The organism is Rhizohabitans arisaemae (assembly GCF_025996515.1).
Lineage (GTDB): Bacteria > Actinomycetota > Actinomycetes > Streptosporangiales > Streptosporangiaceae > Rhizohabitans > Rhizohabitans arisaemae.
In genome coordinates this window covers 57,672-173,014 of sequence record NZ_BLRH01000009.1, presented here as the reverse complement: position 1 = coordinate 173,014, position 115,343 = coordinate 57,672, and the positions used below count along the sequence as shown (strand labels likewise).

Genomic DNA, 115,343 nt, shown 5'->3' with positions numbered 1-115,343 from the left:
CCGCCGCCAGGCCCTCCTCCCTGGGGGGCTGCCTCAGGTGCGTCAGCAGATCCGGGTGGGTGACCCGCAGCCACAGCCGGGTGGCGACCAGTTCGGGACCCGCGGACTTGCCGAGGTGGTCGAGCACGCTCCGCGCGCTCTCGGTCCGGCCGTGCCAGAGCAGCGCGCGGACCAGGGCGACCGCGTCGTCGTCACGCAGGTCACCCCGGTGGGCGGCGTCGATCAGCGCGGTGAGGTGGGCGGCCGCGGCCCCCGGGTTGAGACGCCATTCGGCGCGGACCAGCATGCTGGTGATCCGGGCGCGCTGTTCGTCGTCGGCGCACTCGCGGGCGGCTCTGCGCAGGAAGGACACGGCGGCCTCCGTCGAGCCGCCGCGCAGCGCGTGGACGGCCGCCTGCTCCAGGATCGTGACGCCCCAGGGGACGTCGAGCGGCTCGGTCCACCGCAGATGCCCGGCGATCACGTCGGGCGGGGCGCCGGCGCCGTAGGCCACCTCGGCGGCGCGGCGGTGCAGTTTCGCCGACCGTTCGGCCCCCATCTCCTCGACGATCGCGCGCCCCGCCACCTCGTGCCGGTATCGTCCCCCGGCGAGCAGGCCGGTCGCGGTGAGGGTCTGCAGCTCCCGCCCGACGACATCGGCGCCGAGGCCGAGCAGCTGGTCCAGGAGCTCGGCGTCGTCCAGGATCGCCAGCCCCTGCGCCACCTGGAGGGTCTGGTCGTCGCCTCCGGACAGGCAGGCCAGCACGGCCCTGCCGTACTCGGTGCCCACCACGACCGTGTCGGGTTCGCGGTTCTCGGCGAAGCGGACGAAGTCCCGGTGGTCGTCGGCGAGCGCCGCGACCAGGCGCGGGTTGCCGCCGCTGAGGGCGTACCAGTCGCCGGCGAACCGCTTGCCCGCCTCCGCGCCGACGCGGCCGGCCGCCATGGCCGCCACACCGGACCTGGTGAGATGGTTGAGTTCGATCTTCTCCCACAGCGGCTGACGCAGCTCCGCCTGGAAGGTGCCGTCGGTGTAGCGCCCGTGGTCGCACTCGGTCAGGACCACCGCGATCCGGGCGAAGCGCGCCCGGCGGCTCAGGTACGCCAGGCAGATCAGCGAGGCCCGGTCGGAGTGGTGGACGTCGTCCACCACGACGGCGAGCGGCTGCTTCTCCGCGAGCTCCAGCAGGATGCTGCAGAGCAGGTGGACGACCTGCGGCTCGATCTGCTGCTCGGTCTCGTGCTCCCACGGCAGGGACATCACCGAGCGCACCCCGTCGTCCAGCAGGGCCAGGGCCCGGGTGCGCTCCTCGCCGATCAGGGGGGCGTCCCGGATGAGCTGGCCGATCACGCCCAGGGGCAGGCAGCGCTCCATCCGCGATGTGATCGCTGTGACGGTGACCGCGCCGACCTGGAGGGCGTGGTCGGTGAACGCCTGTAACAGCGCGCTCTTGCCGGTCGCCGCGACACCGCTGACCAGCGCGCATCGTCCTCTACCCGCCATCGCCGCGCCGAGGGTGGCCCGCAGGGTGGCAAGCTCGTCGTCCCGTTCGATCAAGCTCATCGGCTGTTCCGCCTCCGTGCGGCCGATCTGGTGTGCGCTGCCGTATCCCATCTTCTCCATGATCTTCGCCAATCCCCCCCAGCGGTTCCGGTCGGAGGGTAGAGGGTGTCCTTATCGTAGGGCTATCGACTGACTATGACCGGCTGTGCGCGCGCCCGGCCCCGCTTACTCCATCGTTGACGGCGGCCGATCGTGACATGGTCGGCCAAGGGTTTGCGGGCCCGCCCGCCGGGGTCGTCCGATCGGCGGGTCGCGGGCGGTGGGGTGTCCGTGGTGCCGGGGGCTTGAACAGCGATGGCATCGATGGTCACCTGCGTGGTCGGGGGTGCCGGGTCCAGGTGCCGTCTTTCGCTGACCCCTGGTGTTTACTAGCTTTACGGGAACCTGTTATCGGGATGGCTTCACCGAGTTATTGGGGGTCTTTCCCCTCGGTTCCCGGAACAACCCGCGCGCTTGCCGGGAACGCCTGCGGGAAGGCGCCGGCGAGCGGGCACGACGACGGCGCGGTACCCGTGACGGGCACCGCGCGATCGGGGGCGGGCATGCGGACGCTCAAGAGCCGTGCCGCCCGAAGGACCCGGGGGCCGATCGGGCCGCGCCGAGCCGTCAGCCCTCGCCGTACTCGTCGTGCAGTCGCAGCTTCAGCGCGTGGTCCCTGCGGCCCTTGGGCGCCCGGTCGAGCACCTGGAACATGCTCCACAGCACGTCGTTGCCGCGGCTGTAGCTGGAGTAGGTGTGGTAGACGACGTCGTCCTCAAGCACGAACGAGGTGAGGCCGGGCATGTCCCGCGGGAAGATGCTCGGGTCCGGCAGGATGGGCGGCAGCCGGTAGTAGTTGTACTCCGGCCCCTCCGCGGCCAGTTCGTCGGTGAAGGAGGTGCCGAAGTCGACTTTGAACTCGCCGTCGGGCGAGGAGTAGAACGGGACCTGCCAGCCCATCCGCTTCCGGAACGCGGTCACCTCGTCGATCGGGTTGCGGAGCACGCAGGCCAGGACCACGTCGTGGTTGCGCAGGTGCGTGGCGGTGCCGTCCAGCGAGTCGATGAAGGAGGAGCAGCTCGGGCAGCCGGTCGACATGAAGTGGTACACGATGAGCTGGGAACGTCCTTCGAAGAGGTCGCGCAGCGAGACCGGCCCGTCGGGGCCTTCGAGGCGGTACTCCTTCTCCACCGGCACCCAGGGCAGCTCCTGCCGCTGCCGGGTCAGCTCGTCGCTCCGGCGAGTGAGCTCTTTCTCGGCTTCCAGCAGCTTGATGCGGGCCGCGCGCCACTCGTCACGAGTGCCGATTTTATGCCGGTTCATTCCCTCTCCCCTCGCTATCCGTATGCGAAGGACAGCATCGCGTATCCATGCATCTTTGCCTAGTGTCGCCTCCGGCGCTTCTTCCGTATTGCTCTATCGGGTGTGGTGGCGGCCCCCGACGGGGAGGGGGCCGCCACCGGATCAGGCGCCGGCCTCGGCGAACCGGCCCGGCCGGCGGCCCTCGCCGGCCGGGCCGCGGTAGCACTGCGCGATGTCGAGATAGTGATCGGCCTCGGCCCCGGAGGCGACCACGTCCACGTCGTCCCGGTGCCGCCGCCTGGTCGCGAGCAGGCAGAGGTCCACGGCGGAGCCGGTGATCCGCTCCGTCGAGGCCTCGGGGCCGAACGTCCACAGCTCGCCCGACGGGCTGGTGATCTCGAACCGGAACTCCGTGGCCGGCGGCGTCTCGTTCCGGGACAGGTAGCCGAAGTCCCTGGTCAGCACGACGAAGCCGACCAGGTGCCGGAGCCGGTCGGTCCGCTCGATCCGGATGCCCGTCACGTCGGCGATGTCCTGGCCGTGCGCGAACTGCTCCATGATCCCGGCGCAGGCGAGGATGGCCGGGGGGAGCGGGTTCACGAGCCACGGCACGGTCTGCCCGGCCGGTACGGCGGCGAGCGCCTCGACGACGGTCTTGCGCGCCTCCCGCCAGCGGTCGAGCAGCACCTCGGGGGTGTCGTCCTCGTAGTCCTTGAGCGCGCCGTTCACCACGGCGGTGAAGCCGACGGTGGCGGCCTTGGCCGCCATCGCGTTGAAGGCGTCCGGAGCGGCCGCCGCCGTCCTGGCCATCCCGAAGACGAAGGTGAGGTGGGCGATCTGGTCGTGGACCGTCCAGCCCGGCGCGGCCGAGGGCAACCGCCACTGCTCCGGGCCGAGCCCGCTCACCAGGCGGTCGAGCTCCTCGCCTTCCGCGGTCAGATCCCTGAGTACGCTGTCCAGCTCGATCACGGGTCACTCCTCCTGTGGGGAATCAATCGGTTGACGGACGGGGACGGCAGCCAGGCGCCGACCCGTCTCGCGGCGGCGAAGGCGGCCCAGGCGGTGAGCTCGACCAGCGTCGAGTCGTCCGGGTCACGGACGCGGAACCCCTCGACGACCGGGCCGTCCACCTGGTACGGCGCCAGCGCGGTGAGCAGCGCCAGCCGCCCGGCGGGGCGCTCCGCGGGCGGCAGCACCGCTGTCGCCCTTTCGACCCAGGAACGGCTCGGGCCGCGCGGCTCGCCGTTCCAGGCGGCCAGCTCCGCGGCGACCAGCTCCCGGACCCCCGCGGGCACGGACCGGTCGCCGGCCCTGTCCAGGGCGGCGGCGGCCCGGGCGAGGGCCCCGGCCACCGTCGGCGACCCGCCCGCCCAGGACAGGTCGGCCGCCGGGGCCGCGGCGGGGAGCAGGCCGAGCGAGAGCCCGGGGGAGACGCCCCGCCGGGCCTGGACCGCCATGACCCGGCCGAGCATCCGCAGGGCCGTCCCGCGGGCGGCGTCCGGCATCGGCCGCGGGAACGGGGAGCCGGTGAGGAAGAGGGCGGCCATCCGGTTGAAGTAGTGGAAGGCCACCACCACACCGGCCAGTTCGGCCAGGTGGTCGGCGGGAGGAGGGTCGGACCGGGCCGCCGTGTCCGCCCTCCCGCTCGCCCGGGCCCACGTCACAGAGGGGCCCAGGGCGGGGTCGCCGGCGGCGTCCAGCCGGTCGCCGTCGTACCTCCCCTTGGTGAGCGCCCGGAGCGTCGACCCGTGGATGTCCACGCAGTAGGGGCAGTCGTTGCCGCGCGACACCGTGGCGGCGACCGCCTCCTTGGCGGCCCGGGGCACCCGCCCGTCGGCCATGAGCGACTCCCGCAGGACCATCCAGCAGGCCGCCGTCGCCTCGGGGGCGGGGGAGTGCAGGATGACCGGTGGGGCGAGCATGCCGAAGTCGCGCTCAAGCTGGCCGTAGACCTCGGCGACGAGCCCGGTGGCGCCGCCCGGCCGTACCGGGACGACGTGCCGGATCTGCCGCAGCATCTCCGACAGCGTGGCGCGCGCCAGCATCTTGCCCATCGGCGTCCCCTAGACCCGCGGCAGGATCGGGATCAGCCCGGCCACGCCGCGACGGCCGCCCACCGAGCCGTCCGGCGCCGGGGCGCCGTACGAGACCTCGATCCCGCGCTCCCGCGCCGCCCGCACGATCGCGGGGACGGCGCGCTCGGCGAGCGCGGAGATGGTCATCGCGGGGTTCACGGTCAGCGCCCCGGGGACGGCGGAGCCGTCGGTGACGAAGATGCCGGGGTGCCCGCGCAGCTCGTGCTCGTCGCTCAGCGCCGAGGTGGCCGGGTCGTCGCCGATCCGGCAGGAGGCCAGCGGGTGCACGGTGTAGGCGCCGACCACGTCGTTGGTCCACGGGGTCACCGTGGCCAGCCCGTCGCGTTCGAGGATGTCCTTCACCTCCGCGTCGGCGAGCCCCCAGGCGCGGAGCGTGTTGGCCGTCGGGTGGTACTGCAGGCGCCCGACGCCGAGCATCTGCTGGGAGATCCGGTCGGCGTTGCCGGTGGCCGGGGGCGGGCCGAAGACGCCCTCGTTGTCGTCTTCGATCATCTGGAAGATGATCAGCCAGGAGCGCCAGCGCTCCAGCATCTCCTTCTTCTTCACCCCGAACCAGGCCAGGCCGTCGCCGTCGGCGGCCTGGGCCAGGATGGTCCCGAGCCCGGGCGGGAAGTACAGCTGCTCCAGCGAGTACCGGGTGTACTCGGGGAGCGAGCCGTCCAGCCGGTCCCAGTTGGCCACGGTCGGGCCCTTGCCGATCTGGTTGGCCGCGTACGCCAGGCCGTCGCCGTGGGACAGCCCGAGCACCTCGCGCACCCGGTCCTCGTCGAACACGGCGGTGTTGAGCCGCTCCCCGTTCCCGGAGAAGTAGCGGCCCACCGCGTGCGGCATCGGGCCCAGGGTCGGCGCGCTGCGCTGCAGGATGACGGGGGTGGCCCCGGCTCCGGCGGCGAGGATGACGATTTTGGCGTCGATGACGCCGTTCCCGGTGGTCACCCGGTAGTCCTCGTCGTCGACCAGGTTGTAGTGCACCCGGTAGAGGCCGTCCTCGGTCTTGGAGATGTGCTGCACCTCGTGGAGCGGCCGGATCTGCGCGCCGTGGGAGAGCGCGGCGGGCAGGTAGTTGGTCTGCAGGGACTGCTTGGCGTCGAACCGGCAGCCGGCCATCATCCAGTTGCAGTTGGTGCACGAGCCGGTGTCGACGGCGGCGGGCACCGGGTTGGCGGTCCGTCCGGCGTGGCGGCACGCGGCGGCCCACAGGCCGCCCGAATAGGAGACGTCCTCCCAGCCCTGCTTGGTGATCTCGATTGACTCGGCCACCCGGTCGTACCACGGCTCCAGGGTGTCGCGGCTGATCGCGGCCGGCCACATCCGCCGTCCGATGCTGCCGCGCCGCTCGAAGACGAAGCCGGGCGCGCGGGGTAGCGCGGCGAAGAAGACCACGCTGCCGCCGCCCACGCAGTTGCCGCCGAGCACGCTCATCCCGTCGCCCACGACGAAGTCGAAGATGCGGGTGTAGGAGGAGCCGAGCTTGAAGTTGTGCTCGAAGTCTTTCGAGGTCAGCCACGGTCCGCGCTCCAGGACGACGACGCGCGCGCCGCCGGCGGCCAGGTGGTAGGCCGTGATCGCACCGCCGAAGCCACTGCCGACGATGAGGACGTCGGTACGTTCCGTCGCGGTCATGCCGGGCTCCCTGAGGGGGTCGTGTCGGGGTGGAGTGCCGCCAGCGGTCGGCCGTAGGAGTAGTCGCGGAACCGCCACAGGCCGTCGGATTCGGGGAGGGCGAAGCCCATCGCGGTGAGACCCGGGTGCCCGGAGGCGATCGCCTCGGCGGTGTCCATGTGGGCCGCCGAGTCGTAGGCCATGTTGGCGAAGAGGGCGATGCTGATCCAGATCTGCTTTTCCGGGTGGCCGGGCGCGACGAGGCGCCGCACGAGCTCGGTCCGGTCCTCGAACGACAGCGCCACGAATTCCGGTACCGAGTCGTCGAGCGTGAGCCCGCTCTGTCCGGCGTAGGCGCGCGCGTGCTCGTTCAGCAGCGCCGCGAAGTCGTCCAGGCCCGCGGTGACCCCGGTCGCGTCCCATTCCAGCAGCTGGACGGCCCCGGCGGCGACCGCGCCCCCGCCGCTCGCCGCCCCGGCCACGGCCCGGTCGCCGGGGAATCGCCTCTCGCCCGGGATGATGGTGTCCGAGAACGCCTCAAGCGTCATCGTTCTTTTTGTGTATCCGTCCGAGGTTTGCGGCCGCATAGAGATTCCTCATCTAATGGGTCGTCTTCGGTCCGGCTTATCGTCTAATTTATGTAACGGGAGCCGCATCTTTTCTGTTGCTTTCCCCAGGAAATGTATTACTCTCTGTATCGGGCCTGGTGCTTGTGGTTGCAGGCGGCTCGGACCTCGTATATCGCGGCCGAGAGGGACCCCCTACAACCCCTATTCCTCCTCACTATCCTTGTCCGGGGCCACCCGAGAAAACGGTTTGAGCCCTATCGGGCCTACCGGGCCGCGGTTACGCTGGCGAAATAAGTGACAAAGTCATGGTCGCGGCTTCGGAATAAGAAGTCTTCGCTGTCACGCGCCCCGCCTTTGCCTTCCCCGAAACTCGGGAGCAGCGATGGTTATCGAAAGATCCGTTCTATGCGCGATCCTGAGCATGCACGAGCATCTCGACAAGCCGCTCACGATTGACGACATGGCCAGCACGGCGATGTTCAGCAAGTTCCACTTCTCCCGGGTCTTCCAGCGCGTCACCGGGCTCTCGCCCGGCCGCTTCCTGTCCGCGCTGCGAATCCAGGAGGCCAAACGGCTGCTGGTCACCACCTCATCCACCGTCACCGAGATCAGCCACATGGTCGGCTACTCCAGCGTCGGCACCTTCAGCTCGCGCTTCACCAGCAGCGTGGGCACGGCCCCGAGCATGTACCGGGAGCTGCGCAGCGTCGTGCCGCGCGAGCTGATCGGGTACCGCCGGGACCTCAAGGGACTCGAATCCGCCCGGATCGAGGGGGAGGTCGCCTCTCCCCTCGGGGGGCGTCCGGTCTTCGTGGGACTGTTCCCGAACCGGATCCTGGAGGGATGGCCGGTCAGATACACGGTCCTGAACAAGCCCGGATCCTTCGTCCTGGAGGACGTGCCCGAGGGAAGCTGGCACGTGCTGACCCAATCCGTCGTGGACGGGCGCGAGGACGCGTTCGACCACCCCCCGGGCGGGGACACGGCGTTGTTCGTCGGGCACAGCGGCCCGATCGTCATCAACGGCGAGGCGGCGAAGGCGCGGCTCGACGTCCGGCTGCGGCCGATGAAGCCGCTGGACGCGCCGTCCCTGCTCGCCCTCCGCGACCTGGTGCGATAACACGAAGAAGCCTCACGTGGCCGGACCACGTGAGGCTTTTTCACGCCTTCAACGACGTCGCGCCGGCATCGGACCCCGCGGCAGGGCGTCCACCGAGCTCACGGTCACGGGGAACCCGCCCCGGATCCGCAGCGCCAGCATGGCCTCGGGGAAGGGGTTGAAGCCGGGCCGGGCGGACAGGCGGAGCTCCCGCACGACCGTGGCGATGACGAAGACGGCCTCCATCATCCCCAGGTGGTTGCCGACGCAGAACCGGGGCCCGGCGCCGAACGGGATGTAGGCGTACCGGGGCCGGTCCGCGGGACGGGCGGGGTCGAACCGTTCGGGGTCGAACCGCTCGGGCGCCTCCCAGAACTCCGGATGCCGGTGGAGCGTGTAGGGGCTGATCATGATTTCGGTGCCGGCCGCGACCGGGTACCCGCCCACCTCGTCGGCGGCCACGGCCTTGCGGGTGAGCGCCCAGACCGGCGGGTAGAGCCGCATGACCTCCTCCACCACCATCGCGGTGTAGCGGAGCCGGTGCAGGTCCTCGTAGGTCGGCGGCCGGTCGCCGAGCACCTCGGCGGCCTCCGCCCGGAGCCGCTCGCGTACCTCCGGATGCCGGTCGATGAGGAGGAAGGCCCACGACAGCGTGCTGGCGGTCGTCTCATGCCCGGCGAGCAGCAGGGTGATGAGCTCCTCGCGCATCCGGCGGCGGACGGCCCGCCGGTCGGGGTCGTCCGCGGTCGAGGCGATCAGCCGGGAGATCACGTCGTCCCCGTCCGGGCGCGGGTCGGCCCGCCGCGCGGCGACCAGCCCGTCCGCGACCCGGTGGAGTTCGCGCAGGGCCCGGCGGAAGCGCCGCTCCTTGGGGAGCGAGAGCCACCGCGGCACCTTGCTGAGCGTGACCATGTCGAACATGGCCTGATCCTGCACCGCCTCGAAGGCGTGCCCGATGAGCCCGACCGAGCCCAGGTCGGCGTCGAGGATGGTGCGCCCCAGCACACCGAGGGTGAGGCCGGTCATCTCCGCGGAGAGGTCGATCGGCCGGCCGCCCTCGTGCGCGCGGAGCCGGGTGACCAGGTGCGCCGCCTCCTCGGCGATCGCCTGGGCGTGCACGGCGAGCCGGCGGTTCTGGAAGACCGGCTGGATCATCTTGCGCTGCTTGCGCCACAGCTCGCCCTCGCTGGTCAGCAGACCGTCGCCGATGGCGCGGCGGGCTTCGGTCAGGCCGATCCCCTTGTGGTAGTTGCCGCTGTGGTCGGCCAGGACGTGCTTGGCGTGGTCGGGGTGGTTGAAGTAGTAGAGGGTCTGCGGTCCGACGGTGATGCGCACGGCGTCGCCGTACCGGTCGGCGGCCGAGGTCAGCATGCCCAGCCGGTCGGTCACCAGCTGCCGGTACAGGCCGAACGTGGCCGAGATCGGGGGGCCGGGCGGGGCGGCCTTGGCGGTCGGTTTCATCCGGCCACCTCGCTGGGCTGGGGGGCGATCCGCCGGAACCGTCCCTGGCAGAACAGCAGGGGGTCGGCGTCGGGCCGCCGGTGCACCGAGAGCACCTTGCCGATGAAGACGGTGTGGTCTCCGCCGTCGTAGGAGCGCCACAGCTCGCATTCGAACCACGCGGCGGCGTTCTCCAGCAGCGGCACACCGGTCGCCTCGCCCGGCCGCCAGGCGCCCTCCTCGAACTGCGCGGCGCCGAGGGTCCGCCAGCGGTTGGCGAAGTGCTTGGCCTCGCCCTCCTGGTCGGCGGAGAGCACCGAGACGCCGAAGTGGCCGGTCATGGAGAGGCAGCCGTGCATGATCGCGTCCCGCCGGACGCAGATCAGCACCAGCGGCGGGTCGAGCGAGACGGAGGTGAAGGAGTTGGCCGTCATGGCGTGCGGGGGCGTCGCCGTGGTCACGACCGTGACCCCGGTGGAGAACGTGCCCAGCGCCTGGCGCAACGCTTTCACGTCGACGTCGCGGGAGGAGATGGATTGGTCGATACTCACGCCGGCCTCCTGGGGTGCCATCAGGCCGCGTAGGGCTCGAGTGCCTGGACCAGCGAATCGGGCACCCGGGAGGGGATGGTGCGGGTGTTCGGCCCGCGCATGCAGGCCACCCGCTGCCGGCCGCGGGCGACGAGCGTCTCGCCGCCGCCCGGGTCGAGCCGGACGTAGTCGAAGGTGAACTCGACCTGGGTCTGGGCCAGCTCGACCAGGTGCATCCGGATCGACAGCTCGTCGAAGGCGGTGATCTCGGCGAAGAACTCGCAGTCGACCTTGAGGGTGAACAGCTTCAGGTCGTCCTGCAGGTCGCGCAGGACCTCCGGCGCGGCCTGCTTGAGGAAGAGCTCCCGGCAGCGTCCCTGCCAGCGCAGGTAGTTGACGTAGTAGACGTTGCCCACGATGTTGGTCTCCTCGAAGCCAACGGTGTGGGTGTACTCGAAGTATTTCTTCATGACCGGTCACCGCCTGTGGTGAGAACTGCGAACACGATGGGATCCGGGACGCCGTGCAGGGTCGTGACGAGGGTCGCGACCCGCAGGCCGCCGGAGGCGAACACCGCCCACGCGTCCCGCACGCCGTCGATCCGGACGTCGCCGCCGGCGGCCCCGGCCCGGCGCAGGCAGGTGAGCGCGGCCCGTACCCGGGTGTCCGCGGTCTCCGGCGCCTCGCGGGTGAGCGCGGCGGTCTCCTCGGTGAGCGGGGCGTGCGCCGCCTCGGCCGGGCGGGCGGTCACCGGTTCGACGGCGCAGGCCAGCGGCCCTTCGCCGACGGCGCAGAGGGTCGTCCCGGCTCCGTGGGCGACGGCGACGGTACGGCCGTCCTCGACGGCGTGCTCACCGTCTCCGACGTGGGCGAGGCGGACGGGGCGGCCGAGTGCCCGCCCGGCGGCGAGGGCGGCCGGCGCCGCCTCGTCCGGCTCCACCGCGACGGCGACGCGGGTGCCGACCAGGTCTTCCAGCGTCCGTTCGAGGTAGGAGCCGAGCAGCGGCGCGGCCCACGGGCCGCGGCCGTCCTTCTTGCGCACCGCCTGGAGGCGCAGCCCTTCCCAGCGCTCCACGACCTCGCCGCCGGCCGTACGGACGGCGATGTCGTAGACGTAGGTGTCGCCGTGGTGTTCCCGTTCGACCGCGCAGTAGCGCAGCTCCCCGGCTCGCGCCAGGTCGGGGCCGCCGGGGTGGATCCGCTCGATCCCGGTGGGCAGCAGGGTCGCGTCGGGGACGCACACCTGGTTGCCGTGCATGAGCGCGTCCCGCAGGCCGGGGTCGCCGAGCCGCAGCTCACCGGGGAGGAACCCGGCGAACCAGTCGCCGTCCGCCACCGCCGCCACGTCGGCGTCGACGTGCCGGGCGGCGGCGCGATGGTACCGGCGGAGCCGATGGAAGCGCGGCCCCTGGAAGAGGACGTCGCCGTACATCGCGGTGGCCGGGTCGAGCGGCACGCCGGGCAGCCCCGGCGCGGTCTGGTCCGGCGGCCCGGCCGGAGCCGGCCCGAGCCCGTACACCAGCCGGGCGCGGAAGTGCTCCACGTCGAAGCCGGTCTCCGCACTCCTGATCGACACGGCCACGGTGTCGTCGTCCACGACCGTCGCGGCGATTCTGATCGTGCTGCTTCCGTCCGGCGACACGATGATCGGCCGGACGAACTCCGCCTGCTCGATCACCGGCGTCGCGTCCCGCCCGGTGAGCGCCGCGGCCGTCTGCGCCATCGCCTCCATGCCGAAGACGGCGGGGAACAGCAGGTTGCCGTCGAGCAGGTGGTCGGCGAGGTAGAGGTCGGTGCCCGAGCCCAGTTCCACCTCGGTGACGAGTTCCACCCCGTGGTAGCGGACGAGCGGCTTGCCGACGAAGCGCAGCAGCGGCAGGTCCGGCAGGTCCCGGCGGACCGTGCCGATTCCCTCGGTCCGGCCGCTGATCACCACGACGGCCGGGACGCCGGGGTCGGCGACCAGCCGCCGCAGCAGTTCCACGCCCTGCTCGGGGGCGATCGGGACGATGCCCCGGCGGGTCAGGCCGTCGACGACCGACAGCCGCTCGCCCATGCCGACCTCGGACCAGACCGACCACTCCATGCAGACGGTCCGGCAGTCCGGGTGCCGGGCCGCCGTCTGCTCGGTGAGGTCGGCCAGCCACTCGTTGGCGGTGGCGTAGTGGGCCTCGCCGTGCAGGCCGGCCCGGCCGATGATGCTGCCGAACGACACCAGCAGCCGCAGCCGGCCGGGTTCGATCGCCGCGAGCACGTTGCGCATCCCGTCGACCTTCGGGGCGAAGGTACGGCGGAACGCGGCCATGTCCAGCGTGGCGAGCCCCGCCGGCTCGTTGCGCCCGGCGCCGTGCAGCACCGCGGTGACCGGGCCGAGCGTCTCCTCGACCTCGGCGACCGCCGCGCGCACCCGGTCGGCGTCGGCGGTGTCGGCCCGGACGTAGTGCACCCGCACCCCGGCCTCGGCCATCCGCCGCAGGTTGCCGGCGAGCTCGGGGTCCCGGGCCGGGTCGGACCGGCCGAGCACGGCCAGTTTGGCGCCGCTGTCCCCCGCGACGGCCAGGGCGCACTCGGCGGTGATGCCCTTGCCGCCCCCGGTCACCAGGAACACGTCGGAGGAGTCGAGCACCGGCTGGACCCGGCCGGGGCGGACCGGCAGCGCGCGCAGGGTGGGCACGCGCCGTAGCCCCGCCTCGTCGTACCGGACCTCGGAGAAGCCCGTGGTGGCGGCCACCTCGGCCACCACCCAGCCGACCGCCTCGGGGATCGGCGGGACCTGCGCGACGGTGACCCGCAGCTGCGGTGCCTCCAGGGAGAGCGTCTTGGCCAGGCCCGCCGCGCCCCTGCCGTGCTGCACCAGCACGAACCGGGTGCCGCGGGCCGCGGACAGGACCGCCTGGGCGCCGAGCAGCGCGTGCTCCAGGTCCTCCTCCGCGCAGTCCGGCGGCAGGTACACCAGCACCCCGGACCCGACCTGCCCGTTCTCCAGGGCGCCGCGCAGCGCCGCCGCGAGCGGCGCCCCGCCCGGGGCGAACACCCGCCAGGTCCCGCCCGCCTCGGCGGCGACCTGCTTGGGGAGCCGGATCTCGTCCAGGTCGACGGCGAACGCCCGCGCCCACGGGGCCGCCCCGGCCACCGCCGGGACGGGGGAGGAGTCGGCGACGCCGGTCGCCTCCGACAGCGTGTCCAGGGCGGTGGCCAGCTCGCACAGGCTGGCCGTGGCGAGGTTCACCGGCACCTGGGCGGCGGGGATGCGCAGCCGTTTGGCCGCCTGGTCGATGAGGTGCATCACGGTGACCGAGCTGAGGTGCAGCTCGTCCAGGGGTCTTGCGTCGCCGCTCACCATGTCGAGCGGGAGCTCGGCGCGGGCGGCGGCCAGGCGGCGCAGCATGTCCAGCGTGGACTCGGCCGTCTCCGCCGGGCCGTCCTCGCGCCCCTCCGCCTCGGGGGCGGCACGTCGTACGACGGCCTGGGGACCCACCGCGGGTGCCTGCTCGGCGGGGTTGGCGAAGAAGCTGAAGGACTGCCCCACCCGCAGCGGCCGGATCAGCCGGCCGTGGAAGAGCTCCTCGTGCCGGACCGGGACGCCGAGCACGTAGCCGGCGGCCACCGTGCGCAGCAGCCCGGTGAGCGACTCGTCGTCGGTGTCGAGGGCGACCGCGGGCACGTCGACGGCGGCCGTCACCAGCCCGGTGAGGACATGGCCCGGGCCGACCTCGATGAAGAGGTCGACGTCCTTGGCCGCCCGCTCCACGGCCTGGGTGAAGAGCACCGGGTCGGTGATCTGCCGGTGCAGCAGCTCCCTGAGGTCGGTGGTGGCCGACAGCTCGTCCCCGGTGACGGTGGAGACGACCCGCCCGCTCAGCGGGGCGAACTCCTCCCGGGTGAGCCGCGCGCCGAACGACTCGGCCGCCGGGGCGACCAGCGGGGAGTGGAAGGCGTGCGAGACCGGCAGCCGCATGCAGGGCACGCCCTCGCCCGCGGCCCGGCCCGCCATGGTCTCGATCTCCTCGACCGTGCCCGCCACGACGGTCTGCTCCGGCCCGTTGTATCCCGCGATCACCACCGACAGGCCGGCGATGAGCCGGTTCACCTGGTCGGGGGTGGCCCGCAGACCGGCCATGGTGCCGGAGGCGCTGTGCTCGGCCATGGCCCGGCCGCGGCCGGCGGCCAGCCGGAGCAGCCGCGCGGAGTCCATCGCCCCGGCCCAGTGCAGGGCCGACAGCTCGCCCAGGCTGTGGCCGACCGCGACGTCGGCCTCCACCCCGAGCAGGGACAGCGCGCGCAGGCCGGCGATCGAGCCGGTGGCGATGCGCGGCTGGGCGACGTGGGTGGCGACCATGTCCCCCGAGGTGGGCAGCGCCGCCTTGAGGTAGATCTCCTCCACCTCGGCCAGCCGGCGGCGGAGCGCGCCGCCGCTGGTGCCCCGGCCCGACCCCTGGCCGGGGAAGAGGAATCCGACGCTGGGCCTGCGCGCGGCGCGGCCGAGGAAGGCCCCGCCGTCGAAGACCCGCTGCTCGCCCGCGTCCAGTGCCTGGATCAGCCGGCGCAGCTGCTGCTCGGCCTCGTCGGGCGAGGACACCACGGCGGCGGCGCGGTACGGCAGGTCGCGCAGCTCGCCCTGGAGGGTGGCGGCGAGGTCGGCCAGCTGGGCGTAGGAGAGCTGCGGCACGAAGTCGGCCAGCTCGGTCAGCCGCTCGCGCAGGCCCTCCGGCGAGGCGGCGTCCGCGAGCAGCAGCTCCACGTCCTGGAGCGAGGCGGCCAGCGACCGGGTGCGGCTGGAGACGCCGGTACGGCGCCGCGGCTCGGTCTTCTCCAGTACCAGGTGGGTGTTGATCCCGCCGAAGCCCATGGCGGTGACCCCGGCCCGTATCGGGGCGCCCGCGGGCCACGGCTCGGCTTTGCGCAGCACGCGCAGCGCCACCGGCTCCTGGCCGAACACCGGGTGGGGGTCCACGCAGCCGAGCGTGGGCGGCAGCACCTCCTCGTGGACCGCCATCGTCGCCTTGATCAGACCGGCCACCCCGGCCGCGGCCTTGGCATGGCCGATCATGCCTTTGATGGAGCCGACCGCGGCGGGTGCCGCGGCGGGGTCGGCCGCGGTCCGCTCGGCCGTCAGCGCGGCCAGCTCGGTCGCGTCGCCGAGCGCCGTACCGGTGCCGTGGCCCTCGAAGAACGACACGGTGTCGATGCCGACCCCGGCCCGTTCGTAGGCCCGCCGCAGCGCCCGCCGGTATCCGGCCACCTCGGGCCGGGTCATGCCGCCCCTGCCGTCGGAGGACACGCCCCACCCGGTCACGCTCGCGTAGCCGCGGCGCCCCGACTCGGCCGCGTCCTGCTCGCGCATCAGCACGAGCATCCCGCAGCCCTCGCCCGGCCAGAAGCCGTTGGAGTGCCGGTCGTAGAGGCGGAAGTCCCCCTTGGCCAGCGCGCCGGTCTTGGCGAAGCCCACCAGCTCGAACGGGTCGATGGACAGGTCCACGCCCCCGGCGACGGCCACGTCGACGTCGCCGTCGGAGAGCGCCTTGGCCGCGGTGGCCACCGCCAGCAGCGAGGAGGAGCAGGCGCCGTCGACGGTGTAGCCGCCGCCGCCCAGGTCGAAGTGGTTGCAGATCCGCCCGGCGATCGTGTTGGAGAGACCGCCGGCGAGGGTGTCCTCGTCCACCTCGGGGAACGGGCTCTTGTAGGCGGTCTCCAGCTCCGCCAGGAAGCCGGCCAGCCGGTCGTCGTCCCAGCCCTCCGCGGCGAGCGCCGCCGTGAGCGTGCGCCGTACGTACGGCCAGCGCAGCCGGAGCACGTTGGCCCGGGTGAACTCCCCGGTCAGGCTGTTGCCGACGATGACGCCGGTGCGCTCGTGCGGTAGGCCCTCCCCGCCCGGGAAGCCGGCGTCCGCCAGCGCCCGGCCGGCCATGTCGAGCGCCAGCCAGTGGGTCAGGTCGGTGGAGCGGTAGGTGCTGCCTGCGATCTTGTAGCCGAGCCGGTCGAACTCGTAGCCCTCGATGACCGCGGCGGTCCGGCTGTAGAGGCGGTCGGGCGCGGCCGGGTCGGCGTCCCAGTAGTCTTCGAGCCGCATGCGAACGTCGGGGAGCCGGCGGAAGGCCCGGCGTCCGGCGACGGCGTTCTCCCACAGCTCACGGGGTGAGGAGGCGTCCGGATATCGGCACGCCATACCGACAATCGCGATTCTGGTCATATCTTCGCGGCCTCCGTCTCCACGGACTGGAGCGCCTTGGCGGCTTCGGCCTGCACCTTGGCGGCGTCCAGCTCACGTGCCTTGTTGACGATGTGCAGCGCCCACAGGAATCCGCCGCGGACCAGACAGACCACCGCGGTGGCGAAGAAGATGCCGTAGGGGATGTTCATACCGGTGAGCAGGCCGTACACCAGCGCGACCCCGCCGCCGAAGGCCACCTGCGAGAGCGGCTTGGACGGGCTCGTCCCCGGGTCGGTGATCATGTAGTTGGTGAACAGCACGAACGCGATGCCGGTCATCATCGACAGCCCGCCGAGGATGGAGATGTCGTCGACGATCAGTCCGCGGACGATCGCCTGGACGGCGAAGCCGATCACCCACGAGGCGATCAGCCACATGCGGCCGGTCAGCTTGGCGTTGAGCATGGTGCCGAAGGTGATGATCACCAGCGGGATGATCCAGTCGACCGGGTTCCCGACGTGCTCGCTGAACTGGTACGGCGGCGCGATGCTGGCCCACGGGAAGAGGACGAGGATGATCGCGATGCCGAAGTTGGACGGGTTCATGAAGTGCCGCAGCCGCCCGCGCACCGGCGCCCGGAACACCCACTTGGTGCCGACCGCGAAGACCACCCCGAACATCATGATCAGGATCTGGTCGTTGACGTAGGTCAGCATGTTCACGGCGATGCTGGTGATGTGGGCGGGGTAGAGGAACTCCATCAGCCCGCGGAAGCCGTTGCCGAGGTAGCGCGGCGCCCGCCCCTCGGACCTGGCGCCGATCGCCTCCAGCACGATCTCGGTGGTGTAGCCGGTGGCCAGGGCGACGAACGGCCAGATGTACCCCTGCTCGAAACCCCACCACGAGTAGCCGAGGATGTTGAAGATCGTGATCGAGATCGCGAACCTGCGCAGCGCGGTGACGACCTTCTGGTCGTGACGCGGTGGACTGACGGCGGCGTCGTTTGCGCCCATGTCACTGCTCCTTCGCCATCGAGCCGAGCGTGAGGTTGTGCCATCCCGGCGTGAGCTGAAGATCCTGGCTGTGCGCCTGGCCGGCCCGGTCACGCCAGGTCAGGCGGACTTTGAGCGGTCCGGTCACGTTCTGGCCGAGGCCGATGTGCACGGTCTGGGCGCGCTTGCCGGAGTGGCCGCTCCCGCCGTCCACCCGGCCCAGGAACCGGCGGCCGTCGGCGGTGGTCACGCTCACCTGGGCGCCGATCACGGGGGAGCCGGCGGCGGGCAGGGCCCCGGCGGCCGGGGTGCCGGCGCCGCCCTCGTGCCGGAGCCGCAGCCCCAGGAAGGCGCCCGGGGACGGGCTCTCGTTGAGGTAGAACTCCGGCGCGCCGTACTGCCGGGCCACCGCGAAGTCGATCAGGCCGTCCCCGTTGGCGTCCCCGGTGGCGATGCCCCGGCTGGGGATCGGCACGGCCAGGCCGAGCTCCCTGGAGATGTCGGCGTACCCGCCGTTGCCGTCCTTGACGAAGAAGACCATGGGCTGCTGGCCGGCGATGTCGGCGGCCTCGTTGGCGACCGGCCAGGAGAGCGGGCTGTGCGTGACGATGTCGTTGGCGGTGGCGAGCTCCTGCAGCTGCGCCCACCGGTTGACCCAGCCCTTGACGAACCCGGCGGCCTGGGTGATGACCTGCTCACCGCTGTTGTTGAAGTCCTCGATCTTGACGTCCCAGTTCCAGCCGCCCCAGGCGGTGCGGAGCGGGCCGCTGCGGTCCTCGTACGGCGCGTGCCCGGCCAGGAACTGCCGCCGCAGGTCGGCCTGGTCCTTGGCGGTGGACAGGAAGTGCAGGTTGCTCTCCTGGATGCCGTACGGGGTGGTGATGTTGCTGACGAACAGGTCCAGGAGGCCGTCGTGGTTCAGGTCGGCCGCGTCGGAGCCCATGCCCTTGAACGAGTCGATGCCGAGCGTCTTGGACTTGGGGGTGAAGGCGTCCCGCGAGCCCTCCACCAGGGCGAACCGGATGTTCCCCGGGGTCGAGCGGTTGTGGAGCAGCCGGTCGGGGCCAAAGTCCATGTTGAGGAAGAGCTCGGGCAGGTTGTCCCCGTCCAGGTCCACCGAGGTGGCGCCGAGGTCCCAGCCGCGCGAGACGTCCTCGTCCAGGACGCCCTCCACCTTGGCGAAGGTCACCGAGTTCGCCGACGCCCCGGTCCAGCGGAAGACGTGGTTGTGGCCGCCGTTGAAGGCCCGGGACAGGGAGTCGTTCATCTCCACGTCGCCGGCCATCGTGTGGTCCAGGACGGGGGAGCCGTCGCGGAAGTAGTTGCCGATGTGCAGGTCCACGTGGCCGTCCCCGTCGAAGTCGGCGACGGTGGCGGTGTTGGTGTTCCAGACCGGGCCGTCGTACGGCGTGCGCCCCGAGTTCGGCACCAGCTCGGCCGCCGGGAAGGCCGCGGCGTCGAGCCTGGTCGCGGCGGGCGCCCGCAGGTGGACGATCGGGGTGCGGCCCCAGTAGTAGACGAGCAGGTCCATCCGCCCGTCCTCGTTGAAGTCGCCGGGCGCGCAGCCCATGGGGGCCATGGCGTGGCCCATCGGCAGGCCGCCGGTGGTCAGCGTGAACGCCGGGTACCGCTTGTCGCGCTCACCCGGGGTGGGCGTCACCACCACCTGGTCGGTCCGGGTGTCGACGATGCACAGGTCGTTGTCGAGGCCGTCGCCGTCCAGATCGTTCATCGCGATCGAGGCGCCCACCGACGAGATCCAGGCGTTGATCTTCTTGTAGTCCTGGTTGACCTTGCGGATCGTCTGTTCCCGGAAGCCGCCCGGCATCGCGACGCTCATCGGCGTGAACTTGTAGGCGCTCGCCAGCTCGGTCCGTTCGTCGGCCGAGGCGAAGCGCGGGTTTCCCACCACAAACACGGCCGCCATCAGGCCGAGGGCGACGATGCCCGGCAGTTGCCGGCGCAGCCAGCCAGCTGTCGTGGTCATGAGGTGACACCTCCAATGGATACGAATTGATCGGCGATGAGCTGTCGCCATATCTGGAAGGCCCGCAGGTCACCGGTGAACGGCCCGTCGGGCAGGTTCTCCTGGCTGACCCGGGCCGCGTCCTGCGGATTCATGCCGCACAGAATCCGGGTGGCCCGCTCGTTGTGCGGCACCAGCAGACCGGCGCGGATCCGGGCCTCGGCGGCGAAGGAGCTGCCCTGGGCCAGCTGGGGGCGGTGCACGCCGGCCCGGTCGAGGAGCTCGTGGAGCTCGGCGTCGCCGGCCCCGCCCGCGTAGGTGGCGGCCAGGCCCACCCCGGCCCACAGGTCGCCGTGGCGGGCGGCGGGGAACCGCTCCACCAGGGTGGACACCCGGTCGACGTCGCTGCCGCCGACGAACCACAGGGCCCGCCCGATCCCGTGGTCGACCGCCCGGTTGTTGTAGCCGCTCGGATCGTGGGCCGGCCAGGGGAACCGGGGGGCCTGGTAGTGCTCGTGCACGTATTTGCGGGTGTGGAAGTACGCCTGGTGGAACCCGTACCCGTCGTGCACGAGCCCGATCAGCAGCGGATCCAGCCCCTCGCTCTTCGGCCAGCGGAAGCGCGGCAGCCGCGCCATCGCCCAGCCGATGCCCACGTAGACCATGTAGACGTGGGCGGCCCCGCGTCCGGCGATGAATTCGGCGTTCTTCCGGCCGCTCGTGAAGGGCATCGCGTCGAGGACCCCGAAGCCCATTCCCGCGCCCTCGTAGGCGAAGCCGCGCATGGCCGCGGGCAGCTGTTCCAGCCGCTCCTCCGCGTCGGCGACCGTGCGCGCCTCCACCGCCGCGGCGAAGCCGGTCAGGAACGTCTCGCCGATGTTCTCCAGCGAGGCCCGGGCCTCGCGGCTTTTTACGTGAAAGCCGCGATTCGCGAGTTTGGTTTCCGATACGTTCGGCGTCAGAACGCGCCGTCTCAGTGACCTTAGAGCGCTGGACAATTCTGTCTCCACCCTTTGATCCGGCCCTGTCCAAGGGAGTTTTCCGACAAATTACCGAGCGGTTCGGAAACGTCCCAACTCCGCGCTTGCTCAGTTGGGTCAACGGTTTCCACGCAGGTCGGGGAAGGCATTTCTTGGAAAAAGCCGGATTGATTATCCAGAGCATGGAACGTTGTTCAACTCCGCGCTTGCTCAGTCCGGTGAATTGATTCCGGACATACGAAATCGGGCTCCTCGTGGCGAGAAGCCCGATAAATCGCCGGAGTTTTCCGGCCGTCATGCGGGGAATGCCGTCCGGGCATGCGGATCCGGCTTGCCGGGAAAGGCCCGGTCGACCCTTCGGAGTGTCTTTCCGGGACCGCTCGACCCGAAGACGTGCTCCGGCGACGGGCTCAGGCCGGGGACCCGCTGCGGGCGAAACGGCCGCGGATCCGCCGCCGCCAGGTCTCGTACGGGGGGACGGAGCCCACGGCACCGGGGTCCACGGCCGTGTCGTCGGCGAGCGCCACCGCGTCCGCGACGGACAACCCGGTGAGCGCTGCCGTCGAGGCCGCGGAGTGCTCCGGGACGAATCCGGCGTAGTGCCGCGCCTTCACCGCGAAGACCGCGCCCTGCGCCATCTCCGCCCCGTGCTCGCCGGCCTCCTCGCGCAGCGCGGCGAGCGACTCGGCGTCGGAGCCGCCGGCGAAGACGGACGCCAGCCCGACCCCGCTCCACAGGTCGGCGTGCCGGTGCGGCGCGAAACGGCGCACGGCCGCGGCGACCTGGGCCGTCCGGGCGCCGTGGATGAACCACAGGGCCCGGCCGACGCCCTGGTCGAACGCACGGGGGAAGTAGTCGGCGGAGCCCTGCCAGGGGTAGGGTGCGGGCGTCTTCTGCCCGTCGACCCACTCCCGGGTGTCGAAGTAGGCGCGGTCGAACCCGAATCCGTCGACGGCGAGCCAGCTCATCGTCGGGTGGTACGGCGAGCCGGACAGGTCGGGCAGCACCTTCTTCCACAGCGGCCGGGGGAGCCTGGCCATGGCGAAGCCGATGCCGATGTAGGTGAGGAAGATGTGCGGGTGGCCGGGGCCGAGCAGCAGGTCGCGGGTGCGGCGGCCGCGACCGCCGCCCATCGCGTCCAGCACGGTGAAAGCCATCGTCGCGCCTTCGTAGGCGAATCCGCGCAGCTCCTCCTCCACCATCTCCAGGCGCCGCTCGACCTCCCATTGGCCACGTGCGTCGATCCCCCATTCAAACCCGCACACCACGGCCTGGGGAATTGCCTCCAGCTTTCTTGTGGCCGCCGACGGCGTCACGGGAAAGCCGCGTCTTTCGAAAGTCACCTCGGCTAGGCTGGGGGCCAGCAGCAGCCGGCGCAGCGAACCGATAAATGTCGACACCGAGCCTCCTCGCGTCAATCGCCGGTACCATTCCATGCTCAGACGGCGATTAGACGGCGACAACTCGCGTATTGCCCACCCTGGAAACGCGGCGAAACCCATCCGCGAGGTTCTCGGATGGGTTTCGCGAAAATGCCGACTTCTTTTTCGAGAATGCTCAGGTGTGTTTCAGCGGCGGGCGAGGACGGGAATACGGCGCACCCGCCAGTGGGCGAGGGCGAGGTTGCCGATCCAGTTCAGCCAGAACGCGCCGACGATTCCGACGAGGCCGATCATGTTCTCGGCTCCGGGGACCACGGCGAGCAGGAGGAAGAACCACAGGCGGCTGCTGATCGGCGCGAGCGCCAGGGCGAAGCTGTAGATCATCCAGCGCCGGTGCTCGTCGTAGCGGCGGCGTCTGGCCGCCCTGACGGCGAGGAACGTGGTGCTCAGCGCCAGGACGGCCCAGATCGCGGTGCCGATCATTCCGAGGGTGTTGAGCGCCCCCATCGGCATCATCACCAGGGCGCCCACCGCCGCGGGCAGCATCCCGCCGAAGACGTAGATCCGCCCCACGGCGCGGTGCGTCCGCGGGTGTCCGCGGCGCAGCCACGGCCACAGCTGGAGGATGCCGGCGATCAGCGCGACCGAGCCGAAGAAGATGTGCGCGACGACGAGCGCGTAGTGGATGTGGCCGGGGTCGGGGTTGAGCGGGATCCTGGACAGGGTGCGGTCCAGGGTGAGGTACGGCGGCCAGACCACGAAGAGGAACGCCACGACGAGCAGGGCGAGCAGCCCCACCCACGGCCTGCGCCGTGAAGCGGGGGTGGGGCGCCGCCGGTCCCGATGCTCGACGGTGCTTGACAATACGACCTCCTTGAGTGGGCGGTCCTCACGCCACGGCGGGGGAGCGTCCGGGCTCGTCGGGGTCGGCGGAGGCCTCGGCCGGCTCCGGGACCCGGGAGGCCGTACGGCGGACGGCCGGCCGGCTGGTCCGCTCGATCCACCAGTGCGCGACACAGAGGTTGATCAGCCAGCCGGTCCAGGCGACCGTCTCCAGGAACAGCGCCAGGTCCAGGCGCGGGCCGGCGGCCGAGGCGATGACGAAGATCATCAACCGGGTGGTGAAGGCGTCCATCGTCAACGCGAAGCTGTAGATCATCCAACGCCGGTGCTCGGCCTTGCGGCGTTTCCGCATCATCCGCCACCCCACCACGGTGGTGACGACCCAGAGCACCTCCAGGGCGATCCGGCCCATCCAGCCGGGCCCGCCGATGTAGGTCAGCAGGACGGCGGCCATCACGGCGCCCGGCAGGACGCCGCCGAAGACGTAGATCCGCCCGGACAGGCGGTGCAGGTGCGGCTTGGTCCGCCGGAGCTTGGGCCACAGCTGCGGCACCGCCGCGATCAGCGCGACGGATCCGAAGAAGATGTGCGCGACGAGGAGGGGGTACTTGTACGGATACTGCGGCGGCACCGGCACGGTCGCCGTCGCGGGGTCCAGGGTGATGTAGTGCGGCCAGATGTAGGCGAGCACCAGCGCGACCACGAGCGCGAGGGGGATGATCCACGGCCGTCGCCACCAGGGGAGCGCGGCGCGGGCGGGGGCGGTGTGATCCAGCCGAGTCTGTGTCATGTCGTGTTCCTTCTTGCTCACACCCGAGGAGGTCGCGTTACGCGATGAGGGTCCGGGCGAAGGCCCGGATGTCCTCGACCAACAGCCGTGGCTGTTCCATGGCGGGGAAGTGGCCGCCCTTCTCGATCTCCGACCAGTACGAGATCGACGGGTAGTCCCGCTCGGCGAAGGCCCGTACCGGCGTCACCGGGTCGCCGTGGAAGGCGGCGACGCCGATGGGCACGGGGACGGGCTCGGGGCGGGCGCCGGGGGTGAACAGCGCACCCAGGGCGGGGGCGGACTCGTAGTACAGCTGGGCGGCCGAGGCCGCGGTGCCGGTGAACCAGTAGACGCTCACGTTGGTCAGCAGCCGGTCGCGGCCGACCGCGTCCTCCGGCGTCTTGGCGGAGTCGGTCCACTCGCGGAACTTCTCGGTGATCCAGGCGAGCTGCCCCACGGGGGAGTCGGTGAGCCCGTAGGAGACCGTCAGCGGCCTGGTCGACTGGAGCCTCAGGTACGCGGAGAGCTCGGCGTCGTAGCGGGAGAGCTTGCCGAGCCGGGCGAAGTCCTCCTCGGTCAGCGTGGCCATCTCCGCCGGGTCGCCGGAGGGCAGGGTCAGCAGCATGGTCAGGTGCGCCCCGGTCACGTGGCCGGGGTCCAGCCGGCCCAGTTCGAGGGAGATGAGCGACCCCCAGTCCCCACCGGCCGTGAGGTAGGAGTCGTAGCCGAGGCGGCGCATGAGCTCGGCCCAGGCCCCCGCGATCCGCCGCGCGTCCCACCCCGGCGCCCGCAGCGGGCCGGAGAACCCGTGACCGGGGAGCGACGGGACCACCACGTGGAAGGCGTCGGCCGGGTCGCCGCCGTGCGCCGCCGGGTCGGTGAGCGGGCCGATCACGTCGAGGAACTCGACGATCGAACTGGGCCAGCCGTGGGTGAGCAGCAGCGGGCGGGCGCCGGGGACGGCCGAGGCGACGTGCAGGACGTGGACCGGCGCGCCGTCGATCTCGGTGGTGAACTGCGGGTACCGGTTGATCTCCCGTTCGGCGGCGCGCCAGTCGTACTCCTCCTGCCAGTAGGAGGCGAGCTCCTTGAGGTAGGTCAGCGGGACGCCGCGCTCCCAGCCGGGGCCTGAGTCGACGGCGGACGGCCACCGGGTAGCCCCGATCCGCTGCCGCAGATCGGCGAGGTGCGAGTCGGGGATCTCTATCTGGAAGGGCTGCATGGGGGTGAACTCCTCGATTGGGGGGCGAATCAGGGAGAGTCGTACCGCGGGGTCGGGTGGGTGGCGCCGCGTCTTCGGTCAGGCGGTGGCCGGGGTGTTCTGGTAGGCGGCGAGCTTCCACCGGCCGTCGTGCCGCTGGAGCAGCCAGGTCGCCAGCACCTCGCGCTCGCCCGCGACCTCGGTCTCGCCGGGGGCGAGCACCCCGCCCCGGCTGACCAGGACGGCGACGTCGGGGCCGAGGACGCGGACCTGCTCCGGCGCCCCGGTGACCTGGGTTCCCTTGAACGGCCCGGCGAACGCGGCGGCCATGAAGGCGCGGATCTCGGCCCGGCCCTTGGAGAATACGTTCTTGGGCAGGATCATCGTGCCGTCCTCGGTGAACACCTCGGCGAACGCGTCCGCGTCGTGCTTGGCCCAGGCCTGGACGATCTGCTGCTGCACCTCGCGCACCGCGGCGATGGTCTCCCCGTCGACGCTTGCCCTCTGGGTGATCGACATGTGGTCCTCCTCCTGGTGTGGGTGGTTCTGTGAGGAGAGTGCAGAAAAACAGGTGACTTCGGCATCCTCGGAATTGCTCTTACCGGTGCGCCGCCGCAACGGAGAAGATGCGCCCGCGCGCGGGGCGCAGCATCCTCCGATAGAGGACGAATCAGTTACCCGCACCGCGAAGAACACGAGGAGGACCCCGTGTCCCACAGCACCGTGTCCGAAAGCACCGGCGTCGGCTCCCGAGACGAGCTGCTCAAGCGGGCGAACGACCTGCTGCCCCTGATCGCGTCGAAGGCGGAGTGGTCGGAGCAGAACCGCCGCCTGCACGACGACGTCGTCCAGGCGATGGCAGACGCGGGGATCTTCAACATGCGACGGCCCCTGCGCTACGGCGGCTACGAGACCGACTCACGCACCCTCTCCGACGTCCTGGCCACGCTGGCCGGCGCCGACGGCTCGACGGCGTGGAACGCCGCCGTCTGGTCGATCAGCAACTGGATCGCCTGTCTCTTCCCCGACCACGTGCAGGACGAGGTCTTCGCCGAGCCGGGCGCGCGGGTGTGCGCGGTGCTCAGCCCGACCGCCATGGCCGAGCCCGCCGACGGCGGCCTGGTCGTCAACGGCCGGTGGCAGTTCATCAGCGGGGCGCACCACAGCCACTGGCAGGTCATCCTCGCCATGGCCCCGGCCCCCGACGGCAGTATGTGGCCGGTGCTGGCGGTGGTGCCGATGTCCCAGCTCCAGATCGTGGACGACTGGTACACCTCCGGGCTGGCGGCCACGGGCAGCGTGACCACGGCAGCGAGCGACCTGTTCGTCCCCGGCGACCGGGTTCTCCCGCTCCCGGTGGTCCTCCAGGGCCACTACGCCTCCGAGCTCAACGCCGGCTCCCCGGTGTTCAGCGCCCCGCTCGTGCCGACCGGCTGCGCCGGGTTCGCCGGGGTCGCGGTCGGCCTGGCCAGGGCGGCGCGGACCCAGTTCCTCGACCGGCTCCCCGGCAGGAAGATCACCTACAGCAGCTACACCGCCCAGGCCGACGCGGCGGTGACCCATCTGAACGTGGCCGAGGCGACCTTGAAGATCGACGAAGCCCAGTTCAACGCCTACCGCGTCGCCGACCTGCTCGACGGCAAGGGCGCCACCCGCGAACCCTGGACGATCGAGGAGCGGGTGAGCGCCCGGGTCTGGCTGGGCCGCTCCTTCGACCTGGCCAAGCAGGCCGTGGAGGTGCTGGCCACCGCGAGCGGCGGCTCCTCGCTCTACCGCTCGGTGCCGATCCAGCGGATCCAGCGCGACGTCCACGCGCTCAACCTGCACGCGCTGATGCACGCCAACACCAACTACGAGTTGTACGGACGGGTCCTGTGCGGGCTCGAACCCAACTCGATGTACCTCTGAGAACGGCGATGAAGGGAATCATCCTCGCCGGGGGGAGCGGGACACGGCTCTATCCGGTCACGCTGGGCACCCACAAGCAGCTGCTGCCGGTCTACGACAAGCCGATGATCTACTATCCGATGTCGACGCTGATGATGGCGGGAATCCGGGACATCCTCATCATCTCCACCCCCGACGCGCTCCCCGCACTCCGGCGGCTCCTGGGCGACGGGGACGACCTCGGGCTCGCGCTGTCCTACGCCGAGCAGCCGGTCCCGCGCGGCGACGGCGACTCCCTGATCATCGGGGCCAAGCATGCGGGTGACGAGCCGGTCGCGCTGGTCCTGGGGGACAACATCTTCGACGGGCCCGGCCTGCCGGAGCTGATGAGCCAGGCCGCCAAGGACCACACCGGCTGCCTGCTCTTCGGCTACCAGGTGCCGGACCCCGAGCGCTTCGGCGTCGCGGAGGTCGACGCCGACGGCAGGCTGCTCTCCCTGGAGGAGAAGCCGGCCCGGCCGAAGTCCGACCTGGCCGCCACCGGGCTGTACCTCTTCGACGCCGACGGGGTGGAGTTCGCCAAGGACCTGAAGCCCTCCTGGCGGGGGGAACTGGAGATCGTCGACGTCTGCGCCGCCTACCTGAAGCAGGACCGGGCGCGGGTGGTCACGCTGCGCGAGCCGTACCGCTGGTTCGACGCGGGGACCTACGACTCGCTGCTGGACGCGAGCCGCTACGTGCGGCTGGCCGAACGCCGGTCCGGCCGGCGCGTGGCCTGCCTGGAGGAGATCGCGCTGCGGATGGGCTTCATCGACGCCGAGCGGTGCTACGCGCTCGGCGAGCGGCTGGCCAAGTCGGACTACGGCGCGCACCTGATGAAGGTCGCGGTCGACGCGGGCGCCCGCCTCCACCCGGTCGGCTGACGGCCCGGGTTCTCGCGCGGTATCGGGGTGGCCACGGGAGGCGTGGCCACTCGCCCATGTGTCCGGCCGCGCGTTCGCACGCGCGCGGCCAGTCAAGGAGGTCACCTTGTCCGCCAGCCGCCGTCCCGGGGCCGCGGGGCCGCTCAGGATCCTCGCCGTCGGCGCCCACCCGGACGACATCGAGATCGGGGCGGGTGCGCTGCTCTGCAAGGCGTTGTCCGCCGGTCACGACGTGTCCCTGCTCGTCCTCACCGACGTCCCCGACCCCGTCCTCGCGGGCGTCCGCCGCAAGGAGGCCAGAGCCGCCGCCGAGGCCATGGGGATCCCGGGGGACCGGGTGTCGTTCGCCGGGCTCGACGACGGTCACCTGCGGGTGAGCCGGGCCACGGTCCAGCACATCCGCAGGCTCCTCCCCGGCCTGCGGCCGGACGTGGTCGTCACCCACACCGACGCCGACAGCCACAACGACCACGTCGAGGCGCACCGGCTCGCGCACGCGTCCTTCCGCGACACCGCGTTCCTGCACTTCTCCATCCACGTCTCGGGTGAGCCGAGCCGGTTCGACCCGCAGGTCTTCGTCGAGGTGACCCCGGAGCGGGCCGCGTTCAAGAGCCGCGCGCTCGCCGTACACGTCTCCCAGCAGGGCACGATCAACCGGATGGATCTGGCCGGATACGAGTCCAGGCTCGGCGCGGCGGCGCGGCTGGACAGGGCCGAGGCGTTCGAGGTGGGGCACCAGGCGGGGGCCGTCCGCGGCGTCCGGCCCGCGATCATGATGTCGGAGTCGCCGTTTCACCGGCTCTGGTCGCCCCTGGCCGGCGGTTCGCCGGTCACCCTGCTCTATCCGTCGGCGGAGTCCCGTTCGGCCGAGCTCCACCTCAACCTCGGGCGCGACCGGCTGCGGCGGTCGTTCGCGGACGCCTGGCGGGGCACCCGGGTCCCCTTTCGGGAGATCTTCGCCAACGGCGCCGACGTGGCGGACGAGACGCTGGACGGGGACCTCCTGCTCGCCGGGACGCCGGGCTCCAGCGTTGTCGTCCGGGATATGTATAACAAAATCTCGAAAATTCGCTGGATTATGGAGAGCGACGCGGGCCGGGGCTATGTGTATGACCGGCATAACGACAAGCGCATATATCCGGATCGGAATGGTGGCGACGTCGGGGTGATTTCCCGGGTCGAACACCCGTCCGACCATCGGAAAACCATTTTCTTCACCGCGGGAACCACCGGTCTCGGCACCCGGGCCGGGCTGGAGTTCCTCGCCGATCCGGGCGCGTTCCCCGAGGTGGACGCCCTGCTGGCCAATGACGACGCCGTGGAGCTGGTCTTCTCCGTGGACGCCATGCGCACCGATGTGCGGGTGATCGAACACCGGCGCCGGCTGCCTTTCCCCGATCCCGTCACCTCGGCGGCCTGACCGGCACGCACGGAGATGCCATCAACAATCCACCCGGAACACTATCGAATCAGCCCAATGCGGTAGTTCCTTTGGCAGTGGAGGATTTATGCGCTTTTTACCGGAGGACCGTGCCCCGCGTGTCGCCATCGTCGGCATGGGGTACGTCGGTTCGTGTTTCGCGGCGACCCTGACCGACCGCGGTCTGGACGTGATCGGTGTCGACACCAACACCGAGCTGATCGGGGAACTCGCCCGCGGCCACTGCCGCTTCGCCGAGGAGGGACTGCCCGAACTGCTGGCGGCCGCCGTCGCGGGCGGCAGGCTCCGGGTGACGACCGACTACGCCGCGGTCGCCAAGGCGGACGTCGTCCTGGTCGCGGTCGGCACGCCGGTCCGGCCGGACGGGTCGCTCGCCGACGAGCAGCTCGCCCGGGCCTGCGCCGACCTCGGGCCGCACCTTCGGTCCGGCCAGCTGGTGCTGCTCAAGAGCACGGTCCCGCCCGGCACCGTGCGCAGCCTGGTGCTGCCGCTGCTGGAGTGGGGCGGGCTGACCGCGGGGGAGGACTTCGGCCTCGCCTTCACCCCCGAGCGCCTGTCGGAGGGCACCGCGCTGCACGACCTGCGGACCCTGCCGATCGTGGCGGGCGGGCTGAACGCCGAGTGCGCCCGGCACGCGGCCGAGTTCTGGCGCGCGGCGCTGGACGTCGAGGTGATCGAGCTGGACTCCCTGGAGGCGGCCGAGATCGTCAAGCTCGCCAGCAACTGGTGGTTCGACCTGAGCATCGCCCTCGGCAACGAGCTGGCCAAGTTCGCCGCGCTGTACGACGTGGACGTGCTCGACGTGATCAGGGCGGCCAACTCCATGCCGGTCGGCAAGGGCACGGTCCACATCCTGCTGCCGAGCGTGGGCGTGGGCGGCTCCTGCCTGACCAAGGACCCGTGGATGGTGTGGAAGTCGGCCAGGGAGCGCGGCCTGGAGATCCACACCGTGCCCGCGTGCCGTACCGCCAACGACAGCATGCCGGCCTACACCGCCCAGCTCGCCGTGGACATGCTCACCAAGATCGGTAAGGATCCGGCCACGTCGAAGGTGGCCGTCCTCGGGCTGGCCTTCAAGAACAACACCGGCGACCTGCGGGCCACCCCGACCCTGGGCGCCGTGGCGGAGCTGGCCCGCGCCTGCGGCGAGGTGACCCTCTACGACCCGCTGGTGGACCGGGCCGAGGCCGAGGACCTCTTCGGCCGGGAGCTCGCGCCGAGCCTGGAGGAGGCGGTGCGCGGCGCGTCCTGCGTCGCCGTCCTGGCGCTCCACCGCGAGCTGGAGTCCATCGACTTCGCCACGCTGCCCGTCGCCGAGTCGTGCCTGGTCCTGGACGGCCGGGCCTACTACTCGCGGGAGAAGATCGACGAGCTCCGCTCGCTCGGCTACCACTACCGGGGGGTCGGGCGGTGAGCGCGTCCCGGGTCGTGGTCACCGGCGGCAGCGGTTTCGTCGGCGGCCACCTGGTGGACCGCCTGCTCGCCCGCGGGGACGAGGTCACCGTGTTCGACGCCGTCCCCCCGGCCGGCCCCGTCGCCGCCGACGTCCGGTTCGTGCCCGGGGACGTCCTCGACCCCGACGCGCTGGCCAAGGCCGTCGAGCCCGGGACGGACGTCGTCTACCACCTGGCCGCCGTCGTCGGCGTGGACGAGTACCTGGCCCGCCCGCTGGACGTCATCGACATCAACTTCACCGGCACCAGGAACGTGCTGGAGGCCGCCGCGGCCGCGGGGACCAGGGTCGTCGCGGCCAGCACCAGCGAGGTCTTCGGCAAGAACCCGGCGGTGCCCTGGCGGGAGGACGACGACCGGGTCCTCGGCTCCACCTCCGCCGACCGCTGGTCGTATTCCACGAGCAAGGCCCTCACCGAGCACCTGGTGCTCGCCTTCTCCCGCCGGCACGGCCTCGCGGCCTCCATCGTCCGCTACTTCAACGTGTACGGCCCGCGGCAGCGGCCCGCCTTCCTGATCAGCCGGTCGGTCCATCGGGCGCTCAACGGGCGCCCGCTCGTCGTCTACGACGAGGGGAGGCAGACCCGCTGCTTCACCTATGTGGGGGACGCCGTCTCCGGCACCGTCCTGGCGGGCGTCCACCCGCGCGCGGTGGGCGAGGTGTTCAACATCGGCAGCATGGTCGAGAACACCGTCGGCGCGGCGATCGGGCTGGTCGCCGAGCTGACCGGCGTCGAGGAGATCGTGCACGTGGCCACGGGCGAGAAGCTCGGCAAGGGGTACGAGGACCTGTCGCGGCGCATCCCCCACAACGGCAAGGCGTCCGAACTCCTCGGCTGGTCGTGCCCGACCGGGCTGCGCGAGGGCGTCGAGTCGACGATCGCCTGGGCCCGGGACAACCGCTGGTGGCTCGACCTGCCCGACAGCGGCGCGGCCTGATACCGAGAAGGGACCAAACAGATGCGGATCAACTGTCGGGTGTGTGGCGGTGACGTCGAGGCCGCCCTCGACCTGGGCCGCCAGCCCACGGCCAACGGGTTTCTGCGGCCGGACGAGATCGAGTCGGAACTCTTCTTCCGCCTGGCCGTCGGCAGGTGCGACCGCTGCACGACCGTCCAGCTTCTGGAGGAGGTCAAGCAGGAGGTCCGCTACCACGACGGGTACCGGTACCAGGCGTCGGGATCGGCCGGGCACCGCAGGCACTTCGCCGAGAACGCCCGGCGTTTCATGGACACCGAGCTCACCGGGCCCGACCCGTTCATCGTGGAGATCGGCTGCAACGACGGCGTCATGCTCGCCGCGATCGCCGAGGCCGGCGTCCGGCATCTCGGCGTCGAGCCGTCCGGGAACGTGGCGCGGGTCGCCGCGGCCAAGGGCGTCCGGGTGCTGGGCGAGTTCTTCGACGAGACCACGGCCAAAGCCGTCCGGGACGGCGACGGCCCGGCCGATGTGATCTTCGGCGCGAACACGATCTGCCACATCTCCCACATCGGGTCGGTGTTCCGCGGGGTGGACGCGCTCCTGGCCGACGGCGGCGTCTTCGTCTTCGAGGAGCCCTACCTCGGCACCATCGTGGACCGGACCGCCTTCGACCAGATCTACGACGAGCACATCTTCTACTTCACCGTCCGCTCGGTCCAGGCGATCGCCGCCCACTACGGCTTCGAGCTGGTCGACGCGGAGCCGATCTGGATGCACGGCGGCGAGATCCGCTACACGATCGCCAGGCCCGGCCGGCGCGTCCCGTCCGCCTCGGTGGCGCGGCTGCTCGCCGAGGAGCACGCGCGCGGGCTGAACGAGCCGGAGACGCTGGAGCGCCTCCGGGTGATCGTCGAGGGCGTCCGCGAGGACCTGACGGACCTGCTGCGGCGGCTCAAGGCGCAGGGACGGCGGGTGGTGGGGTACGGCGCCCCGGCCAAGTGCACCACGGTGACGAACTTCTGCGGGATCGGGCCGGAGCTGCTCCCGTACGTCTGCGACTCGACCCCCGAGAAGCAGGGCCACCTGGTGCCCGGGTCGCACATCCCGGTGTTGCCGCCCGAGGTGTTCGCCGCCGACTACCCGGACTACGCGGTGCTGTTCGCCTGGAACCACGCCGAGGAGATCATGGCCAAGGAGACCGGTTTCACCGAGGCCGGCGGCCGGTGGATCCTGTACATCCCGACGGTCCACGTGCCGGGGGGTTGACCGCCCGGACGCCCGACAGCCCGCGGGATTCCCGCGGGCTGTTCGTGTGGGGGCGGGTCAGGGGACCCGGGTCGCGAGCAGTTCGCGCAGCGCCTTCTTGTCCGGCTTGCCGACCGCGGTGTACGGGAACTCCGCCACCGTCTCCAGCAGCTCCGGGATCTTGAAGGCGGCGAGCCCCCGCGCGGTCAGCGCGGCGGAAACGCCGGCCAGGGTGAGACGCCGGCCGGGGTGGAGGCGGACGAAGGCGCAGACCCGTTCACCCACCTCCGGGTCGGGTACGGCGATCGCGGCCACCTCGGCGACCTCCGGCAGCTCCTGCATGAGCGTCTCGATCTCCCCGGCCGAGATCTTCTCGCCCGCCCGGTTGATCAGGTCCTTGACCCGGCCGCACACCACCACGTTCCCCTCGGGGGTGATCCGCACCAGGTCGCCGGTGCGGTACCACCCCTCGGGGGTGAACGACAGCAGGTTCTGCTCGGGCACGCCGTAGTAGCCCCGCGGGGTGTAGGGGCCGCGGGTGAGCAGCTCGCCGATCTCGCCGGGCGGCACGGAGGCCCCGTCCGGGCCGACCACCAGCAGCTCGTCGTACGGGCTGATCGGGACGCCCTGAGTGCCGTGGGCCACGTGGTCGGGCGCGTCGAGCGGGGTGTAGCAGACCAGCCCCTCGGCCATGCCGTACACCTGCTGCAGGCGGCAGCCGAGCGCGGGCCCGATCCCGGCGGCGAGCTCGGGGGTGAGCACCGACCCGCCGACGTGCACGTGTTTCAGGCTCGACAGGTCCCGGTCGCCGGCGGCGGCCTCCCGGGCCCAGCGCAGCGCCACCGCGGGGACCGCCGAGACGGCGGTGACCCGCTCGGTCTCGATCGCCGCGAACACCGGCTCCGGCCGGGGGGAGGGGAGCAGCACCGCCCGGCCGCCCGAGTACAGCGCGCCCAGGATGCCGGGGTTGGCGAGCGGGAAGTTGTGCCCGGCGGGCAGGACCGCGAGGTAGACGGTGTCCGGCCCGAAGCCGCAGGCCCGCGCGGCGCACCTGATGTTGTACCCGTAGTCGTCGTGCGTCCTGCCGATCACCTTGGGCACGCCGGTGGTGCCGCCGGACAGCAGGAACAGGGCCACGTCCGACCCGGCGGGCGCCCGCGCGTCCAGCCGGGCCCGCCGTCCGGCCACGTCCCCGGATTCGGCCTCGGCCGCGATGAGGCCGCGCACGTCGACGCTCTCCGGCCATACGGAGTCACCCACCACCAGCACCTCCGCGGGGTCCGGCAGCCCGGCCGCCACCCGGTGGGCCAGCTCCTGGTGGTCGAAGCCGCGCCACACGTCGGGCACGACGAGCGCCTTGGCCTGTACGTGCGCGCCGATCGAGCCGAGCTCGTGCTCGCGGTGCGGCGGGAGCATCATCACCGGCACGGTGCCGAGCCGGAAACAGGCCAGGGTGACGACGAGGAACTCCCAGCGGTTCGGGAGCTGGAGCAGCACGGTGTCGCCCCGGCCGAGTCCCCGCCCGGCCAGGCGCTCGGCCAGCAGGTCGGCCTTGACCGCCAGGTCGCGGTAGGTCAGCCGGCGGTCGCCGTCGACGAGCGCGACCCGGTCCGGCCATCGGCCGGCCCACTCCCACAGCCAGGCGCCCAGGGGCAGGCCGCGCCAGCAGCCGGCTTCCCGGTACCGCTCGGCCACGTCGGCAGGCCAGGACACCACGCCGTCGAGTGTCATCACGCACTCCCTTCGCTGATCCGCTCGGTCAGCAGAGCGGCGACCGAGTCGATGGTGGGCCGGTCCCACAGGAGCGTCACCGGCAGCGGCAGCCGGAACCTGCGCTCCAGCGCCCGCCTGATTCGCTGGGTCATCACCGAGTCCAGGCCCATCTCGACCAGCGGCTGACGGGGGTCCACCTCGTCGGCCGAGAGTTTGGTCACGGCGGCCACCTGGCGGCAGACCTCCTCGGTGAGGAACTTGTGCAGCTCGGGGCCTTCCAGACCGATCCAGGGGGATACGGCCGAAGTCGGCGTGGCCTCCTGGTCGGGCGTCTCCACGCTCAACTCGCCGAGAAGCGCGGGCCGGCGTCCGCCCGGCTCCAGCGGGATCGACCGGAGGACGGCCGCGTACGGCATGCCGTACCGCTCGGCCAGCTCCCAGGAGTCGAACGCCTCGGTGGCGGTGATGTCGGCCACGCCGCGGGCGGCCAGCTCGGCGTCGATCGCCTCCGACGAGGTCGACATGCCGAGCCCGCGCCAGGAGGTCCAGCCCAGGCTGATCGCGGCGGTGTCGCCGAGGGCGCGGCGGTGCGCGGCGAGGGTGTCCAGGAAGCTGTTGCCCGCGCCGTAGCTGGCCTGCCCGGGCAGCCCCAGCAGGTGGCCGCTGGAGGAGAAGAGCACGAGGAAGTCGACGCTGCCCGGCGGGAACAGGCCGTGCAGCACGAGCGCGCCGTTGACCTTGGGCCGGAGCACCGTGCGGAGGGAGTCCTCGTCCAGGGTGCCGAGCATCCGGTTGTCCAGGACGCCGGCCGCGTGCACGACCCCGCGGTACGGCGGCAGCCCGAGCACGGACAGGGAGAGCAGTTTGGCCGCGGCCACCGGGTCGGCGATGTCGACCGCGACGGTGACCACGGTGACGCCGAGCCGCTCCAGCGACCGGACCGCCTCGACCTGGGCCAGCTCCCGCGGGTCGGTGAGCTCGTCCCAGAGGTCCCGGGACGGGAGCGCCCGCCGGCCCGCCAGCACGATCCGCCGGGCTCCGCGGCTCGCCAGCCACTGCGCGATCTCCAGGCCGAGCGCGCCCAGGCCGCCGGTGATCAGGTAGGTGCCGTCGGGGCGGCAGGTGCTCGGGGGCGACGCAGGGCGGCCGTCCACGGGGAGGAGGCGGGGGACGAGCGCCGCGCCGTCCCGCATCGCGATCAGGTCTTCGCCGTGGACGGTCCGCAGGACGTCGAGGGCCCCGGCCAGGTCGGGGGCCGAGCGGTCGACGTCGATGAGCCCGCCCCAGAACTCCGGGTGCTCGCCGCCGACGACCCGGGCCAGGCCCCACAGCCCGCCGTGGCCGAGCGCGGCCTCGTCCACGCATTCGCGCACCCCCTGGGACAGGCACCAGAGCCGGGCCGGGTTGGACAGCCGGGCGCCGGCCAGCCGCCGCGCGGTCCGTGCCAGCAGCCAGGTGGCCCGGACCGCGGTCTCCTCCACCTCGCCGGGCACCCCGGCCGGGGGGACCACCAGGACGGCGTGGTCGCCGGTGAGGTCGCGTTCGCGCAGTTCCTCCGGGGTGCCGACCGTCCGGTACGGCGTGCCGGCGGCGGTGAGCCGGTCGGTGAGCGCCCGGGCGAGCGGCGTCCTGTCGCCGACGAGGACGACGGTCGGCGCGGCGGCCGGCTCCCTGCGGTCGGCCGGCCGCCAGACCACCTTGTGCACCAGGCGGCGCGGGTCGCTGACCACGCCGACGCCGCCGTCCAGGAGGCCGTACCGCAGCCGGGTCAGCCGGCCCGTCACGGTGCCGTCCAGGTCGGCGATCTCCACGTCCACCGCGTCGTCGCCGTTCATCCGCACGGTGACCACGGCTTTGGCCGGGGCGGCCTTGGCGAGGGTGACCCGGTGGATGTGGGCGGGCATGCGCAGCACCGGCGGTCCGGGGAAGGCCACCGACGCCGTCGAGAGGGCGGCGTCCAGGACGGGCGCCCAGGTGGCGGGGGGCCGGCCGGAGTCCGGGTCGGCGGTGACGACGGCCGTCAGGGTTTGCTCGCCGCGCCGGATCGACTCCACCCGCCAGGGGAAGCCCATGGCGGCCACGCCGAGCTCGGCCAGGCGTTCGACCGGGTAGGAGGCGGGCAGCTCCTCGCCGGCGGGGGCTCTGGCCGCCTTGGCGCGGCCGAGCGGCGTCTGCGCCTCGACCACGGCCGTGGTGTGGGTGAGCCATCCGACGTCGGCGGCGTCCTCGGCCAGCCGTGAGGAGAGCCGGATCGTGCCGCCCTGCAGGACCACCTGCAGGTCGCGCGGGCTGGTGACGCTGACCGGCATGCGCAGCGCCACGTCGGTCAGGTCGGGCCAGGCCCCGGTGCCGGCGGCGGCGGTGAGGAAGGTGTTGAGCAGCACCGCGGCCGGAATGATCTCCACGTCGCGCACGGGGTGGTCGCCGGGGTAGGGGCGGGAGTCGCGGTCCAGCCGGGTCAGCCAGGCGTGCGCCGGGGTGGTGCCGTTGACCGTGGCCCGGCCGCCCAGCAGGGTGTGGCTCTCCGGGTCGTGCTGCTCGGTGAGGGCGGAGCCGCGCGCCGGCTCCTCGGCCCAGTACGGCCGGTGCTGCCACACCGTGGTCGGCAAATCGGCGAGCCCGCCGTCCGGCCAGTGCGCCGACCAGTCCACCTCGGCGCCGTGGCAGTACAGCGCGCCGAGGTTGGCCAGGAGCGTCTCGCGCTCGGGCCGGTTGCGGCGGAGCGAGTGGGTGACGTAGACGTCCTCGAAACCGAGGTCGTCCAGGGTCTCGCTGATCGAGTGCTCGACGACCGGGTGGGGGGAGACCTCCACGAAGAGGCGGTGGCCGTCCTCGGCCGCGGCGGTCACGGCCTGGGCGAAGCGGACCTGGCCGCCGAGGTTGGCCGCCCAGTAGGCGCCGTCGCGGGGGGCGGCGGAGCGCGGGTCGGCCAGCGCGGTGGTGTAGAGGGGGACGGCGGGCGGCAGGGGCGTCAGGTCCGCGACGGACGCGGCGAGCGGGGCGAGCAGCGGGTCCAGCCGGGGGCTGTGGAAGGCGACGTCGGAGTCGACGGGGCGGACGACGACCCCGTCGGCCCGCCAGCGTTCGCCGATCTCGGCGACGGAGGCGACGTCCCCGGAGATCACGGCCGAGCCGGTGGACGCGGCGACCGCGACCGCCACGTCGTCGCGGTCGCCGAGCCGGGCGCCGGCCTCGTGCGGGGGCAGGCTCACCATGGCCATCGCGCCCTGGCCCGCGACCCGGCGCAGCAGCAGCGAACGGCGGCACACCAGGCGGGCGCCCTGCTCCAGGGTGAGCACCCCGGCGACGACCGCGGCGGCGATCTCGCCGACGGAGTGGCCGATCAGCGCGGCGGGCCGCACGCCGTACGCGCGCCAGAGGCGGGCCAGCGCCACCTGGACCGCGAAGATCATCGGCTGGACGACGTCGACCGGCTGCGGGGTGCTGTCGAGGATCTTCGCGGTGGGGGAGACGCCCATCTCCTCGACGAAGATCGGCTCGATCTCCTCGATCACCGCGGCGAACACCGGCTCGGTCGCGAGCAGCTCGCGGGCCATGCCGATCCACTGGGAGCCGTGCCCGGAGAACACGAAGACCAGGCCGCGCGGCGCGCCGGGCAGCACGGCCCCGGTCGTCGACGCCGAGCCGGCCGCGGCCACCTCCCGCAGCCCGGCGACCAGCCGCTCGCGGCCGGCGGCGGCCACCACGGCCCGGTGCGGCAGATGGGTACGGCGATGGGCCAGGGTGTGGCCGACGTCGGCCAAGGCCCGGCCGTCGCCGCCGGCGAGGCGGTCGGCGAGGCGGTCGGCGTACCCGGTCAGCGCGGCCAGGCTCGCCGCCGAGATCGGGAAGAGGGACGGCTTCCCCGCGGCGGCGGGGACCCGCTCCGGGACCCGCTCGGCCTGCTCCAGGATGACGTGCGCGATCGTGCCGCCGTAGCCGTACCCGGACACGCCCGCGCGCCGGGGCCGGCCCGCGTGCGGCCACGGGGTGGGCTCCGTGACCACCCGCAGGCGCGCGGCCTCCCAGTCCACGGCCGGGTTCGGCGTCGTGCAGTTCAGGCTCGGCGGGATCTCCCCGTACCGCAGCGCGAGCACGGTCTTGATGACCCCGGCCACGCCCGCTCCGGCCTCCAGATGGCCGATGTTCGGCTTGACCGAGCCGATCAGGCAGGGCCGCTCCCGGCCCGGGCCGAACACCTCGGCCATCGCGCCGGCCTCCAGCGGGTCGCCCGCCCGCGTCCCCGTGCCGTGCGCCTCGACGTAGTCCACGGTGGCCGGGTCGATCCCGGCGGCCTGGTAGGCACGGCGCATCAGGTGCGCCTGCGCCTCACCGTTGGGCGCCATGATGCCGTTGGTCCGGCCGTCCTGATGGACGGCGCTGCCGCGGATCACCGCGAGCACCCGGTCCCCGTCGCGCTCGGCGTCCGACAGCCGCTTGAGGACGAGCATGCCGCCGCCCTCGCCGCGGCCGTAGCCGTCCGCGGCCGCGTCGAACGACTTGCACCGGCCGTCGGGCGCCGTCGCCCCGGCCGCGTCGAGCACCATCGACAGGCCCGGCCCGGCGATCACCAGCACCCCGCCCGCCAGCGCGACCGGGCACTCGCCCGCCCGCAGCGCCTGCACCGCCAGGTGGATCGCGACCAGCGAGGACGAGCAGGCCGTGTCCACCGCCACGCTGGGGCCGCGCAGGTTGAGCGTGTAGGAGGCCCGGTTGGCCACCGCGCAGTAGGCGCCGCCGATCCCGGTCCACGCCTCCACCCGGGGCAGGTCCTCCAGCAGCCGGCGGCCGTAGTCGTCCGCGCCGACCCCCACGAACACCCCGGTGTCGGTGCCGCTCAGCGTGTGCGGCGGGATCCCCGCGTGTTCCAGCGACTCCCAGGTCAGCTCAAGCATGATCCGCTGCTGCGGGTCCATGAGCGACGCCTCGCGCGGGGTGATGTCGAAAAACGCGGCGTCGAAACCCTTTATATCGTCGAGGAATGCGCCGCGCTTGGTCACGTCACGAAGGGCCGCTGCGTTTTCGCGACTTTGCATCGCATACCAATCCCAGCGTCCTTCGGGAAGCTCTCCGATGGTGTCGGCGCCCTCGCGCAGAAGGGTCCAGAACTTCTCCGGCGAATCGATGCCTCCGGCGAATCTGCAGGCCATTCCGATGATGGCGATGGGTTCGCGTGAGTTCATTAACGGCAGCCCTCCGTTGCTCGTCGCAGGCCAGTCTCTGGTCGCGAGAGAGCTCGACTACGAGTGGACCGGGTTTATTTCTCATCGTGATCTCGCCCTATTGCCGGACGCACCTTCGTAATTGCGGGACGTTTCTGGGATCGGTGTTTGTCGGATCGTGCGCTTTTTTGTCCGCCCCCAGCCGGTTATGGTGACGGCGGAGCGAAGGTGTGCCATCGTGATATCGCCTTGTCGGCGGAGTCGTCTCCGTAAATGCGCGGTGCTTTCCGTTTGTTGGAGCGTGCGCGATTTCTTCGGTCGGCTACCCGTTTCGGGGCCCGCTGAGGACGATGGGGCGAGGAGGTGTGAATACGAACATGGGCGCTGCACGGCACATAGCGATAATCGGAGCCGGTCCGGCGGGACTGTTCCTGGCCCGCATGATCGGATTGACCCGGCCGGACACCCTCGTCGAGGTGCACGAGCGCGGCGAACCCGGCGACGTCTTCGGCTTCGGCGTGAGCCTGTCCGACCGCACCATGCACGGACTGGCCCGGAACGACCCCAAGACGCACCGGCGGATCGTCGAGGCGAGCGTGACGACCTCGGGCCTGGAGCTGCGGCCGCCCGGCGCCGCGCTCCGCTACGACGGCTTCGGGCTGCTGGCCGTTTCCCGGCACGCGCTCCTGTCGATCCTGCGGGAGCAGGCCGAACAGGTCGGCGCCGTCATCCGCTACGGGAGCCGGGCCCGCGCCGAGGACCTCGACGCCGACGTGATCGCCGTCGCCGAGGGCGCGCGCTCGGCGCACCGCCGGGCCCGGCGGGCGGACTTCGGCACGCGCGTGTACACCGGCGCGGCGCGGTACGTCTGGCTCGGCACGTCGCACGGATTCGGCGACTCGATCGTGCTCGCCTTCGTCCGGACGGCGTACGGCCCGATGGCGGCGCACTGCTACCCCTACGCCGCCGGGATGAGCACCGTGGTGATCGAACTCGACGACGCGGTCTGGCGGAACGCCGGCTTCGCCGGGGACGGGGAGATCGACGACGCCTCGCTCACCCTGCTCACCGAGATCTTCGCCGACCACCTGGACGGGCACAAGCTCGTCGGCAACAAGAGCCGCTGGGGCCGGTTCGACGTGGTGACCAACGAACGCTGGTGGCACGGGAACACGGTGCTGCTCGGGGACGCCGCGCACACCGCGCACTTCACCGTCGGCTCCGGCACGAAGATGGCCCTGGAGGACGCGATCGGCCTGGCGTCCGCGCTGCGCGGCCACGACGACCCGGCCGCCGCCTTCACCGCCTACGAGCGGGACCGGCGCGAGCCGGTCTCCCGCACCCAGGGGCTGGCCGAGCCGAGCATGCGCTGGTGGGAGACGTACGGCAGGCGCCTGCACCTGCCGCCGGCCCGGTTCGGCCTGCACTTCATGACCCGCACCGGCGCGGTCGGCCACCGGGGGTTGCGCCGCCGCTGCCCGGAGCGGCTGGCCGAGGCGGAGGCCGTCTACCGCCGCGAGTGCGGCCTCGGCGACCCGCCGGACGGGGCGCAGACCGACGCCGCCGACGCCCCGCTGCCGCTGGCCGGGGTACGGCTGCCGCATCGCCGGGCCGTCGTCTACCCCGACGCGCCGCCCGGGGACGGCCTGGTGCTGGTGCGCGACGGAGCGGCCCCGCCCCCCGGCCGTACCGGCCCGCTGGGGTCACTCGGGCCGGCGGCCGACGCGGACGCGTCCCGGCCGCGGTTCGCGGAGATCGAGGTCCCCGCGGCCCCCGAGTGGACCGAGGAGGGCGACGCCCTGGTGCGGCACGCCGCCGAGCTGCGGGAGCGGGGGGTGGACGGGGTGCTCCTCCGCGGCTCGCCGGCCGGCGACGGCTGGGACGCCGTCCTCCGGCACGCCGACCGGGTCGGGACCGAGACGGGGCTGCCCGTCGCGGTCGGCGTCCCCCACGACTGGGCGGCTCGGCCGCATGACGAGGAGAGCGCGGCCGAGCCGTGGCCGGCCCGCGTCCACCTGGCCCTGCTGTCCGGGCGGATCGACCTGGTCGTCGCCGAGCCCTGAACCGGCGACGGCGGGCCTCCCGGAAATCCGGGAGGCCCGCCGTTTCGACGCCTGGACCTCAGCCGCCCGCCATCGGGGTGATGATGGTGAGCGTGCTCCCCGCCGGCACCACGGTCGTGGCCCGGCGCTGCCGCGGCACCAGGTCGTCGTCGACACAGAAGTTCACATAGGTCAGCGGTTGCGCGTCCGGCCCGAACAGGCGCCGGTGGAAGGCGGGGTTGTCGGCGGCGAACCGCTGGATCACCGTGGGAAGCGGTCCCTCCGAGCCCTCGAACTCGGTCCGGCCGTCCGGCGCCCACACCGAAGGAACGATGATCTTTACCATGGTGCCTCCCTCATCGCGTCACTCGTCTCGCGCGCAGCGGAACCCGTGGGCGAAGGACGACCATCCGGTGGGATCGCCGTGCATCCGCTCGCTGCACCGGGTCTGGTAGCGGAAATTCATCCACGAGCCGCCGCGGATCACCCGGTAGTGCCCCACCGCCATCCGGACGGAGGGGTCGCAGACGGTGGTCTCGGCGTACAGATGGGACGGGGTGGACGTCCACTCGTACACGTTCCCCGCCATGTCGCCGCAGCCGAAGTAGCCGTCGCCGTGCCCGGAGAAGGCGCCCACGGGGGTGGTCTGCGGCACCGGCCCGTGTTTCGCGCACATCGACGCCCACCACGCGCGCCACTGCTCCAGCGAGCTCAGCGGGCCTGCGCGCAGCTCGGCGGTGTTGGCGTTCCCCGGATCCCACTCGTCGCCCCACGGCCAGATGCGGAAGTCCGGGCCGCGCGCCGCGAACTCCCACTCGGCCTCGGTCGGCAGCCGCCCGCCCGCCCACTCGGCGTACGCGACGGCGTCCCGCCAGGAGACGTGGACCACCGGGTGGTCCAGCCTGCCGTCGTTGCCGGTGCCCGGGCCGCCGGGGGCCCGCCAGCAGGCGCCCTCCCGCTCCCGCCAGCCGTTCTCGTCGTAGATCATGCTGAAGCCGTGCCGCTCCGCGTCCGTCCGGTACCCGGTCGTCGCGGCGAACGCGGCGAACTCGGCCACCGTCACCGGATAGCGGGAGATCCGGTACGGCCGGAGCGTCCGCTCGACCTGCGGGGTCTCGTCGCCGAACCAGATCCGCGGCAGCGTCTGGCCGGGCTGGTCGAGCCAGTCGAGCATCCAGTGCGGTGACCCCTGGAGGAACGTCCCCCCGGGAATCATCACCATCTGCCCCATCCCGGCCTCCCATCGCACGCGGTGGCCTCCACGTCACCACACCCCCGGCGGCCCCGCATCTTCGTGGTTGCGACGGCCGGTCCCGCGCGAAGGCGCAATCACGAAGATGCGCGCCGGGCCGATCCGCCGCGACGATACGCGGGCAGGGACACCGCGGTCGGCGCCATCGGCGGGCATGACCCGCGGACGTCACCGGCACCCCACGACAGGAACCCCAGGGAGAGACCGGACCGCATGTCCAAGCGCAGAAGGATCTACAACGTTCTCGGCGTCATGGCCGTCGTCACGGGCACCGTGCTCGCGACGTCGGGCGCCCTCGGCTCCTCGGCCGCGGCGCGCGGCGGCCACGGAAACCACGGCGGCGACGGCCCGCGGCTCACGGCGACCAAGGTCACGCCGGAGCAGATCGCCGCGACGTACCGCAAACTCCCGGAACGGCTCCGCCACGTCGGGGAGGCCTACGAGATCGCCCGGCAGGTCGCCTCCAGCGGCAAGGCCGCCGAACTGCTGCGGATCTACGCGGCGACCGCGAAGTACCTGGACCTCGACGTCGCGCGGGCCGACGGGTTCGCCCAGCTGCCCGGCCCGCAGTACTGCGTGGTCAACGTCTCGGGCCCCGGCGCGATGGGATACCACTTCCTGAACGTCGCCAACCTGCAGCAGACCATGCAGACCGGCGTCTACGACACCACGAAGCCGCACGTGCTCGTCTACGTGCCGAACGGCTCCGGCGGGCTCCGGCTCGGCGCGGTGGAGTGGGCCAAACTCGACGAGGACCAGAACCTCGCCACCGACGGCGACCGGCCCGCCATCATCGGCAGCCCGTTCGACGGCCCGATGCTCGGCCACGAGCCGCTCCCGGACGGCAGCTGGCTCCCGATCCACTTCGACCGGCACATGTGGCTGTACACCTACAACCCGACCGGGATCTTCAACCCGTACAACACCGGCGTGGTGTGCCCGCCCGGCGACATCCCGCCACCGCACCCTCAAGCGGCCGGCTGACGGCTCACGCGGACTGACCGTCGGTTCCGGCCATCCGACCGCCCGGCGTTCGCGCCGGGCGGTTTCCCGTACGCGCACGCCTCGTGGAGGTCTGGATGCCCACCCCGACGACCGGTGTTCTCCCCGTGCCCGGCGCCCGCCTCTACCATGAGGTGCGCGGCTCGGGCCCCCTGCTCCTGCTGATCGCCACCGGCAACGGCGACGCCACGCCGTACGGGCCGATGGCCGACGCCCTCGCCGACCGGTACACCGTCGTCACCTACGACCGGCGCGGCTTCTCCCGCAGCCCGATCGAGGGGCCGATCGACGACGCCGGGCGGCTCGCCGAGGACGTGGCGGACGCCGTCGCCCTGATCGACCGGTTCTCCGGCGATCCCGCCTACGTCTACGGCGCCTGCTCCGGCGCGACCGTCGCGCTGGCCCTGCTGGAGCGGGCCCCCGGGCGGATCAGGCGGCTCGTGGCGCACGAGCCGCCGCTCGCCTCGGTGCTCCCCGACGCCGAGAAGTGGTCCCGGTTCCACAAGGACCTGTACGACGTCTACCGGGCCTCCGGGGTGGCCGCAGCCAAGGAGCTCTTCAAGGGCACCCTGGAGCTCGGCGAGTCCCGTCCGCCGGAGGACGCGGTGCTGCCCCCGGACAAGCTGGAGGAGCTGAGGGAGCGGCTCCGGCGCAACGAGCTGTTCTGGTTCGAGCACGAGCTGCTGCCCTTCCCCGACGAGGTGATCGACCTGGCCGCGCTCGGGGCGGTGTCGGACCGGCTGGTGCCGGCGCACGGGCTGGACTCGGCCGACGGCTTCCCGCACACCCCCATCGTGGTCGTGGCCGAGCGGCTCGGCCTCCCGCTCACCGGCTTCCCCGGCGCCCACCTCGGGCACGTCACCCATCCGCGGGAGTTCGCCGCGCGGCTGGCTTCGCTTTTTCGTTGAGCACGGCCCCATTAAGCACAGCGGGAGATGTGACCGGGCGCCCTCCGTCGTTCACTGATGGATGAGCGAGCAGTTGCAGAAGGAGCGTCCATGAGTATCTCCGAGCTTGATCGGATTCCGGACTTCGCCTCCGAGCGGAACGGGAACGGGTCGGCCGGGCAGGGATCGGGCCAGACGATGGACGCGCTGCGCGAGCGGCGCGACCGGCTGCGCGCCCGGATCCTGCGCGGTCGTCCCGAGGCGGCCGAGCGCCAGCACAAGCTGGGCAAGCGCACCGCACGCGAGCGGCTGGAGCTGCTCCTGGACGAGGGCACGTTCGTCGAGGTCGACATGTACCGCCGGCACCGGGCGCACGGCCTGGGGATGGAGGCGGAGCGCCCGTACACCGACGGCGTCGTCACCGGCTCGGGCACGATCCACGGGCGCCGGGTGTTCGTCTACGCGCAGGACTTCACCGTCTTCGGCGGGTCGCTCGGCGAAGCGCACGCCTTGAAGATCCACAAGGTGATGGACCTCGCGCTGGCCACCGGCTCCCCCTTCATCGGGCTCAACGACAGCGGCGGGGCCAGGATCCAGGAGGGGGTGATGTCCCTCAACGGATACGGCGAGATCTTCCGGCGCAACGTCCAGGCCTCCGGGGTCATCCCGCAGATCAGCGTGGTCCTCGGGCCGTGCGCCGGCGGCGCGGCCTACTCCACGGCGCTGGCCGACTTCACCTTCATGGTCAGGGACACCGCACAGCTCTACCTCACCGGGCCCGACGTCGTCGAGGCGGTCACCGGACAGCGGGTCAGCCACGCGGCGCTCGGCGGCGCGGACGTGCACGGCGGGCTCTCCGGGGTGGCCACGTTCGTCCACGACGACGAGGAGACGTGCCTGGAGGAGGTGCGCTACCTGGTCTCGATGCTCGCCGGGAACAACATGGAGCTCCCGCCCCGGCTGCCGTCCCGGGGCGCCGCCGGCGACACCAGGCCGCGGCTGGCCGAGATCGTCCCCGTCGACCCCGGCAAGCCGTACGACATGCGCCTGGTCGTCGCCGAACTCGTCGACGACGGCGACTTCCTGGAGGTGCACGAGCTCTGGGCGCCGAACGTGATCTGCGCGCTCGCCCGGATCGACGGCGAGGTCGTCGGGATCGTCGGCAACCAGCCCATGGTGCTGGCCGGGGTCCTGGACGTCCCGGCCTCCCAGAAGGCCGCGCGCTTCGTCAGGTTCTGCGATGCGTTCAGCATCCCGCTGGTCACCCTGGTGGACGTGCCCGGGTTCCTGCCCGGCACCGACCAGGAGCACTCGGGGATCATCCGGCACGGCGCCAAGCTGCTCTACGCCTACTGCGACGCGACCGTCCCCCGCGTCCAGGTCATCCTCCGCAAGGCGTACGGCGGCGCCTACATCGTGATGGACTCCCGATCGATCGGCGCCGACCTGTCCCTGGCCTGGCCCACCAACGAGATCGCCGTGATGGGCGCCCACGGCGCCGTCAACGTCATCCACCGCAGGGAGCTGGCCGCGGCCGAGGACGCGGCGGCGCTGCGGGCCGAGCTGGTCCGCGCGTACACCGAGCAGCTCGTTCATCCGCAGTACGCGGCCGAGCGGGGGCTGGTGGACGACGTGATCGACCCGGCGGACACCCGCGCCGCCGTCGCCCGGGGCCTGGCCATGCTCCGGGACAAGCGCAAGCCCCAGCCGCACCGCAAGCACGGGAACGTCCCGCTCTGACGGCTCAGATCCAGTTCTCCTCCTTGGCCCGCAGCGCCGCCTGGAACCGGTTGACCGCCCCCAGACGGCCCATCAGGTCGGCGACGTACCGCCGGTAGGTGCGCACCGAGACGTCCAGCTCACGCGCCGCGATCTCGTCCTTGTCCGCGGTCGCCATCACGCTGAGCACCCGCTTCTCCAGCTCGGAAAGCTCCGCCGCGCTCCGCCGTACCCGGCGGTGCTCGCGGAGGTCGACCGCCACCTGCCACCGTCCCTCGAAGTACGTCATCAGCTGGGAGACCAGCCCCGGCTCCCGGACGAACAGCGCACCCTTGGCGCTCTCCTTGGGGTCGGTCGCCACCACGGCGACGCCATCGAAGATCACCAGGCGGTCCATCGGATCCTCGGTGATCCGGACCTGCGCGCCGAGCGCCGTCAGCTCGTGCAGCCAGGCCTCGGCCGCCGGGTCGGCGAGCACCCGGGGGTGGTAGGCGCACCGGACGGCCAGCCCGCGCCGCAGGCTCCGCAGGTACACCCGGCGCGCCCCCTCGATGTAGGCCGGCGTCGGGGGGCCGCCCGGGTACAGGGCGAGCACATGCTTGTAGGAGAAGAACCCCAGGTCGTCCATCCGGCGCCGGACCTGGTCCACCCCGTCCACCCGCTCGATGTCGAGCGCCGCGGCCGAGTCCCGGCCCGCCCGGCTCTCGTCCTCCAGCAGGGCGATGGCGTCGCGGGCCGCCAGGACCCGCCGGATCTCGGTGTTCAGCTCGTCGATGCGCCGCTCGATGAGCCGCTCGATCCCCACCCGCGGCTCGGTGGCGATCACCCGGTGCCGGTCGGTGATGTCCAGCAGGGAGAGCTCGGCGAGCGCCTTGACGAGGTCCTCGGCCCGGTCGGGAGGGATGCCGAGGGCCTGGCGCGCCTCGCCGACCCCGTCGCCGCGGCGCCGGAGGAAGTACCGGTAGATCTCCGAGGCCTCCGCCGAAACCCCGAGGACGGACATATCCATAGGTCACCTCCACGGCCGTGTAGGCGGGATCGGCTCCCTTCAATCGACCGGCTATCCGAGCCGCGTATCGCTTGACACCAAATAGAGCACACGGACTGTCGCGGACTCAATAAAAAGAGCCCGACATGGCGGTTTGCAAGAAGCCGTTCCCGGGTGGCCTCGACAGGTACGACCGGGGGTCGCGGCGACCTCACACCCCGTCGCGGCTCGATCACCCTGCGAGGCTCTTCGGCTGCTCAGGGCCGTACGGGTCGGGCCGGGGACCGCGACAGCAAACTGCCGCCGGCGGTCAGCATGCTGCCAGCGGTTTTCCTACTCCGCCCACCGAAAAAGACGCAGATTGGTGGTGGGAAACAGCCCGGCACAATGACCGGATAACGCGAAATCGGCAGCGCCGAACGGTGAAACACCGACGCGAAGTCGGCGATCGGCGCGAACGACTCCAAGGAAATCCGGAATCGGTGCCAAAGAGGGAACGAACCGTCGGCACACCGTCCCGGAGCCGGTGATCCGGCGCCCGGGCTGGTCGGCCCGGCGGCCCGCGGATAGGGTGAAGCCGCGGACGATCGGGCCGGGACGCGCATGTGTCGGCACCGTCGTGGCCGACTCCGGGGCCGCGGAGGAGAGGGGCAGGTCGCCGTGGAACGCACCTACGTTCTGGTCCCCGGCGCGTGGATGGGCGCCTGGGTCTGGGAACCCGTGGCGGAGCGGCTGCGCGCGCTCGGCCACCAGGCCAGGTCGGTCACCCTCTCCGGGCTGGACGACGCCTCCTCCGAGGTGTCGTCCATCGGGCTCGCCACCCACGTCGACGACGTGCTCGCGGTCCTGGAGGAGCACGACCTGCGCGATGTGATCGTCGTCGGGCACGGGTACTCCGGTGTCGTGGTCGGGCAGGTGGCCGACCGGGCGCCGGACCGGGTGGCGCACACGGTCTTCATCGAGGCGTTCCTGCCGCACTACGGGCGGTCGATGCTGGACGCCTTCCCGGCGGGCGTGCGCGAGTTCGAGCTCCAGGCGATCGCCGACAACGGGGGGCGCTGGCCCGCCCCGCCCGTCATGGTCGCCGCCGACGGGCAGGACCTGTCGGTACGGCAGGCGCGCTCGCTCGTCGCCCGGTTCGTCGGGCACCCGGGGCGGACGATCTCCGAACCGGCGGTGCTCTCCCGGCCGCTGGAGGAGCTGAGCGCGACCTACATCGTCTGCGAGAAGGACCACTTCGACGGCGCCATCGCCGCCGACGTCCAGGCCATGCGCTCCGCGCCGAACTGGACCTTCCACACCCTGCAGACCGGTCACTGGCCGATGGTGTCCCGGCTGGACCGGCTCACCTGCCTGCTCGCCGAAGCCACGGCGAACGGCTGAGCGCGCCCCCCGTCGTCGCCAGCCCCACCACGACGATCAGCACGGTGAACACCCACTCCCGCGAGCCGCCGGGCCCGTAGACCCGGCCCGCCCGCCCGGTGTCCACGGCCCTGGTCGCCGCTCCGGCCGCGAGCGTGTCTCGGTCGCTCCCGTACAGCTCGATCCCCGCCCGGACGGCCCGCCGGTCGTCGGAGACGAAATCCCCCGTCCAGGTGCAGGACTCGTGGCCCGGGTGCTGCACGCACGCGAGCTCGCGCGCGGTGAACGTCCCGGTCACCCCGTCCGCGCGGGCGGCGCGGACGGCCGGGCCGAGCTGGGGGACGGCGACGTACAGCAGGAGCAGGCCGAGCAGCGCCAGCACGACGGTGAAGGCGCCGCCCCGCCGTTTCACGGTGGTCATCGCCCGCCTAACGGGCGTACGAGAGGGCGCACCGGCAGGGGGCCGCGGCCCGCTCGTCGGCCCGGGGACGGCGGTGGAGCAGCATCGCCACCACCATGGGCACGAAGACCAGGGCGTTGTAGAACAGGTGCAGCTCCAGCCGCGGCACGATCAGCTGGGCGATGCTGACCGGGGCCGGACGGTCCAGCAGGTTCGCCCCGGCCAGCGCCTGGATCAGCAGGAGCAGGTGCTCGAAGTGGTGCCAGACCTGGATGCCCAGCGAGATGTTCCACCACGTGCGGGACCGGCCGGTGAAACCCGGGCGGAGCATGATCAGGCCGGCCAGCATCAGCAGCGCGTAGCCGTAGTGCATCCACTCCGAGGTCACCAGCCAGGGGAAGGGGATCCCGAACACGCCTCGCGCCTCGGGCAGCGACCAGCCCAGGACGTAGACCTGGACGGCCTGGGCCACGTGCTCGGCCCAGTGCGCCACCACGATGAAGAGATACACGCCGAGTGCCGCCTTGTGGTAGCGGCTGTTGAGCGGGGACACCCGCGCTGTCGTTGTCGCCATTTCCAAACCTCGCTCCGGTGACGGCGCCTGACACGAGCCACGGTGTCCTGACGTCCCCGGAGCCGCATCTTCGACGCTGCGCAGTTGGCGCGCGTCCGGAGAGACCGCTTCGGTACGGCGTGCGCCGGCCGGTGCCGCCGCCGGAACCGGCGGGGCGGTTCCGGCGGCGGGGCGGCTCAGGCGGAGGAGCCGAGCACGGTGTCGACCAGGGCGCGGGCCTCCTCCTGGACGAGGCGGAGGTGGTCCGGGCCGTGGAAGGACTCGGCGTAGATCTTGTAGACGTCCTCGGTCCCGGAGGGCCGCGCGGCGAACCACGCGTTCTCGGTGCACACCTTGATCCCGCCGATGGGCGCCCCGTTGCCCGGCGCGGCGGTGAGGATCTCGGTGATCGGCTCCCCGGCGAGCGTGCCGGTTGAGACCCGGTCGGGGGAGAGCGCGGCCAGCGCCGCCTTCTGCCGGCGGTTCGCCGGGGCGTCGGTACGGGCGTAGGCGGGGGCGCCGAACCGTGCGGTGAGCTCGGTGTAGATCTGGCCGGGGGAGCGGCCGGTGACCGCGATGACCTCGGCGGCGAGCAGGGCCATGACGATGCCGTCCTTGTCGGTGGTCCACACCGAGCCGTCCTTGCGGAGGAAGGACGCCCCGGCGCTCTCCTCTCCGCCGAAGCCCAGCGATCCGTCGAGCAGCCCGGGGACGAACCACTTGAACCCCACCGGCACCTCGACGAGCGGCCGACCGAGGTCGGCGGCGACCCGGTCGATCAGCGCGCTGCTCACCAGGGTTTTGCCGATCCCGGCGTCGGCCCGCCAGCCGGGCCGGTTCCCGAACAGGTGCCGGATCGCCACGGCGAGGAAGTGGTTGGGGTTGAGCAGACCCGCGTCGGGGGTGACGACACCGTGCCGGTCGGCGTCCGCGTCGTTGCCGGTGGCGACGTCGAAGGCGTCGCGGGCGGAGATCAGGGAGGCCATCGCGTACGGCGAGGAGCAGTCCATCCTGATCTTTCCGTCCCAGTCGAGCGTCATGAACCGCCAGGTCGGATCCACCAGCGGGTTCACCACGGTGAGGTCGAGCCGGTACCGTTCGGCGATCCGGCCCCAGTAGGCCGCCGAGGCGCCGCCGAGCGGGTCGGCCCCGATCCGGACCCCGGAGCGGGAGATCGCTTCCAGGTCGAGCACCGAACCCAGGTCGTCGACGTAGGCGGTGCGGAAGTCGTGGCGGTGGACGGTGCCGGCGGCCAGCGCACGGGTGTACGGGATACGCCTGACCTCCTTCAGCCCGTCGGAGATCAGCTGATTGGCGCGGTCCTGAATCCACGCGGTGACGTCGGAGCCGGCCGGTCCGCCGTCCGGCGGGTTGTACTTGAAGCCACCGTCCGAGGGCGGGTTGTGCGACGGGGTCACCACGATGCCGTCCGCGAGTCCGGTACGGCGGCCGCGGTTGTGGCGCAGGATCGCGTGGGAGATCACCGGGGTGGGCGTGTACCCGTCCTCGGCGTCGATGAGCACGGTGACGCCGCCCGCCGCGAGCACCTCGAGCGCGGAGACCCGGGCCGGTTCGGAGAGGGCGTGCGGGTCGGCGCCGAGGAAGAGCGGTCCGGTGGTGCCCTGCCGCGCACGGTATTCGCAGATCGCCTGGGTGGTGGCGAGGATGTGCTCCTCGTTGAAGGCGGTCTTCAGCGACGAGCCGCGATGTCCGGAGGTTCCGAAGGCCACCCGCTGGTCGGCCTGCTCCGGGTCGGGGCGGAGCGTGTAGTACGCCGTGACCAGGCGGGGCACGTCGACGAGGTCGGACGGTCGTGCGGGCAGACCTGCGTGGTCATGAACCATGGGTTCCTCGCGCTCCTCGTGGCCCGATGTCCGGATACCAGTACATACCGCCAAGTCTGACGTATCCCCGTGGTCGCTCCCACCCGGGTGCAAATTAGCGATGGTATTTAGCGAAAGAAACCGTCAAGGCGATGTGCCGAGGTTAAGGAAACCGGAAACCGGCGGGACGTGCGATATTCGCAGGCTTTAGCCCGGATATCAAACGATTCGAGAGCCGACGACCGGCCCGCACCCCGGGGTGACACGGGCCGACTCGGCTTGGCGTTTCACCCGGCGGTCAGGTCCACAGAAGCGAGGTGGTCCGGTTGTCCATCCAGCCGAGGTTGCCGGAGCCGTTCCTGAATCCCGTCGATTCACCGCCGAAACCGCTCAGCTGGAAGTGGTTCACGTAGCAGCCGTTGTAGCCCTGGAACGCGGAGATCTTGTTGTCCCAGCCGTCTCCGGTCAGGTCGTCGCTGAACTCCACGTCGGACTTGGAACTGGTGCACGGGGTCGGGTTGGTGTAGGTCAGGGTGAGACCACGATGCCCGGTGAGCTGGTATTCGATACTGACGATCAGGCTCGCCGAGGACGTTCCGAACTGCGAGCGCTCGGTTCCGAGCTCGTTGACCCGCGCGGTGTAGACCGGGTCTTTCACAAAGGACCTGGCGTCTTCGGGGGCGTCGGGGATACGGCCGTCGGTGGCGACCGAGATGGCCTCCCTGAAGCTGGTGTGGCAGGTCGTCCGCGCGCCTTCGCCCAGTCGTTTCACGCAGTGGGTCACCGGTTCGGCGGTGAAGCCGCCGATTTCGGGGGCGGGCGGCTCGGTCGCGGCGTGGGCCGGGACGGCGACGGTGAGGCCAAACATCAGAAGCACCGGGATCAGGAGCATTCTAACGGCGAGCGGATTTTTTCCGCTTTTGGTCATGGTGAACCTCTCTTTTTGCATGCCCAAGAATCGCCTGTGTCAAGAGAAAGTGATCGTTAGGCATGAGTTTGGTGCCATGACCGTATTGAGTCAATAGTGATTATGCAAGTCGTGCATGATGGTGCAGATGGAAACTAAGTGATTTCATACTGTAAGCACACTTGCTAATGATTTCGATCCGTGCGCTGTCGGTCGCTCTGGGAAAGCAAACGGTGGCACGTTCCACATAGTGAAGTGGATATGATTGCATATTCGCGCGTGCGTCGGTCAGGCGGGGTCGCCCCACCGGGCGGCCGCGGCCCCGGGCCGGCGGCCGCCCCGGACGGGGTCGCGCGGGGTGCTACATCTCGATGTCGTCGTGCCCCCCGGACCGCTGCTCGGAGATGAGGAAGGCGACGCCGCCCTGCTCGTTCACCGCGGCGTCCAACGACTTGTCGTCGAGGATCGCCGCGGCCTGCTGGTCGAGGTACACCTGGACCCCCTCGGCCTGGATCAGCTGGTCGGTGGATTCGGGGGCCTCGGTCACCGACAGCACCAGCGACCCTTCCCCGTCGGCCTGGGACGAGATGCGGATCCTGGTGGTGTCGGGCGCGTCCAGCGAGCTGGAGCTGAGGTCCCGGATCACCTGAACGGCGTTGTCGGTAAGGGTGAGCACTGTTCCCCCTTGGTCGGATTTATCCATGTATTTCCGGCCATGCCCGCTATGCTCCACACCAATCACGGTTCGAGAAAGTTCTACAGTCCGTAGGTTTCCAGCAGCCGGAGCCACACCTCGCTCACCGTGGGGAACGACGGCACGGCGTGCCAGAGCTCGGACAGCGGGACGCGGGCGGTGACCGCGATCGTCGCGGCGTGCAGGAGCTCGGCGGCGCCGGGACCGACGAAGGTCACCCCGACCAGGATCTGCCGTTCCACGTCCACCACGGCCCGGGCCCGGCCGGTGTACCCGTCGCCGAGCAGCGAGGCCCCGGCCACCCGCCCCATGTCGTAGTCGACCGTACGGATCGGCAGGCCCTCGCGCCGCGCCGCCGCCTCGGTCCGCCCGACCGAGCAGACCTGCGGATCGGTGAAGACCACCTGCGGCGGACCGGCCGCGTCGGCGGAGTCCCGCATGGAGGGGAGGTCGTCCCACTCCCCGCGGCTCCTGGCGACGATGACGTCCCCGCAGATCCTTGCCTGGTACTTACCCATGTGGGTGAGCAGGCTCCGGCCGTTGACGTCCCCGACCGCGTACAGCCAGCCCTCGTCGACCCCGAGCGCCCGCATGCTGTCGTCGACCTCCACCGCCCGCCGCTCCGGCAGTCCCGCGGTGGCGAGCCCCACGTCCTCGGTCGCCGGACGCCGGCCGGTGGCGACGAGCAGCTGGTCCGCGACGAGCGGCGGCCCCTCGCTCAGGTGCAGCGTGACCTGCCCGTCCGGCTTCCGCCGGTCCACCCGGGTGATCTCCGTACGGTAGCGCACGTCGATGCCGTGCTCGGCGAACGAGGCGTCGAGCAGCTCCCCGGCGAACGGCTCCATCCGCTCCAGCAGCGCGCCGCCGCGGACGATCACGGTGGTCTCCCGGGCGCCGAGCCCGTGCAGCGCCTGCGCCATCTCACACGCCACGACACCACCCCCGAGCACCGCCAGGCGCCTTGGCACCACCCGTACCGAGGTCGCCTCCCGGCTCGACCACGGCTTCGCCTCGGCCAGCCCCGGGATCGGGGGGATCACCGGCCTGCTGCCGACGGCGAGGACCACGGCGTGCCGGGCGCGCAGGGTGCGGACGGAGCCGTCGGCGGCGGTCACCTCCACCCGGCGCGGACCGGCCAGGCGTCCCCGCCCGCGCAGGAACACGGCCGGCAGATCCGTGATCCACGACACCTGACCGGAGTCGTCCAGGTTCGCCGTCATCGCGTCGCGGCGGCGGAGGATCGCCCCGACGTCGGTCTCGCCGAGGTGGAGGCCCGGGAGCCGCCCGACCTCGGCGGCCAGCTCCATCGGACGGAGCAGCGCCTTGCTGGGGACGCAGGCCCAGTAGGCGCACTCGCCGCCCGCCAGCTCCTCCTCGACCACGGCCGCGCTGAGCCCGCCCCGGACGACCCGCGCCGCCGCGTTCTCGCCCGCGGGGCCCGCCCCGACCACGATCACGTCGAACTCGTCCGACATGGCTGCCTCCAAGAACATCGGTGAAGCCCGTACGCAGGTCCTACCCCCCTGGTGGCCTTCCACCGGAGGCAGCCGGAGGAACGCCCGGCCCCCGGCGGGGAACCGACGACCATCCTGCCGCGCGACGGCCCCCATAACGAGCCGGTACGGGCCTACGCCGGCGAAGCCCGTACCGGCACCCAGGGGCGTCACACCTCGGGGCGCGGCTCAAACGGACCCACATCCTTGCCCGGCACAGCCCGCACCCCCGGCTCCGGGTGATCGTTGTGCTGTGCGCACCTTTCTGGGGATGTACATCGCAATGATCAGGGGGCGGTGTGCGGGCTGGGGCGGTTCGGGTCGGGGGGTGCCACCGGGATCGGCCGGGCTGGGCCCGTTCCCCCGGCTCCGGGTGATCGTTGTGCTGTGCGCACCCTTCGGGGCGCGCATACCGTAACGATCATGGGGTTCGGCTGTGAGCGGCTCAGGGTGTGGTACTCGCTCACGGCTTTCCGGTGATCGTTGTCCTGTGCGTCCCCCGCTGGGTGCGCACTCCAAAATGATCACGGGTGCGGCTGTGGGCGGCTCGGTGCCGTCTGGTGATCGTTGTGTTGTGTGTCCCCTGTGGGGTGCGTACAGCACAACGATCACGGTGTGGCGTTCGGTACGGCCGAAGGCGGGTCGGAGTGCGGCGTAGCCCGTACCCCGCTTGGCTCGGGTGATCGTTGTGCTGTGCGCGCCCTTCCGGGGATGCACATCGCAATGATCACCCCGGGCACCGGATCGGTTGTCGCCGGCCAAGGCAGGGGGTATCGCAGGGAAGGGGAGGGGGTCGATGGGCGCCCGGGGTGTCGGCGGAGACTGGGGGAAGGGACGAACCGGGGGGAGAGACGGATGAGCCTGTGCCTGGTGACCGGGGCGACGGGGTACGTGGGCGGGCGCCTGGTGCCCCGGCTGCTGGAGGCGGGCCACCGGGTCCGGTGCATGGTCCGGGGCGCCGGCCGCCTCCGCGATCAGCCGTGGGCGGACCGGGTGGAGACGGTCGCGGCCGACGCCTGCAACCCCGATCGGGTGCGGGCCGCCCTGGAGGGGGTCGAGGTCGCCTACTACCTCATTCACGCCATGGGGGGCGGGGAGCGGGACTTCGCCGCGGCGGACCGGCGGGCGGCGACCGTCTTCGCCCGGGCCGCCGAGGAGGCCGGGGTACGGCGGATCGTCTACCTGGGCGGCCTGAATCCGGGCGAGCGGCTCTCCCCGCATCTGCGGTCCCGGGCCGAGGTCGGGGAGATCTTCCTGGCCGCGCGGGTGCCGGCGGTGGTGCTGCGCGCGGCGATGATCATCGGGTCGGGCTCGGCCTCGTTCGAGATGCTGCGGTACCTCACCGAGCGGCTGCCGGTGATGACCACGCCGCGCTGGGTGCGGACCCGGACCCAGCCCATCGCGATCCGGGACGTGCTCCGTTGTCTCGTGGCCGCCGCGGAGCTGCCGGACGGGCTCAACCGGGCCTTCGACATCGGCGGCCCGGACGTCATGACCTACGCGGAGATGATGCAGGGGTACGCGGAGGTCGCGCGCCTGCCCCGGCGGCTGATCGTCCCGCTGCCGATGCTCACCCCCGGGCTGTCCAGCCTCTGGGTGGGCCTGGTGACACCGGTGCCCGCGTCGATCGCCCGCCCGCTGGTGGAGTCGTTGCGCAACGAGGCCGTCTGCGGCGACCACGACATCGCCCGGTACGTCCCCGACCCGGAGGGCGGCCTCATCGGATTCCGCCGCTCGGTCGAGCTCGCCCTGCAGCGGATCAAGGAGGCCGACGTCGCCACCCGCTGGTGCTCGGCGTCCACCCCCGGCGCTCCCAGCGATCCGCTCCCCACCGACCCCGACTGGGCCGGCGGCAGCCTGTACACCGACGAGCGCAGCCTGGTCGTGGACGCCCGCCCCGAAGCCCTCTGGGCGGTGATCGAGGGGGTCGGCGGGGAGAACGGCTGGTATTCGCTCCCGGTCGCCTGGCGGCTCCGGGGACTCGCCGACCGGCTGGTGGGCGGGGTGGGACTGCGCCGCGGGCGGCGCGACCCGAAGCGGCTGCGTGCCGGGGACTCGGTCGACTTCTGGCGGGTGGAGGAGGTGGAGCCGGGGCGGCTGCTCCGGCTGCGGGCCGAGATGCGCCTGCCCGGGCTGGCCTGGCTGGAACTGAGCGTGCTGCGGGACGGCGACGGACGGACCCGGTACGGCCAGCGGGCGGTCTTCCACCCGCACGGCCTGCTCGGCCACCTCTACTGGCAGGCGCTCCGGCCCTTCCACGGCTTGATCTTCGGCCGGATGCCGGGGAACATCGCCAGGGCCGCACGGTCGGCTAACGGGTGACGACGTGCGCCCGTACTCCGGGGAGGTCGTCGAACGCGGCGGACGTATCCGTCGTGATCACTGTTCTCGCCGTTGCGGCGGCCGTCGCCGCGATCGCGAAGCCCTTGGAACGGTGGCGTCCTCGGCAGGGTTTGGCACGGCGAGGTCCCCGCCGTGCGACTCGGCGGGGACCTCGCCTCCTGGGCGGGCTTTACGGCGTGAGCGGGCTAGAAGCCCGCGCTCCACCGCTGGGCGGGACCGCCGTGGCAGTCATAGATCGTGAGCTTGTTCCCCGGGGAGGGGTTGTTGCCGGGCAGGTCCAGGCATTTGCCGGAGTGGGCGTTGCGGAACCCGCCGTTGTGGTGGTCCCACTGCTGGTTGCCGCCACCGGTGCAGTCCCAGAGCTGTACCGGGGTGCCGTTGCCGGTTCCCCAGCCCTCGACGTCCAGGCAGCGGCCCATGACGGTGATGGACCGGCCGCTCCGGCTCCACTGCTGGGCCGGGGTGCCGTTGCAGCTCCAGAGCTGGATCCTGGCGCCGTTGAAGCCGTTCGCCCCGGGGATGTCCACGCAGAAGCCCGCGTGGGCGGAGGAACGGATCGGCGAGGTGTGGCCGCCCTCGTTGGGGGCGCACCCGTTGTTCACCCGCTCCTGCGCGGTCATCGCCCGGTCGTGGAAGGTGTAGCCGGACTTCTTCAGCGCGACGTTGGGGCCGTGACCGCGGTAGTTGTTGAGATACCAGTGGTAATGCCCCCACTTGGGGCTGCCGTAGCGGATCTGCCACTGGCCTTCTGCGGTCATCATGGCGGCGTTGCGGTTGACCCAGCCGTACCGGTTCGGCGCCAGGTGCAGGGTGGCGCTGTCGACGAGGGTGTCGGACCAGCTCCACTCGCGGCCGTAGCGCAGGCTCACGCTCGCCTTGAAGATCTCGGCGAACTCGACGCCGACGTTCACCTCGGTGCCCACGGAATGGGAGCCGCCGGTCGTCTTGTGGATGCCCGCCGTCACGGTCTGGGTGGTGGAGGCGCAGTTGACCCCGTGTCCGATGTTCGTCTGGTGGGTGGTCCAGTAAGTCAGGTTGCCCTGGGGCACGAACTCACAGCCCGCCGCGCCGCCGCAGTCCTTGAGCATCTCGTCGATGTTCACGATTCCGTCGAACTTGACCGAGCCGGCCTGATCGTTGAGGTCGTCGCCGATCCAGCCGACATCGCCGTGGAACTGGCGGGCGGTCGCGGCGCCGCCGTAGTCCCAGTCCTTGTACCAGGAGGCGCCGCACCCGTTGTAGGTCTTGAACGAGCTGATCGAGTCGTTCCACTGGCCTTGGAGTCGGGGGAATCCGGTGCTCACCCACGCGGTGCACGCCCTGGCGCCGTAGAAGGTGAGTGAGGCGCCGGTGAACCAGCCGTCGACCCAGGCGATCCCCAGGATGACGTTCGCGGCGGCCCCCACCGAGCCGGGTCGCTCCAGCACACCCGCGAGGGGGTCGTTCGTGGCGCGCGGGGTGCTTCTGACCGTGGGGTCCGCCGCGGCTCCCGAAGCGGGGCGGCTCCGGTCGGTGCCGCCGGAGCTTGCAGTCGTGGGCGCCTTGCCCTTCTCACCGGGCGCGACGTTGTTCAGTTTGGCGGTGACCTCGGGGTCTTCGAGGGCCTTGGCGACGTTCTCCGGCGCGTCGGCGACCCGGCCGCCGGTCGCTGCGGCGACCGCCTCCCGGAACGTGTCGAAGCAGGTGAGCGTGGTGGTGCCGGCCGCGACGACACAGTGGTCTCCGGCGCCTGAGCCCGGTGGGGCGGCGATGGCCGGCATCGCGGGGCCGACGACCATCAGGCCCGCGGCCACCACGGCCGCGAGGGGTGACCGCGCGAAACGTGAGAGTTTCACCGGCGTCCTTTCTCCTCTGTTGACGACAGGTTGCGCGGCCAACAACAGCACGCGGTCAAGTTCTCTCACCAGGCGGAAAAACCGGCAGAAGTTGGCATATGGAATACTGCCGCCGAAGCGCCTGATCTACCGATATGTCAATGCACCCTGAGGTTCGAGGAGACGCGTGTGGCCGCCCGGACGGAACCCGTGGACGGCGGACAGCCGGAGCGTCCCGAGGCGGAGGGGTTCGGTGCCCTGCTACGCCGGCACCGGCACGCGGCCGGACTCACGCTTGAGGAGCTCGCCGACGCCTCCGGGGTGAGTGTGCGCGCCCTCGGCGACATGGAGCGGGGGCGGAGCAGGAGCCCGCACCGGCGCTGCGTCGAGGCGGTGGCGGGGGCCCTGCGACTCGCGGAGGGCGATCAGGAGCTCCTGCTCGACCTGGCCAGGACGGGACGCTCCCGGGACGGGCGGCGTGGAGCCGCATCCGACGCGGAGATCGACGCGCTGTACGCCTCCCGGTGCGCGTTCCCCCGCAGGCTCGGAGACTTCGTCGGACGGGGGCTGGAGCTGGCCTGGCTGGGCGGGCTGGCCAAGATCACGCCCGCGACGGACGGTACCGCGGTGATCGCGGTGATCTCCGGCCCTCCGGGGTACGGCAAGACCGCCCTGGCCCTGCAAGCCGTCCACACGCTGGCCGACCAATTCCCCGACGGGCGGTTCTTTCTGGACCTGCGCGGCATGGACGCCCTGCCGCTCGCGCCCGGGGAGGGCCTGACCAGGCTGCTGCGCGCGCTCGGGGTCCCGGACAGCCGGATATCGCCGAGCCACCATGAACGTGCCGACCTGTACCGCTCGCTCATGTCCGGGCGCCGGGCGCTGCTCGTCCTCGACAACGCCGCGGACGAGTCGCAGATCCGGCCGCTGCTGCCGGGCGGCGGGAGTTGCCTGGTGGTGGTGACCAGCCGTCGTTCCCTGGCCGGCCTGGAGGCCGTCCACCGCCTGCGGTTGGAGGCGATGCTCCGGGACGAGGCGGCCGATCTCCTGGACAGGATCACCGGATCGGGCCGGGCCCAGGAGGAGCCGGGGGCGACCGAGCAGGTGGTACGGCTCTGCGGGAACCTGCCGCTGGCGCTGCGCATCGCGGGCAACCGCCTGGCGAGCAGACCCGGGTGGACGATGGGCCACCTCGCCGGGCAGCTCGCCGACGAGGAACACCGGCTCGCCGCCCTCACCGCGGGGGACCTGCAGGTCCGTACCGCCTTCGCCCTCTCCTACCGGCAGTTGACCGCCGTGGGCCGTACGGTCTTCCGACGGCTCGCGCAGGTGCCCGGACCCGACGCCGGGGCCGCGCTGGCCGCCGTACTCGCCGAGGTGAAGACGGCCGAGGCCGAGCTCGCGCTGGAGGAACTGGTGGAGCTGGGCCTGCTTCAGGAGTCGGGCGGGCGCTACCGGTTCCACGACCTGGTCCGGCTGTTCGCGCGCGGGCAGCTCGCCGAGGAGGAGACGCCCGCCGTCCGTCAGGCCACCGAGGAGCGGATGGCCGGATGGCTCCTGGGCAACGCGATCACGGCGGGTCAGCGCTTCGACCCGACCCACGGGACCGTGGCCGCTCCGGAGCCCGGGGACGCGAACCTGCCGGAGGCCCGCCTGGGATCCCGGGCCGAAGCCATGGCCTGGCTGGACGAGGAGACCGCCAACTGGTTCGGGGCGGTTCGCGACGCGGCGGCGAACGGCCGGCACCGGCAGGTCCTCGACGTCGCCAGGGCGATGCACTGGTACTCCGACACCCGGCAGCGCTGGGAGGGCTGGCAGGAGCTCTTCTCCCTCTCCGCGACGGCGGCCAGACGGCTCGGCAGCCGGGGTGAGGAGACGATCCACCTCAACTACCTCGCCTGGGCCTGGTCGCGCTGCCTCGGGCGGCACCAGGAGGCCCTGAACGCCGCGGTGAACGCGCTCGCCCTGGCCAGGCAGGTGGGCGATCGGCGCGAGCAGGCGTGGGCGTTGACCTACGCGGCGAACGCCCATCGGGGGCTGTCCCACAACGAACAGGCCGCCGACTGCCTGCGCGAATCCGTCGCCGTCTTCGAATCGCTGCACGACCTGGTCGGCTACACCGTCGCCCTGCGGCAGCTGGGAGAGGTCGTGCGGGACCTGGGGGATCCGGTGGAGGCCCTGGAGCTGCACCGCCGGACGGAGGCGATCTACCGCGACCCCGCGAACGGGATCCCGCCGACCCAGACCGAACTGGGTCTCGGCCTCAGCCTGCTGGAGGCCGGCCGGGACCTGGTCGCCCTCCGGCGCTGGGCGGACGCCGCCGGCCACTACCGGAGCGCGCTCCGGTACTTCGTCGCGGCCGGCGACCACTGGCGCCGGGGCACGGTGCTCTACGAGCTCGGCTGCGCGCTCAAGGAGGCGGGCGATGAAGACGGCGCCCGCGCGGAGCTGGAGCGGGCTCTCGACCTCTTCACCGAGCAGGACGATCGGATCTGGCGGGACAAGACCTACGAGGCGCTCGCCGACGTGGACCCGCCGACGGGAAATTCGATGGAAGAGGTCGCTGAACAGGGTTAACGTCGGACCTTGTGTTCACCGTACGAGAAGTTTCCGAGTCCGGCATCCCCGAAGCCCTCGATCTGAGCGACCTGGCGTTCCACGAGCGGAGCGAGGAGGAGGCGCGGGAGCGGTTCGAGTGGCTGCTCCGGCGGTCGCATCGGATCGGCGCCTACGACGAGGGCGTGCTGGTGGGGCTGGCGGTCGCCATCCCGATGGAGATCTCGGTTCCCGGCGGCTCCCTGCCGTGCGCCGGGGTCACCTGGGTCGCGGTCATGCCCACCCATCGGCGGACCGGGGTGCTCACCGCCATGCTCGGCAGGCTCTGGACGGACACCCGAGCCCCGCTCGCGGCGCTGTACGTCTCCGAGGGGTTGATCTACGGACGGTACGGGTTCGGCCCGGCCAACCACGCGCTGCACCTGGAGGTCTCCTCCGATCGGCCGATCGACCTGCGGATCGAGCCCGATCCCCGGCGGCCGCGGCTGGTCCCGACGACCGAGGCGCCCAAAGTGCTCGCGCCGATCTATCAGCGGGCGTGCGCCCGCAGGCCGGGGCAGTTCGGCCGGGACGAGGGGTGGTGGGAGCACGTTGTCCTGACGAAGCAGGACGAGGAGGACGAGGACCTCTCGGAGCCGCGGGTGGTGGTGATCGGGGACTCCGGGTACGCGGTCTACCGCACGAAGCGGGTCGACGACGACACCGAGGTCCACCTGGTCGAGCTGGAGGCGGACGACACGGCGACGGAGGCGGCGCTCTGGCGGTACCTGTGCTCCATCGACCTCACCGGCAAGGTACGCAGCCTCGCCCGGCCGGTGGACGACCTGCTGCCCACCCTCGTCGCCGACGTCGACCGGGTCACGGTGACCCGCCGCTGGGCCGCGCTCTGGCTCCGCCTGGTGGACCTGCCGGCGGCGCTTGCGGGACGTGGCTGGGCCGAGCCGGTCGACCTGGTCCTGGACGTCGCCGACGACCGGATCCCCGCCAACCACGGCCGATGGCGCCTGACCGTCACCGAGGGAGGCGTGACGTGCCGCCGGTCGGAGGAGGAGGCCGACCTCGCCCTGCACGTCCGCGACCTGGCCTCGGTCTACCTGGGGGACGCCGGTGTGGCCAGGCTGGTACGGGCCGGCCTCGCGACCGAGTACACCCCCGGCGCGGCGGTACGGCTGGACGCGGCCCTGCGCACCGAGCTCGCCCCGTTCTCCGCCGACGAGTTCTGACGGCCGGCGGTCGGGCGAGCCCCGCGTAGACGATCACGTTGCTCCGGCGGTGACCGGTGGCGCGGTGAAAGGCGCCGCAGGTGACCAGCCGGAGTCCCGCGTGGTCGAGGTCGCCGTACACGATCTTCGCGGGGCGCGCCGGCCGCGCCGACGGCGGGCCGGATAGACCGGGAGCCCAATGGAACAAGGGGTTCTGTGCGTAGAATCTGGGTTTAGTGCGGATCATAAGCCGCCGGTTTCCACCCCCGAGAAGAGACTTCGCACACCCCATGCTGCATGGCATCGACGTTTCGGCTCGCGAGGAGACGGACGAATGGGCCGTCCGGCGAGCCGGTGAGCGGGTCGACTTCGTCTTCGTGAAGGCGACAGAAGGGGCAAAGCGTACAGATCCCCGCTTCGTGCGGCACTGGCGGCTCGCGGCCGAGCGTGGCCTGGTGCGCGGCGCCTACCACGTGGCCAGACCCGGCGGGGACGCCGACGGCGACGTGGCGAACTTCCTCCGGACGGTGCGCCCGGAACGCGGCGACCTGCTGGCGCTCGACCTCACCGTCCTCGACGGGCGCCCACCCCACGAGGTCGCCGAGTTCGCCCGGCGGTGGTGCGCCCGGATCCGTACCGAACTGCGGGTTCCGCCCTTCGTCTACACCCACTCCTGGCTCGCCCACGGCGGAAACTGCGCCGGGCTTGAGGGGTATCCGCTGTGGATCGCGGCCCACCTCGGACCGCCCGGACGTCCCGAGGTTCCCGCACCCTGGCGGGAGTGGGCCGTCCACCAATACACGTCCGTCCCGGTCAACCGCAACGTGTACGCGGGGACCAGACGGGCACTGGCCGAGTTCGGCTATCAAGGAGGAGACTGTGAAGCGGATCTGCGTACTCGGGATGTCGCCGGGGGAGACCCAGGTCGTCGCGGGTAAAGGCGCCGAGGCGATCGAGTACCGGGTGGAGATCCTCGACCCGGAGAACCTGCACGCCCCCAACGGCTCCTCGATCACGCCCAAGACCAAGCGCGACTACCACCTGTGGGCGCGCGCCGGGATCCAGGGCCTGAAGGAGGGCGACGTCGTCGTCCTGCACTTCATCCGGATCGACGACGCGAGCGGCGCGGAAGGCCCGGAGATCCACCGCGAGGACCGGATCGGCGACGGCGGCCCGATGACGGTGTCGCTGTACACCTTCGACCAGCTCGACACCAGGTACCGGGTCCGGTTCCGGGTCAGCAACGAGAACGACTATCCGATCACCGTGACCGAGAGTCAGTTCAGACTGGCAGTGTGAGACGCGCATTCCGGGAAACCCTTGGGGGAGAGAGGTTCAACCCCCCGGAAAGGAACGCCCATGGTTGACTTGGATGAGGCCGCGCGGCAGCTCCGGCTCGCGAGTCACGACGCGCAGGTCGCGTTCGACTGCATCGGCCTGGGCGAGATGAACCGCGCGCACACCCACGCCGTTTTCGCCAGGGCCGCGGCCGACGCCGCGGAGAACGCGCTCCGCGCGGCGTTGCTGGAGCGCGGCATCCCCCTGACGGCCGCCGCGGAGGACTGACCGCCGCGGCGCCCCCGACCCGATCACGGAGGCCGTCCGGCATACGCGATCGCCGTATGCCGGGCGACCCCCCGGGAAGATCGGGTACGGCCGCCACGGATCGGCCGATCCCCGGCCCCGCTTCATGGCCCGCGGGGCCATCGCCCTGCCCGTTCCCAAGATCTCCGGTACGTGCGACGGCAGGATTCGGGACGGTTCGGTACGGGCTGTCGCCTGGCCTCGCAGAGCCCGTACGTTCCGGTGCGCGTGGCCGGATCCAGGTTGACCCGTCCGTGAGGTCCCTGGTCATCGCTGAGATGGGACTTCCCGGGAGGTCCGGCTGCCGTCGGCACGGCAGAACCCATTTCGGAACCGTGGGAACGATGGGTGGGCGGCCGGCGACGGGGTCGGCCGTCATGGTGGGCCGATGGAATCCGCGGCGGCGGGTGCGGAGGCCCACCCCTGGTCACAGCCCGAGGGATCGCCCCGGTGCCGGATCTTGGAATATCCGGTACGGCGGCCGAGCACCGAGCTTTCGGTGCGCCGAGCCGGTGGCTGAGCCACTGGATTTTACGGCTGATTTGAGAAAGACACTCTCGGCCATGTGGTTCGGAAAGCTCATCATCAAGTTTTCGTTTTCGCGAGAAAGGCTTTCCCATAGCCGATGGCTCGATTATGATTTCGCGAAATGAGTCGTCCGACAAAGAAGTGGATGGTGAGTCGGCAGGGATCTTGACTTGTCCCAAAGATTGCAATGCAAAAGAACTCGGATCGCAGATTGCAATGCAAAAGATGGGAGTTTAATGAATTTTCGAAGGCTGTGCCGCGCGGCTGCGATGTTCGGGGCCGGATTCGTCCTGGCGGTCGGGCCTGTCGTGGCCACCGCAACTCCCGCGGCCGCCTGGTACGGGGCATGCTACGGAGGCTACGATGCGCACCCCATCCCCACGGCCTATTGGGGCTGGTGTGATGGAAACGGTCCGGACAGCTACCGCGCCTACGTCGATTGCTTGAGGGTTTCCACCAAGTCCAGTTACCGAGATTTCGGCGTGATCAGGTGGGCCGGCGACCGACGCGGATCGACGGCGAGGTGCCAGGTGGGCACTGCCGTCATCGGTGGTGGCCTGGAGAAGCTTCCTGCGTAGAGCCTTCGCGACTCGGTGCGGTGGTTCTTGTCGCACTTTCCATGAAATGAGTCGTCCAGCAAGAATGCGGATCACCGTGCGGTAATGATTCGGTGATCTTAGCTGCATCCGCACAACAGAGAGGAAGGGAAAGGGAATTTCATGAGTTTTCGGAAACTGCGCCGCGCGGCCGTAATGGTCGGGGCTGGATTCGTTCTGGCGGTCGGGCCCGTTGTGGTCACCGCCACTCCTGCGGCCGCCTGGTACGGGCCATGTCGCGGATACCTCGATTACCAACCTTTCGTCAAGTCGTATTGGGGTTGGTGCGACGGAAACGGTCCGGACAGCTACCGCGCCTACCTTGACTGCAAGAACATTATTATCAACGGCCCCGTGTACCGGGTGTACGGTGAGATCAGGTGGGCCGGCGACCGACGCGGGTCGGAAGCGCAGTGTATGGAGAGCGGCACTATGGGCGGTGGCTTGGAGAAGCTGCCTGCGTAAAATCACCCGAACGTGGTCCCGCGGTTCCCCGCCGGATCGTCCGGCGGCCCTGTTCTCTACCGCTGAAAGACCTCGGGACATCGGTCTGTCATGACCGATTCTCCGATCAGGGCATCGGGTTGGCGACAGACCGGTCGGGTGGCCCGGTGGTGTCCGGGTTCCCGCCGGCACGTGACCGGCGGACACGAGAGGCACGCCCGGAGAAACGAGGGGCACGCCCGGAAAACACGGCGGTCCGATCGACGGAGCCTCGCGGGCCCGTACCGAGTGGGGGTACGGGCCCGTACCGAACGGCGGCGGTAGCCGGTCTGCTCGTTAACCTGGCCCGGATCGGTGGTCCGACCCCGTCGCAGGGGCGCAACCGCCGACGGTGCCCCCTTCCCGCGATGGGATTCGAGCCGACGGCGGGCGATCGTCGCGGATGGGTGAACCCGGCCCGGCAGGACGGCTCATCTCACGAGACGGTCTTGAACACCGGCCTTCGCAAATCCCACCTCATCTTGGGACGTGACCTGGCCGCCTGCCGCGGAAGCGGCTGGAAGCCGTGCGGCCCGGCCGGGACTCCGCAGGCGGGCGGGTAGGGCGTCGCGGGTGGGGTGGGGCCATTGGGCCGAGAAGCGGTGACCTTGCCGGTAGCATCGGTGTCTGGACTCATTGTCGGCGTTCGCGTGACCGCCGGCCTCGCATCCACACCATTCAGGAGTATCCGTGTCTGCCGTTGCCGAACTACGCGTCACCCTCGAAGGAGCCGAGCGTGCGGTGGCGGCGGGGACGACGGCGGGCGAGCTGATCGACTCGCCGAAGGCCGTCGCCGCCCGGGTCAACGGGGAGCTGCGGGATCTGGCCGCGGCCCTGGCCGAGGGCGACGTCGTCGAACCCGTCGACATCGCGAGCGCCGACGGACGGGGGATCGTGCGCCACTCCACCGCGCACGTCATGGCCCAAGCCGTGCAGGAGCTGTTCCCGCACGCCAAGCTGGGCATCGGCCCGCCGGTGGAGAACGGCTTCTACTACGACTTCGACACCGACGCCCCGTTCACCCCCGACGATCTCAAGCGGATCGAGAAGCGGATGCGGGAGATCGTCAAGCAGGGGCAGCGGTTCTCCCGGCGGGTGGTCTCCGACGACGAGGCACGCGCGGAGCTCGCCGCGGAGCCGTACAAACTCGAACTCATCGGCCTCAAGGGCGGGGCCTCGGCGGACGACGGCTCCAGCGTGGAGGTCGGCTCCGGCGAGCTGACGATCTACGACAACCTGGACCCCAAGACCGGGGATCTGTGCTGGAAGGACCTGTGCCGCGGGCCGCACGTCCCCACCACCAGGAACATCCCGGCGTTCAAGCTGATGCGCACCGGCGGCGCCTACTGGCGGGGGAGTGAGAAGAACCCGCAGCTCCAGCGGATCTACGGCACCGCGTGGGAGTCCCGGGAGCGGCAGGACGAGTACCTGACCATGCTGGAGGAGGCCGAGAAGCGGGACCACCGCAAGCTCGGCGCCGAGCTGGACCTGTTCAGCTTCCCGCCGGAGATCGGCGGCGGCCTGGCGGTCTGGCACCCCAAGGGGGCCCTGGTCCGGCGGATCATGGAGGAGTACTCCCGCAAGCGGCACGAGGAGTCGGGGTACGAGTTCGTCGTCACCCCGCACATCGCCAAGTCGACGCTGTTCGAGACCTCCGGCCACCTGGGGTGGTACGCGGACGGCATGTACCCTCCGATGGAGCTGGAGGGCGCGGCGTACTACCCCAAGCCGATGAACTGCCCGTTCCACATCATGATCTACAAGGCGCGGGGCAAGTCCTACCGTGAGCTGCCGCTGCGGATGTTCGAGCTCGGCACCGTCTACCGGTTCGAGAAGTCGGGCGTGCTGCACGGGATGACCCGGGCGCGCGGTTTCACCCAGGACGACTCGCACATCTTCTGCACGCCGGAGCAGCTGGTCGAGGAGCTCTCCTCGCTGCTGAACTTCGTCATCGGCCTGCTGCGCGACTTCGGGCTCACCGAGTTCGAGGCCGAGCTGGCCACCCGGCCGGAGAAGTTCGTGGGCGAGCCCGCGGAGTGGGACGAGGCGACCGAGGCCCTGCGGATCGCACTGGAGCAGTCCGGGCTGCCGTACGTGGTGGCCGAGGGCGAGGGCGCCTTCTACGCCCCCAAGATCGACGTGCACATCAAGGACGCCATCGGCCGGCGCTGGCAGCTCTCCACGCTCCAGGTGGACCTGCAGCTCCCGGTCCGGTTCGACATCGAGTACCAGGCCGCCGACGGTTCCCGCCGCAGGCCGTACATGATCCATCGGGCGCTCTTCGGCTCGGTGGAGCGGTTCTTCGCGATCCTGCTGGAGCACTACGCGGGCGCGCTGCCCGCCTGGCTTGCCCCGGTGCAGGTGGTCGGGATCCCGATCGCGGACACGCACGCGCCGTACCTGGAGGACGTCGCCAAGCGGCTGCGGGAGCGCGGCATCCGGATGGACGTGGACACCGCCGACGACCGGATGCAGAAGAAGATCCGCAACGCGCAGCGGGCGAAGATCCCGTTCATGCTCCTGGCCGGGGACGACGATGTGGCGCAGGGCGCCGTCTCGTTCCGCTACCGTTCCGGGGAGCAGAAGAACGGCGTGCCGGTGGAGAGCGCCATCGCCGAGATCGTGGACGCCGTCGAGCGCAGGCTCCAGGTCGTCGGCGGCTCCCAGAGCTGACCCTTCCCGGGGCCACTCCGGTGGCCCCGGTTTCCCTTGAGTCCGGTACGGCCTGAAGGCGTGATCTCCGGCTCGCGCGGAGGCCGGTGGGGCGGCGGGCATCGGTCGCCCCCTATGCTGCCTTGTATGGAGGAGCCGGAATCACGGGTGGAGCAGGCAGGCGCGGGGGTCCCCGACAATTTCCGGCGGCTCTGGACCCCGCACCGCATGGCCTACATCAAAGGTGAGAACAAGCCGACCGGGTCGGACGCGGGGGACGGCTGCCCGTTCTGCGTGATCCCCGGGATGAGCGACGAGGACGGCCTGATCGTGGCCCGCGGCTCCGTCGTCTACGCCGTTCTCAACCTTTACCCGTACAACTCCGGGCATCTGATGGTTTGCCCGTATCGCCATGTCGCCGACTACGCCGCGCTGGACGAACGGGAGACCGTGGAGCTGGCGAGCTTCACTCAGCAGGCGCTGACCGCGCTACGCAAGGTCTCCGGCGCCCAAGGCTTCAACGTCGGGATGAACCTCGGCATGGTCGCCGGAGCCGGCATCGCCGCCCATCTTCACCAGCACGTCGTCCCCCGCTGGGGCGGCGACACCAACTTCATGCCGGTCGTCGGCCAGACCAGGGTCCTGCCCGAACTGCTCAGGGAGACCCGGGCACTGCTCGCCGAGGCCTGGCCGTCCTCCGAGTGATCTCCGAGGCGTGACCGTCAGGAAGCGGAGTCCGGTTCGGCGGCCCTCTTGGTCTTTTGCGCGGCGGCGTCCTCCCGCCAGGTGGCGAGCACCAGAACGATCGCCCCGCACACGATGAGACTGTCAGGCAGGTTGAAGGTCGGGAACCAGCCGGTGTGCAGATAGTCGGTGACCAGCCCGTCGCCGGCCCGGTCCAGCACGTTGGCGAGCGCCCCGGCCAGCACGGCCGTCACCGCGCCCAGGTGGATCCCTCCGATGGAGGGGGCCTGCCTCCAGCCGTAGACCGAGATGCCGATGGTGATCAGCGACGGTACGGCGAGCACGATCCAGCCCGGCAGGTCGGAGCCGAGGCTGAACGACACCCCCGAATTGAAGGTCAGCCGGAGCTGGATCAACACCAGGTCGACCGTCCGCCCGTCCGCCAGAAAGCGGTCCGCGGCGAACTTGGCCGCCATCAGCACCGCGGCCAGCACCGCAGCCGTCCCGAACAGCGTGACCCGCCGCCGCACAGCCGTACCCGCCCTCGCCTCGGTCGCGCTCATGCCGTGACCAGCCCGCAGGCGTGTACGGCGACCCGGTACAGCACGACGATCCCTCCGGCCTTCTCACGGACGATCGGGAAGCGTCTCCACCGTGGCGACGCACCCCCGGAACCCTTCCGACGCTACCGGATCCCCGCAGTGCCGCGCCCCTCAGGCCCAAACCAAGCGGATCTTCTTCACGCGCTCAGTCCGGTCGCCGGATCACCACAGCGGCTTGAGGCTGCGGCTCGTAGAAGCGCTCCACCATCGCGATCTCTTGCGGCGAGCATCGCCACAGGAACTTGACCTCGGAGTTCCGTTTCACCAGATCTACGGTGCACGCCACGGCGGAGACGGATGGGGCGGCGGCCGACCCGACCCATACATCGATCCCCTCACCGTCACCTCCTTGCGTGTCCCTCAAGAAGCCGTAGTCAATTGGATAAACGAAATTCCTCACCTTGGGATGAGCCGAACCGGCAGGACGATCGATCACAATCTCGGCGGTGCTCACCAGAAGATCCGCCTGCTTCCACAGTGACAACCGCGCCCACGCCTCGAAATCAGCCATAGCCGCACCGTACCGGCCATGATCTGTCAGAGCACAGTCTCCGGCGGGGACCCTCCGGCTCCGGGGTGTAGGCGGCAGGATCGGAAAACCCGATGCCGGTCGTATGCCGTCGGGCCTACTCTCTCGGTAAAGATCACCCAGAGTCCCTTGTGTGGGGGAAGACGTGGGCGAACCTCCCGAGAATTCACAACCGGCCCCTCCGGTTGAGTCGTCCGCCACCGGACCGACCCGGAAGCGGACCCTTGTTGTCACAGGTCTCGTTGCGACGGCTGTCGCGGTTCTCGTCGCGAGCACAGTTATCTGGTTCGCCGGGCGACCGGCGCCCGCCGTGAAGCGGATTGCGCAGATCCCGACCCTCGTCACGTCAACCACAACGGCGAAAGAGAGTCGATCCGACTATCGGCGGATTGCGGTGTACCACTGCAGGAAGGGAACGCTATATCCCCAATGCAAGGGAAAAGTCATCACCACTGAACAGCGGGAGAGGTTGAGGCTAGCCCTTCTCGCGTTGCCGCAAGTGGAAGAGGTCGTCTTCCGGGATGCGCACCAAGCGTTTGAAAGTCTTGCGCGGGACGGGTTCGACGTTCGGCCCTTCCGACTGGAAGATATGCCGGAGTCATTCCAGGTGTACCTGAAACCCGGTGCGGAGTACCGGATGGTCGCACGAATCGCCGATGCTATGCCGGGTGTGGCCAATGTCATCGGACGCCACTGCATTCTGACCATCTTCTGCTCGGGAGCTATCTGATCTTCACTGCGTCACCGCTAAATCACGGGTTCCTTCCTTCCGCCAGGTGGCGGCGGGTTCGTGGGGAGGGGTGGGATGGCGCCGGTATTGAGGCAGAGGTCGGCTGCCCGCTCGAACAGGGCGGGGAAGGCCGATCCGGTGAGGTTGATCGCGTGCGGCGGAAGTCGCCGGCGGACCTATGCCCTCGATTGACCCTGTCGGTCCGATGCGGGCCGAGACTGTGGCCGGTGCTGGTCGGACGTTGGGTTCTGTGTGGTCAGAATGGGGAGATGAGAGCGATGGCGCCTCATCTCTGAGCGCCTGGCGACCGTCGGACGGATCCGTGGCAGGAGAGGTTCACTATGGCTGCGACACCAGACGCAACCCCATCGGCTCAGCCCGAGCGCCCGGGCATGAAGGATGGGGTGTGCAGCGAGTTCACCGTATTTACCAAGATCAAGCCGGGTCATGCGGATGCGCTGCGTGAGGATCTCGCCGAGCTCGCCGACGGGTCGGCCGACGCGGAAGCCCGTGCGGCGCTGCGCCAGATCGGCACCCTGCACGACGCACGCCACGTGATATTCGACAACGACACCCGGCACATGTTCGCCAGCGTCTTCGACGGCTCCTGGGACACCTACATCGACGACTTCGGCAAGACGGCGGTTGGGGCCCGCTTCGACAAGGTCTTCTCGCACACCGAAGGGTTCCCTGGCGTCGCCGATCCGGGGGTGAAGGACTGGTTCGTCGCCCGGCAGGCACCCGCGGGGGTCTTCGTCAGTTCCTATCCCGATCTGACCGTTCAGCGGATCTGGAAGGACCAACGCGTGAACGAGGCATTCCAGGCAGTGCTGGACACCCCCGAGTTCCGGGCGGCACTGGACGACCCGGCGAACGCCGAGTTGCTGGCCACGCCGGCCTTCCAGAAACTGATGGAGGAAGCCGCAGGCTAACCCTGAGGACAACCAACCCCCAAGGGCCGAACCAACGTCGCGGCGGGGGGCGAAACGGGCAGCGCCAGAGCGCACGATGCCGCAGCGGTGAGCTCGGCGCGTAGCGGACCGCGAGCGGGTCGCCGCGGGGTTGTCCAGGTGAAGACCGATGCGGAGGCACAAGCGATCATGAACGCGACGGCAAGCGCGGGCGGAGCCGGTGCGCGCATTGAGATCGACGACATCCAGAGCGGGGCATTGCATCCACGGCCTGCGCCGTACGTGGGAAGGTTCGTCTTCCTGCGTGTCGATGACCGCCATGCCGGGCGTTCGCTGCTGCGACGGCTGCTCCCGGCGATCGAGGGCGGTTTCTCCAGCGTGGACCCGAGCCGGGATGCATGGGTGGCGGTGGCGTTCACCTATCGGGGACTGCGGGCCCTAGGTGTCCCGCAGGAGTCGCTGGACAGCTTTCCGCAACCTTTTCGCCAGGGCATGGCAGCGCGTGCGGACCTGATCGGTGACGTGGGTGAGAGTGCTCCGGCCAACTGGGAACCACCGTTCGGAACGGCCGATGTGCATATCGCGTTGAGTGCACTCTCGCCCGATGAGGCGCGACTGGACAAGGCCTTGGAGCGGGCCCGCGCCGCCTGCCGGGACACGCCTGGGGTCCAGGTGATCTGGCAGCAGGAGGTCCGCCAGCTCCCGACCGGGCGCACCACCTTCGGCTTCCGCGACGGCATCAGCCATCCGAACATCGAGGGTCTCGGGCTGCCCGGCTCCAACCCACGGGAAGCCCCTCTCAAGGCCGGCGAGTTCATCCTCGGCTACCCCGATGAAACCGGCGGTCTGCCGCCGATGCCCAGCCCCGACGTGCTGGGGCGCAACGGGACCTACATTGCCGTGCGCAAGCTTCACACCAAGGTGGCGGCCTGGCGCCGGTTCCTGCGCGCGAATACCTCCAGCGCGCAGGAAGAGGCGCTCCTGGCGGCGAAGATGGTCGGACGCTGGCCCAGCGGGGCGCCGTTGACGCTGTCCCCGGAGCACGACGACGCGGCACTGGGCGCCGATCCACACCGCAACAACGACTTCCTGTACCGGGAGAACGACGATCGCGGCTTCCGGTGCCCCGCCGGCGCGCACATCCGGCGTACCAACCCCCGCGACGCCGACATCATCGGCGACGCACGGATGCACCGCCTCATCCGCCGCGGCACCAGCTACGGTCCGCCGCTGCCCGAGGGCGTGCTGGAAGACGACGGCGCCGACCGGGGCCTGGTCGGGGTCTTCATCGGAGCCCATCTAGAACGGCAGTTTGAATTCATCAAGGCCGAGTGGATCAACGACGGCAACTTCATCGGCTTTCCCGGCGAAAAGGACCCGGTAGCCGGGCATCACGGCGGAACCGGCAGCATCACCATCCCGGAGAAGCCGATCCGGCGCCGCTTGCGGAACCTGCCCAGCTTCGTGGTCACCCGAGGCGGTGAGTACTGTTTCCTGCCCGGTCTACGCGCCCTGCGCTGGCTTTCCGAACCGGAGGACTGAGGGCCTGTTCAACTCCCTGAGATCACCACCTCGATCTCCGAGAAGAGACCGACGTCATGGCGGCACGGTTCATCCCCGACACGCGAGATGCCACGCCTGGCTCCGGAGGCCAGGCGGGCAGGTATCGGGCGACCGTCTGCCGGATCGTCGATGCGCAGCGGGAAGCATGCGCCCACGTGGGGCCGGAGCGCTGTCTCAGTACGGTGCTCTGATGTCGTCCGGTGAAGACATCACGGCAATACCTCATCTGCGCTTCGTGGCTCCCGGCGCTGTTGACGGTTGAGCCGGTGACGCTGGAGGGAGGAGCGACGGTAGACCTCCTTGCGTGCCCGCATGATCTCGCCAAGCGGGGCGTGTTCGGCCGTGACCCGCCACGGGGTGAAGGAGAGTGCGTCCATCTTCGTGAGGGTTCCCTCATCTGAGAGGTCCTGCTGCGGCAGGTGCAGCTTGGCGACCGTGACGAAGGGGGACAGCCGCTCGGGCCACTCGACGGTGAGGTCCTCCACCGGCATGCGCTCCAGGTCGGTGCAGAGCTGGACCTGGACGTCGAACGCGTAAGGCCGGTCCCGCATCTCGGCCACCAAGGCCGGCCGGAAGACCTCGTCCGCCGATGTCACATCGATGGCGCGACGGACCACCGCGGCGGCGCAGGCGGGGTCGGGCGCGACGCGCACCTTGGCGATGTAGTCGCCGTGCCGTACCGCGCCCATCGTCCAGTAGGTCGACAGCAGAACATTCACCAACGGCCGCTGCGCCACCGCGAGGAAGGCCAGGAACTCCTCCCACGCCCACTCGTCAGGGTCCAGGCTCCCCTTGCCGGTCACGAATTCGCGGTAGAAGCGATGCCGCCCGGGCGCGCCCTGAGCGAAGTACTTCGGCGCGTCCAGGAACAGCTCCTGGATGAACAGGTAGTGCTCCACGGTGTTGCAGAAGAAGACCGGCGCGTTGATGAGGGCGTAGTCGAAGGTATCGGTGTCGGGCTCGTCCTCCAGCAGGGTCGGGCCACCGATGCCGAACATCTTCAACGCCAGCCCGGTCGCGCGGCCGAGCCGCGCATCGGCGCCCGCGTGCGGCGAACCGTTGGAGAAGCGCACGAGCGCGTCATGCCGTCCCGGCGTGGCGTAGATGCCTTGCGCGTACTCGGCGGGAAGCCCGTCGAGGATCTCGACTTCGCCCCTGACGACCCCGTACCCCTTGGCGTGCGCGTCACGGACCGCCAGGCCGGTGCCCTCGGTGTCAACCGATTCGGCGATGAACCGCTCGGTCTTGGCGATCACCGTCGGCAGCATCTCGTCGAATCGCGGAGAAGCGGCTTCGACATCCGGTGTGTAGGGGGTGAATCGCGATGGCATGCGCTCGATCATCTCCGCTCGCCTGCCGCGCGGCTGCGGGACAGCAATGTCAGCTCAGACCCAGGGGCGGCAGGATCACATGTAGTCCCAGGTCACGGCTCAGCGTAGGCAGGCGGATGAGCCGAAAGCGGGCTCGAAGACAGCCATTTGGCGGTCAAATTGTCAGAGGATCACCAAAAGATCGCTCATTCATGCCCTACCCCGCCGCCACCCATTCGCGCTTGACTCAACGATTCGCGCCGGATCGGGCACCGCCCGGGGCGCGACACGCCGGGTGAGACGATTGGCGAGAAGGGCTCCAAGGACGCCCTGGTCAACCGTACGGCGCGCGCTGGAGAGCTCAGCGGGTCAGGTCCGCGGCGCCGTACCGACCAGGTCATCCCGACCGGCACATGGAGACAGTCATGGGTGAAGCTCTCGGAGACATTCTGGGTCTGGCCGCCGGCGTCGCGGTCAGTCCGCTCCCGATCGTCGCGATCATCCTCCTTCTGGCCACACCGCAAGGACGTCTGAACGGGCCGCTGTTCACCCTCGGCTGGGTGGTAGGACTGTCGGCGCTGGGCGGCGTGATGCTGGCGATCGGGGGAGCGGGAGGTTCCTCGGCCCACCATCAGCCGGCCACCTGGGTGGGAGTGCTCAAGCTGGTCCTGGGCGTTCTGCTCGTCCTGTTCGGTCTCCGGCAGTGGCGGCACCGTCCCACCGGTGCCTCGCAGGCGGAGCTGCCGAAGTGGATGGCCGCGATCGACCGCTTCAGCCCGGTCAAGGTCGTCGGGCTCGGGCTGGCCCTGTCGGCGGCGAACCTCAAGAACGCGCCGTTGACCCTCGCCGCCGCCGCCTCGATCAGCTCGTCCGGGCTTGCGACCGGACAACAGATCGTGTCCCTGGGCGTTTTCGTGATCATCGGCTCTCTCGGGATCCTGGCCCCACTCGCGGTCTTCCTGTTCCTGGGCGATCGGGCCAAGAGCGTGCTCGGCGGATGGAAAGACTGGGCGGCACAGCACAACGTCGCCGTGATGGCGGTACTGTTCTTCGTCCTCGGCCTGAAACTGCTCGGGGACGGCATCGGCATCCTCATCTCCTGAAACCGACGGCGACCCCTGACGGTGCCGGACGGTCTGCGTCCAAGCCCTGCCGCGCCGCCCACCAGATGGTGCCGGTCAAGTGGCTGCGCGATACCCTGCCGCGCGGGATCCCGGAGAGTTTCGCCACCCGGCGTCTCGCCTCCGGGTGGCAGGTCTGGAAACCGTGCGGTGCCGCGCGGATCGCTTGATCGTCAATAGACTCGAACTGTGGGCAGGGAATGGCGACCGCCGCAGCGGATGCTCTCCCCCCGCTGAACGTTGACCCCCGGCATGCGGTGATAGGCGGTATATGACCGTGCATGAACCCGAATTAGATGAGGTGTTCCGAAACACGGAGATTGTCGCGTTGCCCGGCGAAACGTTGCTCCGCAAGGGCAACGCGAATCTGTGGCGCGGGAAAGAAGCCGTGGGCGGCAGGCTCTGGCTCACCAGCAGATGGCTGGTCTTCCGTTCACACTCCTTCAACAATCAAACGGGTGTCGGGACATGGCCACTGGAGGAGATCGCCTCGGTCGCGCCCGTCAACACACTCGGCATCGTGCCGAACGGCATGGAGGTCACGCTGGGGAGCGGCGAACGGATCCGCTTCGTCGTGAGCAAGCGTCGCGAGTGGATGACGACCATCATGCAGGCGAAAGCCTGACGCGTACTCGGCAACAGGTACGCCCCGCCTCGGGTGGAGATCCAGATCTTCATACCTGGTCGAGCCCGAGCAGGCGTACGGCCTCCTCGCGCATCTCGACCTTGCGGATCTTGCCGGTGACCGTCATCGGGAACCCGTCGACGATGTGGACGTAGCGCGGGATCTTGTAGTGGGCGAGCTTGCCGGCGCAGAATTCCCTGACCGCCTCGGCGGTCAGGGGTGTGCCGCCCGGGCGGATGACGATCCAGGCCATGAGCTCCTCGCCGTACTTCTCGTCGGGCACGCCGATCACCTGCACGTCGGCGATGTCGGGGTGGCGGTGGAGGAACTCCTCGACCTCGCGCGGATAGACGTTCTCGCCTCCCCTGATGACCATGTCCTTGATCCGGCCGACCACGTTGACGTAGCCGTCGGCGTCCATGGTGGCCAGGTCGCCGGTGTGCATCCAGCGGGCGGCGTCGACGGCCTCGGCCGTGCGCTCCGGCTCGTTCCAGTAGCCGAGCATCACCGAGTAGCCGCGCGTGCACAGCTCGCCGGGCTCGCCGCGCGGCACGGTCAGCCCGGTCTCCGGGTGCGTGATCTTGACCTCGACGTGCGGCATCACCTGGCCGACGGTCTCGGTGCGGCGCTCCAGGCCGTCGTCTGACCTGGTCATGGTGGAGACGGGTGAGGTCTCGGTCATGCCGTAGCAGATGGCGACCTCGGCCATGTTCATCTCGGTGACGACGCGTTTCATCACCTCGACCGGGCAGGGCGACCCCGCCATGATGCCGGTGCGCAGGCTGGACAGGTCGTACCGCCCCGCGAGGGCGAGCTCGGCGATGAACATGGTCGGCACGCCGTACAGGGAGGTGCATCGTTCCTGCTGTACGGCCCGCAGCGTCGCCTCGGGGTCGAAGCCGGGCGCGGGGATGACCACGCACGCGCCGTGGGAGGTGGCGCCGAGGTTGCCCATCACCATGCCGAAGCAGTGGTAGAAGGGCACCGGCAGGCACACCCGGTCGTGCTCGTCGTAGTGGATGAGCTCGCCGACGAAGAACCCGTTGTTGAGGATGTTGTGGTGCGAGAGCGTGGCGCCCTTGGGGAAGCCGGTCGTGCCGGAGGTGTACTGGATGTTGATCGCGTCGTCGGCGCTCAGCGACGCCATGCGCTCGCGCAGCCGTTCCTTAGGGGCGGCCAGCGCCAGCAGCCGGTCCCAGCCGGGGTCGCCGAGGTAGACGACGTCGGCGAACCCGATCTCCTCGACCATCGCCCGGTAGTCGCTGCCTTTGTGCGTGAGCGCGCTGATGAGCAGGCGCAGGCCCGACTGCCGGACGACGTAGTCGAGCTCGTGGGCGCGGTAGGCGGGGTTGACGTTGACCAGGATCGCGCCGATCTTCGCGGTGGCGTACTGGACGATCATCCATTCGGCGCAGTTGGGCGCCCAGATGCCGACCCGGTCGCCCTTGGCGATGCCGGAGGCGAGGAGCGCGAGGGCCAGCCGGTTCACGTCGGCGTCGAGCTCGGCGTAGGTCCAGCGACGGCCGGAGGGTACGTCGACGAGCGCCTCGCGGTCGCCGAAGCGCCGTACGGTCCGCTCGAAGTTGTCGCCGATGGTCTCGCCCAGCAGCGGGGTCGCCGCCACCCCGCTCGAGTAGGACTGCATGTCACAACCTCCGGTCGGTGCGTTCATTGAAGATCATGGTGTGCCCGGGTGGCCGGCCGGGATCGCCGGTACGGCCGGGGGCGGCTGTCCGGCGACGAGTGGCTCGGGGGACGGCCCGGCCAAGGGGGACCTGGTCGGGTCGCTCCTCAGCCGGGTCATGGCGTTCCCCTGCTCGGTGGCGACCAGGTTGGCCCAGCCGCTCGTCTCGTCGAGCGCCGGCGGTGAGGGATCCACGCCGCGTCGGATCCGCCTTCGTGGTTCCTAGGTGAGGTTCTTGAGGGCCTGGTTCTGCCAGGCGGTGTTGGTGGGGAGTTCGGGGGTGCCGCCGGCGAACGCCCCGCGGGCCTGGGTGTCGCCTTGGAGGCGGTACCTCAGCCAGGCGGTCACATAGCCGAGGAAGGCCCCGCCGGTGTTCTGGATGTCGTTGTGCCCCGCGCCTTTGAGCAGCGCCTTGCCCGCTCCGGCGCCGGCCTGGTCGTAGTAGCCCTGCAGGGTCGCGGCCGAGGAGATCAGCCAGTCGTTCGCGCCGCTGAGGAAGAGCGCCGGGCAGGTCAGGTCGGCGACGGAGAACTCGTCTCCCGGGCTCGCCATCCACGGCGCGGGCACGGCGATCGGCACCACGGTCTTGATCAGCCCGGCGGAGTCGTTGGCCGCGTTGACGGACCCGCCCGCGCCCTGGGAATGGCCGACGGCGGCCACCTGGGTGGTGTTCAGCTTGCCGTGGAAGACGCTTGCAGGGTCGGTGTCGAGGCTGACGAGGTGTTGGGCGGCGGCGAGGATCTCGGCGCCGGTGCCCGTGGTCGTGTCGGTGGAGGCGACCACCGCGAAGCCCCACGAGGCGAGGTGGTTGAGCAGCCCCGGATAGTTGTCGGGGGTGGCCCACGAGCCGTTGCCCCAGGTGACGATCGGGTGGGTGACGCCGCCCGAGCCCAGGGTCGCGGGGTAGTAGAGCCGGTGGCCGCCCGAGGTGCCGGTGGCGACCGGCCACGGACCCGCCGCCTTGTAGATCGTCTCGATGGTGGAGGCGGCGCCTGCCTCGGTGGTCCACGACAGGAATCCGGCCGACATGAGGCCGAGCGCCCCTGCCCGCAACGCCTGCCGGCGGGTGAAGTTCTCCATGGTCACCTCGTGGGTTGTGGGGAGACGTGAACGTCTTCCAAGAGCGGGAAGTGCGATCGGTGAGATCTGCGGCCCGACGGTGTGCCGACGCTCACGCACACCCCGGCGTGCCGGAGGTGCGCTGCTGGCGCATGGCGGTCACGTCGCCCGCGACGGCCGACTGGGCCATCGGGCCGAGGTCGAGCACGACGTCGGTGAAGGCGAGCGACGCCTTGCGCATCATCGGCAGGTCGATCGCCTCGGCGCCGAACTGCGGCGAGAACAGCGTCTTGGGCGCGGCGATGGGCGAGATGACGGGCAGCAGGTGCTGGTTGTACGGCGTGCCCTCCCCACCGAAGCTGCAGTGGCGCGGCACCGTGGCGAGGTCGGCCGCCGACAGGCCCTTGAGGATCGCGGTGCGCCGTACGTCCCAGTACTGGATGTGGCCCTTGACCAGTTCGCGCAGCGGCGTGCTCTCACTGACGGGGACCATCAGCAGTTCGGTGAGGGTGGGGTTGGCGACGAGCTGCTTGCCCGGCAGGCCGTTCGGCCTGGCGACCGCGTCGTAGCGCTTGGCGCCGAGGTGCTCGACCACGACGACGGAGGAGACCCCGCCCTGGTCGTACTCGGCGTCGAGCTGGGCGGCGAGCTGACCCGCGCCGCCCTCGCGGACGTCGGGGCCGGTCAGGTGCTGGTAGAGGTGGCCGGTCACGAACGCGAACTGCACGGTGCGCGGACGGCACTCCACCGGCAGCGACGACAGGTAGCGGGCCATCTCGATCATGGTGAGCGGGCCGTTGTCCCACACCGGGCTCATGCCGTCGGTGTGGCTCTCCACGACGATCTTCTGGGCGCTCCCGCCGGGAAGCGTCGCGAGCAGGGTGCGGGTCGTGGTCGGCGTCCAGGCGGCGTTCACGGTCAGCGTGGCCTGGACCTGCTGCCCGGCGGCCAGCGCGTCCTTGATCTGCTTGCCCTGGTCGGCGCCGACGTACGCGCCCGGCACGCCGTACGGCAGGCCCTCGTAGGGCGCGTACATGCCCTGGATCTGGGCGTGCGGGAGCTGGCTGACCTCGATCACGCCCACCGCGCCCGCGGCGGCGGCCGCCTTGAGGTCGGCGTCGGTCGCGGCCGGGGCCTCCATCGACTCCGAGCCGAGCAGGTTGATCGTGAGGCCGGGGTCGTACATGGAGTAGCCGAGGGTGGGCGGATAGAAGAGCAGGTTGGGCACGTTGGTCCACGGCAGGTCCCGGACGACGATCTTCCCGGCGGCGTTGGCCGCGGTGATGTTCGTCCCCGCGGCCAGGTGGACGAGCGGCGCCGAGACGCCGCCCGCGCCGGTGGAGGAGGAGAACGGTACGGGGGCCGCGACCGGTACGGCCGTACCGCCGACGGTCAGACCGGTGCCGAGGCTGTCCCAGCGGTCGATGGCGTAGGGGAGGGAGGAGAACTGGAGGCCGGGGATGGCCGCCATCTCGGCCTCCAGCCAGTCGATGTAGTCGGCGTGCGCGGGGGAACCGGTCGGCCTGGGGCCGAACGCCTCCTGCTGCTCGGCCAGGGTGCCCAGGCGGGCTTCGGAGGCGAACGCGGCGGGGTCGACCCTGACCGGGCAGTTCAGAGTGGCGGCCTGGGCGGCCGCCGATTGTGTGGGCGCGACCATCAGTGGGAGGAGAAGGGCGAGGAGAGCGAGTCGTCTCACGTGGGGGTCCTTCCATTGAATCGTTTTAATCCGTGGCCCGCGACAATCCCCCGACGTGCGGTTGGTTTCTCAGAGGCGTCGGCGGCCCAGCGGGGCCGCCGACGAGCGGTCGGTTCTCAGCGGCGAGGCGGTCCTGTGGTTCCGCGGACGATCAGCGTGGGCGACACCGACGACGTCACCGAACGCGTGCGTCCCTCGATGCGTTCGACGAGCAGGCGGGCGGCGGTCGCCCCGATCACGTGCCCGTCCTGGTCGACGCTGGTGAGTGAGATGCGCTTGAGCGAGGCGATGCCGATGTTGTCGTATCCGGCGACGGAGAGATCCTCCGGCACCGACAGGCCCGCCTCGTCGGCGGCGCGCAGCACGCCGAGCGCCGCGATGTCGGCCCCGGCGAAGATCGCGGTGGGGCGGTCGTCGCGCGCGAGCAGTTCCCGCGCGCCCTCGAAGCCGCCCTCCTCGGTGAAGGAGGTGGCCAGCACGTCGTCGGCGAGGCCGTGGGCGCGCATCGCCTGACGGTAGCCTTCGGCGCGCACCATGTGCGGCAGGCCCTGGGCGCGGGCCCGCTCCAGGTGGGTGATGTGCGCGATCCGGGTGTGCCCGAGCCCGACCAGGTGGTCGACCACGAGCCTTGCCCCCATCACGTCGTCGTCGACGACCGCGTCGTAGGCCGCGGCGCCGCCGTGCCTGCCCACCACGACGACCGGGACGGCCGCCGCGATGGCGGCGAGTTCGGCGTCCGTCATGACCGGCGAGATCAGGATGAGCCCGTCCATGCTCCGGTCGATCATGGCGTCGGTCATCCTGGCCTGCGTCTTGGGCTCGATCCCGCCGGGTCCGAGCAGCACCTGGTACTCGGTGTCGCCCAGCCGGCCGGTGACGCCCTCGATGATGTCGGGGAAGAACGGGTTGCGGGTGTCCGAGAGCATGACGCCGAGGGTGTAGGTGCGCCCACGCAGGGCGCGGGCCGCGGCGTGGGGGCGGTAGCCCAGCTCGTCGATGGCCTGCGTAACCTTGGTCTGCATCTCCGCACTCACGCCGTAGGCCCCGCGCACCACCTTGGACACGGCGGCCGTGGAAACCCCGGCTCGCCTGGCCACATCGGCGATCGTCACCCGTCCGCTCGTCACATGCAGTCCTTCATGGAGTCTTCGTAGAACGAACTACACACTTTTCTGAAAGGTGAGGCTAGCTCGCCAACACCACTCAGGTCTACCTCTTGACGGGCGAATATCTCGTGGCCTAACAATGGAGAACGTTCTACAAAGTTCTCCCTAACGTGAACAGGAGCATGGGCGTGAGAGCACCATCTCGTCTGCTCGGCGCGGCGATCGGCGCCGTCCTCGCCCTGTCCCTCACCGGCTGCGGGTCGTCCGCCCCGGAGGGGACCGGTCAGGTGAAGCTGACCCTCTGGCACAACAGCGCGGATCCGGCGCCGCTGCTGGAGATGTACAAGAAGTTCGAGAAGCAGTCCGGCCACAAGATCGAGCTTGTGGCGATCCCGTCCGACGGCTTCGAGGACACCACCCAGACCAAGTGGGCCACCGGCGAGCGCCCGGACATCCTGGAGTACCACGCGACGGTGAGCGGCCTGCTCGCCCTCAACCCGGCCGAGAACCTGCGCGACCTGACCGGCGAGGCGTACATCGCCAGGTCCGGCGACCTCTACCAGGCCGCCGGGGCCGTCAACGGCAAGGTTTACGCCGCCATCACCGGCTTCCCCCAGGTCTTCGGCGTCTACTACAACAAGAAGGTCTTCACCGCGGCCGGCCTGACCCCGCCCACCAACTTCGCCGAGCTCGCCGCGGCCTGCCCGGGGCTCAAGGCCGCCGGGGTCACGCCGGTCTTCGAGTCGGGCGGGTCGATCTGGCCGGTGCAGATCCTCCCCATCCTCTACCTGGCGGGCGCCAACCAGTCCAACGCGTACGGCAAGGCCATCGCGGGCCGCGGCGCCACGCTGGCCGACGCGGGCTCGCCCTTCGTCGCCGGCCTGACCGCCTACGCCAAGCTGAAGTCCGACGGCTGCTTCAACAAGGACATCGTCACCGCCAAGTTCGAGGACTCCATGAAGGCCCTCGTGACCGGCAAGGCCGCCATGGTCGCCCAGCACTCCGACATGCTCCCGGCACTCCTGGCGGCCGCGGGCGGCGACCAGAAGACCGTCGACGAGTCCGTCGGCTTCGTCGGCCTGTCGAGCGACAAGCCGCTCGTGACCTACGCACCCGGCCCGATCGGCACGTTCTACCTGCCCAAGACCGGTGACGCGGCACGGGAGAAGGCGTCGCTCGACTTCGTGCGCTTCATGACCGGCCCGGCCTACGCCGATTACATCACCGCGTCCAAGACCTTCCCCGTGCTTACGGACGTGCCCGACCCGCAGGGCGTCCCGTCCGTGCTGCAGGACGTCAAGAAGGCGTACGACACCGGCGCGGTCATCGCCTTCAACTCCGACATCCCCGGCATGGGCGGGCTGGCCCAGCTCATGTCCGAGCTGATCGCCGGGCAGAAGGACCCGCAGAAGGCGGCGACCCAGCTGCAGGCCCAGGTCGAGCAGGCGGCCAAGGCGGCAGGGCTGCCCGGATGGTGATACGGAACAGGGCGGCGTGGCTGCTGTGGGCCCTGCCCGCGATCGTGCTGGTCGCGGTCTTCTTCGTCGCCCCGTTCCTGCTCAACGTCCGGTTCGCGTTCTCCTCCTGGACGAGCTTCCGGGCCGAGATCACCTGGAACGGGCTGGAGAACTTCCGCACGCTGATCGACCAGGACCTGCTGGCCAACGCGGTCACCGTGACCGTGCTGTACGCGATCCTGTGCATGGCGATCCAGAACACGGTCAGCCTCTCGCTGGCCCTCGCCCTCCAGCGGACCAGCCGGATCAACACCGTCTTCCGCTCGGCGTTCTTCCTGCCCACGCTCATCTCGCCGCTGGCCGCCGGATACATCTGGCGTGGGCTGCTCGCCCCCGACGGGGCGGTCAACACCTCCCTCGGCATCGAGTGGGCGTGGCTGGGCGAACCGTCCACCGCGCTGGTGGTGGTCGCGTTCATCGACGCGTGGAAGTGGAGCGGGCTGATCACCCTCGTCTACATCGCGGGCCTCAACTCCATCCCGAAGTCGCTGCTGGAGTCGGCGACCGTCGACGGGGCCGGGCCGTGGACCCGGTTCCGGCGGGTGGTGTTCCCGATGCTCGCCCCGGCGCTGACCTTCAACGTGGCGGTCACGCTGGTGGGCGCGCTCAGCGCGTACGACGTGATCGCCGCCACCACCGGCGGCGGGCCCGGCGACCACACGCGGGCCCTGAACGTGGTGATGCGCCAGCAGTGGGGGCAGGGCTTCTTCGGCTCCGCCAGCGCGCTGGGGTTCACCGTGACCCTGCTGGTGATCGCCACCGCCGTGCCCCTCGTGTGGTGGCTGCGGCGCAGGGAGGTGGCGGGATGAGGGCGGTCCTCAAGTACACCGCGCTGACGCTCTTCGCGATCCCGTGGGTGCTCGTGCCTATCTGGCTCGTGGTCGTCAACTCGTTCAAACCCGCGGGCGAGGCCGCCGAACTGGGCCTCGGCCTGCCCAGGACGTGGGCGATCGCCGAGAACTACGGCATCGTGTTCGACCGGGGCGGCTACCTGACCGGGCTGCTCAACAGCCTCAAGGTGACCGTGCCGATCATGGTGGCCGTGGTGCTCCTCGGCGCGGCTGCGGCGTGGGCGTTCGGGCGCAGCCGGTCGCGGTGGCTGCAGGCGGCCTACTTCACGATGGGGCTGTCGATCCTGCTGCCGCCGTCGATCATCCCGACCGTCTACCTGCTGCGCGCCCTGTCGCTGGACGGCGGCTCGCTCGGCTACGTGCTGACGATGACCGGCTGCCGCCTGGGCATCGTGATCTTCCTGGCGACCGGGTTCTTCCGGGCGTTCCCCCGCGACCTGGAGGACGCCGCCGCCATCGACGGCGCCTCCCGCCTGCAGATCTTCGTCCGCATCCTGCTGCCCCTGCTGCGGCCGGTGCTGTTCGTCGGCGGCGTGATCCTGATCATCAACGTCTGGAACGACTTCTTCTTCGCCCTCTTCCTGCTCCAGGGCAGCGCGAACGCCACGCTGCCGCTGAGCCTGTTCCAGTTCGCCTCCGGCACCCTGCAGAGCCTGAACTGGAACCTCGTCTTCGCCCACGTCCTGCTCACCACGCTGCCGCTCGTGGCGGTGTACGTCGTCGCGCAGAAGCGCGTCCTGGCCGGCCTTACGGAAGGTGCCCTCAAAGGATGACCACTCACGACATCGCGCTCGACTGGGTCCGGCGCGAGATCAAGGAGGGGCGGCTGCCCTGCGCGGTGTTCGGCGCCGCCACCTCCGACGGGATCCAGGTGCTGGAGGCGTTCGGCGAGCACGACGGCCGCGGGACCAGGACCGAGGACCACTTCGCGCTGTTCTCGGTGACCAAGCCGCTCATGGGGCTGCTCGCCCTGCGCCAGGTCGAGCGCGGGCTGCTGTCGCTGCGCCGCCCGCTGCGGGACGTCCTGCCGGCCTTCGCGCGGCCCGACGTAACGCTCTGGCACCTGCTCACCCACACCGGCGGCATCGCCGAGCAGACGCTCACGCCCGACGACCTGGTGGAACACCTCGTCACCGCGCCCTCGCTGTTCGAGGCGGGCACGCTCAGCCACTACTCCAACCTGGCCTTCGCCGGGATCGCCGAGATGATCCGCGACGTCACGGGCCGCGACGTGGCCGACGTGATCGACTCCGACCTGAACACGCTGGTGCCCGGCGGCGGGCGGATCACGTTCGACCCGGCGTGCGACGCGGCCGAGGTCCACGGCCTCGACCTGCTCGGTGCGGGCTTCGACTTCGACGCGTTCGTACGGCTCCGCCACCCGGCGGGGGCGCTGTTCTCCCGCGCCGAGGACCTCCTGGCGCTGGGCGGGGCGCTGCTGCGCGGCGACCGCAGGCTGATCCACCCGACCACCCTTTCCGCCATGACGACCCCGCAGACGACGGGCCTGGTCAAACTGCAGCCCGACCCGGTCAACGCCGGACAGGACTGGGGCCTCACCTGGAACCTGCGCCACTCGGCTCCCGGGCTGCTCGACCGGCGGCTGTACGGGCACGGCGGCGCCTCGGGCTGCCAGTGGTGGATGTACCCGGAGCAGGACGCGTGCTTCGTGCTGCTGATCAACGTGATGGCGCCGCACCTGTCCGGCGTCGACGTCGACGGCCTGCACAACGCCTTCACCACCGGGCTAGATGCGTGAACCGGGATTCGGGGGTCCTCGGAGTGCAGGTCTCAGGCGCGCAGGCGCCGTTCATCCGTTCGGCCCCGCCTGCTTCACGGGCGGGCCTTACGTGCGGCCTGGCGGATCCGGTGGGCGTGGACGAGCCGTCGCCCCGGCTGTCGTGGGACGCCCGGCTGCTCAAGGAGGCCACCGTTGTGGTGTCCTCGGACGGGCGCGAGGTGTGGCGGGCGGCCGTGCCCGCCGGATCGCACACCGTGGACGTGCCGGACGAGCGGCTGGCTCCGCTGACGCCGTACACGTGGCGGGTGGAAGGGCACGCCACCGGCGCGTTCACCACGGGCCTGCGGGCTCGCGGTGAGTGGGACGCCCCCTGGCTGGCGGGCGACCCCCGGGCGGCGGTCAGCCTGCGCGGGTCGTTCACATGGCGGCCCGCCACCGGGCGCGCCTGGCTGGCCGCCACCGCGCTCGGCGTCTACCGGGCGCTGCTCAACGGGGTACGGCTCGGCGAGGAGGAACTGGCCCCCGGCTGGACCGACTACGGCCACCGGACGCGCTACCGGCTGCTGGAGCTCACGGGGCTGCTCGTCCCCGGCGAGAACGAGCTGGAGCTGTGGCTCGCTCCCGGCTGGTACGCGGGCCACGTCGCCGGTGGAGGCCCGGGCCGCTACGGCGACCGGCCCGCCGCCAGCGCCCAGGTGCTCGCGCGGGACGACGACGGGGTCCGTCGCGTGTTCGCCACCGACGCGGCCTGGACCCGGCGGGACCTCGGCCGCCCGCGCGCCGACCTGGTGATGGGCGAGACCGTCCAGGCCCCCTCCCCGCAGGCCGTACCCGCCGATACGACGGCCATCCCGGACATCCTGGTGGAGGCCGACCCCGCCCCTCCCGTGCGGGTGATCGGCACGGTGCCCGCCGTGTCCGTGACCGAACCCGTGCCGGGCGTCCAGGTGGCCGACTTCGGGCGGAACGTCGTCGGGCGGGTACGGCTGCGCGTCGACACGCCGGGCCCCGTACGGATCACGGTGCGGCACGGCGAGGAGCTGACCGCGACCGGGCGGCTCTACACCGACAACCTGCGCACCGCGGACCAGCGTGACGAGTTCGTCCTCGGCCCCGGCTCGCACGTCGTGGAGCCCGCGTTCACCCTGCACGGGTTCCGCTACGCGGAGGTCGTCGGCTGGCCGGGCGCGCTGACGCCGGACGACCTGGAGGCGGTGCTGCTGTCCACCGCGCTCGCCGCCACCGGCTCGCTGACCGTGAGCGATCCCGCCGTACGGCAACTCGTCGCCAACATCGGCGCGTCGGCGGACGGCAACCTGGTGAGCGTGCCGACCGACTGCCCGCAGCGCGACGAGCGGACCGGCTGGACGGCGGACATCTCGGTGTTCGGCTCGACGCTCAGCTTCCTGCGGCACACGCAGGCGTTCCTGTCCGCCTGGGTGACGACGCTGATCGACGGGCAGCGGGCCGACGGCGCGATCCCGCACGTCGCGCCGGTCCTGCCCGAGTACGGATACGACTCCCCCGTGTGGTCCGACGCGCTGGTCGAGGTGCCGTGGCTGCTGTGGCGGCGCTACGGCGACGACCGCACGCTGCGCCGCGCCTACGACCCGATGCGGCGGTGGGCCGGCTACTGCCTGGCCCAGGCCGAAGGCGGCATCAGGCCGGGCAGGGCCCTCGGCGACTGGCTGGCCCCCGGCACGGTCGAGACGCCCAAGAGCCTCATCGCCACCGGCGCCCTCGCCCGCAGCCTCCGCCTGATCGCCCACGTGGCCGACGTGCTCGGCGAGCCGCACGCGCCGGAGTACGGCGAGGCGTTCACCCGCGTGTCCGGCGCCTTCCAGCGGGCCTTCCTTAACGGGCCGAGGCTGCACACCGAGACCCAGACCGGCTACGCCGTCGCCCTCGCCTGGGACCTGGTCCCGCCCGAGGACCGGGCCGCGTCGGCGCAGGCGCTGGCCGAGCTGGTCCGCGCCGACGGGCACCGGCTCATGACGGGCTTCGTCGGCACCGCCCTGCTGCTGCCCGTGCTGTCGGAGACCGGCCACCACGACCTGGCCTGCCGGATCTTCAACCAGGAGGGCTATCCGTCCTGGCGCTACCAGCTCCGCGCCGGGGCGACCACCATGTGGGAGCGCTGGGACGCCTGGCACCACCGGCACGGCCTGCAGACGCCGGCCATGAACTCCTTCAACCACTACGCCTACGGCTGTGTGGGCGACTGGCTGTTCCGGCACGTGGCGGGCCTCGGCGACGACCCGCGCGGGACGGGCGGCGGCTTCGGCGAGCTGCTGCTGCGCCCCGGCCCCGTCCCGCTGCTGCGCCAGGCGCACGCCCGCTACCAGAGCGCGTCGGGGACCGTCGAGTCGGGCTGGCGGGCCGGGCCCGACGGGGTCCAGTTCACGTTCGCCGTCCCTGAGGGCGTGACCGCCCGCGCGGTGCTGCCCGTGCGCGGCGCGTGGGACGGGATGACCGTCAACGGCACCTTCCTCATGGGCCTCGGCGAGCAGCTGCCGACCACCAGGCTGGCCGACGGAGGCTGCGCCCTGAACCTGCCCCCGGGCCGCTGGTCCTTCACGGCCCCCGCGGCGGCCACGGCCCACCTCCTCCAGGAGTGGGACGACCTCGGTCAGTGAACCGGTCGTAGGCTTGCGGTCACCACTCGTGTTGCTTTTCGGCACTGAGTGGTGACTTCGGGTCGGTTCTACTCCAGACTCGGGTACCGAACTCCTCGCCCCTCGTCCTCGACAACAATCCGGAGTTTCGTCGTGAACGCTTTTCCCGCCGAAAGTCAATACGGTCTTCTGGTCGAGCACGGGGTCGAGACGTGGTTCTCGGTGCAGTGGGTCAGCGTCGGGGATGTGGACGAGGTGGTCAGGCGGTTGAGTCTTGTTGGTGAGACGGTGCGGGGGAGTGGGTTTCGGGAGGCGCGGAGTTCGTTCTCTCTTTCGGATGAGCGGTCGCGGTGGGTGTGGGTGGCGCCGTTTTCTCCCGGGTGGTCGGTCGTCGTTTTTCTCACGGGCGGGGTGATGCCGTCGCAGGAAGCGCTCAGCCAAGACGGGCAGCGGGTGATCGAGATCGGCTACCTATATGGGGAGGTGGAGGTTCCGGACTACGCCCGTGACGGGATGCGGATGGAGACCATTTTCATCGAGGAGGAGTACCACGAATTCATGGAGGACTTGGACTCCGACGACTTTCTGCCCTTCGCGGAGCGGCTGGAGCAGTATTTGCTGGTCATCGGGAGGATCACCGGGCGGTTTCTCGATCGGGAGTTCTTCGTGTCGGAGGGTGTGCTGGGGCGGCTTCCCGAGGTCGACCTCGATGACTCAGGCCGTGCCCGTCTCGGCTGAACGGTTCGGCGTGGCGGAGGTTTCCGCCTGATCATCCGATTCGGTTCTGCTTGTGATGTGGCGTCGCCGTCCGATGCGCTTGGTGTACGGCGGTATCCATGGGACCGCGGGTGGCTTGCTCCTCCTTTCGATGCCGTCGGATTGTGTTCGCGCTGGTCCGTCGGCTAGGTGGTGGCGGGTTCGGTGGGGAGGGGTGGGGTGGTGCCGGTGGGGGAGTCCTGGTGTTGGAGGGCGAGGACGCCGGCGGCGAGGGTGAGGGGGACGGCGAGGGCGAGGGCCATGGACAGGACGGCGATGCCGGAGTCGTTGACCAGGGTGCCGAGGACGCCGCTGATGAGGGCGCCGATGAATCCGGCCTTGACCACGGGGGCCCGTTCGAACAGGGCGGGGAGGGCGCCGGCGGTGGCCGCCCCGGGCCGTACCACGGCGAACACCAGGAAGGCGATGGCCGCGATCACGATCGGCATCAGGTTGGGGTTGAGCAGGGTGCCGAGCATGGCGGCGAGTTTGCGGGTGATGACGGGGAGCGCCTCGCCGGTGAGGACCTGGCCGAAGAAGCGGCCGAGGTGGGTTTGGGAGGCCGCGGGCCGCAGGTAGTCCAGGTAGGCGATGGCCATCACGGTGACCCCGCCGCCGACGCAGGCCACGCCGAGTTTGGCGAGGGAGACCCGCTGCCCGGCGATGAGGAGCGCGGCGACGGCGATGCCGGGGACGAAGGCGATCACGCCGCCGAAGTCGCTGCCGACCCCGGGCCATCCCCCGAGGATCATCGCGGAGGTGCCGAGGACGAGGATGACGGCGACGGCGGCGAGGCGGCGCCCCCGGTTGATCAGCGCTTGGCCGATCGCCGCCGACACCAGCAGGACCGAGGTGGCGAAGAGGGCGAACGGGATGTTGCCGAGGCCGTAGTAGCGGGCGCCGTTCACCCCGTTGAAGCCCATGACGCTGTTGAGCTGGAGCGTCGTCCCGGTGAGCAGATCGCCGCCGAGGACGGCGGCGGTGACCGCGGCGACCACGGTGGGCGGGCCGAGCAGGTGCCTCCGCCAGGGTCCGGCGAGGGCGAGCAGGCAGGTCAGGGCGGCGAAACCGAGGATGCCCCCGATCAGGCCGGCCAGCGGGGCGGGGAACCGCCACCAGGGGATGAGGTTGGCCAGGTAGGTGGCGGCGGGCAGGGAGGCCAGGGCGAGTCCGGCGATCCGGATCAGCGGGCGGGAGCGCCGTCGGCGGAGCAGCAGGTAGGCGAGGAGGTAGAAGACCACCTGGAGCACGGCGAGGGTGGTGAAGAAGGCGGCTCCCAGCGCGCGGATGGTCTGCCCGGCGACGTCGGCGCCCTTGAGGACGGTGACCGCGGTGTCCCGGTCCGCGGCGCGGCCGATCTCCCAGGGCACGCCGACCACCGAGTCCGGGGTCGCGATTCCGGCGGTGGCGAGCATCGTGGCGGTGATGTCCGGCAGGATCACCATGTCGTCGCGGTGGGTGGAGGCCGAGCCGAGGTGGTGACCCGCCGCGCCGGCCGTACGCCACATGCCGACCCTCAGGTGGGGGACGCTTGCATGGTCGGACACCCCCGCCACCAGCAGGGTCGCGTCGGCCGGAATCCTGGCCAGGGCTTCGCCGACCACGGTGTCGGCCTGGCGGACGAGGGCAGCCCGCTCGGCCGCCGGGATCGGTTCGGCCGACTCGCGGCTCAGGTGCCCGTCCTTCTTGAGGTAGGGGGCGACGAGGACGTCCACGTCGACGGCGATCAGGTCGCAGCGGGACCAGGCGGCGGTGTCCAGGGCCGTGGGCGTGGGCGCGTAGACGTCGACCCGTCCTGCGCGGTCCGCGAGGGCGAGGGCGGCTCCCGGCCCGATCGCGGTGGTGCACTTGCCCGCCGCCCGGGCCGCGGTGCCCAGGGTGCCCGTGTACTTCTGCTCCGCCATCTCGGTGAGCCAGTCGAAGTCGGGGATGACCGCGCCGGTGCCCTGCGGCTGCGGGGTGGGAGGGGCGCCGCAGCGGTATCCGACGGCGGAGCGGCTCCCCGCGGAGACGGTCAGCCAGGCGTCGTAGGGGCAGGTGACCGTGCCCACGGTGCGCACGGACATGGAGCCGAGGGCGCTCTCTCCGGTCAACCGCCACAGGTTCGGGGTGTTCGCGGCGTCGAGGTCGCTCCACGACAGGCCGGACACCCCGATGAGGGCGACCCGCCCGACCGGGAGTCCGGTCGTCTCCGCGCCCGCGGGGGTGGCGACGCCGGCGAGCATGAGCACCCAGCCCAGAACCAAGAACGTCGACGCGAGCGCGCGCTTCACTCAGACCTCCCCGAGACGTGAAGGCAAACCCTAGCGAGATCCGGGGCTCGCCGGGGCGCTCTCGTGCTGGAGGGGGTCGAGCGCGGTGACGAAGTAGGTGTACTTGCGCGCCGGGTCGGCGCTGCCGTCGGTGTAGGTGGTCTCGGGGACGACGGCGAGCAGGTTGCTCGCGTCGGTGAGCGCGCAGCCGGGCTCGCCGACCTCGCCGGGGACCCGGTAGACGGCGTACGACCGCGCGCCGGCCGAGCCCGTCCAGGTGAGGCGGCCGCCTTCGATCCGGGTGCCGGTGGGGGCGGCGGGTGCGGCGCCGCCGCGCGGGGTCATGAGCGGGAGCAGCGCCGGGCGGGCGTAGTGGTCCCGGGTGAGCAGGTCGAGGACGCCCAGCGGGTTGCCGGCGAGCTGCCGGGCGCTGAAGTAGACGTCGCCGCGTACCTCGGGGTGTTTGCGGCCGAGGGTGAGGTGGGCGGGGAGTTCCCCGGGTCTGGTCCACGCGGGGCTGTCCGTGGCGCCGACCCGGTAGAGGGCCTGGCCGATGTAGAGGTGCACGGGGGTGCCCTTGACCTCGTTCGCCCACCACGGCAGGAGCTTGGCGTAGTTGGCGATCTTGAGGCCGCGCGGCCAGTAGAGCTGGGGGACGACGTAGTCGATCCAGCCCCGTCTGATCCAGGTGCGCGAGTCGGCGTGGATGTCGTCGTAGGACTGCATGCCCCGGGTGTCCGACCCGGTCGGGTCGGTGGAGGCGTTCCGCCAGATGCCGAACGGGCTGACGCCGAACTTCACCCGCTCCTTGGTCCGGCGTACGGTGGCCGAGACCTGGGCGATCAGGCGGTTGACGTTGTCCCGGCGCCAGGCGGCGCGGGTCTTGCCCTGGCCGTACCGCGCGTAGGCGGCGTCGTCGTCGAACTTTGTGCCTTTGCCCGGGTATGGGTAGAAGTAGTCGTCGAAGTGCACCCCGTCGACGTCGTAGCGGGAGACGACGTCTTTGACGATCTTGGTGATGTGGTTGCGCACCTGGGGCAGGCCCGGGTTGTAGTACAGATTCCCCTCGCGCCGTACCGTCCAGGAGGGGTTGAGCCGCGCCGGATGCGTCCGGGGGAGTTTGGCCGTCTTGTCGTCGGGGGCGGCGCGGTAGGGGTTGAACCAGGCGTGGAACTCCATGCCGCGCCGGTGCGCCTCGGCGATCAGGAACGGCAGCGGGTCCCATCCGGGGCTCTTGCCGGGTTTCCCGCTCAGCCAGTGCGACCAGGGTTCGTACGGCGACGCGTAGAGGGCGTCGGAGGCCGGGCGGAGCTGGACGAACACCGCGTTGAACCGGCGCTTGGCCGCGTTGTCGAGGATCCTCAGGTATTCGGCGCGCTGCCGCTGCGGGGTGAGGCCCGGCTTGGACGGCCAGTCGATGTTGCGCACGGTGGCGATCCAGACCCCGCGCAGCTGCCGTTTGGGATACAGCGGGTCCGCGGGGCAGCTCGCCGGCGGGGCGCCGCCCGCCGCCGCCGGGGCCGCCGTGTCGCTCGCCGCGCTCACGGGGACGCCGGGTGACGGCGTGGCGGTGCCGGTGAAATGGATGATCGTCGCGCTCGCGCCGAGGCCGGCCAGGACCGCGGCGGCGAGCAGGCGGCGCTCCGCCAGGTTTCCAGTACGCATTGACCTCAGTGTTACATCAACGTTGCCCGGTGTTTACGGTATCCGACATCTCGCGGAGCCGTTTTCGTCACCCGGAGTTGTCCGCCTGCTGATCGGCGCGGACTTTCTCCACCAGATGCGCAGGAAGGGGCTCGTATCGCTGGAAGGACCTGCTGAACGTCCCCGTCCCGTGTGAGATGGATCTCAGGTCGATCGCGTATCTGGTGATCTCCAGCTGCGGGACCTCGGCCTTGACCAGCGTCCGGCCGCCGGGGATCGGCCCGGTGCCGAGGACCCGGCCGCGCCGGGCGGACAGGTCGGACATCACCGTGCCGACGTGCGCGTCGTCGACGAGCACCGAGACCTCGTCGATGGGTTCGAGCAGCAGGGGGGTGACCTTGCCGGCCGCCTCCTTGAGCGCCAGCTGGCCGGCGATCTGGAAGGCCATGTCGGAGGAGTCGACCGAGTGGGCCTTGCCGTCGTACAGCGTCACGCGGATGTCGACCACCGGGAATCCGGCGAGCACGCCGCGCTTCATCTGCGCGCGCACGCCCTTCTCCACCGACGGGATGAACTGGCGGGGCACCACGCCGCCCACGATCTTGTCGACGAACTCGAAGCCCGCCCCGGACGCGAGCGGCTCGACCTCGATGTGGCAGATGGCGTACTGGCCGTGGCCGCCGGTCTGCTTGACGTTGCGTCCCATCGCCTGGGCCTTGCCGCCGAAGCTCTCGCGGAGCGGGACCCGCAGCGGGATCCGGTCCACCTCGACGCCGTGTCGCCGGGAGAGCCGGTCCAGGGCCACGTCGGCGTGGGCGTCGCCCATGCACCACAGGACGAGCTGGCGGGTCTCGGCGTTGTTCTCCACCCGCAGCGTCGGGTCCTCGGCGACGGTACGGGCGAACGCCTGCGACAGCTTGTCCTCGTCGGACTTGGACCGCGCCCGGACGGCCAGCGGCAGCAGCGGGTCGGGCATGCTCCACGCCGTCATCAGCAGCGGGCGGTCCTTGTCGGACAGCGTGTCGCCCGTCTCGGCCCGGGAGAGCTTGGCGATGGCGCAGATGTCGCCCGCCACGGCTTTGGACATGGGCCGCTGGTGCTTGCCGAGCGGGGAGGAGAGCGCCCCGAGCCGCTCGTCCACGTCGTGGTCCTCGTGCCCCCGGTCGGCGAGGCCGTGCCCGGAGACGTGCACCGTCATGTCGGGCCGGATGGAGCCGGAGAAGACGCGGACCAGGCTGATCCGCCCGACGTAGGGGTCGCTGGTGGTCTTGACCACCTCGGCCACCAGCGGGCCGGCCGGGTCGCAGACGATCCCGCCGACCGGCTTGCCGTCGATGGTGGTGATCTCCGGCATGGGGTGTTCGAGCGGTGAGGGGAAGCCCTGGGTGACGATCTCCAGGAGTTCGGGCATCCCGACGACGGGCCCGGTTCCGGGCGCCGCGCAGACCGCCAGGACCGGGTGGAAGCTGCCGCGGGCGACCGCCTTCTCCAGGTCGTCGATGAGGACCTTGTTGTCGATATCCTCGCCGGAGAGGTAGCGCTCCATGAGCGACTCGTCCTCGCTCTCCTGGATGATCCCCTCGATCAGCGTGTCGCGCTGGTCGGCGATCCGCTCCAGGTGGTCGGGGTCGGGCTCCCGTTCGGTGCGCGTGCCGGAGGTGTAGTCGTAGAACCGCCGGGAGAGCAGCCCGGCCAGGCCGTGGACGCGACCGTCGCCGGAGACCGGGAAGTACAGGGGCGCCACGCCGTCGCCGAAGGCGGCCTGGCACGAGGCGAGCGTCTCGTCGAAGTCCGCCCGCTGATGGTCGATCTTGGTGATGACGACCGCGCGGGGCATGCCCACGGTGGCACACTCGTCCCAGAGCATGCGGGTGAGGCCGTCCACGCCGTCGGCCGCGGAGATCACGAAGAGCGCGGCGTCGGCCGCCCTCAATCCGGCCCGCAGATCTCCGGTGAAATCCGCGTAGCCTGGGGTGTCGAGGAGGTTGATCTTGATTCCGTTGTGGACCACGGGTGCCACGGTGAGGTTCACCGAACGCTGCTGCCGTACTTCGACCTCGTCGAAGTCGCTGACGGTCGAGCCGTCCTCGACCCGGCCGGTTCGCTGGATGGTCCCCGTCGCGGCCAGCAGGGCCTCGACCAGGGTTGTCTTGCCTGCACCGGAGTGGCCGACCAGCACCACGTTGCGAATCATGTCCGGCCGGTCGGCCTCGGGTGCCCTGCCGGCGGCTCCACCAGGGCCCGCCGATGTCTTTTCAGCCACGAGCATCGCCTCCCGCGATCAAGAGTCGGACGGCCTTCCGGCCGTACGTACCTTGCGCCGCGCCCGTGTACGCCCACAGCGGAGCGATCTGATTCGCGAGCCGGGCGAAACGGTCGCGGTCGTCTCACCTTTCCCCGATGTGGCGCATATCACAAGAGGGGTTTGGCAAGTTGTCGGTCTGCATGTTGTGACCGGCCCGTCTCGGGGGTGTCCTACGATCGGACCGCGATGTTGAAAGTTCTCCGTCCCGCCGTCACCCGAGTCCTGAACCCGCTGGGCCGGGCCCTCGCCGACCACGGGATCAGCCCCAATGTGATCACCGTGGTGGGCACGCTCGGCGCCGTCGGCGGAGCGCTCGCCTTCTACCCGCGCGGGGTGTTCTTCTGGGGCAGCGTGGTCATCACCGTGTTCGTCCTACTCGACCTGCTGGACGGGGTGGTCGCCCGGATCACCGGCTCCACCGGGAAATGGGGGGCGTTCCTCGACTCCACCATGGACCGGGTGGCCGACGCCGCGATCTTCTCCGGCCTGATCCTGTGGGCGATGGACCGCGACCGGCCGCTGGTCGGCGCCCTGGCCCTGTTCTGCCTCGTCGCCGGGGCCGTGGTCTCCTACACCAAGGCCCGGGCCGAGGGGCTCGGCATGACCTGCGACGTGGGGGTGGCGGAGCGGCCCGAGCGCCTGATCGTGATCCTGGTCTCGACCGCCTTCTCCGAGTTCCTCCCGATCCTGCTGCCGATCGGCCTCGCCCTGCTCGCCGCGGCGAGCGCCTTCACCGTCTACCAGCGTCTGATCACCGTCTACCGTCAGGCCGTACCGGGAGACCGATGACCGACAAACCACCCCTCAAGGAACGTCTCGTCGCCGCGGCCTTCGCCGCCGGCTGGGCCGTCGTCCCCCGCGTGCCCGAACGGCTCGCGTCCGCCGCCTTCGACTGGGTCGCGGACGAGGCCTGGCGGCGGCGCGGACCCTCGGTGCGCAGGCTGGAGTCGAATCTGGCCCAAGTCCGGGGCAGCCATCCGGGCGACCCCGCGGTCCGGATCCTGGCCCGCCGGGGGATGCGCTCCTACCTGCGCTACTTCCACGAGGTGTTCCGCCTCCCCGCGCTCTCCGGCGCCGAGGTCGTGGCCCGGATGCGGGTCACGGGGGAGGAACGCATCCACGAGGCGGTCGCCGCCGGACGCGGGCTCGTCCTCGCCCTTCCGCACATGGGGAACTGGGATCACGCCGGGGCCTGGCTGGTGCAGCGGGGCCATCGCTTCACCACGGTCGCCGAGCGGCTGCGGCCCGAAGCGCTGTACCACCGGTACAAGGAGTTCCGCGAGACCCTCGGCATGGAGGTCCTCCCGCTCACCGGGGGCCAGGGGAACACCTTCGGCACGCTCGCCCAGCGGCTGCGCGCGGGCGGGGTGGTCTGCCTGCCCGCGGACCGGGACCTCACCGAGAGCGGCGTCGAGGTGGACTTCTTCGGCGAGCGGACCCGGATGGCGGCCGGCCCGGCACTGCTCTCCATCCACACCGGCGCGACGCTCCTCCCGGCCACGATGTGGTACGAAGGCCCGTACACGGGCCTGACCATCCACGACGAGATCGTCCGGCCCGAGGACGGCACCCGCGCGGAGCGGGCGGCCGCGATGACCCAGGCGCTGGCCGGCGTCTTCGAGAAGGCCGTCGCCGAGCATCCGCAGGACTGGCACATGATGCAGCGCCTCTGGCTGCGGGACCTGGACCGATGAGGGTCGGCATCGTCTGCCCGTACTCCTGGGACGTCCCGGGCGGGGTGCAGCAGCACATCCGCGACCTCGCCGAGGCCCTGATCGGCCAGGGGCACCAGGTCTCGGTGATCGCCCCGGCCGCGGACGACGCCCAGCTGCCGCCGTACGTGGTCCCGGCGGGCCGCGCCGTGCCGGTGCCCTACAACGGGTCGGTCGCCCGGATGTCCTTCGGCTTCCTCACCGCCTCCCGGGTGCGCCGGTGGGTGCGGGACGGCGCCTTCGACGTGCTGCACATCCACGAGCCGCTCGTGCCGAGCCTGGGGGTGCTCGCCTGCTGGGTGGCGCGCGGCCCGATCGTGGCGACCTTCCACGCCTCCTTCGCCCGCTCCCGGGCGATCGCGGTGGCCGAGCCGGTGCTGCGCAGCGCGCTGGAGAAGGTCATGGCCCGCATCGCGGTCTCCGACGCGGCGCGCAAGAGCCTGGTCGAGCAGTTCGGCGGGGACGCCGTGCTCATCCCCAACGGGGTCACCGTCGACCGGTACACCGAGGCCGAGCCGCTCGCCGGCTGGCCGGGCGAGAGCTCGATCGGCTTCCTCGGCCGGATGGACGAGCCCCGCAAGGGCCTCCCGGTGCTGCTGGAGGCGTTCGTCTCGCTCGCCCGCGAGCGGCCCGGGCTGCGCCTGCTGGTGGCCGGCCCCGGTGACGTCGAGGAGGTCCGGGGCAAGGTCCCCGCGGACCTGCGGGAGCGGGTCGTGGTCCTTGGGACGGTGAGCGAGGAGGACAAGATCCGCGCCTACCACTCGGTGGACGTGTTCTGCGCCCCCAACCTCGGCGGGGAGAGCTTCGGCATCGTGCTGACCGAGGCCATGTCGTCGGGGGCGCCGATTCTGGCGAGCGACATCCCGGCGTTCCGGCGGGTGCTCGGCGAGGGGCAGGCGGGGGCGTTGTTCCCGGTCGGGGACGCGGCGGCGCTGGCCCGGGAGGCGGCGCTCCTGCTGGACGACCCCGAGCGCCGGGCCAAGCTCTCCGACGAGGCACGGCACGCGGTCCGCAGGTACGACTGGTCGACGGTGGCCCGTGACGTGGTCCGCGTCTACGAGACGGTCGCGGTGACGTCCGCGGGCGTGGTGGAGGACGACCGCGCGCGATGACTGAGATTCTGCTGGTCCTCGCCCTGCTCGTGTTCGCCAGCGTCTACATCTCCTGGCGGGCCGGGCGGCTGGACCGCCTGCACATCCGGTTGGAGACCGCCTGGGAGGCGCTCGACGCGGCGCTGGTACGGCGGAGCGCGACCGCGCTGGAGCTCGCCGCCTCCCGCCTGCTCGACCCGGCGACGAGTCTGGTGCTCGCCGCCTCCGCCCACGAGGCCCGTACGGCCGGGGGCGACGAGCGGGAGCTGGCGGAGAGCAACCTGTCCAGGACACTCCGGGCCGTGGTGGAGCAGCCGCGGTTCCGGGAGCGCATGGCGGGGGACGAGGTCGGCGCCGAGCTGATGGCCGATCTGGACGCCGCCTCGGCGAAGGTGCTCTACTCCCGTCGCTTCTACAACAACGCGGTCGCGGTGACCCGGTCGTCGCGGCGGCGTCTCCTGGCGCGGCTGCTCCGCCTGGAGGGTCACACCCCGATGCCGTCGTTCTTCGATATGGACGACACCCCACCGGAGGGACTTTCCAGCCAGATTTCATGATTTTTCGTTCTCCGGCTGTCTTTAAGGTCCCCCGGGTAAGCTCGTGGCGATTTTTCGGGGCACATCGAGGAGGACACGGTGCGGATATCTCGGGCAGTGGCGGTCGCTCTCGCAGGGATCGCCGTAACCGTGCCGGCGGTGGCCTGCTCGTCGGCGGAGACCCCGCCCGCCGCCGCGGGCGGTCAGGAGCCGAGCGCCTCGCCGACCCCGACCCCGGAGCCGCCGCCCGGCCACCCGTTCACCGGCAGACCCGGCGGCCTGGGCAAGCCGGTGCTCGCCGTGAAAATCGACAACACCCCGGCGGCCAAGCCTCAGCAGGGTCTGCGCAGCGCCGACATCGTCTACGTGGAGCAGGTCGAGGGCGGGCTCACCCGGCTTATGGTGATCTTCTCCTCCAAGTTCCCCGCCAAGGTGGGGCCGGTACGGAGCGCCCGCATCTCCGACCTGCACATTCTCACCCAGTTCGGCAAGCCCGCGCTCGCCTACTCCGGCGTCCAGACCAAGATGAAGCCGCTCGTCGCGGCGGCGCCGCTCTTCGACGTCTCCGACAGCGCGGCGTTCTCCGCGTACTTCCGCCAGCCCGGGCGGCCGGCGCCGTACAACCTCTTCGCCAAACCCAAGCAGCTCCTGGCGAAGGCGCCCAAGGCGACCAAGGCCGCGGACGTCGGGTTCACGTTCGGGGAGGCCCCGGAGGGCGGGACGCCGAAGAAGTCGGTGAGCGTGCGCTACCCGGCGGCCAGGTTCACCTTCACCTGGTCGGCGACGGAGAAGCGCTGGCTGGTGACCCAGGACGGGACGCCGAGCACGGCGGCCGAGGGCGGGCGGCTCGGCGGGGAGACCGTGGTGGTCCAGTACGTCAAGACCACGCGCTCGCAGTTCCACGACGGCAACGGGAGCTACACGCCCCTCATCCACACCGAGGGCAAGGGCAAGGCGGTCGTGCTCCGGGACGGGATGGCGTACAAGGCGCGCTGGTCCCGGCCGTCCGAGAAGGAGGGGACCGTCTTCACCACCGAGGCCGGGGAGCCGTTGAACTTCGCGCCGGGCCAGGTCTGGGTGGTGCTTGCCAGCCCGAAGCCGGTTTCGCCGTAGTTTCGGGGGTTCCCTAGCGTCCGCCATACCAAATGTCCAAAGTGGTTTCCGGAAAATGACGACATGTGGCGTTAAACCGGGTATCGCGCTGCGCCTACGATGAAACCGAGGGGCCAGCCGTGGGGGCGGCCGTCTATTCGCATCGTGAGGTAACACCCGTGTCGACCAGCAGTTCCGCAGAGACCACCGCTCCTGAGACCGGCACCGCGCGGGTCAAGCGCGGCATGGCGGAGATGCTCAAGGGCGGCGTCATCATGGACGTCGTGACGCCCGAGCAGGCCAAGATCGCCGAGGACGCCGGGGCCGTCGCCGTCATGGCGCTCGAGCGGGTTCCGGCGGACATCCGCGTCGAGGGCGGCGTGTCCCGGATGAGCGACCCCGACATGATCGACGGCATCATCGCGGCCGTCTCGATCCCGGTCATGGCCAAGGCCAGGATCGGCCACTTCGCCGAGGCCCAGGTCCTCCAGGCCATCGGCGTCGACTATGTGGACGAGTCCGAGGTGCTCACCCCCGCCGACGAGGCCAACCACATCGACAAGTGGGCCTTCACCGTGCCTTTCGTCTGCGGCGCGACCAACCTGGGGGAGGCGCTGCGCCGCCTCGCCGAGGGCGCGGCGATGATCCGTTCCAAGGGCGAGGCCGGGACCGGCAACGTGGTCGAGGCGACCCGCCACATGCGGCAGATCCGCGGCGACATCAAGCGCCTGGGCGTGCTGGACGACGCCGAGCTCTACGCCGCGGCCAAGGAGTTGCGGGCGCCGTACGATCTGGTCAAGGAGGTCGCCCGGACCGGGGAGCTGCCCGTGGTGCTGTTCACCGCGGGAGGGATCGCCACCCCCGCCGACGCGGCCATGATGATGCAGCTCGGCGCCCAGGGCGTCTTCGTCGGCTCCGGGATCTTCAAGTCCGGTGACCCGGTCAAGCGGGCCGCCGCCATCGTGAAGGCCACCACCTTCTACGACGACCCCGACGTGATCGCCAAGGTCTCCCGCGGGCTCGGCGAGGCCATGGTCGGCCTCAACGTGAGCACCCTGCCCGAGTCCGAGCGCCTGGCCACCCGCGGCTGGTGACCGGCACCACCACGACTGCGGGGGGAAACCGGCTGTGACTCCTGTCATCGGTGTGCTCGCCCTTCAGGGAGACGTGGCCGAGCATCTGCGGGCGCTGACCTCGTCCGGCGCGACCGCGTGCGCGGTACGGCGTCCGCGGGAGCTCGCCGTGGTGGACGCGCTGGTCATCCCCGGCGGGGAGTCGACCACGATGTGGAAGCTCGCCGACATTTTCGACCTGCTCGAACCGCTCCGGATACGGATCAAGGAAGGGATGCCCGCGTACGGCTCCTGCGCGGGCATGATCATGCTGGCCGACCGGATCGAGGGAGGCATCGAGGGACAGGAGACCGTCGGCGGTCTCGACCTGGTGGTCCGCAGAAACGCCTTCGGTCGCCAGGTCGACTCCTTCGAGGCGGACATCACGCTGAAGGGCGTCGCCGGCGGCCCGGTCCGGGCCGTGTTCATCCGCGCACCCTGGGTGGAGTCGGTGGGAGACGGTGTTGAGGTACTCGGCAAGGTCCCGGGGACGGATAGGATCGTCGCCGTCCGGCAGGGGAACCTGCTGGCGACGTCATTCCACCCCGAGTTGACCGGGGACACGCGGATCCACGAGTACTTCGTCGAGATGGTGAGGGAGCGTTAAAGGATGTCCGGCCATTCCAAGTGGGCTACCACAAAGCACAAGAAGGCCGTCATCGATGCCAAGCGCGGCAAACTGTTCGCCAAGCTCATCAAGAACATCGAGGTGGCGGCCCGCACCGGTGGCCCCGACCCTGACGGCAACCCCACGCTCTACGACGCGATCCAGAAGGCGCGCAAGAGTTCGGTGCCGATCGACAACATCGAACGGGCCCGCAAGCGCGGCGGCGGCCTGGAGGCGGGCGGCGCCGACTGGCAGACCATCATGTACGAGGGGTACGCCCCCGGCGGGGTCGCGGTGCTCATCGAGTGCCTCACCGACAACCGCAACCGCGCCGCCTCCGACGTCCGGGTGGCGATGACCCGCAACGGCGGCTCCATGGCCGACCCCGGTTCGGTCTCCTACATGTTCAACCGCAAGGGCGTCGTGATCGTGCCCAAGGCGTCCCTCACCGAGGACGACGTGCTCATGGCGGTGCTGGAGGCCGGCGCCGAGGAGGTCAACGACCTCGGGGAGTCCTTCGAGGTGGTCTCCGAGGCTTCCGACATGATCCCGGTGCGCACGGCGCTCCAGGATGCGGGGATCGACTACGACTCGGCGGAGAGCAGTTTCCTGCCGACGATCAGCGTCCCGCTGGACGAGGAGAACGCCAAGAGGGTCTTCCGTCTCATCGACGCGCTGGAGGACAGCGACGACGTGCAGAACGTCTACGCCAACTTCGACGTCTCCGACGAGATCCTCGCCAAGCTCGACGCCTGAGTCCGGCAAGCCCCCGGTGGACGTTCCGCCGGGGGCTCGTCGTTGCCGCCCTCCGGATATCCATCCGTTGGGACGGCTATTGATTAGGTTAGCCTTACCTTATTTGATGGCGTGGACAGTGTCGGCGCCGGATCGGGCGCCGGCGGCCGTATCGGCTCCCGGGAGTTCGGATGAGAACACGGATCGCGGCTGTGCTGACCACCCTCACCCTCGTCACGGCGGGTGTGACGCTGCTCGGTCAGGGGACCGCGCACGCCGCCACCACCTGCACCGACCAGCAGGTCCCGGCAGGTCTCCTGGTCACCTGCACCGGGGATCCGGCGACCCTGCGCACGTCGAGCACCTGCATGCGCCGCAGCGGGTACCGGTACGGGATCACGCGCGACTGGCCGGTGCCGGGCCAGGGCATCGCCCAATGCTCCTACGGTGACCTGATGATGGGGGGCCGGTGGTGGCTTCTGTAGCCTCCCGGCGGCCTCGCACCCCATCCGTCGAACGACGGGTGGGGTCTTCCGCCTTTGTCGGCTTGTCGCGCTCGACAGTCGATGTGGGTGTGGAGTGCCCATCCATTGGGATGGCTATTGATTAGGTTAGCCTTACCTTATTTGATGGCGTGGACAGTGTCGGCGCCGGATCGGGCGCCGGCGGCCGTATCGGCTCCCGGGAGTTCGGATGAGAACACGGATCGCGGCTGTGCTGACCACCCTCACCCTCGTCACGGCGGGTGTGACGCTGCTCGGTCAGGGGACCGCGCACGCCGCCACCACCTGCACCGAACAACTTGTCTCGACGGGTCTGCTGGTCACCTGCACCGGCGATCCGGCCACCCTGCGGACCACCGCCGCCTGCATGCGGCGCTACAACCAGCCGTACTACCACATCCGGGACTGGCCGGTGCCCGGCCAGGGCATCGCCCGCTGCGACGTCGGTGACAGGGCCATGGGCTACGGCTGGCGAATCCTGTGATCGCCTGAGCGTGACCGACGGAGACCCATCGGATCGCGGCCGTCGACCACCCTGCGATCCACGGCCGTCCGGCGGGTTCCCGACAGGGGTGCGGAGATCCTCACCGAGACCTTCTCCGGAATTCGAGTAATGCCCACAGGGCCAGGACGAGGCCTACGGAGAGGTCGGCGGCGAGTCCGTCGCCGAGGAAGGACCAGGTCATGACAGCGAGCACGAGGACGGTCAGCAAGATGTTCTGAGCCGGGGAGCGGCGTCGTGGGTCCCGCTCCGTCCGATCGTCCTCAGAGTGGGGTGGGGGTGCTCCGTCGGGGCGGGCGTGGCGGGGGACGACGCCTGGCCGGCGGCCGGCGCCCACCTGAGGCGGCAGCGCGTCCGGCAGAGCCGTCACCAGGAATCGGACGAGCACCGCCAAGGCCATGCCCAGAACGACGGCTCCGATGGCGACGATGTGCTCTTCGCCGAAGACGATCCAGATGCCGGCGCCGAGCGCGATGATCGTCGTGATCGCAAGGCGTTCGGGGGACCGGCGTCGCCTCCCTCGCTCCGCCTGACCATGCTCCGAATGCGGCACAACCAGATCTTACTAATCTTGGAGGGTTTGCCCGTGTTTCTGGAGAACCGGGCCGTACGGAACCCGGGTGCTCACCGGCCGAGGGTGGCGCGGAGTGCCTGGTCCACGGGTGTCGGGCCGACGCCGAAGGTCTGCTGGAAAGAGGAGGAGTCCACCTCGAACGGCGCGATGAACTGGTAGCGGACCTCCGCCAGCTCGCCGAGCATCGGGGAGAACAGGCCGGCGGCGCGGAGCAGCGGCCACGGCAGCGCCTTCATCGTGGGGGAGGGCAGGCGCAGGATCGAGGCCATGGCGTCGCCGAGTTGACGGAAGGTGAGCGGCGGCCCGCTCGGCACATGCCAGGCCCGTCCCCACGCCCGCTCGTCGGTGCCCGCGACGACCAGCGACTCGGCCACGTCCGGGAGGTAGGTCCACGAGTGCGGCTGGTCGATCGGCCAGGGGGTGCGGATGGTCTTGCCCGCCCGGAGCGGAACGGTGAACCGGTCGCCGAGGTAGGACTGGTCGGTGGAACCCGGACCGAAGTAGTCCGAGCCGCGGAGCTCGGTGGCCCTGATCCGGCCCGCGCGGTGGGCGGCCAGCGCGTCCTCCCACATTCTCGCCCGGACCCGGGCTTTCGGGCTGGTGGCCGCCAGAGGGAGCGATTCGGTCATCGGTCCGCGGACCGGCCCGTACGGATAGAGATTGCCGGTCATGACGAGCACGGCGCCGGTGCGCTCCGCGGCGGTCAGGAAGGAGGCGGCCATCGGCGGCCAGTCGGTGAGCCACCGGTGGTAGGCGGGGTTGACGCAGTTGTAGATCGCTTCAGCGCCTTCGGTGATCTCGGTCAGCCGGGCCGGGTCGACGATGTCGGCCGCCACCGTCGTGAGGCCGGTCGGGCCGCGGCCCGACCGGCTGACGACCACGACCTCGTGACCGCGCTCGGCGAGTTTGCGGGCGACGTGCGGGCCGACCTGGCCCGAACCGACGACGACGTGTCTTCCCATGATCAGATCTGCTTCCAGACGAGCCGCGGGGCGGCGTTGACGGGATAGGCGACCGCGGGGCGGCGCGGCCCTCCGGGTGCGGGAGCCCGCGACCTCCGCGAGACTGTTGTTCATTTTCGAGAGCAATGCTCTCTTCTGTGGGCGCCGCTTGTCAAGAGCGGTGCTCTCGATTTTTAGCGCTGCTCTGTTATGGTGGATGCCATGACCGCGAGCCGCACCGCCAGAGAACGGGTTCGAACCGAGCTGACCAGGGAGATCGTTGACATCGCGCGGCGGCAACTCGCCACGGCGGGTGCCGGTGGTCTCTCCCTCCGGGCCGTCGCCCGCGAGATGGGCATGGTCTCCTCGGCGATCTACCGGTACTTCCCGTCCCGGGACGACCTGCTCACCACACTGATCATCGAGGGCTACAACGCCCTGGGTGAGGCCGTGGAGCGGGCCGACGCCGCATGCCCGCGCGGGGACCACTCCGGACGCTGGCGGGCCGCCTGCGGCGCCGTACGCGACTGGGCGCTGGCCCACCCCCACGAGTACGCCCTGCTCTACGGCTCCCCGGTCCCCGGCTACCACGCGCCCCAGGAGACGATCGCGGCCCGGGTCCGCGACGTGACGGTCTTCGGGCGTATCGTCGCGGACGCGCATGCCGCAGGTGCGGCGGCGGTTCGCGGTCCCGCGGTGGCGCCGTCCCTGGCCGCCGACGCGGACCGGATGCGGGAGCTGATGCCGGGCGTACCGGACGAGACGGTGTTCCGGGCGCTGGCCGCGTGGTCCGGCCTCTTCGGCTGGGTGAGCTTCGAGCTCTTCGGCCAACTGGAGAACGCCGTCGACGAGCGCGCCACCGCCTTCGCCCGGATCGTCGACGAACTCGGCGCCTTCCTCGGCCTCTGACACCCGTACGACCGGCGTCATCGACCTGCTTGGCGGAAGCCGATTCGACTCCTTGTATCGGCGATCCATATTTCGTGTTGCGGTTCATTTGCTGTACACGGATGATTTTTGTCATCTGTCTGTGGGAATTGCTGTATCTTGCGGTTGACGTATATTGGTGAAGCGGAAATCCGGACAATCAATACACGAACGCGCCGTTTCCTGAACCGGGCCATTCGGCGGGGGTTTCCCGCCATAACGGGAACTGTATGGCCCGGCTAATGACTCCGGGAGCACTGCCTGGAGGACCTACAGTGCCCATGACGTCGGCCACATAGATGGATGGTTCTAGATGGTGACCCAGGTCGAAGGCAGGCCGATTCGTATGGGCGCTCTGGTGGTCTCGATCCTGATGACCTTGACCGTTGGGTGCGGCGACGGTTCACGGAAGAGCGACCAGGCGGTAGGCCCATCCGCAGGAGTCTCGAAGACCAATCCATCACGCGTTGTCGATCTTGCCGGGCTGACTTCGCAGTCTTTCCTCTTCACCTACTACAACTCTCCCGAGGAGCTGGTGAAAGGTCGTGATCATGTCGCCATCGTGATCGGCGAGGTCACTGCCATCAATCAGGGGCGGGACATATACCGGACGGAAGAGAGTCCGACCCCACAGAAATACGTCGTGGTTCACGTCAAAGTCGCCGAGTCGTTCAAAGACCGGGGATATGTCAAAGACGGCTATGTGTACCTGGAGATGTATCAAGGCGGACTGTATTCCGATGGGATCCCGAAACGCTCCTTGGATGACTGGCGAGCCGCTCTACCGGCCGGTACGCGGCTCATGCTTTTCCTGGGACGCGATTACAAGACCGGCCGTATCGAGGGGGCGGAGAACGGCCGCCCGCCTGGGACGGAACTCACGATCGCGGATCCGCAGGGCATTCTCGTGGAGAGCACGGACCTGAGCCGCCCCGGTATCGCGGACGCCTGGGGTGAGGTCAAAGGTTCGTGGAAGGACATCACGTCGCTCAGCGAGGTAGGCGAGCGGGTAAGGAAAGCCCTGCAGTAGGGGCATATCCACCCCACCTGAACCCCGGCGGTACCCGTACCCGAGTGATCGTTGCGTTGTCCGTGCCCTGGAAGGGGCGCACAGCGCGACGATCATGGTGTGCCGTAACGGGCAAACGGCACCGCCCAAGCACGGCCCCCGCGGGCCGTACCCGTGCTTGGGTGATCGTTGCGCTGTGCGGACCCTAAGAAGGGCACACACCACAACGATCACCCGAACCGGGGCGCGAACGCCGTACCCGACCCCCGTGATCTGCGCTCTGCGCACCCCACCGGGCGCACACAGCGCGACGATCACCCGAGACCGGGGGAGCCCTGACGGCGAGGAGGGAAAAGCACTCGCCCGCTCCGTCGGTCGGCGCGTACCTTGGGCGATTGTGGACATACGCGACCTGACCCCCGACGACGGCGACGCCATCCTCGACCTGCGCACGCGTGCCTTCGGCCCGCTGTCGGGAGGTGACGTCGCGGCCTGGCGCACGATGGTCGCGCCGAGCTTCGCCGAACGGCGCTATCTGGGCGTCGTCGACGGCTCGCGGCTGGTCGCGGCGGCACGGATCAACGACTACGACCAGTGGTGGCACGGGCGCCGGGTCCCCATGGGGGGAGTCGCGGGCGTGACGGTGGCCCCCGAGGACCGGGGCCGGGGTGTGGGACGGCTCCTCATGGAGGCGGTGCTGGAGCGGTGCGGGGTGCTCGGCTATCCGGTCTCCGCCCTCTATCCCGCGACCACACCGATCTACCGGTCCCTCGGCTGGGAGCATGTGGGGGCCCAGCTTCAGGCGACCCTGCCCGCGGAGTCGCTGCGAGGGCTGTCGCGCGGGGGCGAGCAGGTCAAGCTGCGCCGGGCCGGGGTGGACGACGCCGCCGAGGTCGTCGAGGTCGTCGACCGCGTGTACGAGCGGACCCGGCCGAGCGGACCGCTGCGCTGGAGCGAGCGGGACTGGCGGCTCTGGCTGGCCGAGGAGGAGGACTTCGCCTACCTCGCCGAGGACGGGTTCCTCCTCTACCGCTGGGACGGAAAGGATCTCGACGTCGACAACCTGGTGGCCTCCTCGGCGGCGACCGCCCAGGCGCTCTGGGGCCTGCTGGGCTCGGCCGCGTCCATCGCCAAGCGGGTCACGGCCTGCGTGGAGCCGGACGACCCGGTCTTCTGGTTGCTGCGGGAGCGCACCCATGACGAGGTCAGGCAGACCCGCTGGATGCTCCGCCTGGTCGACGTCCCCGCCGCGGTGGCCGCCCGGGGGTTCCCCGCGTCGGTGTCCGCCGATCTGAACCTCGCGGTCGACGATCCGCGGCGGCCCGCCAACACCGGGGTGTGGCGGCTGCGGGTGGCGTCGGGCCGGGGCACGCTGACGCCGGGGGACGGGCCGGTCGCGGGCCGGCTCACCGTGGGCGGCATGTCGGCGCTGTACGGCGGGGTCGGCACCGCTACCCTGCGCAGGGCCGGGTTGCTCACCGGGGGCGACGGGGCCGCCGACGACGTCTTGGACGGGGTCTTCGCCGCGAAGCCGTACATGATCGACTACTTCTGATCCCCGATGCGGATCCGGTACGGCCTGCGGCCGCGAGCCGCAGGCCGTACCGTGTTCCGGGGGTCGGCGCGGCGCCCGCGGGGCCGTCGGCCACGTGTGTTCGCGGTGCGCGGGAGGCGTCGGCGGGGTAGAGTCCCTCCGAACAGATGTTCGTGGACGGTGAGGTTCCTTCGTGCGGGTGATGGGCGTGGATCCGGGGCTGACCCGGTGCGGGCTGGGTGCCGTCGAGGGCGTGCCCGGCCGGGCCCTCACCCTGGTCGCCGTCGGAGTCGTGACCACCCCGCCGGGCGATGAGATCGGCGCCCGGCTCGTCGCCATCGAGGCCGAGATCGAACGCTGGCTCGACCGGGTCAACCCCGACGCCGTCGCCGTCGAGCGGGTCTTCAGCCAGCACAACGTGCGCACCGTGATGGGCACCGCCCAGGCCGCCGCCGTCGCCATCGTCGCCGCGGCCCGGCGTGGCCTCCCGGTCGCCCTGCACACCCCAAGCGAGGTCAAGGCGGCCATCACCGGGAGCGGGACCGCGGACAAGGCCCAGGTCGCCACCATGGTCACCCGGGTGCTGCGGCTCACCGAGCGCCCCAAGCCGGCCGACGCGGCGGACGCGCTCGCCCTGGCGATCTGCCATGTGTGGCGGGGCGGCGCCCAGCACCGGCTCGCGCAGGCGCTGGCCAGAACGAGAGGAGTGGCAAAGTGATCGCATCCGTCGCCGGCCGGGTGGCCTCGATCGCCCCCGACGGCGCCGTCGTGGAGGTCGGTGGGATCGGGGTCCTCGTGCTCTGCGCGCCGCCCACGATCGCCACCCTGCGGATGGGGGAGCAGGCCCGCCTCGTCACCTCGCTCGTCGTGCGGGAGGAGTCGCTCACCCTGTACGGCTTCGCCACCGAGGACGAGCGGAACGTCTTCGAGCTGGTCCAGACGGCGAGCGGGGTCGGCCCCCGGCTCGCTCTGGCGATGCTCGCCGTACACTCCCCGAACACCCTGCGAACGGCGGTCGCGAGCGCGGACCTGTCCGTGCTCACCCAGGTTCCCGGGATCGGCAAGAAGGTCGCCCAGCGGATCGTGCTGGAGCTCAAGGACCGTCTCGGCAGCCCGGACGGACTGGTGGACGCCGCCCTCGGCGGCCAGGCGAACACCGCCTGGCGCGAGCAGGTGCACTCCGGTCTGGTCGGCCTCGGCTGGTCGGTCAAGGACGCGGACGAGGCCGTCGCCGCCGTCGCCCCCGAGGCGGGGGACCACCCCAACGTCGCCCTCCTGCTCAGGTCGGCCCTGCGGAAGCTGAGCGTCCGGTGACCGCGATCACCGTCGGTGACGGGGGACCGAGTCGGGTACGGCCGGGGGCGGGCCGGGCCTCCCGCGGCGACGCGGGGGCCGGGGCCCTGCCGCGGTGCGACCGGCCCGGTGGGGGGAAGGCGGCATGAACCTGGAACGCGATCTGCTCACGCCCGGCGCCGACGGGGACGAGCGGGCGATCGAGTCGGCGCTGCGGCCCAAGCGGCTCTCGGAGTTCATCGGGCAGGCCCGGGTGCGCGAGCAGCTCTCCCTGGTGCTGGAGAGCGCCATGCGCAGGGGTCGCGCGCCGGACCACATGCTGATGAGCGGATCGCCGGGCCTGGGCAAGACCACGCTGTCGATGATCATCGCAGCCGAGCTCTCCGCGCCGTTGCGGATCACCTCCGGCCCCGCGCTGGAGCGGGCGGGCGACCTGGCCGCGGTGCTGTCCACGCTGTCCGAGGGCGAGGTCCTGTTCATCGACGAGATCCACCGGATGGCGCGGCCCGCCGAGGAGATGCTCTACATGGCGATGGAGGACTTCCGGGTCGACATCGTGGTGGGCAAGGGGCCGGGGGCGACCGCGATCCCGCTGGAGATCGCGCCGTTCACCCTGGTCGGGGCGACCACCCGGGCCGGTCTGTTGCCGGCGCCGCTGCGTGACCGGTTCGGGTTCACCGCGCACATGGAGTTCTACGACGTCTCCGAGCTGGAGACGGTGCTCCATCGCTCCGCCCACCTGCTGGGCGTGGAGCTCCCGGCCGACGGCGCGCACGAGATCGCCCGCCGGTCCCGGGGCACGCCCCGGATCGCCAATCGGCTGCTCCGCCGGGTCCGGGACTACGCCGACGTCCGCAACGACGGCGTCATCACCCGGCAGAGCGCCTCGGCCGCGCTGGGTATCTACGAGGTGGACGAGGAGGGGCTGGACCGGCTGGACCGGGCCGTCCTCGACGCGCTGCTGCGCAAGTTCGGCGGCGGTCCGGTGGGCCTGTCAACCCTGGCGGTCGCGGTCGGTGAGGAATCCGAGACGGTCGAGGTGGTCGCGGAACCCTTCCTGGTCCGGCAGGGACTGCTCGCCAGAACCCCCCGCGGACGGGTCGCCACGGCGCTGGCCTGGACACACATGGGAATGACACCGCCGCCGCATGCGTTTGGAACCAGTATGCCGACCGAGGTCGGTGAATGCGGCTAATATCTCAAATCGGGAACTTCTCCGCGCGGCGGATCGTCGGTTCGTTGCCGGGGTTTCACCGGCTCGCCTACACTCCGTGACTTGGCTGAAGAGTGTGCTCCGGTGCGCTAGCCGTTCAGATAAATAGTCCGGTGTCTTACCGGCGACTCATTGGAAGGGCAGCCCCGTGGAAGCGATTGCCGGCCTGTGGCCGTTCCTGCTCATTATCGTGGTCTTCTATTTCCTGCTGATCCGACCGCAGCGCAAGCGGCAGCAGGAAGCGATCGCGATGCAGAATTCCCTGGCGCCTGGGGCACGCGTGATGACCACGGCGGGATTGTTCGCCACGGTCGTTCTGGTCGATGATGACGATGTGATCCTGGAGATCGCCCCGGGTGTCGAGAGCCGCTATGTCAAGGCGGCTGTCAGCCGGGTTCTCACTCCGGTGGAGGACGACAAGACCGACGTCGAACCCGAGCCGGTGGCGGAGGCGGAGGCGGAGATCCAGGATGAAGACACCCGCAAGGACGAGGATTCGAGCAAGCGCTCGTCCTAGCGGTACATCCCGTTTCCCCCTGACGAGAGAAAAGACAACAAGTGGCCCGTCCTACCAGCACCCCGAGTAGGCCAGGACGAACTCTCCTGGTACTCCTGGCACTGATTTTGGCACTGGGCGGGGTGATGGCCCTTCAACAGAAGGTTACCCCGTTGTACGCCTTGGACTTGGCAGGCGGTACCACGGTGACGTTGTCACCGGTGCCCCTGCAAGGGGGTGGGGCGCCGCCGGAGAACAGCATCAACCGCGCGGTCGACATCATCCGCGACCGGGTCAACGGAAGCGGCATCTCCGAAGCCGAGGTCGGCAAGAGCGGCGACAACATCATCATCTCGGTGCCGGGCGCCGGGCAGAAGGAGGTTGTCGACCTCGTCGGAACCACGGCCGAGCTCCGGTTCCGGCAGGTCCTGGCCTACGGCCCGCCGACGGTGGTCCCGGCCACGCTCCCCACCGAGGCGCCGACCCCGACCCCGAGCGCGAGTGCGAGCTCCTCCGCGAAGCCGGCCCCCACGCCCTCCGAAAGCGCCAAGCCCAAGAGCCGAGCCCTGACCGAGGCGCTCGCCGACCCCTCCCACCCCCCGACACCCTCCCCCTCCACCACGGGGACCGGTAAGCCGGCCGAGACGCCCAAGCCGGGCTCCACCGCCGACCCGACCGGCGTGCCCACGGTGACCCCCTCTCCCGCGGTGCCCGCCGACCCGCTCGCCGGGATCGACACCACCGGGATCGACCCGGCGGTCCTGGAGCAGTTCAAGACCCTCGACTGCACGGCCAAGGACCGCGGCCAGGGTACGGTCGACGACCCGGGCAAGCAGTTCGTCGCCTGCGACGACGCCGGAGCGGGCAAGTACATCCTGGAGAAGGCCGACATCGTCGGCACCGAGGTGTCCACCGCGAGTTCGGGCATCGACCCGACGAGCAACGAGTGGGTCGTCCAGGTCGAGTTCAAGAACGAGGGCGGCAAGAAGTTCGCCCAGCTCACCAGCAGGGTCAACCTCCAGCAGATCCCCCAGGGCCCGCGGAACCAGGTCGCCATGGTGCTGGACGGCGTCGTCATCTCCGCGCCGGTCATCAACGAGCCCATCCCCGGCGGGACCGCGCAGATCTCCGGCGGTTTCGAGCAGAAGGACGCCGAGGACCTCGCCAACCAGCTGAAGTACGGCGCGCTGCCGCTGAAGTTCGAGAAGAGCTCCATCGAGTCGGTCTCCTCCACCCTCGGCGCCGACCAGCTCAACGGCGGTCTGCTCGCCGGCGGCATCGGCCTCATCCTCGTGGTGATCTACTCGCTCTTCTACTACCGGGGACTCGGCGTCGTCTCGGTGCTCAGCCTCCTGATCGCAGGGATCCTCACCTACCAGTCGGTCGTGATCCTCGGACACGGGATCGGGTTCCGGCTCTCGCTGGCGCACATCATCGGGTTGATCGTCTCGATCGGTATCACCGCGGACTCGTTCATCGTCTACTTCGAACGATTGCGCGACGAACTCAAGGCGGGCCGTCCGATCAGGCCCGCGGTGGAGATCGCCTGGCGCCGGGCGCGGCGGACGATCCTCGTCGCCGACGCGGTCACCTTCATCGCCGCCGTGGTGCTGTACTTCCTCTCGGTGGGTGGTGTGGCGGGCTTCGCCTTCGCCATGGGCCTGACCACGCTCATCGACATCGCGGTGGTGTTCCTGTTCACCAAGCCGCTGGTCGCGTTGCTGTGCCGGACGAAGTTCTTCGCTCAGGGACACAAGCTCTCCGGGCTTGATCAAGACCGCCTGCGCAGTGTCTCCGCAGTCCGCACGACCCCCCAGGAGGCCTGATGTCCGGCATTCGGCTCATCGCGTCCAAGCTGTACCGCGGCGAGGTCAACATCGACTTCGTCGGACGCCTCAAGCTGTGGTACGGCATCTCGGCCGCGCTCATCGTGTTCTCCATCGCGGGCCTGACCATCCCGGGACTGCACTTCGGTGTGGAGTTCACCGGAGGTTCGGTCTTCTCGTTCAAGGCGCCCGCGGCGAGCATCGAGCAGGTCCGCTCCACCATGGCGGAGGTCGGCCACGACACGGCCATCGTCCAGGAGACCGACTCCAACTGGCGGGTCACCACCCGGAGCGTGCCGGCCGACGAGGTGACCAAGATCCAGGAGACGGTGGGGAAGAGGTTCTCCATCCAGCCGGACCAGGTCAGCTCTCAGGTGATCGGCCCGACCTGGGGCGGTGAGGTCTCCAACAAGGCGCTCATCGGCCTTATCGTCTTCATGATCGTCATCATCGTCTATCTGACGATGGCGTTCGAGTGGCGAATGGCCTTGGCCGCGGTGGTCGCCCTCGTCCACGACCTGGTGATCACCGCCGGCATCTACGCGTGGACGGGGTTCGAGGTCACCCCGGCCACCATCCTGGGCTTCCTCACGATCCTGGGATACTCGCTGTACGACGCGGTCGTGGTCTTCGACATGATCAAGGAGGTGACCGCGCCGCTCGGCTCCACGGGCAAGCAGACCTACACCCAGGCGGCCAACAAGGCGCTCAACTCCACCCTGATCAGGTCGCTGAACACCTCGCTCGTCGCGATCCTGCCGGTCGCCTCGATCCTGTTCATCGGCACCACCCTCTTCGGGGCGGGCACGCTGAAGGACCTGTCGCTGTCGCTCTTCGTCGGAATGATCGTCGGTACCTACTCCTCGCTCTGTGTGGCCACCCCGCTCCTCGCGCAGCTCAAGGAGCGTGAGCCGAAGTACCAGGCGCTGGCGCGCCGGGTGGCGGCCAACGCCGCAGCCGGGGCCAAGGCCACGGTGTCCGGGGCGAAGGCGACCACCCCGGCCACCGCCACGGCGACGGTAGGCTCACCGGTCGTGGCGACGAGTGAGCAGTCCCACACCCTGCCGGGCGTGAGCACCGGTCCGGGGAAGCAGGGAAGCCGGTCGGCCGGCACGCGGAAGCCGCCGGGAGGCGGCAAGAAGCGGCGCTGACCGAGCCGGAGCGTTGAGACAGACGTGCAGGGGTCCGTCCGGGCCCCTGCACAGTCGTCTCCGGGAAGAGTCCGATCAGTCGAGCGAGGGAGAACGATGACCAAGGCGAGCGAGCTCATCCGGAGCCGGATCCGGGATGTGGCCGACTACCCCAAGACGGGGGTCCTGTTCAAGGACATCACCCCCTTGCTCGGCGACCACACCGCCTTCGCCGCGGTGATCGACGAGCTGTCGGAGGTGCACGCGAACGGGGTGGACAAGGTCGTCGGGATCGAGGCGCGCGGGTTCATCCTCGCCGCGCCGGTCGCCTACCACAGCGGTGCAGGGTTCGTTCCGGTACGCAAAAAGGGGAAACTGCCCGCAGCGACCTTTGAGGAGTCCTACGATCTGGAGTACGGCTCCGCGACGGTCGAGGTGCACCAGGACGCCTTCGCCCCGGGTGACCGCGTGCTGATCGTCGACGACGTGCTGGCCACCGGAGGGACTGCACAGGCGACAGCCGAGCTGGTACGGCGGGCGGGCGCCGAGGTCGTCGGAATTTCGGTCCTGCTGGAGTTGTCGTTTCTTAATGGACGGGAGCGGCTGCCCGGCCTCCTGGTGAGATCGTTGGTCGTCGTCTGACCGTCCGCCCCGGAGTCCTCGGAATCGACGACGATAAACTGAGGATCGACGGAGCGCAGGCGTAAGGAGACCGAGTGGCCCGTGAACTGGTATCGCCCGCCCCGGCGGCGTCGCGAGACGACGACGCCCGGACCCCCGTGAGCGAATCCGGTACCGAGCCCGGGACGGCCGACGGTGGTCAGGCCGAGCGCTCCCCGGTCGATCAGACTCGCCGGACCGAGGCGGTCGGCGGATCGGTGGGACGGCAGCAGGCCCCTTCGGGCCGGGCCGCAGGCTCCTCCACCGTACGGGTCCGCCGGCGGCTCGGCCGGCTCGGGGGGCAGTGGGGCGCCACGATGAATCCTGTCCTTGAACCACTCATCAAGACCACGCGCGCGACGCACCCGAAGGCCGACGTTCGGCTGATCGAACGCGCCTACGAGGTCGCGGCCTACCATCACCGGGATCAGAAGCGCAAGAGCGGCGACCCGTACATCACCCATCCGCTCGCCGTGGCGAC

95 protein-coding genes (2 of these 95 cut by a window edge) are annotated in these 115,343 nt (G+C 70.8%); 52 read left to right on the top strand and 43 right to left on the bottom strand.

The genetic code is table 11. From position 1 onward, the window contains the following. From RUR_RS01810 to RUR_RS01785, 6 genes are all read right to left on the bottom strand, one after another. Nucleotides 1-1,603, bottom strand: partial view of a helix-turn-helix transcriptional regulator gene (locus RUR_RS01810; protein ID WP_283133065.1) — the 5' portion only. It extends 1,265 nt beyond the left edge of the window; the window shows 1,603 of its 2,868 coding nt (coding positions 1-1,603); its start codon is at nucleotides 1,601-1,603; the stop codon falls past the left edge of the window. Between the two features lie 546 nt (nucleotides 1,604-2,149). Further along, a complete protein-coding gene (locus RUR_RS01805) occupies nucleotides 2,150-2,845 on the bottom strand; it encodes a DUF899 domain-containing protein (RefSeq protein ID WP_283133064.1) in 696 nt (231 codons plus the stop codon). A 141-nt stretch (nucleotides 2,846-2,986) separates the two neighbouring features. After that, nucleotides 2,987-3,793, bottom strand: coding sequence for a TIGR03084 family metal-binding protein (locus tag RUR_RS01800; RefSeq protein WP_283133063.1), 807 nt, complete (start codon nucleotides 3,791-3,793; stop codon nucleotides 2,987-2,989). Beyond that, the gene (locus RUR_RS01795; protein ID WP_283133062.1) at nucleotides 3,790-4,878 is read right to left on the bottom strand and encodes a carboxymuconolactone decarboxylase family protein; all 1,089 of its coding nucleotides are present in this window, start codon (nucleotides 4,876-4,878) and stop codon (nucleotides 3,790-3,792) included. Before RUR_RS01795 ends, RUR_RS01800 begins: the two co-directional genes overlap by 4 nt. A 9-nt stretch (nucleotides 4,879-4,887) precedes the next feature. Continuing rightward, nucleotides 4,888-6,543 (bottom strand): FAD-dependent oxidoreductase, encoded by a 1,656-nt coding sequence (locus RUR_RS01790; RefSeq protein WP_283133061.1) that lies wholly within the window; start codon nucleotides 6,541-6,543, stop codon nucleotides 4,888-4,890. Continuing rightward, complete coding sequence (locus RUR_RS01785; RefSeq protein ID WP_283133060.1) at nucleotides 6,540-7,070, bottom strand: DUF5987 family protein; 531 nt, start codon at nucleotides 7,068-7,070, stop codon at nucleotides 6,540-6,542. Before RUR_RS01785 ends, RUR_RS01790 begins: the two co-directional genes overlap by 4 nt. A gap of 442 nt (nucleotides 7,071-7,512) precedes the next feature. On the opposite strand from RUR_RS01785, the gene RUR_RS01780 reads away from it, so the two are divergent. Beyond that, nucleotides 7,513-8,211, top strand: a complete 699-nt coding sequence (locus RUR_RS01780; RefSeq protein ID WP_283133059.1) for a helix-turn-helix domain-containing protein — start codon at nucleotides 7,513-7,515, stop codon at nucleotides 8,209-8,211. Nucleotides 8,212-8,259: 48 nt separating this feature from the next. On the opposite strand, the gene RUR_RS01775 is transcribed toward RUR_RS01780, so the two are convergent. From RUR_RS01775 to RUR_RS01720, 12 genes are all read right to left on the bottom strand, one after another. Continuing rightward, nucleotides 8,260-9,651: a cytochrome P450 gene (locus tag RUR_RS01775; protein WP_283133058.1), complete on the bottom strand. Its 1,392-nt coding sequence runs from the start codon at nucleotides 9,649-9,651 to the stop codon at nucleotides 8,260-8,262. Beyond that, nucleotides 9,648-10,181, bottom strand: a complete 534-nt coding sequence (locus RUR_RS01770; protein ID WP_283133057.1) for a flavin reductase family protein — start codon at nucleotides 10,179-10,181, stop codon at nucleotides 9,648-9,650. The genes RUR_RS01775 and RUR_RS01770 overlap by 4 nt, the downstream gene beginning before the upstream one ends. Nucleotides 10,182-10,201: 20 nt before the next feature. Continuing rightward, nucleotides 10,202-10,630 carry an acyl-CoA thioesterase gene (locus RUR_RS01765; RefSeq protein ID WP_283133056.1) on the bottom strand — a complete coding sequence of 143 codons (429 nt, stop codon included), beginning with the start codon at nucleotides 10,628-10,630 and terminating at the stop codon, nucleotides 10,202-10,204. Further along, complete coding sequence (locus RUR_RS01760; RefSeq protein WP_283133055.1) at nucleotides 10,627-16,350, bottom strand: type I polyketide synthase; 5,724 nt, start codon at nucleotides 16,348-16,350, stop codon at nucleotides 10,627-10,629. The genes RUR_RS01765 and RUR_RS01760 overlap by 4 nt, the downstream gene beginning before the upstream one ends. Beyond that, a complete protein-coding gene (locus tag RUR_RS01755; protein WP_283133054.1) occupies nucleotides 16,347-17,324 on the bottom strand; it encodes an enediyne biosynthesis protein in 978 nt (325 codons plus the stop codon). Before RUR_RS01755 ends, RUR_RS01760 begins: the two co-directional genes overlap by 4 nt. A gap of 1 nt (nucleotide 17,325) precedes the next feature. Continuing rightward, on the bottom strand, nucleotides 17,326-19,290 hold the full coding sequence (locus tag RUR_RS01750) for a CRTAC1 family protein (protein ID WP_283133053.1): 1,965 nt from the start codon (nucleotides 19,288-19,290) through the stop codon (nucleotides 17,326-17,328). Continuing rightward, nucleotides 19,287-20,267 carry a DUF1702 family protein gene (locus tag RUR_RS01745; protein ID WP_283133052.1) on the bottom strand — a complete coding sequence of 327 codons (981 nt, stop codon included), beginning with the start codon at nucleotides 20,265-20,267 and terminating at the stop codon, nucleotides 19,287-19,289. The genes RUR_RS01750 and RUR_RS01745 overlap by 4 nt, the downstream gene beginning before the upstream one ends. A 392-nt stretch (nucleotides 20,268-20,659) precedes the next feature. Beyond that, entirely contained in the window at nucleotides 20,660-21,649 is a 990-nt protein-coding gene (locus RUR_RS01740) for a DUF1702 family protein (RefSeq protein WP_283133051.1), read from the bottom strand. Between the two features lie 168 nt (nucleotides 21,650-21,817). Then, nucleotides 21,818-22,495: a DUF2306 domain-containing protein gene (locus tag RUR_RS01735; protein ID WP_283133050.1), complete on the bottom strand. Its 678-nt coding sequence runs from the start codon at nucleotides 22,493-22,495 to the stop codon at nucleotides 21,818-21,820. A 25-nt stretch (nucleotides 22,496-22,520) separates the two neighbouring features. Beyond that, nucleotides 22,521-23,264, bottom strand: a complete 744-nt coding sequence (locus RUR_RS01730; protein ID WP_283133049.1) for a DUF2306 domain-containing protein — start codon at nucleotides 23,262-23,264, stop codon at nucleotides 22,521-22,523. 37 nt (nucleotides 23,265-23,301) lie between these two features. Further along, nucleotides 23,302-24,465 carry an epoxide hydrolase family protein gene (locus RUR_RS01725; RefSeq protein ID WP_283133048.1) on the bottom strand — a complete coding sequence of 388 codons (1,164 nt, stop codon included), beginning with the start codon at nucleotides 24,463-24,465 and terminating at the stop codon, nucleotides 23,302-23,304. Between the two features lie 78 nt (nucleotides 24,466-24,543). Continuing rightward, nucleotides 24,544-24,963 (bottom strand): SgcJ/EcaC family oxidoreductase, encoded by a 420-nt coding sequence (locus RUR_RS01720; RefSeq protein ID WP_283133047.1) that lies wholly within the window; start codon nucleotides 24,961-24,963, stop codon nucleotides 24,544-24,546. Nucleotides 24,964-25,152: 189 nt separating this feature from the next. Here RUR_RS01720 and RUR_RS01715 point away from each other — a divergent pair, with 189 nt between their 5' ends. From RUR_RS01715 to RUR_RS01690, 6 genes are all read left to right on the top strand, one after another. Next, a complete protein-coding gene (locus RUR_RS01715; protein WP_283133046.1) occupies nucleotides 25,153-26,352 on the top strand; it encodes an acyl-CoA dehydrogenase family protein in 1,200 nt (399 codons plus the stop codon). An 8-nt stretch (nucleotides 26,353-26,360) separates the two neighbouring features. After that, entirely contained in the window at nucleotides 26,361-27,254 is an 894-nt protein-coding gene (gene rfbA, locus RUR_RS01710; RefSeq protein ID WP_283133045.1) for a glucose-1-phosphate thymidylyltransferase RfbA, read from the top strand. 106 nt (nucleotides 27,255-27,360) lie between these two features. Beyond that, nucleotides 27,361-28,674: a PIG-L deacetylase family protein gene (locus tag RUR_RS01705; protein WP_283133044.1), complete on the top strand. Its 1,314-nt coding sequence runs from the start codon at nucleotides 27,361-27,363 to the stop codon at nucleotides 28,672-28,674. A gap of 88 nt (nucleotides 28,675-28,762) precedes the next feature. Then, entirely contained in the window at nucleotides 28,763-30,109 is a 1,347-nt protein-coding gene (locus tag RUR_RS01700; protein ID WP_283133043.1) for a nucleotide sugar dehydrogenase, read from the top strand. Next, complete coding sequence (locus RUR_RS01695; protein ID WP_283133042.1) at nucleotides 30,106-31,086, top strand: NAD-dependent epimerase/dehydratase family protein; 981 nt, start codon at nucleotides 30,106-30,108, stop codon at nucleotides 31,084-31,086. Before RUR_RS01700 ends, RUR_RS01695 begins: the two co-directional genes overlap by 4 nt. 21 nt (nucleotides 31,087-31,107) lie before the next feature. Further along, complete coding sequence (locus RUR_RS01690) at nucleotides 31,108-32,334, top strand: class I SAM-dependent methyltransferase (RefSeq protein ID WP_283133041.1); 1,227 nt, start codon at nucleotides 31,108-31,110, stop codon at nucleotides 32,332-32,334. A gap of 57 nt (nucleotides 32,335-32,391) precedes the next feature. Here the strand turns inward: RUR_RS01690 and RUR_RS01685 are convergent, their stop codons facing one another. Next, nucleotides 32,392-34,044, bottom strand: a complete 1,653-nt coding sequence (locus RUR_RS01685) for a (2,3-dihydroxybenzoyl)adenylate synthase (RefSeq protein WP_283133040.1) — start codon at nucleotides 34,042-34,044, stop codon at nucleotides 32,392-32,394. Then, nucleotides 34,044-39,209, bottom strand: coding sequence for a type I polyketide synthase (locus tag RUR_RS01680; protein WP_283133039.1), 5,166 nt, complete (start codon nucleotides 39,207-39,209; stop codon nucleotides 34,044-34,046). The genes RUR_RS01685 and RUR_RS01680 overlap by 1 nt, the downstream gene beginning before the upstream one ends. Before the next feature lie 356 nt (nucleotides 39,210-39,565). On the opposite strand from RUR_RS01680, the gene RUR_RS01675 reads away from it, so the two are divergent. Then, complete coding sequence (locus RUR_RS01675) at nucleotides 39,566-41,251, top strand: FAD-dependent monooxygenase (RefSeq protein ID WP_283133038.1); 1,686 nt, start codon at nucleotides 39,566-39,568, stop codon at nucleotides 41,249-41,251. A gap of 58 nt (nucleotides 41,252-41,309) precedes the next feature. On the opposite strand, the gene RUR_RS01670 is transcribed toward RUR_RS01675, so the two are convergent. Then, the gene (locus RUR_RS01670; RefSeq protein ID WP_283133037.1) at nucleotides 41,310-41,576 is read right to left on the bottom strand and encodes a MoaD/ThiS family protein; all 267 of its coding nucleotides are present in this window, start codon (nucleotides 41,574-41,576) and stop codon (nucleotides 41,310-41,312) included. Between the two features lie 18 nt (nucleotides 41,577-41,594). Next, nucleotides 41,595-42,479 carry a formylglycine-generating enzyme family protein gene (locus tag RUR_RS01665; RefSeq protein WP_283133036.1) on the bottom strand — a complete coding sequence of 295 codons (885 nt, stop codon included), beginning with the start codon at nucleotides 42,477-42,479 and terminating at the stop codon, nucleotides 41,595-41,597. 216 nt (nucleotides 42,480-42,695) lie between these two features. Here RUR_RS01665 and RUR_RS01660 point away from each other — a divergent pair, with 216 nt between their 5' ends. The 3 genes from RUR_RS01660 (at nucleotide 42,696) to RUR_RS01650 (ending at nucleotide 46,111) form a co-directional block, all read left to right on the top strand. Further along, on the top strand, nucleotides 42,696-43,466 hold the full coding sequence (locus RUR_RS01660) for a hypothetical protein (RefSeq protein WP_283133035.1): 771 nt from the start codon (nucleotides 42,696-42,698) through the stop codon (nucleotides 43,464-43,466). Between the two features lie 95 nt (nucleotides 43,467-43,561). Further along, nucleotides 43,562-44,392, top strand: a complete 831-nt coding sequence (locus tag RUR_RS01655) for an alpha/beta fold hydrolase (RefSeq protein ID WP_283133034.1) — start codon at nucleotides 43,562-43,564, stop codon at nucleotides 44,390-44,392. A 177-nt stretch (nucleotides 44,393-44,569) separates the two neighbouring features. After that, nucleotides 44,570-46,111, top strand: coding sequence for an acyl-CoA carboxylase subunit beta (locus RUR_RS01650; RefSeq protein ID WP_283133984.1), 1,542 nt, complete (start codon nucleotides 44,570-44,572; stop codon nucleotides 46,109-46,111). 4 nt (nucleotides 46,112-46,115) lie between these two features. On the opposite strand, the gene RUR_RS01645 is transcribed toward RUR_RS01650, so the two are convergent. After that, entirely contained in the window at nucleotides 46,116-47,099 is a 984-nt protein-coding gene (locus RUR_RS01645) for a helix-turn-helix domain-containing protein (protein ID WP_283133033.1), read from the bottom strand. Between the two features lie 639 nt (nucleotides 47,100-47,738). Between RUR_RS01645 and RUR_RS01640 the strand changes: the two genes are divergently transcribed. Beyond that, the gene (locus RUR_RS01640) at nucleotides 47,739-48,461 is read left to right on the top strand and encodes an alpha/beta fold hydrolase (protein ID WP_283133032.1); all 723 of its coding nucleotides are present in this window, start codon (nucleotides 47,739-47,741) and stop codon (nucleotides 48,459-48,461) included. Here RUR_RS01640 and RUR_RS01635 read toward each other — a convergent pair. The 6 genes from RUR_RS01635 to RUR_RS01610 form a co-directional block, all read right to left on the bottom strand. Then, entirely contained in the window at nucleotides 48,424-48,861 is a 438-nt protein-coding gene (locus RUR_RS01635; protein WP_283133031.1) for a hypothetical protein, read from the bottom strand. The genes RUR_RS01640 and RUR_RS01635 overlap by 38 nt on opposite strands. Nucleotides 48,862-48,868: 7 nt before the next feature. Continuing rightward, nucleotides 48,869-49,414 (bottom strand): hypothetical protein, encoded by a 546-nt coding sequence (locus RUR_RS01630; RefSeq protein WP_283133030.1) that lies wholly within the window; start codon nucleotides 49,412-49,414, stop codon nucleotides 48,869-48,871. A gap of 176 nt (nucleotides 49,415-49,590) precedes the next feature. Next, nucleotides 49,591-51,237 (bottom strand): phosphoglucomutase (alpha-D-glucose-1,6-bisphosphate-dependent), encoded by a 1,647-nt coding sequence (pgm, locus tag RUR_RS01625; RefSeq protein WP_283133029.1) that lies wholly within the window; start codon nucleotides 51,235-51,237, stop codon nucleotides 49,591-49,593. A 277-nt stretch (nucleotides 51,238-51,514) separates the two neighbouring features. Then, nucleotides 51,515-52,093: a hypothetical protein gene (locus RUR_RS01620; RefSeq protein ID WP_283133028.1), complete on the bottom strand. Its 579-nt coding sequence runs from the start codon at nucleotides 52,091-52,093 to the stop codon at nucleotides 51,515-51,517. A 391-nt stretch (nucleotides 52,094-52,484) separates the two neighbouring features. Beyond that, nucleotides 52,485-52,799 carry a Fe-S cluster assembly protein HesB gene (locus tag RUR_RS01615; protein WP_283133027.1) on the bottom strand — a complete coding sequence of 105 codons (315 nt, stop codon included), beginning with the start codon at nucleotides 52,797-52,799 and terminating at the stop codon, nucleotides 52,485-52,487. Between the two features lie 80 nt (nucleotides 52,800-52,879). Then, on the bottom strand, nucleotides 52,880-54,292 hold the full coding sequence (locus RUR_RS01610; RefSeq protein WP_283133026.1) for a dihydrolipoyl dehydrogenase family protein: 1,413 nt from the start codon (nucleotides 54,290-54,292) through the stop codon (nucleotides 52,880-52,882). 873 nt (nucleotides 54,293-55,165) lie between these two features. Here RUR_RS01610 and RUR_RS01605 point away from each other — a divergent pair. Then, a complete protein-coding gene (locus tag RUR_RS01605; protein WP_283133025.1) occupies nucleotides 55,166-56,632 on the top strand; it encodes an SDR family oxidoreductase in 1,467 nt (488 codons plus the stop codon). Between the two features lie 206 nt (nucleotides 56,633-56,838). Here the strand turns inward: RUR_RS01605 and RUR_RS01600 are convergent, their stop codons facing one another. Continuing rightward, the gene (locus RUR_RS01600; protein ID WP_283133024.1) at nucleotides 56,839-58,488 is read right to left on the bottom strand and encodes an RICIN domain-containing protein; all 1,650 of its coding nucleotides are present in this window, start codon (nucleotides 58,486-58,488) and stop codon (nucleotides 56,839-56,841) included. A gap of 168 nt (nucleotides 58,489-58,656) precedes the next feature. Here RUR_RS01600 and RUR_RS01595 point away from each other — a divergent pair, with 168 nt between their 5' ends. From RUR_RS01595 to RUR_RS01565, 7 genes are all read left to right on the top strand, one after another. After that, entirely contained in the window at nucleotides 58,657-61,044 is a 2,388-nt protein-coding gene (locus RUR_RS01595) for an XRE family transcriptional regulator (protein WP_283133023.1), read from the top strand. A gap of 11 nt (nucleotides 61,045-61,055) precedes the next feature. Then, nucleotides 61,056-62,246, top strand: coding sequence for a GNAT family N-acetyltransferase (locus RUR_RS01590; protein ID WP_283133022.1), 1,191 nt, complete (start codon nucleotides 61,056-61,058; stop codon nucleotides 62,244-62,246). A gap of 269 nt (nucleotides 62,247-62,515) precedes the next feature. Continuing rightward, nucleotides 62,516-63,163, top strand: a complete 648-nt coding sequence (locus RUR_RS01585) for a glycoside hydrolase family 25 protein (RefSeq protein ID WP_283133021.1) — start codon at nucleotides 62,516-62,518, stop codon at nucleotides 63,161-63,163. Then, the gene (locus tag RUR_RS01580; RefSeq protein WP_283133020.1) at nucleotides 63,105-63,524 is read left to right on the top strand and encodes a hypothetical protein; all 420 of its coding nucleotides are present in this window, start codon (nucleotides 63,105-63,107) and stop codon (nucleotides 63,522-63,524) included. Before RUR_RS01585 ends, RUR_RS01580 begins: the two co-directional genes overlap by 59 nt. 60 nt (nucleotides 63,525-63,584) lie before the next feature. Continuing rightward, nucleotides 63,585-63,791, top strand: coding sequence for a hypothetical protein (locus RUR_RS01575; RefSeq protein ID WP_283133019.1), 207 nt, complete (start codon nucleotides 63,585-63,587; stop codon nucleotides 63,789-63,791). Nucleotides 63,792-66,106: 2,315 nt separating this feature from the next. Continuing rightward, complete coding sequence (gene thrS, locus RUR_RS01570) at nucleotides 66,107-68,089, top strand: threonine--tRNA ligase (RefSeq protein ID WP_283133018.1); 1,983 nt, start codon at nucleotides 66,107-66,109, stop codon at nucleotides 68,087-68,089. A gap of 126 nt (nucleotides 68,090-68,215) precedes the next feature. Next, nucleotides 68,216-68,773 (top strand): HIT family protein, encoded by a 558-nt coding sequence (locus RUR_RS01565; RefSeq protein WP_283133017.1) that lies wholly within the window; start codon nucleotides 68,216-68,218, stop codon nucleotides 68,771-68,773. A gap of 17 nt (nucleotides 68,774-68,790) precedes the next feature. On the opposite strand, the gene RUR_RS01560 is transcribed toward RUR_RS01565, so the two are convergent. Next, entirely contained in the window at nucleotides 68,791-69,315 is a 525-nt protein-coding gene (locus RUR_RS01560; RefSeq protein ID WP_283133016.1) for a signal peptidase II, read from the bottom strand. 184 nt (nucleotides 69,316-69,499) lie between these two features. Beyond that, the gene (locus tag RUR_RS01555) at nucleotides 69,500-69,865 is read right to left on the bottom strand and encodes a hypothetical protein (protein WP_283133015.1); all 366 of its coding nucleotides are present in this window, start codon (nucleotides 69,863-69,865) and stop codon (nucleotides 69,500-69,502) included. A gap of 151 nt (nucleotides 69,866-70,016) precedes the next feature. Here RUR_RS01555 and RUR_RS01550 point away from each other — a divergent pair, with 151 nt between their 5' ends. The 3 genes from RUR_RS01550 (at nucleotide 70,017) to RUR_RS01540 (ending at nucleotide 73,066) form a co-directional block, all read left to right on the top strand. Further along, complete coding sequence (locus tag RUR_RS01550; protein WP_283133014.1) at nucleotides 70,017-70,613, top strand: permease-like cell division protein FtsX; 597 nt, start codon at nucleotides 70,017-70,019, stop codon at nucleotides 70,611-70,613. Nucleotides 70,614-70,954: 341 nt separating this feature from the next. Next, nucleotides 70,955-71,545, top strand: a complete 591-nt coding sequence (locus RUR_RS01545; protein ID WP_283133013.1) for a hypothetical protein — start codon at nucleotides 70,955-70,957, stop codon at nucleotides 71,543-71,545. A gap of 138 nt (nucleotides 71,546-71,683) precedes the next feature. Next, entirely contained in the window at nucleotides 71,684-73,066 is a 1,383-nt protein-coding gene (locus tag RUR_RS01540; RefSeq protein WP_283133012.1) for a Dyp-type peroxidase, read from the top strand. 230 nt (nucleotides 73,067-73,296) lie between these two features. Here the strand turns inward: RUR_RS01540 and RUR_RS01535 are convergent, their stop codons facing one another. Then, nucleotides 73,297-74,418, bottom strand: coding sequence for a catalase family protein (locus RUR_RS01535; protein ID WP_283133011.1), 1,122 nt, complete (start codon nucleotides 74,416-74,418; stop codon nucleotides 73,297-73,299). A 404-nt stretch (nucleotides 74,419-74,822) separates the two neighbouring features. On the opposite strand from RUR_RS01535, the gene RUR_RS01530 reads away from it, so the two are divergent. Both RUR_RS01530 and RUR_RS01525 read left to right on the top strand, forming a co-directional pair. After that, nucleotides 74,823-75,500, top strand: a complete 678-nt coding sequence (locus RUR_RS01530; protein WP_283133010.1) for a GAP family protein — start codon at nucleotides 74,823-74,825, stop codon at nucleotides 75,498-75,500. Nucleotides 75,501-75,789: 289 nt separating this feature from the next. Then, entirely contained in the window at nucleotides 75,790-76,143 is a 354-nt protein-coding gene (locus tag RUR_RS01525; RefSeq protein ID WP_283133009.1) for a GRAM domain-containing protein, read from the top strand. A gap of 49 nt (nucleotides 76,144-76,192) precedes the next feature. Here the strand turns inward: RUR_RS01525 and RUR_RS01520 are convergent, their stop codons facing one another. From RUR_RS01520 to RUR_RS01500, 5 genes are all read right to left on the bottom strand, one after another. After that, a complete protein-coding gene (locus tag RUR_RS01520) occupies nucleotides 76,193-77,788 on the bottom strand; it encodes an AMP-binding protein (protein WP_283133008.1) in 1,596 nt (531 codons plus the stop codon). Nucleotides 77,789-77,821: 33 nt separating this feature from the next. Then, complete coding sequence (locus RUR_RS01515) at nucleotides 77,822-78,022, bottom strand: hypothetical protein (RefSeq protein ID WP_283133007.1); 201 nt, start codon at nucleotides 78,020-78,022, stop codon at nucleotides 77,822-77,824. 27 nt (nucleotides 78,023-78,049) lie between these two features. Further along, nucleotides 78,050-78,907 carry a poly(ethylene terephthalate) hydrolase family protein gene (locus RUR_RS01510; protein WP_283133006.1) on the bottom strand — a complete coding sequence of 286 codons (858 nt, stop codon included), beginning with the start codon at nucleotides 78,905-78,907 and terminating at the stop codon, nucleotides 78,050-78,052. 91 nt (nucleotides 78,908-78,998) lie between these two features. Continuing rightward, nucleotides 78,999-80,582, bottom strand: coding sequence for a zinc-binding metallopeptidase family protein (locus RUR_RS01505; protein ID WP_283133005.1), 1,584 nt, complete (start codon nucleotides 80,580-80,582; stop codon nucleotides 78,999-79,001). Between the two features lie 116 nt (nucleotides 80,583-80,698). Continuing rightward, nucleotides 80,699-81,709 (bottom strand): LacI family DNA-binding transcriptional regulator, encoded by a 1,011-nt coding sequence (locus tag RUR_RS01500; protein WP_283133004.1) that lies wholly within the window; start codon nucleotides 81,707-81,709, stop codon nucleotides 80,699-80,701. Nucleotides 81,710-81,876: 167 nt separating this feature from the next. Between RUR_RS01500 and RUR_RS01495 the strand changes: the two genes are divergently transcribed. The 6 genes from RUR_RS01495 (at nucleotide 81,877) to RUR_RS01470 (ending at nucleotide 89,150) form a co-directional block, all read left to right on the top strand. Then, a complete protein-coding gene (locus tag RUR_RS01495; RefSeq protein WP_283133003.1) occupies nucleotides 81,877-83,166 on the top strand; it encodes an ABC transporter substrate-binding protein in 1,290 nt (429 codons plus the stop codon). Continuing rightward, nucleotides 83,160-84,014 carry a carbohydrate ABC transporter permease gene (locus tag RUR_RS01490; RefSeq protein ID WP_283133002.1) on the top strand — a complete coding sequence of 285 codons (855 nt, stop codon included), beginning with the start codon at nucleotides 83,160-83,162 and terminating at the stop codon, nucleotides 84,012-84,014. The genes RUR_RS01495 and RUR_RS01490 overlap by 7 nt, the downstream gene beginning before the upstream one ends. Further along, nucleotides 84,011-84,829 (top strand): carbohydrate ABC transporter permease, encoded by an 819-nt coding sequence (locus RUR_RS01485; protein WP_283133001.1) that lies wholly within the window; start codon nucleotides 84,011-84,013, stop codon nucleotides 84,827-84,829. The genes RUR_RS01490 and RUR_RS01485 overlap by 4 nt, the downstream gene beginning before the upstream one ends. Continuing rightward, the gene (locus RUR_RS01480; RefSeq protein ID WP_283133000.1) at nucleotides 84,826-85,815 is read left to right on the top strand and encodes a serine hydrolase domain-containing protein; all 990 of its coding nucleotides are present in this window, start codon (nucleotides 84,826-84,828) and stop codon (nucleotides 85,813-85,815) included. Before RUR_RS01485 ends, RUR_RS01480 begins: the two co-directional genes overlap by 4 nt. Nucleotides 85,816-85,931: 116 nt before the next feature. Then, nucleotides 85,932-88,433, top strand: coding sequence for an alpha-L-rhamnosidase (locus RUR_RS01475; RefSeq protein WP_283132999.1), 2,502 nt, complete (start codon nucleotides 85,932-85,934; stop codon nucleotides 88,431-88,433). 225 nt (nucleotides 88,434-88,658) lie between these two features. Continuing rightward, nucleotides 88,659-89,150: a hypothetical protein gene (locus RUR_RS01470; RefSeq protein WP_283132998.1), complete on the top strand. Its 492-nt coding sequence runs from the start codon at nucleotides 88,659-88,661 to the stop codon at nucleotides 89,148-89,150. A gap of 164 nt (nucleotides 89,151-89,314) precedes the next feature. Here the strand turns inward: RUR_RS01470 and RUR_RS01465 are convergent, their stop codons facing one another. From RUR_RS01465 to RUR_RS01455, 3 genes are all read right to left on the bottom strand, one after another. After that, nucleotides 89,315-91,441, bottom strand: a complete 2,127-nt coding sequence (locus RUR_RS01465) for a hypothetical protein (protein ID WP_283132997.1) — start codon at nucleotides 91,439-91,441, stop codon at nucleotides 89,315-89,317. A gap of 30 nt (nucleotides 91,442-91,471) precedes the next feature. Continuing rightward, a complete protein-coding gene (locus RUR_RS01460) occupies nucleotides 91,472-93,085 on the bottom strand; it encodes a glycoside hydrolase family 10-like protein (RefSeq protein WP_283132996.1) in 1,614 nt (537 codons plus the stop codon). Between the two features lie 67 nt (nucleotides 93,086-93,152). Then, entirely contained in the window at nucleotides 93,153-95,333 is a 2,181-nt protein-coding gene (locus RUR_RS01455; protein WP_428846891.1) for an elongation factor G-like protein EF-G2, read from the bottom strand. Between the two features lie 222 nt (nucleotides 95,334-95,555). Here RUR_RS01455 and pgsA point away from each other — a divergent pair, with 222 nt between their 5' ends. From pgsA to RUR_RS01405, 10 genes are all read left to right on the top strand, one after another. Then, nucleotides 95,556-96,158: a phosphatidylinositol phosphate synthase gene (gene pgsA / locus RUR_RS01450; RefSeq protein WP_283132994.1), complete on the top strand. Its 603-nt coding sequence runs from the start codon at nucleotides 95,556-95,558 to the stop codon at nucleotides 96,156-96,158. After that, nucleotides 96,155-97,063 carry a phosphatidylinositol mannoside acyltransferase gene (locus RUR_RS01445; protein ID WP_283132993.1) on the top strand — a complete coding sequence of 303 codons (909 nt, stop codon included), beginning with the start codon at nucleotides 96,155-96,157 and terminating at the stop codon, nucleotides 97,061-97,063. Before pgsA ends, RUR_RS01445 begins: the two co-directional genes overlap by 4 nt. Beyond that, nucleotides 97,060-98,193 carry a glycosyltransferase family 4 protein gene (locus RUR_RS01440; protein ID WP_283132992.1) on the top strand — a complete coding sequence of 378 codons (1,134 nt, stop codon included), beginning with the start codon at nucleotides 97,060-97,062 and terminating at the stop codon, nucleotides 98,191-98,193. Before RUR_RS01445 ends, RUR_RS01440 begins: the two co-directional genes overlap by 4 nt. Next, nucleotides 98,190-98,729 carry a LemA family protein gene (locus tag RUR_RS01435; protein WP_283132991.1) on the top strand — a complete coding sequence of 180 codons (540 nt, stop codon included), beginning with the start codon at nucleotides 98,190-98,192 and terminating at the stop codon, nucleotides 98,727-98,729. Before RUR_RS01440 ends, RUR_RS01435 begins: the two co-directional genes overlap by 4 nt. 78 nt (nucleotides 98,730-98,807) lie before the next feature. Beyond that, on the top strand, nucleotides 98,808-99,821 hold the full coding sequence (locus tag RUR_RS01430; protein WP_283132990.1) for a DUF3048 domain-containing protein: 1,014 nt from the start codon (nucleotides 98,808-98,810) through the stop codon (nucleotides 99,819-99,821). 158 nt (nucleotides 99,822-99,979) lie between these two features. Further along, nucleotides 99,980-100,894: a pyridoxal 5'-phosphate synthase lyase subunit PdxS gene (pdxS, locus tag RUR_RS01425; RefSeq protein WP_283132989.1), complete on the top strand. Its 915-nt coding sequence runs from the start codon at nucleotides 99,980-99,982 to the stop codon at nucleotides 100,892-100,894. A gap of 34 nt (nucleotides 100,895-100,928) precedes the next feature. Continuing rightward, nucleotides 100,929-101,519 (top strand): pyridoxal 5'-phosphate synthase glutaminase subunit PdxT, encoded by a 591-nt coding sequence (pdxT, locus tag RUR_RS01420; protein WP_283132988.1) that lies wholly within the window; start codon nucleotides 100,929-100,931, stop codon nucleotides 101,517-101,519. Nucleotides 101,520-101,522: 3 nt separating this feature from the next. Continuing rightward, nucleotides 101,523-102,275, top strand: coding sequence for a YebC/PmpR family DNA-binding transcriptional regulator (locus tag RUR_RS01415; protein ID WP_283132987.1), 753 nt, complete (start codon nucleotides 101,523-101,525; stop codon nucleotides 102,273-102,275). A 170-nt stretch (nucleotides 102,276-102,445) separates the two neighbouring features. Continuing rightward, nucleotides 102,446-102,739, top strand: coding sequence for a hypothetical protein (locus tag RUR_RS01410; protein WP_283132986.1), 294 nt, complete (start codon nucleotides 102,446-102,448; stop codon nucleotides 102,737-102,739). A gap of 208 nt (nucleotides 102,740-102,947) precedes the next feature. Continuing rightward, nucleotides 102,948-103,241 (top strand): hypothetical protein, encoded by a 294-nt coding sequence (locus tag RUR_RS01405; RefSeq protein ID WP_283132985.1) that lies wholly within the window; start codon nucleotides 102,948-102,950, stop codon nucleotides 103,239-103,241. 100 nt (nucleotides 103,242-103,341) lie between these two features. Here the strand turns inward: RUR_RS01405 and RUR_RS01400 are convergent, their stop codons facing one another. Beyond that, nucleotides 103,342-103,812, bottom strand: a complete 471-nt coding sequence (locus RUR_RS01400) for a hypothetical protein (RefSeq protein ID WP_283132984.1) — start codon at nucleotides 103,810-103,812, stop codon at nucleotides 103,342-103,344. 71 nt (nucleotides 103,813-103,883) lie between these two features. Further along, nucleotides 103,884-104,795 (bottom strand): NAD-dependent epimerase/dehydratase family protein, encoded by a 912-nt coding sequence (locus RUR_RS01395; protein ID WP_283132983.1) that lies wholly within the window; start codon nucleotides 104,793-104,795, stop codon nucleotides 103,884-103,886. Between the two features lie 201 nt (nucleotides 104,796-104,996). On the opposite strand from RUR_RS01395, the gene RUR_RS01390 reads away from it, so the two are divergent. The 11 genes from RUR_RS01390 to RUR_RS01340 all read left to right on the top strand — a co-directional run. Beyond that, nucleotides 104,997-105,683, top strand: a complete 687-nt coding sequence (locus RUR_RS01390; protein WP_283132982.1) for a TetR/AcrR family transcriptional regulator — start codon at nucleotides 104,997-104,999, stop codon at nucleotides 105,681-105,683. A gap of 331 nt (nucleotides 105,684-106,014) precedes the next feature. Further along, a complete protein-coding gene (locus tag RUR_RS01385; protein ID WP_283132981.1) occupies nucleotides 106,015-106,731 on the top strand; it encodes a hypothetical protein in 717 nt (238 codons plus the stop codon). A 376-nt stretch (nucleotides 106,732-107,107) separates the two neighbouring features. Further along, nucleotides 107,108-108,265 carry a GNAT family N-acetyltransferase gene (locus tag RUR_RS01380; protein ID WP_283132980.1) on the top strand — a complete coding sequence of 386 codons (1,158 nt, stop codon included), beginning with the start codon at nucleotides 107,108-107,110 and terminating at the stop codon, nucleotides 108,263-108,265. A gap of 172 nt (nucleotides 108,266-108,437) precedes the next feature. After that, nucleotides 108,438-108,962 (top strand): crossover junction endodeoxyribonuclease RuvC, encoded by a 525-nt coding sequence (gene ruvC, locus RUR_RS01375; protein WP_283132979.1) that lies wholly within the window; start codon nucleotides 108,438-108,440, stop codon nucleotides 108,960-108,962. Beyond that, nucleotides 108,959-109,558 carry a Holliday junction branch migration protein RuvA gene (gene ruvA / locus RUR_RS01370; protein WP_283132978.1) on the top strand — a complete coding sequence of 200 codons (600 nt, stop codon included), beginning with the start codon at nucleotides 108,959-108,961 and terminating at the stop codon, nucleotides 109,556-109,558. Before ruvC ends, ruvA begins: the two co-directional genes overlap by 4 nt. 124 nt (nucleotides 109,559-109,682) lie before the next feature. Continuing rightward, nucleotides 109,683-110,732: a Holliday junction branch migration DNA helicase RuvB gene (gene ruvB, locus RUR_RS01365; protein WP_283132977.1), complete on the top strand. Its 1,050-nt coding sequence runs from the start codon at nucleotides 109,683-109,685 to the stop codon at nucleotides 110,730-110,732. Nucleotides 110,733-110,898: 166 nt separating this feature from the next. Beyond that, entirely contained in the window at nucleotides 110,899-111,267 is a 369-nt protein-coding gene (gene yajC / locus RUR_RS01360; RefSeq protein WP_283132976.1) for a preprotein translocase subunit YajC, read from the top strand. Nucleotides 111,268-111,392: 125 nt separating this feature from the next. Next, complete coding sequence (secD, locus tag RUR_RS01355) at nucleotides 111,393-113,072, top strand: protein translocase subunit SecD (RefSeq protein WP_283132975.1); 1,680 nt, start codon at nucleotides 111,393-111,395, stop codon at nucleotides 113,070-113,072. Beyond that, a complete protein-coding gene (gene secF, locus RUR_RS01350; protein WP_283132974.1) occupies nucleotides 113,072-114,223 on the top strand; it encodes a protein translocase subunit SecF in 1,152 nt (383 codons plus the stop codon). Before secD ends, secF begins: the two co-directional genes overlap by 1 nt. 96 nt (nucleotides 114,224-114,319) lie before the next feature. Then, nucleotides 114,320-114,844: an adenine phosphoribosyltransferase gene (locus tag RUR_RS01345; RefSeq protein ID WP_283132973.1), complete on the top strand. Its 525-nt coding sequence runs from the start codon at nucleotides 114,320-114,322 to the stop codon at nucleotides 114,842-114,844. A 335-nt stretch (nucleotides 114,845-115,179) separates the two neighbouring features. Further along, nucleotides 115,180-115,343, top strand: the 5' end (the start) of a protein-coding gene (locus RUR_RS01340; protein WP_283133983.1) for a RelA/SpoT family protein. It continues 2,020 nt past the right edge of the window; the window shows 164 of its 2,184 coding nt (coding positions 1-164); its start codon is at nucleotides 115,180-115,182; its stop codon lies off the right edge, out of view.

Excerpts from the sequence above, each read along its gene's own strand:
- rfbA (WP_283133045.1), top strand. The coding sequence starts at position 26,361 with ATGAAGGGAATCATCCTCGCCGGGGGGAGCGGGACACGGCTCTATCCG.
- RUR_RS01635 (WP_283133031.1), bottom strand. The coding sequence starts at position 48,861 with ATGACCACCGTGAAACGGCGGGGCGGCGCCTTCACCGTCGTGCTGGCG.
- RUR_RS01760 (WP_283133055.1), bottom strand. The coding sequence starts at position 16,350 with ATGACCAGAATCGCGATTGTCGGTATGGCGTGCCGATATCCGGACGCC.
- RUR_RS01645 (WP_283133033.1), bottom strand. The coding sequence starts at position 47,099 with ATGGATATGTCCGTCCTCGGGGTTTCGGCGGAGGCCTCGGAGATCTAC.
- RUR_RS01670 (WP_283133037.1), bottom strand. The coding sequence starts at position 41,576 with ATGGTAAAGATCATCGTTCCTTCGGTGTGGGCGCCGGACGGCCGGACC.
- RUR_RS01790 (WP_283133061.1), bottom strand. The coding sequence starts at position 6,543 with ATGACCGCGACGGAACGTACCGACGTCCTCATCGTCGGCAGTGGCTTC.
- RUR_RS01460 (WP_283132996.1), bottom strand. The coding sequence starts at position 93,085 with ATGCGTACTGGAAACCTGGCGGAGCGCCGCCTGCTCGCCGCCGCGGTC.
- RUR_RS01545 (WP_283133013.1), top strand. The coding sequence starts at position 70,955 with ATGGCTGCGACACCAGACGCAACCCCATCGGCTCAGCCCGAGCGCCCG.
- RUR_RS01560 (WP_283133016.1), bottom strand. The coding sequence starts at position 69,315 with ATGAGCGCGACCGAGGCGAGGGCGGGTACGGCTGTGCGGCGGCGGGTC.
- RUR_RS01395 (WP_283132983.1), bottom strand. The coding sequence starts at position 104,795 with ATGGGAAGACACGTCGTCGTCGGTTCGGGCCAGGTCGGCCCGCACGTC.
- RUR_RS01445 (WP_283132993.1), top strand. The coding sequence starts at position 96,155 with ATGACCGACAAACCACCCCTCAAGGAACGTCTCGTCGCCGCGGCCTTC.
- RUR_RS01520 (WP_283133008.1), bottom strand. The coding sequence starts at position 77,788 with ATGCAGTCCTACTCGAGCGGGGTGGCGGCGACCCCGCTGCTGGGCGAG.
- RUR_RS01390 (WP_283132982.1), top strand. The coding sequence starts at position 104,997 with ATGACCGCGAGCCGCACCGCCAGAGAACGGGTTCGAACCGAGCTGACC.
- RUR_RS01720 (WP_283133047.1), bottom strand. The coding sequence starts at position 24,963 with ATGTCGATCACCCAGAGGGCAAGCGTCGACGGGGAGACCATCGCCGCG.
- RUR_RS01485 (WP_283133001.1), top strand. The coding sequence starts at position 84,011 with ATGAGGGCGGTCCTCAAGTACACCGCGCTGACGCTCTTCGCGATCCCG.
- RUR_RS01605 (WP_283133025.1), top strand. The coding sequence starts at position 55,166 with ATGAGCCTGTGCCTGGTGACCGGGGCGACGGGGTACGTGGGCGGGCGC.
- RUR_RS01660 (WP_283133035.1), top strand. The coding sequence starts at position 42,696 with ATGTCCAAGCGCAGAAGGATCTACAACGTTCTCGGCGTCATGGCCGTC.
- RUR_RS01535 (WP_283133011.1), bottom strand. The coding sequence starts at position 74,418 with ATGCCATCGCGATTCACCCCCTACACACCGGATGTCGAAGCCGCTTCT.
- RUR_RS01480 (WP_283133000.1), top strand. The coding sequence starts at position 84,826 with ATGACCACTCACGACATCGCGCTCGACTGGGTCCGGCGCGAGATCAAG.
- RUR_RS01755 (WP_283133054.1), bottom strand. The coding sequence starts at position 17,324 with ATGGGCGCAAACGACGCCGCCGTCAGTCCACCGCGTCACGACCAGAAG.
- RUR_RS01650 (WP_283133984.1), top strand. The coding sequence starts at position 44,570 with ATGGACGCGCTGCGCGAGCGGCGCGACCGGCTGCGCGCCCGGATCCTG.
- RUR_RS01585 (WP_283133021.1), top strand. The coding sequence starts at position 62,516 with ATGCTGCATGGCATCGACGTTTCGGCTCGCGAGGAGACGGACGAATGG.
- secF (WP_283132974.1), top strand. The coding sequence starts at position 113,072 with ATGTCCGGCATTCGGCTCATCGCGTCCAAGCTGTACCGCGGCGAGGTC.
- RUR_RS01410 (WP_283132986.1), top strand. The coding sequence starts at position 102,446 with ATGAGAACACGGATCGCGGCTGTGCTGACCACCCTCACCCTCGTCACG.
- ruvB (WP_283132977.1), top strand. The coding sequence starts at position 109,683 with ATGAACCTGGAACGCGATCTGCTCACGCCCGGCGCCGACGGGGACGAG.
- pgsA (WP_283132994.1), top strand. The coding sequence starts at position 95,556 with ATGTTGAAAGTTCTCCGTCCCGCCGTCACCCGAGTCCTGAACCCGCTG.
- pgm (WP_283133029.1), bottom strand. The coding sequence starts at position 51,237 with ATGGTTCATGACCACGCAGGTCTGCCCGCACGACCGTCCGACCTCGTC.
- RUR_RS01675 (WP_283133038.1), top strand. The coding sequence starts at position 39,566 with ATGGGCGCTGCACGGCACATAGCGATAATCGGAGCCGGTCCGGCGGGA.
- RUR_RS01555 (WP_283133015.1), bottom strand. The coding sequence starts at position 69,865 with ATGGCTGATTTCGAGGCGTGGGCGCGGTTGTCACTGTGGAAGCAGGCG.
- RUR_RS01510 (WP_283133006.1), bottom strand. The coding sequence starts at position 78,907 with ATGGAGAACTTCACCCGCCGGCAGGCGTTGCGGGCAGGGGCGCTCGGC.
- RUR_RS01455 (WP_428846891.1), bottom strand. The coding sequence starts at position 95,333 with ATGCTCGTGGCTGAAAAGACATCGGCGGGCCCTGGTGGAGCCGCCGGC.
- RUR_RS01730 (WP_283133049.1), bottom strand. The coding sequence starts at position 23,264 with ATGACACAGACTCGGCTGGATCACACCGCCCCCGCCCGCGCCGCGCTC.
- RUR_RS01345 (WP_283132973.1), top strand. The coding sequence starts at position 114,320 with ATGACCAAGGCGAGCGAGCTCATCCGGAGCCGGATCCGGGATGTGGCC.
- RUR_RS01780 (WP_283133059.1), top strand. The coding sequence starts at position 7,513 with ATGCACGAGCATCTCGACAAGCCGCTCACGATTGACGACATGGCCAGC.
- RUR_RS01490 (WP_283133002.1), top strand. The coding sequence starts at position 83,160 with ATGGTGATACGGAACAGGGCGGCGTGGCTGCTGTGGGCCCTGCCCGCG.
- RUR_RS01685 (WP_283133040.1), bottom strand. The coding sequence starts at position 34,044 with ATGACACTCGACGGCGTGGTGTCCTGGCCTGCCGACGTGGCCGAGCGG.
- RUR_RS01530 (WP_283133010.1), top strand. The coding sequence starts at position 74,823 with ATGGGTGAAGCTCTCGGAGACATTCTGGGTCTGGCCGCCGGCGTCGCG.
- RUR_RS01805 (WP_283133064.1), bottom strand. The coding sequence starts at position 2,845 with ATGAACCGGCATAAAATCGGCACTCGTGACGAGTGGCGCGCGGCCCGC.
- RUR_RS01655 (WP_283133034.1), top strand. The coding sequence starts at position 43,562 with ATGCCCACCCCGACGACCGGTGTTCTCCCCGTGCCCGGCGCCCGCCTC.
- RUR_RS01630 (WP_283133030.1), bottom strand. The coding sequence starts at position 49,414 with ATGGCGACAACGACAGCGCGGGTGTCCCCGCTCAACAGCCGCTACCAC.
- RUR_RS01610 (WP_283133026.1), bottom strand. The coding sequence starts at position 54,292 with ATGTCGGACGAGTTCGACGTGATCGTGGTCGGGGCGGGCCCCGCGGGC.
- RUR_RS01690 (WP_283133041.1), top strand. The coding sequence starts at position 31,108 with ATGCGGATCAACTGTCGGGTGTGTGGCGGTGACGTCGAGGCCGCCCTC.
- RUR_RS01405 (WP_283132985.1), top strand. The coding sequence starts at position 102,948 with ATGAGAACACGGATCGCGGCTGTGCTGACCACCCTCACCCTCGTCACG.
- RUR_RS01750 (WP_283133053.1), bottom strand. The coding sequence starts at position 19,290 with ATGACCACGACAGCTGGCTGGCTGCGCCGGCAACTGCCGGGCATCGTC.
- RUR_RS01565 (WP_283133017.1), top strand. The coding sequence starts at position 68,216 with ATGGAGGAGCCGGAATCACGGGTGGAGCAGGCAGGCGCGGGGGTCCCC.
- RUR_RS01795 (WP_283133062.1), bottom strand. The coding sequence starts at position 4,878 with ATGGGCAAGATGCTGGCGCGCGCCACGCTGTCGGAGATGCTGCGGCAG.
- RUR_RS01575 (WP_283133019.1), top strand. The coding sequence starts at position 63,585 with ATGGTTGACTTGGATGAGGCCGCGCGGCAGCTCCGGCTCGCGAGTCAC.
- RUR_RS01415 (WP_283132987.1), top strand. The coding sequence starts at position 101,523 with ATGTCCGGCCATTCCAAGTGGGCTACCACAAAGCACAAGAAGGCCGTC.
- RUR_RS01785 (WP_283133060.1), bottom strand. The coding sequence starts at position 7,070 with ATGACGCTTGAGGCGTTCTCGGACACCATCATCCCGGGCGAGAGGCGA.
- RUR_RS01525 (WP_283133009.1), top strand. The coding sequence starts at position 75,790 with ATGACCGTGCATGAACCCGAATTAGATGAGGTGTTCCGAAACACGGAG.
- RUR_RS01700 (WP_283133043.1), top strand. The coding sequence starts at position 28,763 with ATGCGCTTTTTACCGGAGGACCGTGCCCCGCGTGTCGCCATCGTCGGC.
- RUR_RS01775 (WP_283133058.1), bottom strand. The coding sequence starts at position 9,651 with ATGAAACCGACCGCCAAGGCCGCCCCGCCCGGCCCCCCGATCTCGGCC.
- RUR_RS01440 (WP_283132992.1), top strand. The coding sequence starts at position 97,060 with ATGAGGGTCGGCATCGTCTGCCCGTACTCCTGGGACGTCCCGGGCGGG.
- secD (WP_283132975.1), top strand. The coding sequence starts at position 111,393 with ATGGCCCTTCAACAGAAGGTTACCCCGTTGTACGCCTTGGACTTGGCA.
- RUR_RS01765 (WP_283133056.1), bottom strand. The coding sequence starts at position 10,630 with ATGAAGAAATACTTCGAGTACACCCACACCGTTGGCTTCGAGGAGACC.
- RUR_RS01725 (WP_283133048.1), bottom strand. The coding sequence starts at position 24,465 with ATGCAGCCCTTCCAGATAGAGATCCCCGACTCGCACCTCGCCGATCTG.
- RUR_RS01435 (WP_283132991.1), top strand. The coding sequence starts at position 98,190 with ATGACTGAGATTCTGCTGGTCCTCGCCCTGCTCGTGTTCGCCAGCGTC.
- RUR_RS01385 (WP_283132981.1), top strand. The coding sequence starts at position 106,015 with ATGGTGACCCAGGTCGAAGGCAGGCCGATTCGTATGGGCGCTCTGGTG.
- RUR_RS01680 (WP_283133039.1), bottom strand. The coding sequence starts at position 39,209 with ATGAACTCACGCGAACCCATCGCCATCATCGGAATGGCCTGCAGATTC.